The following is a 114,693-nucleotide window of genomic DNA, read 5'->3' on the forward strand; positions in this document are numbered from 1 at the left end:
ATTGACAAGCTTGGTCAGGACTTTCGCGGTGATCCGGCGTCGGCCTTGCTTGAGGTGCTTGACCCTGAACAAAACGACAAGTTTCAGGACCACTACCTCGAGCTTGATCTGAACCTTTCGGACATCATGTTCGTGACCACCGCAAACAGCCTCGACCTGCCTCAACCGCTGCTCGACCGGATGGAGATCATCCGGCTCGAAGGTTACACTGAGGATGAAAAGGTCGAAATCGCCAAGCGTCACCTGATCAGCAAACAGGTCAAGGATCACGGCCTCAAAAAGGGCGAGTTCGAGCTCACCGAAGAGGGTTTGCGCGATCTTATCCGTTACTACACCCGCGAGGCCGGCGTTCGCACGCTCGAACGCGAAATTGCGCGGCTGGCTCGCAAGAGCTTGCGCAAAATCCTCGAAAAAGAAGCGACCTCGATCACAATTACGCCCGAAAACCTCGGCGACTTCGCCGGGGTGCGCAAATTCAAGCACGGCATGAGCGAGGACGAAGCGCAGATCGGTGCGGTCACGGGCCTTGCCTGGACCAGCGTTGGCGGGGAGCTTTTGACCATCGAAAGCGTCACCACGCCCGGCAAAGGCGAGATCAAAACCACCGGTAAGCTTGGCGAGGTAATGAACGAAAGCGTCGCAGCCGCCTTCTCATTTGTAAAATCTCGTGCACCCCAATACGGGATCAAGCCATCGCTTTTCAGCCGCAAGAACGTGCACATTCACTTGCCGGAAGGGGCCGTCCCCAAGGACGGGCCAAGCGCCGGTATCGGCATGGTGACGAGCATTGTGTCGACCCTGACGGGCGCCAAGGTGAACCCCGATGTCGCCATGACGGGCGAGGTTACATTGCGTGGCCGGGTGCTCGCAATTGGCGGGCTCAAGGAAAAGCTTCTGGCGGCCATGCGGGGCGGGATCACCAAGGTTCTGATCCCCGAAGAGAACGTCAAAGACCTCGCGGAGATTCCTTCGAATGTGAAGGAAGGCCTTGAAATTGTTCCCGTTGCTCACGTCGATGACGTGCTTGAACACGCGCTGATCGACCGGGCCGGACCGATTGAATGGACCGAAGCCGACGATCTTGCCTTGCACGCTGGCGGGCAGGGCGGCGGACAGGGCGTCGCGGGCGGGAATGTGCCTACCGCGCATTAAAGCGCCACGGGCATCGGTCGATACCCGTCGCTCTTCCAAGGGTGACGGCTTGTGAAGCGACCCTGTCTTATTGCCTCCAATCGCTTTGTTGCATGGCCATTGAGCCATCCATCTCCTTGTTCACGCAAGCGGCCGCAATGCGCGCGGCGCGGTTACAATTTTTGCTATATTTGCCTTTGACACAAGCGCAGAAAACGGCTCAATTCGGCGGCTTCCAAGGGGGGCGATTCACTCAAGTTACAACTCGCAAGAGTAAGAGGGGTAAGACGTAATGAATAAAAACGATCTGATAAGCGCTGTCGCTGAATCCAGCGGACTTTCGAAAAGTGATGCTGCGAACGCAGTAGAAGGCGTGTTCGAAGCAATCCAAAAAGCGCTTGCAGGTGGCGATGAAGTGCGTCTCGTCGGTTTTGGTACCTTTGCAGTTGCAAAGCGCAAAGCGTCGATGGGCCGCAACCCGCGTACTGGCGAACCGATGCCAATCAAAGCATCGAACCAGCCAAAGTTCAAAGCAGGTAAGGGTCTCAAGGACGCCGTAAACTGACTTAACGGACGCTCCCGGTTTTTGGAAAAGCCGCCTTCATGGACGCGGCGGCTGAGCTACAATAAAAAACCCCTCCAGCGGCGGCTGGCGGGGTTTTTTGTTTGTGCTGCATTTCTGAAGCGTGGTCTGGCTTCAGCGTTTAGCGTGACAGGTCAATAAGTGCAGTCGGTGCAGCTTTTGAACGCGGCGAGATTTGCCATGCAAGCTCTTGCCCGCGAGCGGTCGTGCTTGGTCCCTCGTCGGTGTTGTTGGCCTTTATCTGACCATTGGTGACGATGGTGAAGGTGCCTTCAATCGCCGGAATATTGGGCATTTCGGGGGCATCGGATGATTGTCCCGAAATCGCAGCCATGCCGCCAAGTCCGGCCATACTGCCCATCATCGAACCCATCGGATTGTTTTCGTTTTGCGCCGCGAAGCCGGGCGCATTGACGCGCACGACACCTTCGTCGCGAAGGATGACTTGCACAAACGGATTGGTGCTCGGCACATCCTCGATCACCGGAAACATGAAGTCGTGATTGAGGACACCACTGACCGAATAGCGCACATCGAAAACGCCGTCGCCTTTGTCGACAACGCTTTCCCAGCCTCTTTGACGCGAAAGCAGCGCGGCAACTTCGGCGGATGCTTGCGGATCGCTGGTGTCGATGCCGCCCATCATGGCAGACATCTGCGCTGCCTGTTCCTGCGCTTTGGCGGCTCGGATCGGCGCGTTCATATCCCACACTTCGCGCTGCTCCGCGATTTCGGCCGCCGTGCACTCTCGGTTTTCGTAATTGTCATCGTAACATTCTTCGGCCTCGAATTCTTCGCCCGCCGCGCCCATTTCGGCAAGACTGGAAAGACCGAGGAAAAAGATCTCGCCCTCATAGGTGAAGGTGAAGCGGTCGTCTTCGAGGAGAACCAGTTCGGAGTTGAATTTGCCCGGCGTGATGAAACATCCGGTCAAAAGCAGCGAGAGCCCGGCAACCAGCGCGGTTGCAAAGGTGCGGGTGAAATTCGAAGCGGTCATCATGTGTCCCCCAAAAGGCAGCGCCCCTTATTGCGGCGCGCGCGTGGCTACAGCGTATAGTGCAATAGCGGCTGCATTAGAAACGTTAAGACTTTCGATATCCGATGAGATGGGCAGCTTGGCTAGGGTGTCGCAATGCTGTTCGATATTGTGGCGCATCCCTTCGCCTTCTGCGCCCAGCACGATGGCGAGGGGACCTGCGGAAAGGCTTTGTGCAAGCGTTGCCTCGGCCTCGCCGGTCATGCCGATGCGCCAATATCCGGCATCGGCCAGTTCATCCAACGCGCGCGCAAGATTGACGACGCGCACCCACGGCACGGTTTCGAGCGCGCCGCTGGCAGATTTGCCCAGAACGCCGCCTTCGGGCGGGGCGTGGCGGTCCTGCGTGACGATACACGCAGCACCAAAAGCCGCTGCCGAACGCAGGATGGCGCCGACATTGTGCGGATCGGTGACCTGATCGAGAATCACTACTGGCCGAGCAGGATCGCCGGTCGCCACTTCGTCGAGGAAAACATCTTCCAAAGGTTCGCATTCGAGCACGAGGCCCTGGTGCGGCGCATCTTTGGCGACGAGCCGCGCAAGATCGGTGACATCTGCGTATTCCACTGGGAAATCAGCGGGAAGTTCGCCATCAAGGCTGTCGATTCCCTCGCGCGTTGCCCACAATTTGCGGTGCTTGCGCGTGGGGTTTTTGAGGGCTGCCTCCACCGTGTGGCGGCCCCACAGGCGCACATAGCCCGCAGTCCCCTTGCCAGAGCCGCGTCCACCCTTCATTCGACCTGCGCGGCCTCTCAAAGCCTTCTTGCGATCGCCTTTTGCCATAAAATCTCGTACTAAATGTGTGTCTGGACCCGCCCTTTGCCAGTAGCCCCATTGACAGGCAAGCACAGCTTCGCCAAAGGGGCGCCTCTCGGCAGCAAGGCGCCCGCGCCTTTCTTCATTGAGTGAGCCTCTTTTCGAGTGCTCTTTTCAAGGCCCATGTGTGGACAGGTGGCCGAGTGGTTAAAGGCAGCAGACTGTAAATCTGCCCGCGCAAGCGTACGCTGGTTCGAATCCAGCCCTGTCCACCATTTGGCTCCCGCCACCGGCTCTCTCGACATTGCCTCGCGCTTCAATCACAAGCTTTTGTGATGACGCTTTCCTCGCAAACTGTGCCGCCTGTGTGGCCAATGCTGGCCTGGTCGGGCGCGGCGCTGTTCGCTGTGGTGCTACCTGTATGTGCGGTCTTGCTGCTTTCGGAAGCCTGCGCGCTTCCCGCGATTATCGCATTGGCCGTGATGGGTGCAGGCATGATAGCAGCCGCCGCCTCGGGTCGCTTCTGGCCGGGGCTTGGCGCGGCCGTCGGTGCCGGTTTGACGCTGCTGCTTGTCGCACATGTCGTCGGCCTGTCTGTGAGCATCGCCCCTTTTATCGTGGTGATTGCAGTGGCAGTTGCGAGCGCAAGTTTTGCCGCGCGCGGGGCATTGTTCGCCCGCTCTGCCGGACCACGCGGCTGGTTGGTGGCGCTTGGCATCCTTGCTGGGGAGGGCGCGGTGGTGCTCTCCGCCGTTATTGACCCGGATTTGTGGCCCGATTGGCTTCTCGCTGTGCTTCCGGCGCAATGGGCAAGCATGGCGTTCGAAGCGGCGATTGGCAGCACCTTGGCCACCGCGCCTCTCACAGCGCTTGGCGGGACCGCTCTTGCAACATTGCTGGTGGTGCACCTGTGGCCGCGCCGCTGGACCTATGCGATCATGTTCAGCGTCTGGCTTGGCCTTTCAGCCCTTGTGTATCATTCGCCCCTTTGAGGGGGCCTAGGCTTCCTTTGAATTCACGATCGTTTCAAAGTCGTCCAGTTCGTCGAGATCGTCCTGCCCCATGATCTGGGCCATCTGCTCACGCAAGAGCGGGTCCCATTCGCTGCGCAGCTTCTTGATCAGCGCGATCATTTCCTCATTTTCCCACGGCGGCGTGCCAAATTCGAAAGCGTCGGCCATCGGACGCATGGTGCTGCGATCCAGTTCCTCGAACTTTTCGGTCATCGCACGCGCTCGTTCGCTCGATATGCCAAGAGCTTCGTAAGCCGAGCGGCCCATGCGCAAAGAGCTGTCATAGGTTTCGCGAATGATGTCGCGGCAGCCCAGCGACCACAGCTCGAACACGTGGCTGCGGTCATAGGCGCGGGCGACCATGTGGACATGGGGGTGGTTTCTGGCGACGTATTTCACGAGGCGGTTGGTCGCCTCCTTGTCGTCGATTGCAATGACCAGCAGGCGTGCCTTTTCAATTCCTGCTGATTGCAGAAGGTCGGGCCGGGCAGCGTCGCCAAAATAGGTACGGATGCCAAACTTGCTCAGGCGCTCGATCTGCGCAGAGGAATAGTCGATCACCGTGGTGCGATAGCCGGCTGTCTCCAGCATGCGGTCGACGATACCGCCCACGCGCCCGCGTCCGGCAAGGATAATGTCCGATGGTTCGTCAATGTCGTCAAAGGCGCGCTCGCGGCCCTTTTGATATTGGCGCAGGATCACCTTGTCATAGAAGATAAACAATAGCGGCGTGATCAACATCGACATTGCCACGATCAACAGCAATTGATCGGCCAATGCCTGTGGCAGGACATTGGCCCCAAGGGCAAAGCTGATGAGGACAAAGCCAAATTCGCCCGCCTGCGCAAGGCCAAGCGAGAAGAGCCAGCGGTCCTGCCCTGCGATCCCGAAAAATGAGCCCAGCGCGTAGAGCACGGCGACTTTGGTCGCGACGAGGACTGCCGTCCAGCCAAGGATGGTGGCGTAGGCTTCGGACATGAGCGCAAAGTTGATCCCTGCGCCCACCGTGATGAAGAACAGTCCCAGCAAAAGGCCCTTGAACGGTTCGATGTCGGATTCCAGTTCGTGGCGATATTCGCTATTCGCCAGAACCACTCCGGCAAGAAAGGTGCCAAGGGCAGGGGAAAGCCCCACCACCGTCATCAGCAAGGCGATCCCTACCACCACCAGCAATGCGGTCGCGGTGAAAAGCTCGCGCAGGTCCGCCATGGCGATGAAGCGGAACAGCGGCCGCGTCAGGTAATTGCCCGCAAATGCGACAAAGGCGATGGCAGCGAGGGTCGCAAGACCTGCGGCCCAGGCCGGAAGCCCTGCGAGAATGTTCCAGCTCGCATCATCTTCCCCGCCATGATCGCCCGCTGCGCTAGCCGCATCGGCTGCCAGTTCGGGCAACGCGAGAAGCGGCAGGATCGCCAGCATGGGGATGACCGCGATGTCCTGAAACAGCAGGACCGAAAAGGAGGATTGCCCGCCTTCGGTTTTCATGAGGCCTTTTTCATCGAGCGTTTGCAGGATGATCGCGGTCGAGGACAGCGCGAGGATCATACCCACCGCAAGCGCGGTCTGCCACGCATTGCCCATGAACAGCGAGTAGCCCGCCAAAATGGCAATGGTGATGAACACCTGTCCCCCGCCAAGGCCCAAAAGACGCCCGCGCAGTTCCCACAGTTTCCTTGGCTCCAGCTCCAGCCCGATCAGAAACAGCATCATTACCACGCCAAATTCGGCAAAATGCTGGAGCGCGATGACGTCCACGCCAAGCACGTCGAGGGCGGGGCTGATCGCCATGCCAGCTATCAAATAGCCAAGCACCGAACCAAGGCCGAGCCTTGCAGCGATAGGCACGGCGATGACGCCGACAGCCAGTAGGATTGTTGCAAGCAAAAGAAATTCGGTCATGGTGGGAAAAGGGCTATGGCTCTTCCCCGACAAACTCAAGGCGATTGCTCGATGGCCGCGATTTGCAAAGGCATTGCGAGCAATGCTGTGGCTTGGCGCGTGATCTTGGGTTGCCCGCGCACGGAGGGGGGCCTATCTGTGGCCGCCATTCAGGAAACAACATTCGCGAAGATAATAATGACAACAGAAAACCAGTCGCAAACTCAGGGAGGCAACCAGGTGCTTACCGGACGGCCCGTTATCTCTTCGACCGGGCTTTTTACCCCGGAAGAATCAATCACCAACGCTGAACTTGTTGAAAGCTTCAACGAATATGTCGACCGCTACAACGCCGCTAACGCCGACGCGATCGAGGCGGGCGAGGTGGACGCACTGACCTATTCCTCGGTTGAATTCATCGAGAAAGCGAGCGGGATCAAAGCGCGCCATGTGATGAGCAAGGAGCCGATCCTTGATCCCGATGTCATGAGCCCGCGCTGGGAAGAGCGCGGCAATGATGAACGCTCGATGATGTGCGAGATCGGCGTGACCGCCGCGCTTCAGGCCCTGAAACGGGCAGGGCGCGATCCCAAAGACGTGGATGCGGTGCTGTGTGCGGCGTCCAATATGGAGCGGCCCTATCCGGCGATGGCAATCGAGATTCAGCAGGCGCTTGGCATCGACGGCTTTGGCTTTGACATGAATGTCGCGTGTTCGTCTGCGACTTTCGGCATTCAAACGGCGGCCGATTATGTGCGCGCTGGCAATGCGAAAAGCGTTCTGGTGGTGAGCCCCGAGATCACCTCGGGCCACCTCAACTGGCGCGACCGCGACAGCCACTTTATCTTTGGCGATGTGGCAACCGCAGTGCTGGTCGAAGACGAAGCGATTGCACCATCGGACCATTGGGAAATTCTCAGTACCAAGCTGAAAACGGTTTACTCGAACAACATTCGCAACAATTTCGGCTTCCTGAACCGCGCCGACCCCGACAAGGCGGACAATGCGGACAAGCTTTTCGTCCAGGAAGGGCGCAAGGTCTTCAAGGAAGTCGTGCCGATGGTTGCCGACATGATCATCGAGGAAGCGAAGAAACTGCAAATGGACCCGGCGACCCTTCGCCGTCTCTGGTTGCACCAGGCCAACGCGGGCATGAACCGCCTGATTTCGCAGCGCGTTCTGGGCCATGAGGCCAATTCCGATGAAAGCCCGACAGTGCTCGACACCTATGGCAACACCTCAAGCGCGGGCTCGATCATCGCCTTCCATTCACACAGCGAAGATCTGGAGAAGGGTGATACCGGGCTGATTTGCAGCTTTGGCGCCGGTTATTCGGCGGGCACTGTCTTCGTTCGCAAAGCCGCCTGAGGGCATTTTTGACAAAAGGATATGGGCGCGCCGGCGAACCAAACAGTTGTTTGGAAGCCCGGCAATGTCTAGATGGATGACCTATGGCAGGTGAAATTCTCGACAATCAGGGCCGCGGCGAAGCAAGCTGGGGTTGGCCCCCGATCCACCCCGAAGGGCGCAAATATGGCGTGATCGCAATTGCAATTGCGCTCGTTCCGCTTGTGTTTGGCTGGCAGATTATTGGCTGGCCGTTGTTGCTCTTGTCGCTTGGCGTCTTCGCCTTCTTCCGCGATCCAGAGCGTGTGGTGCCGCAGGATGACAAGTCTATTGTTGCTCCTGCGGACGGTCTTGTCACGCTGATCCAGGAGGTCGAACCGCCTGCGGAAATGCTGGGCAACGATGGCTCCGGTGTGCCCGGCCTTTCGGCAGGGCCCGTGACCCGCGTTTCAATTTTCATGAGTGTGTTCGACGTGCACATCAACCGCGCACCGATCGCAGGAACGGTGCAGCGGGTGGTTTATATCCCGGGCAAATTCGTCAATGCCGACCTCGACAAGGCATCCGAAGAAAACGAGCGCCAGCTGCTTCTGATCGAACGCAATGACGGCCTGATGATCGGCTTCACGCAGATCGCAGGGCTGGTCGCGCGGCGGATCGTGCCTTTCGTGAAACCCGGCGATACCGTCGCCAAGGGACAGCGCGTGGGCCTCATCCGCTTCGGCTCACGGGTGGATGTCTATCTTCCCGCAGGCACGCAGCCCAAGGTTTTGATGGGTCAAAAGATCGTAGCAGGCGAGACTATTCTGGCCGAAGTGGGTGCAACGGCTCTGCTTGAAGGCATCGCGCAATAACCGTGGCCAAGCGACCCTCAGACCCCATCGAAAACCGCGTTGGTCCAAAAGCTGCTGAAGACGAGGACATCACGCTCGCCCAGCCACTGGACGATGATACCGAAGGCGTTGAGGAGAAAAGCGGGCTTTCGCTGCGCGCCATGCTCCCCAATGCGATCACCGCGGCGGCATTGTGTTCGGGGTTGACGGCGATCCGCTTTGCGATTGATGAAAACTGGTCTTTTGCTGTTTTGGCGATCTTCGTGGCCGGCATTCTCGACGGTCTTGACGGACGCATTGCGCGGCTTTTGAATGCGCAGTCGCGCTTCGGGGCCGAGCTCGATAGCCTTGCAGATGCGCTTTCCTTCGGGATGGCGCCTGCGCTTATCCTTTTCCTGTGGTCATTGAACGATCTCAGCCGCTTTGGATGGTTTGCCGCCCTGGCATTTGCCATTTGCTGTGCCTTGCGTCTTGCGCGGTTCAATGCGCGCCTCGACATGGACGATCAGCCGCACAAATCTGCCGGTTTTCTGACCGGTGTACCAGCGCCTGCGGGCGCGGGACTTGCGCTGACACCGATATGCCTGTGGCTCGAAACCGGGCTCGACATCTTCCGCGATCCCTTGTTCAACACGATCTGGGTGGCGACGATCGGAGTGCTTTTCATCTCCAACATGGCAACGCTTAGCTGGACGGCTATCCGTCCCCAGCGCGATATCCGGATCTGGCTGATCGCTCTTGTAGCGCTGGCCTTCGCGGGCCTTTTGCTGGAGCCGTGGTGGACCTTTAGCGCGCTGAGCGCGGTTTACCTTGCGCTGATGCCCTATGCCTTGCTGCGTTATGGGAAAATCAAACGGGCACGCGCTGCCCGAAGCTGATCGAGCGCCGGATCAACGAAGGGATTGAACCGCGCCAAGTTGTGAGCGCGGCGCACCACCAAACCCGCGTTGACGCTGGCGGCTGGGTTGCGGAGCGCGGCGCGCGGTTTTGTGCAAAGGGCGCCGTACGCGAAGCTCGCTCGCCTCTACTTGCGGAACAAAACCGGCATCAAGCAACTCGCGCTCTTCAAATACGGCCCAGAACGCAGCGCGCGCCTTCATCCATGTGTCGGTCAGGCTAAGCACGGCGATAATCGCAGCGAATGTCAGGGCGACTGTGATGAAAATGGCGAGCATGATATTCTATCCGTTCAATCTTTGTTCTGCACTCTTGTTCTCTAAGTGTTCTCACCGAGTCAAGCGTTTTGTTCCTTTTGTGTTCTCTTGAATTGAGAAGGCACTAGATTTTGTGTGCGCACACCTCTATGTGCGCGCTTCTCGGATGTAACGGTTCGCGAATCATTGCGTTCCAAATCATTCGAAATTCACATGAGCAGGCATACATACCGGTGCCACGGCGGGATCTCCGCCAACGGTCACGAACGCTTGCTCAGAGGACTAACCGGAAAGGAACTATCCTATGGCGACCACAACCGTCACCATGCAGCAATTGATTGAGGCCGGCGCACACTTCGGCCACCAGACACACCGTTGGAACCCGCGCATGAAGCCGTATATCTTCGGCGCACGCAACGGCGTTCACATTCTCGACCTTTCACAAACCGTTCCGCTGTTCGCGCGCGCTCTCGACTTTGTTGAGCAAACCGTTCGCGCAGGCGGCAAGGTTCTGTTCGTTGGTACCAAGCGTCAGGCGCAGGAGCCAATCGCTGAAATGGCGCGTCAATCGGGCCAGCACTTCGTGAACCACCGTTGGCTGGGCGGCATGCTCACCAACTGGAAAACCATCAGCGGTTCGATCAAGCGCCTCAAGACCCTTGAAGAGCAGCTTTCGGGCGACACCAGCGGCCTCACCAAGAAAGAGGTTCTCAACCTCACCCGTGAGCGTGACAAGCTCGAGCTTTCGCTCGGCGGTATCCGCGACATGGGCGGCGTTCCGGACGTGATGTTCGTGATCGACGCAAACAAGGAAGACCTCGCCATCAAGGAAGCGGCGGTTCTGGGCATTCCGGTGATCTGCGTGCTCGACACCAACACTGATCCAACCGGCATCGCTTTCCCGATCCCCGGCAATGACGATGCAAGCCGCGCTGTGCGTCTTTACTGTCAGGCAATTGCTGACGCTGCCAATGCTGGCCGTGGCCAAGCGGTTGAGCAGTCTGGCGAAGACTTCGGCGCGATGGACACGCCGCCAGCCGAAGCTGCTGCTGAATAAGCACCGCATTCTTTCAGCGCGTCAATGCGCTGTCACAAATCCAATCTAGCGCGCCGGGCAAGCCTCAACTGAGCGCTCCCCGGCGCCCCTAAACTTACGAAGGAAATCACCATGGCTGCTTTTACCGCCGCTGATGTGAAGAAACTGCGCGAAATTTCTGGCGCAGGCATGATGGATGCAAAGAAAGCCCTGACCGAAGCCGATGGCGACATCGACGCAGCGGTTGACGCCCTGCGCGCAAAGGGTCTTGCAACCGCTCAGAAAAAATCGAGCCGGACCGCTGCTGAAGGTCTCGTCGGCGTTGCCGTCGAAGGCACCCGCGGCGTGGCTGTTGAAGTCAACTCGGAAACAGACTTCGTTGCGAAAAACGACAAGTTCCAGGACTTCGTTCGCAAGACAACCGCTGTTGCGCTTACCGTCGACGGCGACGATGCCGAAGCTCTCAAAGCGGCCAGCTACCCCGACGGTGGCACGGTTGCGGACAAGCTTACCGACAACATCGCAACCATTGGCGAGAACCAGCAGGTTCGCCGCATGAAGACCGTCTCTGTGAACAGCGGCGCGATCGTTTCCTACGTCCACAACGCGGCCGCCGAAGGCCTTGGCAAAATCGGCGTTCTGGTTGCTCTGGAAAGCGACCTTGGCGCAGACGTTCTCGAGCCGTTCGGCAAACAGCTTGCCATGCACATTGCCTCAATGTTCCCACAAGCTCTCAACGCTGATGGCCTCGACGCAGACGTGATCGAGCGCGAGCGCAAGATTGCACAGGAAAAGGCAGCCGAAAGCGGCAAGCCTGAGAACGTGCAGGAGAAAATGGTCGAAGGCGCGATCAAGAAGTTCGCCAAGGAAAACGCGCTTCTCAGCCAGATGTTCGTGATGGACAACAAGACGAGTGTCGAAGACACCGTCGCCAAGTTCGGCAAGGACAATGGCGGTTCGGTCGTCCTCAAGGACTACGTCCGTTTCCAGCTGGGCGAAGGCATCGAGAAAGAAGAAAGCGACTTTGCAGCAGAGGTTGCAGCTGCTGTTGGCGGCTAAACGCTAACCCACGCTTTTGAGCAAATTGAAAAGGCCGCTCGCAGGGGAAACCTTGCGGCGGCCTTTCTTGTTTCGATTTCGAGGCTACGCCGCCCTAACCAAAAAACTCGGCAGCTAAGGCACTGTCCTGAGGTTGCCATGCCATTGTGACATCGGCCGTTGATACCGCGACCTGTTCTGCCGCAGTTTCGGCTTCATCGTCAAACCATGTCCCGAAAGTCTCTTCGCCATAACCATTGGCGGCAAGATATTCGATCACCTGCTCTTCGCTCTGATAATTGGCGTATTGGATGTTGCCATCGGCGTGCATCAAAGCGCGCAGGTAAGCGGTGCCGTCTGTAAGCGCGAAATAGATCTCCGCAAATCCATCGCCGTCATAGTCCTGCGAACCCAGCACCTGCGCGATGTTGCCGATGATGAGGTCGTTCTGAAAGCGCTGCTGGCTGTCGAAAGGGCTACCTTGTTCGACGTCGCCGGATTGGACCAGTGGATCAAGGTAGATGCCAACAACGCGCGTATCGCCGCCCTGACCGTGGTTGTCGAACTGAACGAGGCCATTATCATCGACGCCCACCTCGGCAAAGCGCCCGTTTACGCGGTTCACGAAGATAATTTCGTCACTGCCATCAAGGTTGGCGTCCGCGGCTCCGATGCGCATCCAGTGCTGGCCTGCACCAAGGTCATTGCCGGCAAAGTCGCGAATGTTGATCATGAAGGTGTTGGGGTCGTCATTAGCCGGGTCGATCGCCAGGCCGCTGCCCAAATCGAGTTGGACTTCAAGATCATCAAAGCGAAGGATTTCGACATTGGTGAGCGTGTCTGTCCCGTCGGGCCCGCTCACCTTCCACTCGCCGATGGCAGTTTCGATTATGGAGTAGTCGGCCCGGGTCCCGGCGAACATCGCTGTGTCGATATTGTCTCCGCCATCGAGCGTGTCGTCGCCGAGCCCGCCAATGATCAGGTCCGATCCCGTGCCTGAGCGGATGATGTCATCACCTTCGCCGCCTGAGATAGAGCCAATCACCAGACCCGATGATCCGTCGAACACATCATCACCGCCCTCAAGTTTAATCACTCCGCGGATTTCACCGGCGTTTACGACCGTGTCTGGCCTCTCCATCAAGGTGACGTTGCCATCGATCAAACCACTGTTGTCGATGTCGGAACCGATCCCATCTCTGAAGCTACCGCCATCGATATGAATGATTGCGTCAATAGCTCGGATCGTCCCAGTGTTGATAAGGGAGACCGCGCCGTTCACCGTTCCTTTGATCGCAATGGCACGCTGATAATCAAATGTTGCGGTCGCTTCGATCAGGCCTGAGTTGTTGATGGTAAGCCCGCCATAACTTGACCTTATCGCCTCGGAACCCTCGGCTTCAGGGAACGTCGTTCCGCCTCTGACGTGAACGCGAATTATGCCATCATTAGTGACATTTGCGCCGCCATACACCTCGACTACCGTCGCACTTCCATCTCCTTCTGAATAAATTGTGCCTTGCGCACCATTGGTTACTTCGAAGTACGTCCCCCGGAACACATTGCCTCTCGTGCCCGACAATACCGTGATCGAACCGTTATTGGTAATTTCGGGAGAGCCGCCGCCAGGCGCGGTGAGAACTCTCGCCCAGATCATATCGGGTATGTCCACGAGGATGGACCCATAGTTCTCGAAGGTCGCGACCTCCCAACTCATGCCCGAATTGTACTGGAAGAACGACCCTGCGTTGAAACCGGGCGTCGGCAGGAGGATCAATTCGCCATAATTGATGACAGTCGGCTCGTAGTAGACCTGGCCTTCGACCGCGTTCCAATCGCCCACCATGAAAGCCGAGGCCCGGTTGTTGTCTCTATTGAGCTCAAAGCTCAGGCTCTCGTTCTCGGCGACTGTGAAATCTTCGGTGATGAAGGTGCCCATGGATGTGTGTTCTGCGCTTTCCCGGTGGCGGATTTGCCAATTTGGGCGACCTTAAAGGGAAACCGGCTCGCCAGTAAACGCAAAAGCTTAGTCTCCGGAGGCGCGCCGCACTCAAAACTGGTGGCGACGCGCACGCGCCCTCTTGGCATCTGCCCCCCTCGCGGATAAGGCCTTTTGCCAAGCATTTGACCTGCCAAGAAAGAGCCCGCGCAGCCATGACACTTCCCCCCATCAAACGTGTTCTCCTCAAACTCTCGGGCGAGGTGCTGATGGGGAGCCAGGAATATGGCATTGACCCTGAATATGTCGCGCGCCTCGCCGAAGAGGTGAAGGCGGCAAAGGATAGCGGTATCGAGGTTTGTCTTGTTATTGGCGGGGGCAATATCTTCCGCGGAATCGCGGGCGCTGCCAAGGGTCTTGATCGCACCACGGGCGATTACATGGGTATGCTGGCGACGGTTATGAACGCGCTCGCCATGCAGAACGCGCTGGAGCAACTGGGCGTGCAAACGCGGGTGCAGTCGGCAATCCCCATGTCCAGCGTATGCGAACCCTACATCCGGCGCCGTGCAGAGCGTCACTTGCAAAAAGGCCGGATCGTGATCTTTGCCGCTGGCACTGGCAATCCGTTCTTCACCACCGATACGGGCGCTGCCCTTCGCGCAGCGGAGATGAATTGCGATGCGCTGCTTAAAGGCACAAGCGTCGATGGCGTTTACGACAGCGATCCCAAGCATAACCCGGATGCGACCCGCTTTGACACGATCACTTACGATCAGGTTCTGGCCGACAATCTCAAGGTGATGGACGCAACTGCGGTTGCACTTTGCCGTGAGAACGCCATTCCGCTAGTGGTCTTTTCAATCCGCGAACGAGGCAATGTTGCCAAAGTGCTCTCGGGCGAGGGCACTCAGACAATTGTACAAAAAGATTAGAAAGTTAGATCATGCCGACATACGACAAATCTGACATCGAACGCCGCATGGCTGGCGCTGTTGAATCGCTCAAAGGCGACCTTTCGGGCCTTCGCACAGGCCGCGCCAACACCGCGCTGCTCGATCCTGTGGTGGCCGAGGTTTACGGCGCGATGATGCCGCTTTCCCAAGTCGCAACCGTCTCTGCGCCAGAACCGCGGATGCTTTCCGTGCAGGTCTGGGACAAAAGCAATGTGAGCGCGGTGGAGAAAGGGATTTCCAAGGCGAACCTTGGCTTGAACCCGATGACCGACGGTCAAACGATCCGCCTGCCGATGCCCGACCTTACCGCGGACCGCCGCAAGGATCTGGCGAAACTTGCCGGTGAGTATGGCGAGAAGGCCAAGGTTGCCGCGCGCAATGTGCGCCGCGACGGGATGGAAGGCCTCAAGGCTGACGAAAAGGCCAAGGAAATCTCCGAGGACGAGCGCAAGCGTTCGGAAGACGAGGTTCAGAAGCTAACCGATAAATATGTCGCTGAAATCGACGCAGCGGTTGAAAAGAAGGTTCAGGAAATCCTGACCCAATAATATTGCCCCTGCATAAGAGCGGGCGCGGGTCGAGAGAGAAATGGGACACGGTTTGCAGAACGGCGACGGGAAAAACGGTGCCCAAAAAGGTGCAAGGCACGTCGCCATCATAATGGATGGCAATGGCCGCTGGGCGAAGAAGCGCGCCCTTCCGCGCGCCATCGGCCACCAGCGCGGGGTCGAGGCGGTGCGCCGCCTTGTCCGCGCGCTCGAACCGATGAACCTCGACTGCTTGACGCTTTACGCCTTCAGTTCGGAAAACTGGAAGCGTTCGGAGGACGAGGTTGATGACCTCATGAACCTCATGCGCAAGTTCATAAAGTCGGACTTGGCCGAGTTCGTCGCGAACGATGTGAAGCTCAAGATTATCGGCGATTGGCGTGGTCTTGCCCCCGATATTGTCGCGATGCTCGAGGATGCCCTCGCGCAGACCGCGAACGGCAAGCAGACGCTTGCAGTGGCGCTGAACTATGGCGCGCAAAACGAGATCGCGCGCGCGGCCGCAAAAGCAGGGTCGATTGGCGAGATCACGCCTGAAAGCATCGCAGCACATCTCGATACAGCGGACCTGCCGCCGCTCGACCTGTTGATCCGCACCAGCGGCGAGATCCGTTTGAGCAATTTCCTGCTGTGGCAATCGGCCTATGCGGAGATGCTTTTCGTCGATACGCTGTGGCCCGATTTCAAGCCCGAGCATTTGGCCAAGGCTCTGGAAGACTTTGCGCAAAGGGAGAGGCGCTTTGGAGGAAGATAGCGGCCCAATCGGCCAAGAGCCGGTCAAACAGGGTCCATCGGGCACGTCGGATCTGCTAGTTCGTTTTGTATCGGCGGTCGCGATGATCGGCCTTGTCGTGATCCCGCTCTGGCTGGGCGGCTGGTTCTGGATCGGTTTCGTAGTGCTTCTGGCTGGTCTTGTCCTGTGGGAATGGAACAAGCTCGTGCGGGCGTTTGAAGTGTCGCCCATCGCAGAGGTTTTGTGGCAGTTTGCCGGTACGATCTACGTCGGCGGCGCCGCAATTGCGATGATTGCCGCGCGCATCGGCTGGGGTTTCCTGTTCGGAGAGCCAGCGCAGGCGTACAACCCGTGGGCGGTTCTGCTCGTCTATTTTGCGCCGATTGTCGCGGTTGATGTTGGCGCATATTTTTCGGGCCGTCTTATCGGCGGCCCGCGAATTGCCCCGTCGATCAGCCCTTCGAAAACCTGGGCGGGTCTTGCCGGCGGGGCGGTGGCCGCTGCAATCGTCAATCTGGTAGTCGGGGGCACAGGCTTTGGACAGGACGGAGCAACGGTCAGCTTCGTTCTTGGCACGATCGCAGGCGCGATTGCCGCGGGCATTCTGATCGCTGTCATTGCGCAAGCCGGCGACTTTTTCGAAAGCTGGATGAAACGGCGCGCCGGGGTCAAGGATTCGAGCAGTCTCATTCCCGGCCACGGCGGCGTTTTCGACCGGCTTGATGGATTCATTGCGGTGTTTTTTATTCTTTTCGTATTCACTCTCATTCAGGCGGCAATGTAGCCCCTATGACCCGTTCGATCACTCTTTTAGGCGCGACAGGCTCCATCGGGGCCTCGACGCTTGATCTCGTTCGGCGCAATCCGGACGATTGGCAGGTCGAGGCGCTGACCGCGAATTGCTCGGCCAAGGAGCTTGCGGCTCTGGCGCGTGAGTTTGGGGCCAAGCTTGCGGTTGTGGGCGATGAAAGCTGTCTTGCAGAATTGCGCGAGGCGCTCTCGGGAAGCGGTATCGAGGCAGCGGGCGGGGCGGACGCCCTGTGCGAGGCGGCCCGGCGCCCGGTGGATATGACGGTCGCGGCAATCGTTGGCTGTGCTGGCCTTGCGCCCACCATGGCAGCGGTGGAGCGTGGTGGCACGATTGCGCTTGCCAATAAAGAGGCGCTGGTATCAGCCGGCAGCGTGATGACCTTGGCAGTGGCGAAGCACGGCGCGACGCTGCTTCCCACCGACAGCGAGCATAATGCGATTTTCCAATGCCTTGCGGGCGGCAAGATCGAGGATGTCGCGCGCATCACCCTGACCGCCAGCGGCGGCCCGTTTCGCACATGGGAGAGGTCCGCGATTGAGGCGGCGACGCCTGAGCAGGCTGTGGCGCATCCCAACTGGTCGATGGGCGCCAAGATCAGCGTCGACAGCGCGACCATGATGAACAAGGGCCTCGAATATATCGAGGCGCATCACCTCTTCCCGGTCGGGCTCGATCGCTTGAAAATCGTAGTTCACCCGCAAAGCGTTATTCACTCCATGGTCGAATATCGCGACCGCTCGACCTTGGCGCAGCTTGGGCCATCCGACATGCGCGTGCCGATTGCCTCATGCCTTGCCTGGCCTGCCCGGATGGAGACGCCTTTGGAGCCGCTGGACCTGGCGCGCATTGGTGAACTCACGTTTCAGGCCCCCGATGAAGAGCTTTTCCCCGCGACCCGAATTGCGCGCGAGGCGATAGAGGCGGGCGGGGCGGCCCCTGCAATTCTCAACGCTGCAAACGAGATCGCAGTCGAGGCGTTTCTGGCTGGTCACATTGGGTTCAGCCGCATTACGGCAGTAGCGGAAGAGACATTGGCGCGCTATGACGCGCCGCCGCCCGACAATTTGGAAAACATATTGGCGGTAGACAGCGAGGCGCGCAAACGCGCCCGCGAGGCTTTGGAGACCGCGCCCCTTGTTTGAATCGCCCCCTTTCTGGATGTATTTCATCGGCTTCCTGCTCGTGCTGGGGCCGCTGGTAACGGTGCACGAACTTGGCCACTATCTCGTCGGGCGCTGGTTCGGCGTGAAGGCAGAGGCTTTTTCTGTCGGTTTCGGCAAAGAAATCGCGGGATGGACAGATAAGCAGGGCACGCGCTGGAAGCTTTCATGGTTGCCGCTTGGCGGATATGTCCAGTTCAAGGGCGATATGAACCCGGCGAGCATCCCCGATCCCAATTCGCGCGTGGACAGCAATGTTAATGACGGCAGCTTCCAGAACGCCGCATTGTGGAAACGCGCGCTCATCGTGGCTGCGGGTCCCGTGACCAACCTTATCGTGGCGGTGATGATTTTTGCCGCTTTCTTCGCGGTTTACGGCAATCCCACGATCGTAGGCGCTGAAGATTCGCGCACCATCGGCGAGTTTGGCGAGCAATCGGTCGCCCGCGAATCCGGGCTTCAGATCGGCGATACCATCACCGAGATTGACGGCGAAGAGATGACCGATTTCGACGCGATCCGCACCGAAGTCATGCTCCATCCCGACCGCAATATGGTCATCACGGTGCTTCGCGATGGCAATGAGTTGGACATTCCGGTCACTACCGCCCGCGTTGAACAGGCGGACAGTTTTGGCAATGTGAGCGAAATCGGCCAATTGGGCGTTGCTCCCGCTGGCGGACGCTATGAATTTGAAGAGGTGGGCCTGCTCGCTTCTGTCCCTCTCGCGCTGGAACGGTGCTGGGACATCACCGAGATGATGATCACCGGGATCAAGCAAATCGTCACCGGCGAACGCTCGATCAAGGAATTGGGCGGTCCGGTGAAAATCGCCAAATATTCCGGCGAGCAGATGAGTCTGGGCTTCCTCGCCTTCGTGAATTTCGCCGCCCTTATTTCGCTTAACTTGGCATTCATCAACTTCTTGCCAATCCCTGCGCTCGACGGTGGCCACTTGGCCTTCTACGCCGCCGAGGCGGTCCGCCGTAAGCCGGTCGGACCACAAGCGACCGAGTGGGCTTACCGCGCCGGCATCGCAGTGGTTCTGGTCTTCATGGTCGTGGTCACGGTGAATGATGTGACCGGGCTGTTGCCATTGGGGTGATTTGAGGCCTTGCTTGAGCGCGAGGCTTGGTTAGAGGAGCGATTTGCCGGAGAAAGCGAACGGGTCGCCTGTTATTGGCCGGTCATAGTGCGTTTACTCCGCTTGACCCGTGTAAGGCGCATCGGGCAAAGGCGAATGACACGTTCTTGGGGGATGCAAGGTCCGCGTGGAGGCAATGTCTCCGGGCTGCGCTTGAAAAACACATCGGGGCGATGGTTTAGGTACGGATTGGACGGGATAGAACATCCATGAATCTTAGTGAGCAAGCAGGCGTTGGTCTTGCGTCTTTGAATAATGCCAAGGCAAAAAACGCTGTGGGCCGCTTTAGTCTTGCGCTCGGCAGTGCAACGATGCTGGCCGGTGTGCCGGTCGGCGCTTATGCGCAAGAGCAAGACGGGGCGCAGGGCGATGCCGCCACACCTGCAAGCCAAGCCTCGCAGGCTTCGGCACCCGCTCCCGCTCCGGCGACCAATACGATCCGTTCGATCAGCGTCGTGGGCGCAGAGCGTCTCGAGCCGACCACGATCCTCTCTTACATCCGGCTTCGCGTGGGCCAGGAATACACCTCGGCAGCCGCTGACGAAGCGTTGAAGGACCTTGGTGCAACCGAACTTTTCGCCAATTTCTCGATCCGCAATGATGCCGGCAATGTCGTCATCAATGTGACCGAGAACCCCGTGATCAACCGGATCGTGCTTGAGGGTAACGACCGGATCGATAACGACAAGATCCTGCCTGAAATCCGCCTTGCACCGCGCCAGATTTTTACCCGGTCGAAAGTGCGCGCAGACGTTGCGCGGATTATCGAACTCTACAAGCGTCAGGGCCGGTTTGCTGCCACGGTTGAACCACAAATGGTTCAGCTCCCGCAAAACCGCGTCGATATCGTTTTCGAGATCGAAGAAGGTCCCAAGTCCAAGGTTCGCCAGATCAACATCATCGGGAACGAGGTTTTCTCCGATGGCGATTTGCGCAGCGAGATGGTGACGAAGCAATCGCGCTTCTTCCGCTTCTTCAGCTCCAACACCAGCTATGACCCGGACCGGCTCGCCTTCGACCAGCAGAAGCTGCGTCAGTTCTATCTGACCAATGGCTATGCCGACTTCCGTGTTGTTTCTGCGGTCGCCGAGCTTACGCCTGATCAACGCGACTTTATCATCACCTATGTGGTCGAAGAGGGCGAACGATACAATTTTGGCGAGGTCGAAGTTGAAAGCCAGCTGCGCGATTTTGACAGCGAAACGCTTCAATCCGGGCTCGCGATCCAGAGCGGCGATTTCTACGACGCGAAGAAGGTCGAAGACACCGTTGAATCGCTGACAGAGCTTGCAGGCCGCTTCGGCTACGCTTTTGCGGACGTACAGCCGCGCTTCAACCGCAACCCCGATGACCTGACGATGGATATCAACTTCATCCTGCGTCAGGCCCCGCGCGTCTATGTCGAGCGCGTCGATATCAACGGCAACACGTTGAGCCAGGACAAGGTTATCCGCCGTGAGTTCCGCCTGTCTGAAGGGGACGCCTTCAGCTCGATCGGGGTTCAACGGACCACGGCGCGGATCAATTCGCTTGGCTATTATCAGGAAAACTTCGAGGTATCGCAGGTCGAAGGCTCAGCCCCCGACCGGATCGTGCTCGAAGCGAACGTCGAAGAACAACCCACCGGCGAGCTTCAGTTCTCCGCAGGTTTCTCTTCAATCGAGCGGTTCATTCTTGCCGGCTCCATCCGTCAGCGTAACTTCCGCGGTCGCGGGCAGACTGTGGGCCTCTCGCTCAACCTTTCGCAATTCTCGCGTTCGGCGCAGTTGAGCTTTACCGAGCCTTACCTGTTCGACCGCAACATTTCGGCTGGCGCTGATATTTACCGCCGCGATTTCAACAGCTTCAACCGCTTTGATCGCACCCGCGAGAACACCTTTGAACAGTCGACCACCGGCGGTTCGGTGCGTGTTGGTGTGCCGCTGACCGAATTCATGTCGCTCGTTGGCAGCTACACGCTCAACTATGACGAGGTGAGCCTCGATGAGACACAGTTCTTCACCGACAACGATGGTGACGGCATTCGCGGTAACAGCCCCGATGATACCTGCGACACTTTCCGTTCGGGCCGGTTCCTGTGCGATCAGCTTGGCAACCGTTTGAGCTCGATCGCCGGGCTCAGCCTTAACTACAACACTCTTAACAACGGTTTCCGTCCGACCCGCGGTCGCCTGATCTCGCTCAGCACCGAATTTGCAGGGCTGGGCGGCGATGTGCGCTATCTTCGTTTCCGCGGGAAGGCGCAGCAATTCTGGAATGTGTTCAATTCCGGATTCATCTTCTCGCTTTCGCTTGAAGGCGGCACGATCCATCCGCTGCGCGAGCGCCCCGGCGCTGGCGTTGACGATATTTTCCTGACCGACCGGTTCTTCCTGGGTGAGCCACAATTCCGCGGCTTTGATATTCGCGGCGTTGGTCCGCGCGTGCTCAGGCAGGGTGCGCTTGCGGATCCAAGCGCGCCTCTTGGCTCTAACTTTGCGTTGCTCGATGATGATGGCAACATTCTCTTCAACGAGGAGCGTGATCAGAACCGCGATGATGCCCTGGGCGGTCGTCACTATTATCTGGGTCGTGCCGAGATTGAAATTCCGCTTGGAACCGGCGCGCGCGAACTGGGTCTTCGTCCTTCGATCTGGATGGATGTCGGCGCGCTTTGGAATATTGAGACGCCCGTTCTCAACTCCACCGATCTTTTCTCCGAACGCGTCGAGACGATTGTCACCGACACCGACGGCAATGAACAGACGGTTGTCTCCTATGAGATCACCGAAAACCCGATTGCAGCAGATGGTGTGACACCCAACACGCCAAGCTCTGCCAATATTCGCGAGATTTTCGTCGGCGATTCGTCGAGCCCTCGCATCACCGCCGGGATCGGGGTGAACTGGAATTCTCCCTTCGGCCCGTTCCGCATCGACGTCGCTCAGACCATTCGTAAGGTCGAGGGCGACGATGACAAGCAAATCACGTTTAACGTAGGAACCCAATTCTGATGAAACGCTTTATCAAAACCCTCGGCGCAGCAGGTCTTGCTGCTGGCGCACTTATCGCTGCAACACCGGCTGCCGCTCAGGTCCAGGGCCAGATGGCAACCGCAGATATCAGCCGCGCAATTCTTGGCACCACCGCTCTGCAAACCGCATACAACCAGGTCGGCACCACCTATGCAGCGCAGATCGAGCAGCGCGCGACCAAGCAGCAGCAGTTGACGCAATTGCTTCAGCCGTTTGATTCCAATGGCGACGGCCAGCTTGCCGAAAGCGAGCTTGCAGGCGTTCAGCAATCGCCAAGCTTCAGCCAAATTCAAACGCTTGAGCAAGAAATCGCCGGTCTCAACAATCAGGTGAATGCTGCGCGTGTGTACGCTGTCGAGCAAATCTTTGCGCAATATCCAGCCGCACTGACCGAAGTGGCGCAGGCGCAAAATGTTGCGATCGTGTTCCAACCCGATATGCTGCAATACGCAGCGCAGGGCGCAGACATCACCGGCGCGATTACGACGTCGCTGAATGCGAAAGTGCCATCGGTTGAGATCGTTCCACCAGCGAACTATCGTCCCAACCAGAACGCAGCGCAGATCTTCCAGGAAATCCAGCAAACGCTGCTTCGTGCGCAGATCATTCAGCAACAGCAGGCTGCGCAGCAAGGCCAGCAGCAAGCAGCGCCTGCGGGCCGCTAAGGCGCAATCGGGCAGATAGGGGCAAGGCATGAGTGAGAGTGAAAAACCGTCGCAGCCGATCACCGACTACGACATTCACAAGATCCTGAAGGCCTTGCCGCACCGCTATCCGCTTTTGCTGGTGGATCGGGTGCGCGAAATTCACCTGAACGAGCGCATCCACGCGGTAAAAGCCGTCAGCATGAATGAGGAGTTCTTTCAGGGGCATTTCCCCGGGGCTCCCATCATGCCGGGCGTGCTTCAGATCGAGGCGCTTGCCCAAGCGGCTGCCATCCTCGGGATTGAGACGCTTGAACTGGCAGGAACGGGCAAGCTGGTCTTGTTCATGGGCATTGATAGCGCGAAATTCCGTGCGCCTGTGACACCGGGATGCCTGCTTGACCTCAAGGTCGAGTTTTTGCAGGCGCGCCGTACGATCTACAAGTTCAAGGGCGAGGCGAGCGTCGAGGGCAAAGTCACCTGCCAGACCGAGTTCACCGCGATGATCGCCGATCCGCCCGAAGGGTAATCTGACAACTCAGCTTGCAATTTTCTCGCGCGGCGTTAAGAGCGCCACTTTCCAGTTTTATAGCACCCCCGGTCGGTACCGGGGAAAGCTCTCGAAGGACAAAGACGATGAAAGCCGAAGGGCACCCACAATATCACACGATCACGGTCAAGATGACCGATGGCACCGAGTTTCAAACCCGCTCCACCTGGGGCAAAGAGGGCGACACGCTCGCGCTTGAGATTGACCCTACCAGCCACCCGGCATGGACCGGCGGCAACCGCCAGATCCAGGAAGGCGGCCGTGTGGCAGCGTTCAACAAGCGTTTCGGCGGTCTTACGCTCAAGAAGTAAGCGCTCATCGCTCAATAGTTTCGAAAAGGCGGCTCCTTTGGGGCCGCCTTTTTCTTTTTGTGTATTCCAGCTAGATGTGCCCCATGAACGCTTGGATATTTCTGGGGCTTGCCATTGCTTTTGAAGTGAGCGGCACATTCATGCTCAAACTCTCGGACGGGTTCGAAAAATGGCAGTGGGGCGTTGGCTCACTGCTCGCATATTCGGTCAGCTTCTGGATGCTTGCGCCAGCGGTGAAAGTTATCCCCGTAGGCGTTGCTTATGCGATCTGGTCAGGTTGCGGAATTGTCGCGATCAGCATGATTGGAGTGTTTGCCTTTGAAGAGCGCCTGAACGCGCTGCAATTCGGCTTCATCGCGATGATCTTGATCGGCGCGGTGGGCCTCAATCTGACTGTGCAGCACAGTTAGCCTGCGCGTTTCGTCACCACGGCCACGGCCTTTCGCGATACCATTTGGTGATCACATATTTCATGCCCCTGCGCACCTTCATACCGTGGTGGAGGGTGTTGGGATTGAGCTCGCCATCGGGGCGCTTGTTGTTCCAGCACACGAGCTTACCGACCTCTGGCTGAAAGGTTTTGCCGATGGTCTTGAACCGGGTCGCGCCGCCCGCTTCGACCTCGTTGAGGTAAACCATGAACGTCCAGGTGCGCTGACCCGATTCGCTGCAGAACTTCTCGAAATCCGGCGTGCCGGGCGTGAAATAATCGGTGTGCGCCTTAAACTCCTGTCCCACGTCATAGCGTTGACCCTGAACCGGCTCGCCAAGAGCGGGGTCAATACCATTGAGGCCATGGAGCATGGCGTCGAGTTTCTGCACCACCGGCTCTGCTCGCGGGAGATCGCACGTCTCGCTGGTGCGGAAAGTCGCATCGCCATCGGAATTGGCAAGCGTGCTTGGGCGCCGATCCTTGTCGACCAGTGCGATAAGCTGCTGGCAATGGTCAGGTGTCAGGAACTGTTTGAGTTGAAACAGCTCGATCTTGGGGTGGGGCACCCGCTGGACATGGTCGCCCGCAGCGAGCTTCAGGGCAACAGAATCAGCGAGCAAATCCATGGGAAGCGAGTGTAATTCGATGATGCGCTCAGGCAAGGGCGCATAGCCTGGCGAAATTTTATTGCGCGAGTGTCAAACACGCGCAGTTTTCGCTTCCCATTGCGCGCGCATTATGCAACACGCTCGCTCCGCTCTCACACGGTCTTGACCACGTGGGTCGCTTTTGCGCAAAGGCACCGCTCGCAAGCGTCTTTTGCCATTGGCCCATGGTCGATCTTGAGAGGCGGGAAATGATGTGTGGCGATCGTAGCTCAGTTGGTTAGAGCGCCGGTTTGTGGTACCGGAGGTCGGGGGTTCGAGACCCCTCGATCGCCCCATTTTCTCCCCCCAGAGGTCATGACACCGGGCTCAGCGTGGACGCTGTATCAATTGCCTGCGGGGGCCTTTTTATGACTGCGTTCTGGACCGAAGCCGATTTTGACGATCACGAGTTCGTGCATGTTGTGCGCGACCGGGAATCGGGTTTGACGGCGATTATCTCGGTGCACTCGACCCATCTGGGGCCGGGGGCAGGGGGCACACGCTTCTGGCATTATCCTGATCCCAAGGACGGTCTTCGCGATGCGCTGCGCCTGTCGCGCGGCATGAGTTACAAGAACGCCATGGCCGGCCTGCCGGCGGGCGGGGGCAAGGCAGTCATTCTCGCCGATAGCGACCGGCGCAAGACACCCGGAATGCTCGCCGCCTTCGCAAAGGCGATTGATAGGCTGGGCGGCAATTACATCACCGCGCAGGATGTCGGGATTTCCGAGGACGATATCGTCGCGGTCAGCCGTGGCACATCTCACGTCGCGGGGCTTCCCGGGCGTGGCGGTGACCCGGGTCCATACACCGCTCGCGGCGTCTATCTTGGCGTGAAAGCGGCGGCGCGCCGCGCGCTTGGCAGTGATGATATGCGCGGTGTGCGTGTCGCCATTCAGGGTGTGGGAAGTGTCGGTGGCGGTCTTGCGCGCTATCTTGCCGAAGAGGGTGCAGACCTTGTTCTTGCCGACATCAACCGGGATTACGTCCAGAACCTTGCCGAAGAACTTGGCGCGCAGGTTGTCGGTGTCGAAGAGGTGCTTACGACCGAGTGCGATATCCTGAGCCCCAATGCTCTTGGTGCGATCCTCAACGAGCAGACCATCGAAGGGCTCAAGACCAAAGCTGTTGCAGGCGGCGCGAATAACCAGCTCGCCAAGGGCCACGAAGGCGCAGCTCTTCAGGAGCGCGGCATTCTTTATGCGCCCGATTATGTCATCAACGCAGGCGGCATCATCAATGTGCTGCGCGAGATCGACGGGTCGGATGATGACGCAATCCATGCCAAGATCGACAAGATCCCCGGACGGCTCGAAGACATCTGGCAGGAAGCCGACGAAAGCGGCGCATCGCCCGATGTGGTCGCCGATCGCATGGCGCGCAGGCTCATCGGGCGCTAAAAACCGGCGTTATCAACGACTGTTGCAGGTTTTGCGCTCTTGCAGGGACTGGCAACGGCACTAATACAGTGTGATAGAGTTAGAACACTGTGCACATTTACGCGAACCCTAAAAGATTTCTTGCGCTTGCAAGCTGGATGACACCGCTCTTTTTCTGGAGCGGGGCATTGTTGTCGCTCGGCGCTATCCTCTGGGGCGTTTTCATGGTTTCGCCCGACCGTTTGATGGGCGAGACGGTGCGCATTATCTTCCTCCATGTACCCGCCGCATGGCTTGGCATGGGCGGGTGGACCGGCATCGCGATTTCGAGCGCGGCATTGCTGATCTGGAAACACCCGTTGGCGGGCCTTTCGGCGCGCGCCATCGCACTGCCGGGTATGGTCTTCACAGCCATCTGCCTTGCCACCGGTTCGATATGGGGCAGGCCAACCTGGGGCACCTGGTGGGAATGGGACGGGCGGCTGACCAGCATGCTCGTGCTCCTGTTTCTTTACGGCGGCTATATCGCACTTGCCCAGGCGACACAGCGTGAGGGCGGCTCGCCCAAAATTCCGGCCATTCTCGGTATTGTCGGGGCGATTATCGTGCCGATTATCAATCGATCGGTTGTATGGTGGAATTCGCTTCACCAACCGCCAAGCCTGACGGCGGGCAAGAGCGCGATTGATGCTGAATACCTTTGGCCCCTGCTTGCCTCGACGCTCGGCTTTTCGCTTCTGTTCGGGGCCATCGTCCTCATGCGGATGCGCGCGCTTATCGCAGAGCAGCAGGTCGAGGCACGCCTGCGCCGCCGCGCACTCGATGAAGAAGAACCTGCTGCCCCAACCCCACTGGCGGAGACGGCGTAATGCGTGAGGCACTCGACCACTGGCCCTTCGTCATGGGCGCCTATGCGGTGGGCGGGGTGGCCATGGGCTGGCTTATCTCGTGGAGCTACACCACAATGCGCAAGGCTGAAAAGCGGCGCGAAGAAATGAGGCGCAAATAATGGCGCAAATGAAAGCGAAACATCAACGCATGACCCTTGTCGTGCTGGCGCTGATTGCGGTTGTGGCCGCCGGTTTGATCGCGGCGTGGGCTCTGCGCAGCCAAGCCAACTATTTCTATCTGCCCGAACAAATGGCTGAGGAGCCGCCTGCGGTCGGACAGGCGGTGCGTCTGGGCGGCATGGTAGCAGCCGAGAGCATCAAGACGGCCGATGACGGCATCACGGTGAGCTTCCTTGTGACGGGCAACACCGATGACATGATCCCTGTGACCTACAGCGGCATCCTGCCAGACCTCTTCGTCGAAGGGTCCGGCGTGGTCGCAGAGGGCCATTTGCAAGCTGACGGCACCTTCCTTGCGACCAACCTTCTTGCCAAGCATGATGAAAATTACGTGCCCAGAGAGCTTGAAGGTTTGGAGGGGCACGAGGCGTCCGAAGAATATGCCGAAACCGTGGCGGGAATGAGTTAAAGCGCGATGATCGCAGAACTCGGACATGCTGCCCTGTGGCTCGCAACTGCGCTTGCAGTGTTGCAGATGGTTGCAGGCGGCCTTGGCCTTCGCGCCGGGAATGAAGCGATTGTCGCTCTGGCGCGCCCCGCGGCGGTGGTGCAGGCGTTTCTGGCGACGCTTTCCTTCCTGCTGCTGCTATACGCCTTTGCGATCACCGATCTGTCGATCAAGCTGGTCGCGACCAATTCCCACTCGATGAAGCCTTTCATCTATAAGCTGACGGGCACCTGGGGAAATCACGAGGGCTCGATGCTCTTGTGGGTGGCGGTTCTGGCGATTTCGGGCGGGCTTCTCGCAGGGCTTGAACGGCGTCTTCCTGAAAAGACGATGTCCGCCACGCTGAGCGTGCAAGGATTTGTTGCGCTCGGCTTCTACAGCTTCCTCCTGCTTTCATCCAACCCGTTCGAGCGTCTCCCGGTGCCAGCGGGCGAAGGGTCGGGCCTTAATCCGCTGTTGCAGGATATCGGCCTCGCGATCCATCCGCCTACGCTCTACATCGGCTATGTCGGGCTTTCGGTTGCATTCAGCCTGTGTATGGGCGCGCTGATCACCCGTCAGGTTACGCCCGACTTTGCGAAGGTCATGCGGCCATGGGTACTTGGCGCGTGGGTATTCCTGACTTTCGGGATCACCGCCGGTTCCTACTGGGCGTATTACGAACTTGGCTGGGGCGGCTGGTGGTTCTGGGATCCGGTTGAAAATGCCTCGCTCATGCCGTGGCTTGCGGCGACCGCGTTGCTCCATTCGGTGAGCGTTCTGGCGGCGCGCGATGCGCTTCGCACCTGGACGATCATGCTGGGCGTCCTTGCCTTTTCCATGTCGATGCTGGGCACTTTCCTCGTGCGCTCGGGCGTTATCACCAGTGTCCACGCCTTTGCGGTCGATCCCGAGCGGGGCAGTTTCATCCTCGCGCTGCTCGGCCTCTACATCGGCGGCGCGCTCGTCATCTTCGCCATGCGGGCAGGGTATATTTCCGAGGGCAAGCGCTTTTCCGCGACAAGCCGTGAGGGCGCGCTGGTATTCAACAATGTGATGCTCTCGGCGATCCTTGCGATCGTGCTGCTCGGCACGCTCTACCCGGTCTTTACCGAAGCGTTCGATGTCCGCGTCTCGGTTGGACCTCCATATTTCAATCCGGCAGGCGCAATCTTTGCAATCCCGATGTTCATGGTGATGGCCGTGGGGCCGCTTCTGCGCTGGAAAGACGACAAACCTGCGCGCATCCAATTCGAGACTGCGATGCTCGCGGCTATTGTCATCGCGGTGATTGCTCTTGTCGCTTTCTTCGGAAGCTATGATATCCTCCCGCTGCTCGGCCTTGCGTTCGCAGCAGCACTTGGCGTTGCCTCGCTTCTGCCGCTTCGAGGCCGTAAATTGAGCCGCGTTCCCACCGCTACCTGGGGCATGGTCATGGCCCATTTCGGGGTCGCGGTCGCGTTGTTCGGCATGGCGAGCGAAAGTGCTTTTACCTCCGAACGGCTCGCGGCGGTTTCGCCCGGCGGTCAGGAACAAGTGGCCGATTGGACAATTGAACTACAAAGCGTCGATCCGATCGCAGGGCCCAATTGGACCGCGGTCGAAGCGCGCATCATCGCAACGCGCGGCGACGGGGAAGGCGTTCTCCTCACCCCGCAAGCGCGCAATTTCTGGGCACCCTCACAGGCCACCAGCGAGAGCGCCTTGCTTACGACGTGGGATGGCCAGCTTTACGCCGTGATCGGTGATCAGGCCGGCGTCGATGCCAATGGCAACCAACGCTGGCAGCTTCGCGTGTGGTGGAAACCGTTCGTCACCTTCATCTGGTACGGCGGCCTCCTGATCGCATTTGGCGGCGTGCTTTCCATCGTTGGCCGCTTGCAGGTCGATCTCAAGCGCCGCTCGGTGACGAGGCGCGGGAACGAGCGCCGCGAAGATGCCGCAGCCCTTGCGGGCGAAACAGCGCCGGAGCCTGCCGAATAATGCGTCCCGTCTATCTCATCCCCCTTGCGCTCTTCCTCTTTTTTGCAGGCGTCGCTGGCTATCAGTTGACCCAGCCAAAGCAGGTCAACATCCCGTCGCAGATGATCGAGCGCGAGCTTCCCGAGTTTTCGCTTGAGCCCGCGCTTGAAGGCATGCCGGGGGCCTCGCGAGCAGACTTTATTGGCGGCAAGCCCAAGCTACTCAACATCTGGGCCAGCTGGTGCGTGCCTTGCATCGCCGAGGCGCCCCATCTGGAGCGTCTGAAGCAGGAGGGCGTCGAGATTATCGGTGTCGCGGTGCGCGACCGGCCAGAGGCGGTGGAGGGTTTCCTTGCCCGTTACGGCAACCCCTACAGCCGCATCGGTGCAGACGACATTTCGGAACTGATGCTCGAAATTGGCGCATCGGGCGTGCCCGAAACCTATGTGATCGATGCTGAAGGTAACATCCGATATCAGCATATCGGCGATATTCGCGAAAACCACGTCGAGATGCTTCTTGAAAAATTGGAGGAGGCGGCGTGATGCGCGTTATCATCGCCTTCCTTGCCCTGATCGCCGCGCCGCTTGCGTCTCCGACCTTGGCACAAAGCTCAATGCCGCCTGCGCCTTACGCTTACACGCAGCTCGACGACCCTGTTCTCGAGGCAGAAGCAACCGCGCTGATGGAGACGCTGCGCTGTCTCAAGTGCCAGTCGCAGAGCATCGCCGACAGCGATGCCCCCATGGCAGGCGATATGCGTCACCAGGTGCGCTCGCGCCTTCTAGCAGGCGAAAGCCCCGATCAGGTGCGCGATTGGCTGACCCAGCGATACGGCGACTACGTAAGCTATGAGCCGACTGTGAGCGCAACGACCTGGCCATTGTTCGCGATCCCGGTGCTTTTGCTCCTGATTGTCGGCGCGGTGCTGTTGCGGCGTCTTGGCAGGCGTTCGTCCGATAGTGAAATGGGGGCGTAATGGGTCAGTGGCTTGCCATCCTCGCGCTCACGCTCGCCAGTTTTGCGATTGCCGCATTCTACCTGCGCATGCCTCGACAGGGCTTTGCAGTGTTCGGAGCGGCGCTCATCTTCGGGCTTATCGGCTACACATGGGCAGGGTCGCCCGGTCAGGCGGGCAGCCCCAAACAACCGCAAACGCAGGTTGAACAGGAATCGGGCGAAGCGATGGTCGAAGCGCGGCGGGCCTTGTTTGACCCGACGCTGGCGAAACCGAACTATCTCACTTTGTCGGATGGCTTTGCGCGGCGCGGTAAATTTGACGATGCAGCCGGGCTCTTGCGCAACGGTCTTCGTGAAAACCCGGACCACCTCGAAGGATGGCTCGCTCTGGGAATGGCGCTTACCGGTCACGCCGAAGGGTTTGTCACGCCCGCTGCCAACTATGCCTACGGAAAGGCGCGGGAAATTGATCCGACCAATCCGGGGCCTGATTTCTTCCTCGGCACCTCGCTGGTCCAGACCGGTCAGATTGTCGCGGGCCGTGCTGTATGGGCGCGCCTGCTTGAAAACTCGCCCGACGACGCGCCATGGAAGGCCGAGATCGAGGCCCGTGTCGCACGCCTGGATGAGATGATCGCCAATGCACCAATGCTTCAATAAGACCCTGTTCCCAGAGCGCGGTTGCAGGTGACCCCTCCCGGTGGTAGAGCGCGCCCCCTTGACCGACAAGGGGCTCCCGTGAGTCTCCCAATTCGGGCCAAGACACGGGATAATCGCACACGATGAGCGAAAACTCAGCAGCACATGACACCACCTCGCTAGACACCCATTCTAGCGGGCACGCGCACAGCGGCTCGAAAGCGGCGCTGGCGGTGGGTGCGATTGGCATCGTCTTTGGCGATATCGGGACAAGCCCCCTTTACGCCTTTCGTGAGACGTTTGCCGGCACGGCGACGGTCGCAATTGACCGGATGCACGTTCTTGGCGTGGTCAGTCTCATCTTCTGGTCGATGCTGCTCGTCGTGGCGATCCAGTATGTAACGATCCTCATGCGCGCCGATAACAAGGGGCAGGGCGGTAGCCTCGCGCTTGTGGCCTTGTTGTCGCGGCATATGGGCAAATCGTCCTATGGCTGGCTGGTGATCCTGCTGGGCGTTTTTGCGACGTCGCTGTTCTACGGCGATTCCATGATTACGCCCGCGATCTCCGTACTTTCGGCGGTCGAGGGGCTCACCGTGGTCGATCAGGGCCTTCAGCAATATGTGATCCCGATCGCCCTTGGTCTTCTGGTCTTCCTTTTCATGCTTCAGGCGCGCGGAACAGCCAAGGTCGGCGCCCTTTTCGCGCCAGTGATGATCATCTGGTTCATTGTCCTTGCTGGGCTTGGTGGGTGGCAAATCATCCAGAACCCGGACATTTTGTGGGCGCTTAATCCCTATTACGCGGTCATGTTCTTTGTGAGCGATGGCTTTGTTGCTTTCCTCGCCCTTGGCGCGGTGGTTCTCGCTGTGACAGGCTCGGAAGCGCTTTATTCGGACATGGGGCACTTCGGGCGCGGGCCGATGAGGCTGTCGTGGTTCGGCTTTGTGATGCCGTGCCTTCTTCTCAACTATTTTGGCCAGGGTGCGATGATTGCCGGGCTTCCCGCCGAGGAAGCCGCTGTCGTCGTTCAAAATCCGTTCTTCCTGCTGGCAAGCGAAGAATGGCGTTTGCCTCTCGTCTTCCTCGCGACGGTCGCGACTTTCATTGCGAGCCAGGCGGTGATTTCGGGTGCTTTCTCGATCACCCATCAGGCGGTGCAGATGGGCTTCATGCCACGCCTTTCCATCCTTCACACATCCGAGACAGAAGGCGGCCAGATTTATATCCCCTTCGTCAACTGGGCGTTGATGGCGGCGGTGATCGTTCTGGTGCTGACGTTCCAGAACTCGTCCAACCTCGCCAGCGCCTATGGCATCGCCGTGACCGGGGCGGTGACGATTGATACGCTTCTGATGGGCCTCCTGTTAGTGAGCGTGTGGAAATGGAAGTGGTGGTATGCCGCGCCCGTCGTCCTGCTGTTCCTGATCGTCGACGGGGCCTATTTCGCAGCCAACCTTACCAAGGTTCCCGATGGCGGCTGGTTCCCGCTTGCGGTCGGGTTTGTGGCCTTCACGCTGCTCACGACATGGGCGAGGGGCCGCAAGTTGATGCGTGCCCGGATGAGCGAGGGGACATTGCCGATCGAAATCTTTGCGAAATCGGCCAAGAATTCTGCGCTGCGTGTGCCCGGGACCGCGATCTTCATGGCCAGCAGTCAGGCAGGCGTGCCTTCCGCACTGCTCCATAACATCAAGCACAACAAAGTCCTGCACGAGCGGGTCGTGATCCTCACGGTCGATATTCAGGATGAACCCTATGTCGATCCGGACAAACGCTGCGAATATATCGATATGGGCGATGGCTTTTATCGTGCGGTGCTGCGCTATGGCTTCATGGAAGAGACCGATGTGCCCGAAGGGCTGAAGGGTATGGGGATCTACTGCGGTGGCCAGTTCGACATGATGCACACCAGCTTCTTCCTCTCACGCCAGACGCTGCTCGCCTCGGACAAGCCGGGCATGCCGATCTGGCGCGAGAAGATTTTCGCCTGGATGCTGAGGAATTCGGCAAGTGCGATGGACTTCTTCAAGCTGCCCACCAACCGCGTGGTGGAGCTTGGCAGTCAGGTCGAGATTTAGCGGCCCCGGCCCCGCATAGGCGAGCCCGGCAATGACGCTTGAGCGCGGGCCGGATACGACTCTATTCGCTCGGGATCACTGTGATGCGCGTTTGTCGTCCGTCGAGATAGCGCACAGTTTGCCCATCGAAAAACGCGTCTTCCTCGGTGCGAAAGTCCACTCTTTGCCCGCCCCATTCGGGAACCTCGGCATAGCTGGTGAGCTCGATCGCCCACGCAGTGTTGGCGCGAAGTGTATCTTCCCCGCGCGGGTCCGCCTCCTGATTGTCCCAGAACCCGATGGATGTGCCAGCGGCGTGACCGTGAAAGCCGATGGGGTGAGAGTAGATTGAAGGGTCGAGCCCTTCCGCAATCGCCTCAGCGCGGGCACGGGCAAGGATTTCATTTCCTGAAAGGCCCACTTTCATGTGGCTCGTCAGGATATCCTGAACACGGTTGGAATTGGTGAGGCCTTGCTGGAGGCCAGCTGGCAACTCGCTTTCGCCCGGTTTCAGGACATATCCCAAATGCTGCGTATCGGTGTTGAGGCGAAGGTATGTAAGGCCAAGGTCGGTCCATAACAGATCACCCGGCATAATCACCGTATCGCCGGAAAGAATACCTTCCGCACCCTCGCGCTGAACGCCGAAGCTGGGGTGAAACCACGGCTCGATCCCGAGGTCTCGGATGCGCTGACGATACCACCATTGCACTTCCCGGGTTGTCGTTTCGCCCGGTGTGATGACTTTGCGCGACATGGCCTCTGCAATCAGCTGATGGGCGAGCGCGACAAGAGCGCGGTATTGGGTGATCTCGTCAGGTGTACGGGTTTCCAGCCAGCGCACCGCAAGGCGCTCACCCGAAACGATCCGCTCGCGATATTCGGGGGCGAGGGCCGTCATCATCGCGTCGTATTGGCTCTTCGTCATGCCATCGGCAAAACGGGTCGCATCGGAGACATTGATCGCAATGTTGGCAGGACCCCGCTCGGCGATAATATCCGCGAGCGCCGCCCATTGGCTGGGTTCTTCGTCCGGGTTCCACGCAGGGTCGAAAAGCCCGGCAAGGCCATAGCGGCTGACGGTAAGGCGCTCGATAGGCTGCCCCTCGCAATCCGATTTGCAGGGGTCAAAGAACACCAGAATGGTCCGCCGCCGCGCGTTGAAACTCCTCGCATCGAGCATGGTGGTAATGACGGGTTCTTCAAAATATTCGCGCGCCATGATGACCCACATGGCGACACCCTCTTCGCGCATAAGCTGCGGGATGAGCGTGTCGAGCCTTTGCGCAAGCGCATCATCAATCGCCGCCGCGCGCTCCTCAAGCGGCATGATCGGGGCAGGCTCTGCGCGTGGTTCACCGTTGGTGAAGGTGATCGGTGCGTGGTCGTCGGCAAAGGCCGGGGCGCTAAACAGGGCGGCAAGACCGAAGAAAAGTGAGGCGAATTTCATGTGCGGAGCTATTCCTCGATTGAGACGGCGATCGATGTGGCGGGGTTCGGATCCTCGTTGGGATCGGTGAAATGCCCCTTGGGAAAGGCGACAAACACGGGCTCATCTGGTGTGTCCAGACACAGCACGTGATTGTTGTCGGGGTCTTCGTGATCGGCAAGCTCGATGGGCGAGACTTCGCGTGTTGCACCGTCTTCTCCGAGCACGGTAACGGTGTAGAGCTGCCGTGCCTCTTGTGTCGGCGCATCGCCGCCCTTGAGAGTGACACCGCCCGCCCATGTGACGCGCAATTGCTGCGCGGTTGCCGGATCGATGCACAGGCTGCCAGCGGTGCCAAGCGCGCCGAGCCCCATATCCTTTTCATCCTCGGAAACACGCTGGGCAGCGACAAGGAAGGGGCCGTCTTTCAACGGTGTGACTTTGACGCTTGCGCCTTTGAAATTGGTCTTTCCATCAAGCGACAGGAGATTGCCCGCTATTTCGACGTTGGCGGGAGGGTCCTCGCCGTCATTGCCGAATTCTCCGATGAGAAGAATGGTGCGCAATTCGCCCGCATCGGTTGCAGGAAGAAGGCTCACGCAATCGACACTGCTTTGCGCACCAGACGCTTTGACCACGCGAAAGTCACCAGCCTGAACGCTCGTATGATCGACCTCTTTCGAAGTGATAACCGGCATCCCGTCTTTGCCAGCGCCGCCAAGGCATATGCGATGCGCCACCATGGGGAGCGCGTCGTCGAGACCAAAGAAGGCGGAGAGCAAGGTCCCCTCGGCGAGGCCTTGCGTATCGGCGGTGGTGTCCACGCTCTCGGTGCTGGTCGCAGGTTGGCTGCACGCGCCGAGCCCCAGGAGAAGGGCCGGGACCGCGAGGCGGAGCAAGAGAGGGTCAGCCTTTGGATTCATCCTCGTCATCATCGCCTTCGTTCTGGCCTACATCAAGCCCATGTTTCAAAAGCATGGGAAGCTGTGTGAAGGTGAAGAGGAATGTGAGTGGCAAAAACACCCACAGTTTCGCCCAAAGCCACCCTTCAAAATCGAGATAGGCGCGCAAGGCTTCGTTGAGGCCGGCGAGTAAGAGGAAGAACACCCCCCAATTGCGCGAAAGTTTGAGCCAGCCTTCTTCGGATAGCCCTTCAAAAGCCGCTTCTAGCAGGACCTTGAGAAGCGCGCGGCCGGTGAAGAACCCGGCGAGCAAAGTCACCCCGAAGAAGGCATAGATGATGGTGGGCTTCAACTGGACGAATACGGGATCGCCAAAAAAGATGGTCAGTGCGCCAAACCCGACGATCAACGCAGTGGAGAGCCACAGCATCGGGCTTATTTTGCCAAGCTTGAACTTGGAGAAAAGCAGCGCAGCGACGGCGGCGACCATAAAGGCGCCCGTACCATAGATTATGGCGAGCAATTCGCCTGCTGCATTGGGCTCTGCGGGCGCGTTGAACCGGTAGACGCCGAGGAAGACGAGGAGCGGGCCGTAATCGACCGCGACGTTGAGCCAGCCCGAGCCCTTTGGGTCGGGCGCTTTGACGGTTTCTGTCTCTGGCATCAGGACACTCCTGCGATGACGCGTGCGACGAGGTCGGGGTCAAATGGGCGCAGGTCTTCCATCTTTTCGCCAACGCCGATTGCGTGGATGGGAAGGCCGTATTGTTCAGCAGCCGCCACAAGAACCCCGCCGCGCGCCGTCCCGTCGAGCTTTGTCATGATAAGGCCGGTGACCCCTGCGACTTCCTTGAATACGTCGATCTGTGAAAGCGCGTTCTGGCCATTCGTGGCATCGAGGACGAGCACGACGTCATGCGGGGCCTCTTCGTTCAATTTGCCCAGAACCCGGCGAATTTTGGCGAGCTCTTCCATAAGCTCTTTCTTGTTCTGCAATCGTCCGGCGGTGTCGACCACCAGCGCGTCGATCCCGGTGTCCGTCGCCTGCTTTACTGCATCGAACACGATCGAGGCCGGGTCGCCGCCCTCCGGCCCGCGCACAATGTCGACGCCCGCACGCTCTGCCCAGGTCGCAAGCTGACCGATGGCGGCCGCGCGGAAGGTGTCGCCAGCTGCCAGAAGCACGCCGTAATCGTCTTCTGTAAAGAGGTGGGCGAGTTTGGCGATGGTGGTGGTTTTGCCCGACCCATTGACTCCGATCACAAGGATCACTTGCGGGCGCGGGAAGGCGGTGATCTCAAGCGGTTTTGCCACCGGGCGAAGGATCTCTGCGATCTCTTCGGCAACGCTTTCTTTCAGTTCCTTTTGAGTGATCTCAAGGCCAAAGCTTTTGTCGGACAATCTCTTGCGGATGCGCGCGGCTGCCGCCGGACCCAGGTCCGAGACAATCAGCGCGTCCTCGATATCGTCAAGCGTCGCATCATCGAGGCGTGTCGCAACGCCTGTCAGATTGCTCCCAATGCGCTCGGAAGTCTTGCGAAAGCCGCTGAAGAGCTTCTCGCTCCAACTTTGCGTCATACGAGCATGCCTCCTTCAAGGCGTTGCGGGGTGAGGTTGACGATCTCACCCGGTGTTGCATCGGCGGGGCATTCCACCCGCGCGTAATTGGGCGCATAGCCTGTACCGTCGCGTTCGACGAGGACCGGCAAGGTTTCGCCCACAAGTCCTTCGACCCAGCGTGCCCGCCTCGCCTTGACCGCCTCGCGTAAGTCAGCGGCTCTGGCTTTCACAATCCCCCTGTCAAGCTGCGGCATACGGGCAGCGGGTGTGCCGGGGCGGGGGGAATAGGGGAAAATGTGGCCGTGGACGATGTCGAGCTCTTCGATGATCGAGAGGTTGGCTTGATGATGCTCATCGCTCTCGGTCGGGAAGCCAGCGATAAGGTCTGCACCAACGGCAAGGTCAGGGCGGCGAGCCTTGAGGCGCTGCACCAGATCGACCGCGTCATCGCGCAAATGGCGGCGCTTCATGCGCTTGAGGATCAGGTCGTGTCCGTGCTGCATCGAGAGATGCAGGTGCGGCATCAGACGTTCTTCGCTGGCGAAAAGTTCGAACAGCTGGTCGTCGATCTCGATGCCATCGAGGGAGGACATGCGCAGGCGCTTTAGTTGATGAAACCCCTCCAGCACCGAGCCAACAAGTTCACCCAAAGGTGGTGTTCCCGCAAGATCATGTCCCCAGCTTGTAACATCCACACCCGTCAGGACAACTTCCTTAGCCCCTTGTTCAAGGTGGTGTTCTACCTCTTTGAGCACTTGGGCAATGGTCATCGAGCGGCTTTTGCCGCGCCCCTGGGGGATGACGCAGAAGGTGCAGGCATGATCGCAGCCGTTTTGCACGGCGATGAAAGCTCTGGTGCGCGTGGGCGCTGGAGGAGCCTCGGGAAGAGGCACATTCCACACCCTCGGATCAAGCTTGCGTTCGTTTGCAATCAGGCCGTCGACCTCGGGCATATCGGCCAATTGCTCCCGCTCGATATCGGCGGCGCATCCTGTCACCAAAAGCCGCGCATCGGGCCGCTCGCGCCGCGCCTTGCGGATCGCTTGCCGGGTCTGGCGTACGGCTTCGGATGTGACAGCGCAGGAGTTGATGACCACGACATCATCCGCTTCGCCCAACATCGCCTTCATCCGTTCGGATTCAGCGATATTGAGGCGGCAGCCCAGAGAAATCACATCGGCGCCGCTCATTCCCCATCACCTCTGGCGAAATCTTCCCACTCGAACTCGCCGCGAAAGCTTTCCGCGGCCGGACCTGTCATGCGGATGGTTTTGCCTGGCGACCATTCGATCACCAGATCGCCGCCGGGAAGGGTGACCGTCACACGGTTGCCCACAAGCCCGCGCCGGATCGCTGCCACGGCTGTTGCACAAGCGCCGGTGCCGCATGCCCGCGTCAGACCCGCGCCGCGCTCCCAAACGCGCAGTTTGAGGTGATCCTCACCCACGCCCGACGCGACGTTGACATTGACCCGCTCGGGGAAAAGGGGATCGCTTTCGATCTGGGGCCCGAGTTTTTGCAGATCAATCCTGTCGGCATCCTCCACGAAGAAAATCACATGCGGATTGCCGACATTGACCGCCACCGGGCTTTTCAGCGTGCCCCAGCCAACCGGCATGGTGAGCGTATCCATCGGATAGTCGAGCGGGATCTGATCCCATTCCAGCCGGGGTTCGCCCATATCGACGCTGGCCCCGCCTTCGGCAGGCTCAAGCGACAATGTGCCGCCAGCGGTCTCGATCTGTGCCGCCTCGCCATGCAATAAAGCGACCGCGCGCGTCGCATTGCCGCACGCTTCCACTTCGCTGCCATCGGCATTGAAGATCCGCATCTTGAACGCGTGGCGCTCGCTTGGTTCAAGCACGATCATCTGATCGCAACCGATACCGGTGTGCCGGTCGGCAATTGCGCTTGCGAAGTTTGCGCTGATTGCGGGCAGGGCCGTCTCTCGTGCGTCAAGCACGACGAAATCATTGCCAAGGCCATGCATCTTGATGAAGGGAACACGCATTACGGGTGCGCATTTATGCACCCGCGGCCCCAGCGTCCAGTGTTAGTGGGGCAAATCGCCCTAACCGGCCTGACGCGATGGGGGCGAGACAGCCTGTTGATCGCGGCTATCGGGTTGGGCATCGCCCTGCTTTGTCGCGCTTGTCGCGAGTTGCCCAAGCTTTGAAAGGCGCTCGCGCACTTGCATCGCGCTTTCTGGTTGACCGTAGAGGAAACCCTGACCTTTGAGCTTGCCCAGCTTTTTGAGCTGGTCGAGGATAATCTCGTCCTCGATACCCTCTGCCGTCATTGGCAGATCGAGGCCCCGGCCAAGCGACACGATTGCATCGACAATGGTGGATTTTGCCGACGGGGAGGAAAGTTCGCGCACAAAACTGCGGTCGATCTTGAGCCTGTCAAACGGCAGGGTGCGCAGTTGTTCCAGCGAGGAATAACCGGTGCCGAAATCATCAAGGCTTACCTGAACGCCTTGATTGCGCAGGCTTGTGATGATGCTGCGCACCATGTCGATATTGTCGTGCAAACAGCTTTCGGTGACCTCGACCTCAAGCCGGCGAGCGGGAAAATTATGTTTGACCAGCAGCTTCAGAAGCTTTTGCGCAAACCACGGATCGCGCAATTGCACAGGCGACACGTTGATCGACAAGGTCAGCGTATCGTCCCATTCGTGCGCATCAAGGAGCGCGCGCTCGATCAGTTGATCCGACAATTCCGATATGACCCCGATCTCTTCAGCGACGGGGATGAAAATTTCAGGGCTGACGAGGCCCATTTGCGGCGAGTGCCAGCGCGCCAGCATCTCAAACCCGACCAGTTCGCCGGTTTCAAGATCGACCTGTTGTTCGTAAAACGGTTCGAATTCGCCCGCGTGAAGCCCGGCACGGATGCCGACCTCCAGCTTGTTGCGGAACCGAAGTTCGCTTTCCATGCTGGGCTCAAACCAGAAATAGCGGTTTTTGCCCGCGTTTTTCGCCTGATACATGGCAATGTCGGCGCGGTGCATCAGGGCATCGGGGCAGCTCATCTTGGCATCGAACTGGCAAGTGTCCTGATCGCTTGTGACGCCGATGGAAATGGTCGCTTCGACGGTCACACAGTCGAGATCAAACGGCAAAGCCATCGCTTCGAACAGGCGTATGACAAGATCATCGACGCGCTCTGGCTGATGGGGGTCGAATTCGGTCACGAAAGCGAATTCATCCCCGCCGATGCGCGCGAGTGTACCGCCTGTGGGAAGCACCTGATTGATCCGCTTGGCAAGCTCGACCAGAGCGGCATCGCCTACCGGGTGGCCGTGCATGTCATTGATCTGCTTGAAATTATCGAGGTCGATCAGGCAATAAGCAACCGCGAGCCCGCGCGCATTGGCACGCGTGCGCACTTCGTCGGTCACCTTGGCCATGCTGCGCCGGTTCAGGCAGCCGGTAAGCGGATCGGTTTCTGAAAGTTTACGCGCCAGATTTTCGGCCTCGCGCCGGTCGCTGATCTCAAGCTTCAGTTCGCGGTAACGCCGCCAGCCGAAGATCACGAGAACAACGTTCAGCAGCAGAGCGTTGACGAGCAGGGTATCGGGCCCTGCTGCGCCTGTAATAATGGAGTTGATTGCCTTGGGAAGCACGGCGCCGCCGGTGGCAACGAACAGGATGATCGCTGCAATTGCGATACCAAGCGCGACCAGGTCCCGCTCTGCGCTGCCTTTGAGGCTTTGGCTCTGTTTGCTATCTGACACTACCGATAAGCCCTAATAACAAGGGTGCTTTTCGCCCCCGATCTTGCGACGATCTAACAGGCAGCCTTTAAAGATTGAGTTAACTCGCCGCTGGGTTTGCCGGATGCGCGCATCGGGGAAATCGTGAGGGATTTCAGTCTGGAAGGAGGCGGCTGGGTCAGCTAACCATGGTTTACGCGCCCATATGCGATGGTCAGACGGCCAACCGCCGATGCGTTAAAAGAGGAGAAACGCCCTATGTCCCAGGATCGTCCGCGATATTGGCTGATCAAGTCCGAACCCGATGAATACGGCTGGGATGACCTTGTGGCCGAAGGGGAGGGCCTGTGGGAAGGCGTGCGCAACCACAGTGCAAAGCTCAATCTTCAGGCGATGGAGGTGGGCGACCAGTGCTTTTTCTACCACTCGCGCGAGGGGTTGGAGATTGTCGGGATCGCCGAGGTGAGCGTTGCCGGCATTGGCGATCCGACCGACGATACGGGCAAATGGGCCGCGGTAAAGGTCAAGCCCTTGCGCAAGCTGGACAATCCCGTGACGCTCAAACAGATCAAGGCCGAACCGCGCCTTGTCGATTGCGAACTGGTGCGCATGTCGCGGCTTTCGGTTGCCAAGATCACGCCCGAGGAGTGGGATATCATCTGCGCGATGGCACAGGGCGGTTGAACGCAACGGCAGCCGCGTGATGGAACCATGGGGCGGTGTGCTCTGTAGGATTGGCAAGCAAACCAAACCAATGGAGACATCATGAACCGGTTCGAAAACAAGCGCATCCTCATCACTGGCGGCACCAGCGGCATGGGGCTCGAAGCAGCCAAGCAGATTGTCGAAGAGGGCGGCGAAGTGGCCGTCACCGGCACAACCCAGGAACACCTCGACGAGGCAGGCAAGGCGCTGCCTTCGGGCTCGCTCGTCCTTCGCAATGACGCATCCGATCCCGAAGCGGCCAAGGAGCTTGGCGCCAAGGTGAAAGAGCAGATGGGCACGATTGACGGCCTGTGGCTCAATGCAGGTTATGGCAAGTTTGGCCCAACCGAAGACGTCGACGCCGAGTTTTTCGACAATATGCACAATGTAAACGTGCGCGGACCAGTGCTGCAGATGGCGGAATTGATGCCTGCGCTGGGCGACGGCGGCGCGGTGCTGCTTACCTCCTCGGTCGCGCCCTATCTGGGGCAGGCGCAAGGCGCGGTCTATGCTGCGACCAAGGGCGCGGTAAGCGCGCTCACGCGCAGCTGGGCATCGGCGCTGGCTCCACGCGACATTCGCGTCAATTCGGTTGCGCCAGGCCCGATTGATACAAATTTCATGAACGGCATGGGCTTTTCGGAAGATGAAAAAGACCAGTTTCTGGAGCAGATCCAGGAGCAGGTTCCGCTTGGCCGGCTTGGTACATCAAAGGAAGCGGCGCAGGTCGCGCTGTTCCTTCTTTCCGACCATGCGTCCTATGTGTCGGGATCTGAATATATGGTCGATGGCGGCATGACGAAACGCTGATCGCTCAAGGGCGCGGTCTCACGCCTTTGCGCGAAGGCCGCTCACCGTTGCACCACTGGCCGCAAGTTGCTCGACGTCGATCTTCATATGGATGAGACGCAGCCCCTTGCGGTCTTTTGCTGTGGCAAGGGCAGATTTGAACTCGTCGGTCGTCGTCACACCAGCGGTCCACGCGCCGAAGCTTTCGCCGAGCATGGCAAAGTCGGGATTGGCAAGCCGGGTGCCGGAAACACGGGCAGGGTATTCGCGCTCCTGATGCATGCGGATCGTGCCATATGCGCCATTGTCGACCACACAGACCAGCAAGTTCACGCCATATTGCGCAGCGGTTGCAAGCTCTTGGCCGTTCATCATGAAATCACCATCGCCCGCAACGGCAACCACCGTGCGGTCGGGATAACGAAGCGCGGCGGCCACTGAGGCGGGCACGCCGTAACCCATCGCGCCGGCGGTCGGGGCAAGCTGGCTGGGATAGCCGGCATAGCGCCAATAGCGGTGCCACCATCCGGCAAAATTGCCAGCGCCGTTACAAATAATCGCATCATCGGGCAGCGCCTCCCTCATCGCCGTGACGCACGCCGCCATGTCGAGCGCAGGCGCATTTTCGCCGGGCGAATGCGTCGCCCATTCGCGCCATTCGCAGTTGGCCTCAGTCCCTGCGTCAAACGGAATGATCGAGGCATCTTCCCAAAGGCTTGCCGCTTCTGCGAATTCATCAACCGAACACGCCATCGCCAGATCGGCGCGGTACACCCGGCCAAGCTCATCGGGGTCGGGATGGATATGCACCAGCGTCTGGTCCGGGTGGTCGAGCGTGATCACCTCGTATCCATCGGTCGTCGCCTCGCCAAGGCGCGCGCCCACGGCAATCACGAGGTCAGCGTTCTTCACCCGCTCGATCAGCTTGGGATTGGGGCCATAGCCAAGGTTCCCGGCATAGACGCTCGAGCCCGGATCAATCGCGTCCTGCCTGCGAAATGCGGTCGCGACGGGCAGGCCTACACGTTCTGCAAATTGCTGGAATCCGAGCCGCGCCTTGGTGTTCCAGCCCGCGCCGCCGATGATCGCAATCGGACTGGCTGCATCGGCAAGAAGAGCGAACATCGCCTGCATTGCATCGGGGCACACCGCTTGCGCGGGGCGGGTGACGATGGGGCGGGGGGCAAGGTCGGCTGGAACGGGGTCGCACAGCATATCTTCGGGCAGCGCCAGCACCACAGGGCCCGGCCGCCCGCTCACCGCGACCGAATAGGCGCGCGCGATATATTCCGGCACGCGGGCCGGATCATCAATGCGCGCTGCCCATTTCGAGATCGGGCCGAAAAACGCCTCGAAATTGACCTCCTGAAAGCCCTCACGATCACGCGCTGACCGCGCGACATCGCCAACGAACAGGATCATCGGCTGCGAATCCTGATGCGCGACGTGCACGCCGATCGAGGCATTGGTCGCACCGGGCCCGCGCGTCACAAAGGCAACGCCGGGGCGAAGGCAATCGCCAGCCGCGCTCATCGCGCCATCCGCGCACGCCATGAACGCCGCGCCGCCTTCCTGACGGCACACCACGGTCTCGATTGCAGTTTTATCGTGCAGCGCATCGAGCACTGCGAGAAAGCTTTCGCCGGGGACTGTGAAAATGCGGTCCGTGCCCTGTTCCTCAAGGCATTCCACAAGCAGCTCGGCGGCAGTTTTCGTCTTATGCGTCATCGTGACCCTTTCGCGATACAGCCCGAGAGTTAGCTGGGACGCCATGAGAGTGCAAACCCCCTAACAAGAGCGGTTTCCCGCAGGCTGGAACGGTGGAGATTAACCACACAATCGCCTAACTGTCCCGCTACAGGTCAGCGTCGATTGGTCGCTGGCAAAAGGTTAAAAAAGTCTTAATCCTTTTGCCCATGACAACGAAAACAATGACTGCTGAGACCTTCCTCGCAATCAAGGCGGGCCCCGAGATTGAAAGGCGCCGCCTCGCGGGTCGCAAACGCCGCTCTCTCGTTCTCACCGATGACGCTGCGCGCCATCCTTTCAGGGCAGCTCTTCCGCCACATCTGACGAGCGTCGATGTCGACGAAGAAGAACCGGTAAACTTCTGGCACCTGACGCGCGATGATGTGCGCGGATTTGCGACCACATATTTCGCCGTCTTCGCAGCGGTGCTGGTCTTTATTCTTTAAGCGCAAGCTAAAGGGTGAATTCGCCTGCTTCCTTTTCGGCGGAATAAAGCTTCCATCCAAGCCAGGCTGATACGATCGTCATTGCGGCGGCAACCAGCAATTGTTCGACCACCGGCAAACCGATTGCCGTGAGCACGATGGCCAGGGCCGAACCCAGCACCATGCAGATGCAGTTGACGATATTGTTGACCGCAATCGTGCGGCTGGCCGCATCTTTCGCGCAATGCGTGGTGAGAAAGGCGTAAAGCGGCACGACGAACATCCCGCCCGCGGTCGAAACGCCCAACAGCATGAACGACAGCGGCAAGGCGAGCGGTTCGAAGATCCATTCTTCAATCGGCAAAAGTTCGCCCGCAGCATTGGGCGTCCACGCCTTTGCCACGAGATAGGCACCGATCAAAAATGCGCCCATGATCACAACCGCGACCGGGCCAAAACGGGCAGACACCTTGCCTTTAAGAAGCGCGTTGATGCCCACCGAACCAAGCGCAATACCGAGCGAGAAAATGACGAGGAAGAGGCTGGCGACTTCCGGCGTTGCAAGAAGCTGGTTCTTTGCAAGAGGCGGGAACAGGATGAACAGCACCGCGCCCATCGTCCAGAAAAAGCTGATGGCGATAATCGCAAGCCAGATCTGCCGGTTCTGTTTGACCTCTTTGATCAGGCGCGCACTCATCACCACCTGATCGGCGATGGCGACAAAGGGATAGCCAAGCCAGCGTTTGACCCGGCTTTTGGTATTTGCGGCAAACGGTTCGAGCAGCGGGAAGTGCATCTCGTAATCGCTGAGCGGAGGCGCTTCGGGGACAAAGCGCGCGGAATAATAGCCGATGAACGCGATAACGATGACCAGAACAAGGCTGACCTGCACATCGACAAAACCTGCAAGGATCGTCCCCCCAAGGATCGCGATATAAGTGCCTGCCTCGACCAGACCTGTGCCCGACAGCACTTCTTCCGGCTTCAATTGTTGGGGCAGGATCGCATATTTGATGGGCCCCAGAAACGCGCTTTGCGTCGAGGCAAGGAACAGCACGATCATAAGCAGCGGAATGCCCGCTGTGTGCACTTCGACCCCTTGCCAGACCATAAAAAGGCCGAGCGCGCCAAGACTTGCCCAACCGATCTCGCACAACTTGACGATGCGAATGATCGCCGCCTTGTCGCGTGTATCGGCCAATTGCCCGGCGAGCGCGGAAAACAGCACAAAAGGAGCGACAAAGATAAGCGATGCAGCGCCGCTGAACATCGCTTCCTGGCTTTCGGAATTGTAGATCGAATAGACGACGAACAAGACCATCGCGGTCTTGTAGAGATTGTCGTTGAAAGCGTTGAAAAACTGCGTGACCATCAGCGGCAGGAAACGCCTTTGGCGCAAAAGATGCGTCGATGTTGTCATGCTTTAGGTGGCGTCCCCTCGGGCCTGTTTGCTGCGGCATATCTAGTCGAAAGACCAGCGTGCACAAGGGCGCGTGCGAGGGCAGCCTTTCATTTGTCCCAAGATGAGGACGGTGCGATGCAAGGTGTTTTGCTAAAAGCAAATCCCCGCTAAGGGGCAGTCTGAGCCATGTTGACCTTGCCTAACATCCTTACCCTGTCGCGCATTTTCGCGGTTCCGTTGCTCGGGTTCTTCCTGTGGTGGCCCGATTGGAAAGTCGGCTATCTCATCGGGTTCGCTTTGTATTGCGTGATTGCGATTACCGATTTCTTCGACGGCTATCTGGCGCGCGCGCAAGGGACGGTGTCGAAACTGGGCGTTTTTCTCGACCCTATCGCGGACAAGATCATGGTGGCGGCCGTCATTCTTATCCTCACCGCGCAAGGCTATCTTCGCGGGCCTTACGTGGGCGATCTGCACGTGATTGCCGGGGGCATTATTCTGGTGCGCGAGATTACTGTATCGGGCTTGCGTGAATTTCTTGGCGGGATTCAGGTGTCGGTGCCTGTGACAAAACTTGCCAAGTGGAAAACCACCTTTCAGCTGATCGCTCTCGGCGCGTTGATTTTGGGCGGGGCGGTGCATGGACAGCCGTGCCAATCGCTCGATGCGCCCGATTGCGACACCATTGCGGAAAGCTGGGTGCATGTGGTGGGGCTTGCCAGCTTGTGGCTCGCCGCGGGTCTGACCTGCATCACCGGATGGGACTATCTGCGCGTCGGCCTCAAACATATGGATTGATGCCGGATTGCGCTTTGGCAGGGCTGCAAATCAAGCGCGCGCCCCGAGGGAGGACCGGAAACGATCCTCCCAGCAGAGCGCGCGCGACCAGAACCACCCCTGGATAACTGTTTATTTGTAAAGAATGAGGCCGTTAACGGCGCCTGATCCGGGCGACATTGCGCGTGGAAACGGGCGCAGCTTCGACCTTTTCTGTCTTAACCGGCTTGTGCGAAGCTTTGATGGCTGGCGCGGCCATAAACGGCGCGGCGCTCACCTTGTCGCAGGGCTCATCGCTGTGCCCGCGCTCTGTAAGGGGCGAGGGCAAAGGGGCAAGCGTGTTCAATCGCCTGTCTTCGCGCCGTGCACGCTCTTCTTCCAGCTCCATCCGCACGAGGCGGTTGCTTTCGCGTTGCTCGTCAATCTCGTCGTTGAGGGCCTGGATCCGGGCATCGCGTGAGGCTTCGAGGTTGCTGTATTTGCCTTTCATGATGCGCAATTCCTCGCGCGCGGCCTCGACTTCCATCTCAAGCCTCGAGGCGCGGTCGCGCAATTCGCCGAGCTCGTCTGACTGTTCGGCGATCAGTTGCTCTTTTCGACGTAGCCCTTGCGTGGTTTCGTCAACTTGCGATTGGAGCCCCGCGTTGTGCGTTTGCAATTCGGTTTGCGAGCGAAGAAGCGCGCTGTGCGCTTCGCTGCGTTGTGCAAGGGCCGTTTGAAGGCACTCCACTTCAAGCTCGGCCTCTTCGCGTGCCTCGCGCTGGACTTTCAATTCCTGCTTCGCCTCATCAAGTGCCTTTGTGGCCATGCAAAGGCGGTCTTCAAGGCCCGCGGCTTTCATCGCATTGGCGCTCGCCTCGCTGTCGCTTGCTTCGTAAAGCTCGCGGATACGGGCGACTTCCTCTTTAAGCCTGCCCACGTCGCGCATCGCGCATTCGACCTTGGTCGCCTCGCTGTCGAGTTCGCTCGCGGTCTGGTCAAGCCGGGCGCGGAGCCCTTCGTTCTCGCTCTTCAATCCGGCGATCTGGCCGGCCTCCACCCGGAGAGCGGACATTTCACCGATCATCTGATCGGCATCGCGGCGCGCGTGTTCGAAGGCCCGTTTGAGATCATCGAGATTGCCCAGAAGCTTGCCCGAAGGACCTGTCACGGGTGCGTCTTGCGGGAGGGCAGGCGGCAGGCTTTGGGTGGCATCTTCGGCCTTCGCGTCGGTGATGCTTTCCTTCGCGTGTGAGCCACGCAAAGCCCGAAATTGAAACGCATTGGCCATTGTGTCTGTGCCTGCCTGTCGCTGGAGTGCTGGGGTCAGCGCGCCACCGTGATCCCGCTTGATCATGGTAAACGAACCGCTTGCAAAGACAGTTACCGGAAAACTGGCAAACCAATGTCTACCCGCAACCTGCGTGCCCATACTAAGGAATAGGCGCTAGGCATCTGCGCTTGGTCGCTTTGATCTGCGGACACATTTGCCATGCCGTTTGACGGGGCGGGCAACGCTTGCGATGGGTTGGCGGGCGCGTGGACAAGCGAAAGGATTTAGGGACCTCATGGCAACTTGGCGCTTTGCGATCGACCGTGGGGGAACCTTTACCGACGTTGTGGCCTCAACGCCCGGCGGCCTGCTCGTGACCGACAAGCTACTGTCCGAAAATCCCGACCACTATGCCGATGCCGCAAGCGAGGCGGTGCGACGCCTTATGAAGCGCCACGGCGATGCGCCGATTGCAGAGCTTCGCATCGGGACGACAGTTGCAACCAACGCCCTGCTCGAACGCAAGGGCGAGCGGCTCGCTCTGGCAATCACGCGCGGTTTTGGTGACGCGCTCAGGATCGGGACACAGGCGCGGCCCGATATCTTTGCGCGGCACATCATCCTGCCTGAACAACTGCCCGAAACCGTCATCGAGGTGGCAGAGCGTGTGGGCGTTGATGGCGAGGTCCTGACCCCTCTTGATGAAGAGGCCGCGCGCGCCGATTTCATCATGCTGCGCGACGAGGGTTTCGATGCGATCGCCATCGTCCTCATGCACGGCTGGAAGTATCGCGATCACGAAACCCGGCTGGCGACAATCGCCCGCGAGCTTGGCTTTGCGCAAGTAAGCGTCAGCCACGAGGTCGCACCGCTCATAAAGCTTGTTCCGCGCGGCGATACGACGGTCGTGGACGCTTATCTCTCTCCGGTGTTGAAACGATACACCGATACGTTGCAAGCCCAATTGCCCGATGCGGATGCGGTGCGTTTCATGCAGTCCAATGGCGGCCTTGCAGAGGTGGGCGCCTTCCGGGGCAAGGATGCCATCCTCTCAGGGCCAGCGGGAGGCGTTGTCGGCATGGTCGCAGCAAGCGAGCCATTGGGCCACACAAAGCTCATCGGCTTCGACATGGGCGGGACCAGCACCGATGTCGCGCATTACGGCGGCGAATACGAGCTAACCGGTGACAGCGTGGTTGCCGGTGTTCGTGTCGCGGCCCCGATGATGCAAATCCACACGGTTGCCGCAGGCGGAGGCTCGATCTGCGAATTTGACGGCGCGCGCTTCCGAGTCGGCCCGCACAGCGCGGGCGCCGATCCTGGCCCTGCTTGCTATCGCAAGGGCGGGCCGCTTACCGTTACCGACTGCAATCTGTTTCTGGGCCGGATAGACCCGGCCTTCTTCCCTAGCGTGTTTGGCCCCGATGGGGATGAACCGCTCGACCCCGAAGCCGCGTGCGCCGCATTGCAAGACGTTGCAGACGCGCTTCCCGAACCCAAACCTTTGGACGAGATCGCCGAAGGTTTCCTCGCCATCGCAGTCGACAATATGGCCAATGCCATTCGCAAGATTTCGGTCGCGCGTGGCCATGACGTAACCGAATATGCGCTCGCCTGTTTTGGCGGGGCAGGGGGGCAGCACGCCTGCAAGGTCGCCGATGAATTGGGGATAGAGACGGTGCTCGTCCACCCGCTTGCCGGCATCCTCTCCGCTTTCGGCATCGGCCTTGCCCCCGTCAAGGCCATCCGCGAGGTCAGCCTTGTGCAGCCCTTGGGCGACAGCTTCGAAAGCGCACTCACCGAGCTTGAGGATGAGGCGCGCAGAGCCCTTTACGATCAAGGAATTGAGGAAAGCGCGATTGCAATCGTCCCTCGCGCACGGTTGCGCTTTGAGGGAAGCGATTCCCTGCTCACCGTCGATTGCGGCGATGCGGCACAAATGGATAAAGCGTTCCGCAAACTCCACCGCCAGCAATTCGGATACACCGACGACAAGGCCGCGATCATCCTCGAAGCTTTAAGCGTCGAGGCGAGCGGCACTGCGGGCGGATTGGGCAACCTTGATGCTGCGCCAGAGCCCGTGAACGCCGAACCTTCCGGCGATTGGCGCACATTCGAACGCGCGGCGCTTTCGCAAGGGCAGGTCGTGGCCGGTCCCGCGCTTGTCATTGATCCGGGGTCAACCACCGTGATCGAAGAGGGTTGGCAGGCCGAAATGGCCAAGGATGCAAGCCTCATCCTCACCCGCCACGTTCCGCTTGAGCGGGAACAGGCGGCGGGCACGAGCGTCGATCCCGTCCGGCTCGAAATCTTCAACAACCTGTTTATGGCCATCGCAGAGGAAATGGGGGTGGTGCTGCAATCCACCGCGACCTCTGTAAACATCAAGGAGCGGCTCGATTTCTCCTGCGCTCTGTTCGATGCAAGCGGGAACCTGATCGCCAATGCGCCGCACATACCAGTGCATTTGGGCAGCATGGGCGACAGCGTTGCGCGCGTGATCGAGGCGCGGGGGCCGGACGAAAACGGCGCGGCGCGCGATGGCAGAGGCTTTGTTCGCGGCGACGCCTATGTGCTGAACGATCCCTATCGCGGCGGAACGCACCTGCCAGATATCACCGTGATCGTGCCCGTATTCTACGGCGATAAGGGCACGGCTCCCGATGCTTTCGTCGCGGCACGGGGCCACCATGCCGATATCGGCGGAATTGCACCCGGCTCCATGCCCCCTGAAAGCCGAACCATCGAAGAAGAAGGAGTGATGATCGACAATCTCCTGATGGTCGATGCGGGCACATTTCGCGAGGGTGCGGTGCGCGACATTCTGGCCGCTGCCCAATATCCGGCGCGCAGTCCTGACCGCAACATTTCCGATCTTCGTGCCAAGCTGGCGGCCTGCACGAGGGGGGCGGAATTGCTCACCGCAGCCGCGCGCGACAGCGGCGCCGAGGTGGTGGCCGCCTATATGGGCCACGTCATCGCCAATGCCGAAGAAAGCGTGCGAAACCTGCTGGACCGGCTTGAGGACGGCGCGTTCACAACCCGTCTCGACAATGGAGCGCAGGTTCGGGTCGCGATCCGCATCGACCGCGAAAGCCGCTCGGCCGTGTTCGATTTCACCGGAACCTCGACGCAATTGCCGGACAATTTCAACGCGCCGCGCTCAATCACGCGCGCCGCCGCGCTTTATGTGCTGCGCACTCTGATCGACGATGCGATCCCGATGAATGACGGGTGCTTGCGGCCCGTCGAACTCATCGTGCCCGAAGGTTCGATGCTGAACCCTGAGCCGGGAGCCGCCGTGGTCGCTGGCAATGTCGAGACGAGCCAGGCGGTGACTGATACGCTGTTCGCCGCCACCGGCAAACTCGCGCCTGCCCAAGGCACCATGAACAATTTCACCTTCGGAAACGAACGCCACCAATATTACGAAACGATCTGCGGCGGATCGGGCGCAGGGCCAGACCACGACGGGACAAGTGCGGTTCAAACCCACATGACCAATTCGCGCCTGACCGATCCCGAGATACTGGAGACGCGCCTTCCGGTGCGGCTGGAGGAGTTTTCGATCCGCAGAGGCTCTGGCGGGAAGGGGGCGCATACGGGCGGGGACGGGACCGTGCGGCGTTTGACTTTCCTTGAGGAAATGCGCGCCAATATGCTCGCCAACCGCAGGGCCGTGCCGCCAAGCGGGCTTGCCGGCGGAAGCGATGCGCAGGCTGGACGCAATTGGGTCGAGCGTGCCGATGGCAGCCGCGAAGAGCTCACCGCAACCGACAGCGCCGAAATGGGCGTGGGCGATACATTCGTGATTCTTACGCCGGGCGGGGGCGGATACGGGAAGGGATAAAGGACATGAATTATTGGCCCCTCTTGGGGATAGCGCTGGTCATCGTTGGCTTTGCGTTGAAGTTCAATCCGCTGCTCGTCGTGGTCGGGGCCGCTGTTGCAACGGGGCTCTTGGCCGGACTTGACCTGATCGCGGTGATCGAAGCCTTGGGAAAAGCCTTCAACGATAACCGCTATATCTCTGTAACATGGATCATTTTGCCCCTTATCGGCCTGCTTGAACGATACGGGCTGCAACAAAGGGCAAGGGCGGTGATCGAGGGGGTTCGCGGGGCGACCATGGGCAAGCTTTTGACCGTTTATCTGCTCTTCCGGCAGTCGACCGCCGCGCTTGGCCTCACCAGTATCGGAGGACATCCTCAGACTGTGCGCCCGCTGGTGGCCCCGATGGCAGAAGCGGCGGCGGTGAAATCGCACGGGGACCTATCCGAAGACGAACGCGAAAAGGTCAAAGCCATGTCGGCAGCAACCGACAATGTTGGCCTTTTCTTTGGTGAAGACATTTTCATGGCTATCGCCTCTATCCTCTTGATCCAGGGGGTTTTTGAAACCTACGGCTATCCCCTGACCCCGCTGCAATTGTCGGTCTGGGCGATCCCCACCGCGATCTGTGCCTTCATCATCCACGGCTATCGCATCAATGCCCTCGATCGCAGGCTCGCGCAGGTGAGAGCCGCCAATCAGGAGGCCGCGTCATGATCTCCTACGAATGGCTCTATGTGCTCCTCGGCGTATTCTTCGTGGTGACATCGCTTCTTAGCTTACGATCACAAAACACTGGAAATGCGTGTTTTTGGGGTCTTCTTTCGATCAGTTTCTTTTTCGGTTCGCATATTGGCGATCTGATGAATGGCCTGATCGTTCTGGGCCTCGTCGCGATTGCTGCGCTTGGCGGATTGAAACCTTCTGACCCCGAAACCACGACACCGATTGAGCGAGAAGGCTTTTCAAAAACCCTCGGCAACAAATTGTTTTTACCAGCTTTAGTGGTTCCCGTGGTGGCCGTTGCAGGGACGCTTCTTTACAATTTTACGCCGCTTGGCGAACTCGGCCTTTTTGCCGAGCGGCAGACCACGCTCATCCTCTTTTGTGTCGGCGCGATCCTTGGTCTGGGCGGTGCGATTGTCTGGCTGAAACCTCCCGTTTTGGCACCGGCTCAAGAAGGGCGGCGGCTCATCGATTCAATTGGCTGGGCTGCGATCCTGCCGCAAATGCTCGCTGCTCTCGGGGCGGTGTTTGCTCTCGCTGGAGTGGGTGAGATCATCGGCGGGATTGCGGGGGCTGCGATCCCGGAGGGGAGCGTGTTCCTCACCGTGGTCGTCTTCGCGCTTGGCATGGCGCTTTTCACGATGATCATGGGCAACGCCTTCGCCGCCTTTCCGGTCATGGCGGCAGCGATTGGCATCCCGCTTCTGGTCGAAGGATATGGCGGCAATCCGGCGGTAATCGGAGCGGTTGGCATGCTTGCAGGCTTTTGCGGGACATTGCTCACCCCGATGGCGGCCAATTTCAACATCGTGCCAGCGGCGCTTCTGGAGCTGAAGGATCAGAACGCTGTCATCCGCCAGCAGGTGGGGACCGCCGTGCCGCTCTGGTTCTGCAATGTGATCATCATCTACGTGGGGGCATTCTTGCTATGGAATTGAGCCTAACGCCTGAAATCGCGTCGAAATTTGCGCAAATCGCGCTCGGCCATGTGGGTCAGGAATACCCCAATCAGCCCCAACACGCGATGGAGAGCGATACCGATGCCAAGACCCCTCGCGAGCTTCACCCCGCCTTCTTTGGCAGCTATGACTGGCACTCTTGCGTCCATTCCTGGTGGCTTTTGCTGACCTTACGCCGGCTTTTCCCCACGATTCCTGAAGCGCAGGCAATTACGAAACTGGCCGATGCAACTTTGACACAAGAAAAGCTTGCCGCCGAACTTGCCTATTTCGAGCGTCCTTCGGCGCGCGGGTGGGAGAGGCCGTATGGCTGGGGCTGGCTGCTGTACCTGCACCACGAGGCAGGGCGTCACGAGGATCACGACTGGGCGCGCCACCTTGAGCCTCTGGCACGCCTCATAGCGCAGCGATTTGCGCAGCACCTTCCGCTTCTCACCTATCCCATCACCGTGGGCACGCATTTCAACACCGCATTTGCATTGGTGTTGGCGCGCGAGTGGGCGGAGGCGCGAGATCCGGCGCTGCTTGGTCAGATCGATGCCTTCGCTACCAAGGCTTTTGCCGGAAAACAGGCCTATGCAGGCTGGGAGCCGGGCGGAGATGAATTCGTCTCACCCGTTCTCACCGCTGCGCTGCTGATGAGCAAGGTCATGCCACCGGCTGATTTTGCGCCCTGGTTCGACGGGCTTGTTGTGTCGAATCGCTGGCTCGAAAACGAGTGTCATCCCGTCACCGTGTCCGACCGCAGCGATGGGAAGATCGCTCATCTCGATGGGCTGAACCTCAGCCGCGCCTGGTGTCTCAAACGTATCGGGCAAATGTTAGCCGAAGATAAGCCGGGCTCTCACGCTGGAACCGCGCTTATCGAAGCGCGTGCCGAGGCGCATCTCAAGGCGGCAATTCAGCATGTTGCGGGCGATTACATGGGTGAGCATTGGCTCGCGAGCTTTGCCCTGTTGGCGCTTCTCGAGGCGCGATAATCGACTTGTATCACTTGTATCTTGCTGTAAGACGAAAGTTAGCACGTAAGTCGAAATTTAGTTGATTCTTCAAAGGGTTGATATTTACTAGATTTTACACAAGTGCTAATTACACGTTAACCAATGTCCCCTATTGGGGATAGGTATGAACACCAAGCCCCTCCTTCGTCCGCTGTTCGCCACGACTGTTTTGGCGACGTTTACCTTTTCCGCTCCGGTTATGGCCGAGGGCGTCGTTGCAGGTACGCTCATCGAAAACACCGCCACCGCCACCTATGAGGATGGCGAGGGCGAAAAGACGGTGGATTCAAACACCGTAACGGTCACGGTCGACGAACTGCTCGATGTGACGGTGACCTCGCTTGACGGCGGGCCGGTTGGCACGGCTCCGGGTCAGGCTGTCCTGTCATACGAGGTGACAAACCAGGGCAATGGTCCAGAGGCGTTCACCTTGATCGCTGATCCGGCGGTTGCGGGAAATGACTTTGACACGGTCGTCGAACTTATCGCCATCGATACCAACGGGAACGGCGTTTACGACGACGGGGTCGACGAGATCCTCACCGGTCCTGAAACCACCCCCGAACTCGCAGCTGACGAGGCGGTCACCGTTTTCGTGGTTGTGACAGTTCCCGGCGATGCCAACGACACCGAAGTAAGCCAGGTCGAGCTTCGCGCTGATGCGGTGACCGGAACCGGCGCACCCGGTGACACATTTGCAGGCGCGGGCGTTGGCGGCGTGGATGCAATCGTCGGCACCACCGGCGCATCGGCAATTGCCAACGGCTCGCTTGTGATCGGCCTTATCACCGTTGACCTGACGAAAGCGGTCAGCGTGGTTGATCCGTTCGGCGGCACCGGCGCGGTTCCCGGTTCGGTCGCGACCTTTACAATCAGCGCCGAAGTTGTGGGCGATGGTTCGCTCGACGCACTCGTCATTACTGACGCCATTCCCGCCGATACGACTTACGTCGCAGGCAGCCTCGCGCTGGATGGCAACCCCCTCACCGATGCCGACGGCGACGATGCAGGTTCTGCATCCGACGCAGCGGGCATCTCGGTCGATATCGGCACCGTCAATGGCGGTGACACCTACGAAGTGACGTTCGACGTCACGATCGACTGATACAAATAAATTTAAGGACAAGGACAGGGTCCATGAAAACATTCGCGAAAATCATTGCTGCACCGCTTCTGATCGCATCGGCATCGCTGGGCGTACCGGCGCTCGCACAAGAAACGCCATCCGTCGTCGTAAGTGGTGATGTCAAACAGGTTGAGGTTTCGACCAACGCTGATGGCGAGGAAGTGACGAACCTCGTTGATATCGATCTTACCGTGCCGGGCACGCGGCTTGTGTTCCGCACAAATTACGAAAACACGACCTCCGAGGTCATCCGCAACTTCACACTCACCAATCCGATGCACCCGTCGGTGCGTCTCGCACCTGATGCGGACGAGGATCTGACGGTGTCTGTTGATGGTGGCGACACATGGGGTTCGCTCTCTTCGCTCAGCGTGACCGAAGAAGACGGGTCAACCCGCACGGCGACCCATGCCGATGTCACTCACGTTCGCTGGACCATTGCGGAAATCCCCGCAGGCGGCAGCGGCCAGGTGCAGATGCCGGCAGTAATTCGCTGATCTAACGAAATTTTTTAACCAGCTTCGCTTCCTTCAACGGGGGGCAAGCCGCCAAGCCTTGTGGGCGGTAATTTTGACACAGGGCGCACTCGCAAAGGACCACTTGCAATGAGACAATCTACCCAATTGCTGGGTGCGGTGAGCGCGGTAGCGCTTATTGCCGTGTCCAGCACGCCGGCACTTGCTGTCGGTACAACAGCTGGGGAGTCGATTACCAACTCGGTAAGCGTCTCCTATCAGGTTGGGAATGACCCCAACACTGAACAAAGCGTCACAGACACGGACACCTTCATCGTCGACCGTGTGATCGACGTGAACGTCAATCTTACCAGCGTGAGCCCCGTAACGGTTGCTCCTGGTGAGGTTCAGGCTGTTCTTGCCTTTGACGTAACCAACCTGTCGAACGACACGGTTGACCTTGACCTCTCGACCGTTCTGACGGCCGGAACCGGTGCAAACATCGAAAACATCACGATTTATCGTGATCTCAACGGTGACGGCGTGCTTGATCAGGCCGAAATCGACGCTGGTGCGATCACTTTCCTCGACGAAGTGCTCGCTGACGATGGCACGGGCGCTCAAACGCTTGAAGTTATCGTTGTTGCTGACATCACCACCGATGCGGTCAATGGCGACATCTTCGATATCGTTCTGATTGCTGACGCACACGAAGCCGGCACTGTTGGTACTCTGGGTGCTGAAATCGACGCAACGGTTGGTGCAAACACCGACGGCATCGACACAGTCCTTGCCGATGGTTCGGGCACGGCTGAAGAAGTGGCCAACGCCGGTGATCACTCTGATCTCGGTCAGTTCGAAGTTGCTGGCGCGCTTGTCTCGGTTGTCAAATCGAGCCGCATCATCAGCGATCCAGTGAACGGCGTATCGCCTGACGCGAAAGCGATTCCTGGTGCCGTGATCGAATACTGTATTGCTGTTACCAACGCTGCTGGCGCTGCTGATGCAACCGCCGTTAGCGTGAGCGATGATCTTCCTGCCGACGTGACCTTCACGGCTGGTTCGGGCATCTTCGTTGATGGTACAGCCACCGTTGACACCTCGGGCGCAATTCCGGTTGCAACCTGTTCAGGTGGTACAGACGGTGAGGGAACCACCGCTACCTTTACAGCAGGCGGCGGTACTGGCGGTCTCGACCTGATTGCAGGCGACCTGTCAGACATCCCGGCGAGCACCACCCGCTCGCTCTATTTCCAAGTCACGATCAACTAAGGTCGGTCGGCTAGGAATATGACCTTGCGTGTGTGCTCTTCTGTGAAGCGCGTGGCAGCAGCACTCGGTGTAGTGCTGCTGCCATTCGGCGTGCTCGCAGGGAGCGCAAACGCGCAAAACACCAATGAGGCGGAGGTTCTTCGCACCATTACCAATACCGCGGAGGCTAGCTGGCTGTTTGAGGGGCGCGAGCGCGAAACAGTCTCCAACGAAGTGCGGTTCGATGTCACATTGCCTCCACCAGAGATTCGGGCATTTCGTCCGACCCCTCAGGGCGGTGTTGACCTCAATTTCCGCGCGCCACTGTGCGCGGCAGGCGGGCAAGGGCCCGCTGGTTCGGGCGGCGGAGGATCTTCGCCTATCGAGCTTACCCCTGTAGAAGGGGCCGCCGAGGTCACGTCGATTATCCGGCCTGGCCAAACCATGCTGTTCGAGATCACCGCGCTTCAGGCGAATGTCGATCCGAACGAAGTGGATCGCATGGATGTGACAATCACCACGTCCACCGGCGATGAAGAAAGCCTGACGATTTTCGAAACCGGCAACAACACCGGCAGGTTCGTTGGTCAGATCGGCACTGCACGCATCCCACCGACCCCGGCGAGCGGCGATTGTGAGCTTAGCATCAACGACGGCGCGACCATTTCCATCGAAGCTTTCCTGCCGGGCGACACGACTGTTGTTGTTGAAACCGAGGTTCAGGTGCTCGCCGATCCGTTCGGCGTTGTGTTTGACAGTGAAACCGGTCAGCCAGTGTCTGGCGCGCGCGTCACTATTGTCGATGCGGCAACCGGCGCTCCGGCGACTGTTTTTGCAGAAGACGGCGTTACCCCGTGGCCTTCGACGGTTATCTCGGGTCAGCCTGTCACTTATGGCGACGGTCTTGTCTTCAATCCTGAGGCAGGCGAATTCTGGTTCCCGCTTACGTTCCTGGGCAGCTATCGCCTCGTTATCGAGCCGCCAGAGCCGTACACCGCGCCATCAGTCGCAAGCCGCGCAAGCCTTGCTCAGTTGAGCCGTCCCGATGGCCGCTCCTTTATCATTCTCGATGCGTCATTTGGCGACGTATTCGAGCTGAACGATCCAACGCCAATTCAGGTGGACATTCCGCTTGATCGGCCAGCTGAAGACATCGGCCTTGTTAAAACTGCGTCGAGAAACCGCGTGCAGCCGGGCGATGTCGTGTTCTATTCGATCACTGCGAGAAACGATGATCCATCGCGTCCGCGCCGCGATGTGGTGTTGACCGATACGCCGTCATCTTCGCTGCGTTTCCGCGCTGATAGCGTGCGGGTGAACGGTGCCGAGGCACCTGACCAAATTGCATTTGCCCCTGATGGCCGCTCGCTCACCGTTTCACTGGGTGATCTGGCGCCTGGCGAAAACGCCCGCGTGACTTACGCCATGAGTGTTCTTCCCGATGCTGCACCGGGTGTTGCGCCTAACGATGTGGTCAGTGTCGATTCCGTCGGCCGCACCGCGCGCACCAGTGTCGCGGTCGAGGTTGAGCGCGAGACAATCGCCGACCGCATGACGATCATCGGCCGCATCACCGCCGGCCCTTGTTCGGTGGACAACACCAAGGACAACCCACGCCCCGGCGTTCCCGGTGTGCGCGTGGTCATGGAAGATGGCTCTTACGCGATCACCGATGCCGATGGCCGCTATCACTTCGAAGGCGTTGTGCCGGGCACCCACGTGGTTGCTGTTGCGCGCATGACGGTTCCTGAAGGCGGCGAACTGGTCAATTGCTACCGCGACACCCGCAACGCCGGCAGCGCAAGCTCGCGCTTTGTTATCGGGCAGGGCGGTTCGCTGGTCGTCGCAGATTTCGACATCAACTTCCCCGAAGGCACGCCTGCATTTGTCGAGCAAACTCTCGCAGAGCGCAATGGCGAGGCTCGCCCTGATGGCGATGCAGCACGCGCCGTAAACGCAATCGCTGGCGGCTCTGGCCGTCCCGCCATCGAGCGCGCCACCCCGGCTGTATCGGCTGATACGCTTACTGGCGCTGGCATCCCTGCAAGCACCGCCGCAGCAGCAGAGCGCGCCGAGCCGGTCTATGCTGCGAACACCGACTGGCTGGCACTTGGCGATGGCGAAGACGGTTTCCTCTTCCCCGGCACCACCGCGAACCCGCGTTCGCCAGCTATCCGGGTCGCCATCCGTCACCGCCGCGGTCAACAAATCAAGCTTCGCGTCAATGGCGAAGAGGTAAGCGGGCTTTCATTCGACGGCACCTTGACCCCTACGCAAGGCCGCTTCGCGGTCAGCACATGGCGCGGCATTGTTCTCGACGGCGACCGCACCGTGCTCGAAGCCGATGTGATCAACACGTTCGGCGGGGTCAGCAAGACTTTCAGCCAGGAAGTGTTCTTCACCTCGACACCGGCACGCGTCGAGCTTGTCCCTGATCAATCGAACCTCGTGGCCGACGGTCGCACGCGTCCGGTCGTCGCGATCCGCGTTCTTGACCGCAACAACCGTCCTCTTCGCGAAGGTGTTTCGGGTAACTTTACCCTCAACGCACCCTATGAGAGCGGCGAGCAGATTGATCGACAGCAGCTGAACCAACTCACCGGCTTCAACTCAAGCCAGGCGCGCTGGGTTGTCGAAGGTACCGACGGTATTGCGAAAATCGAGCTTGCGCCGACCATGGTTTCCGGTTCGCTGCGCCTCGACTTCCAGTTCAACGACGGCGAGCTTGCGCGCGAGCAGCAGCTTGAAACATGGGTTGTTCCCGGCGACATCGAATGGACAATCGTGGGCCTTGCAGAAGGCACGGTTGGTGCAAAATCCGTTGCAGAGAACATGGAGCGTGAAGGCCGCTTTGACAGCGATCTTGGCGACAATGCCCGCGTCGCGCTTTACGCCAAGGGTCGCATCCTTGGTAAATTCCTGACCACCATCGCTTATGACAGTGCCAAGCAGCGCGAAGACCAGCGCGTTCTGGGTCAGCTTGACCCCAATGCCTATTACACCGTCTTCGCAGACGCATCCTCGCGCCGCTTCGATGCCGCAAGCCGCGAAAAACTTTACGTGCGTATCGAAACCGCGACCTTCTATGCGCTTTATGGCGACTTCGAGACCGCTTTCGATCAAACCCGCCTTGCCCGCTACAACCGCACCGCAACCGGCGTGAAGGGCGAAGCGCGCGTTGGCCAGTTCAAGGCGAGCGCGTTTGCCGCTGAAATCTCAAGCCGCCTCCAGCGCGAAGAGATCCAGGGCCAGGGCATCACCGGACCATACCAGCTTGGCAGCCGCAACGTCGTGCCCAACTCCGAGCGCGTGACGATTGAAGTGCGCGACCGTTTCCGTTCGGAACTCATCGTAAGCAGCCGCACTTTGACGCGCTTCCTTGACTATGATCTTGACCTGCTGACCGGCACGATCACCTTCACACGTCCTGTGCTGAGCCGCGATGAAAACCTCAACCCGCAATTCATTGTGGTTGAGTATGAAACCGACGGCCTTGGCAATGCCGAAATGAACGCAGGCGCGCGCGTCGACTGGACCAGCGGTGATGGCCGTGTGCGCATCGGCGCGAACGCGATCACCGACAAGGGCGAGGGTGCTCGCACGGATATCGGTTCACTCGATCTTCGCGCAGACCTTGGCACGAGCACGCAGGTTCGCGGTGAAATCGCCATGAGCCGCAGCGAAGGCGAAACAGCGACCGGCTGGCTCGCCGAAGTGCAGCACCAAACCGGCAAGCTCGACATTCTCGCCTATGCCCACCAACTCGACCAGGATTACGGCGTTGGCCAACAAAACGGCGTCGATCAGGGCCGCCGTAAGGTTGGCGTTGATGGCCGCGTGTTCCTGAGCGATCACCTCAGCGTGCTGGGCAGCGTGTGGCAGGATGACAGTCTTCAGGATTCATCGCGTCGCCGCGCAGCGCAGGCGCAGCTGAACCTGACCCGCAAGAACACCGATTTCCGCGTCGGACTTGCGCACTTCAATGATCGCCTGACCGATGGCACCACCAACACCTCAACCGTGCTCGAAGGAGGCGTGACACAGCGACTGCTCGACAATGCGCTTGAATTGTCCGCATCGACTGCGATTGCGCTCGACAAGGCAGAGAGCATTGACCTGCCGGCCCGTCACCGCATCGGTGCCCGTTATGCGATTGCTCAAGGTGTTCGCCTGGTGGGCACTTATGAGATCGCCGATGGCGAGAACATCGACGCGCGCACGCTTCGCGGCGGTGTCGAAGTGACACCTTGGCAAGGCGGACAGATCATCACCTCGATCGGTCAGGACAACATCAGCGAGCTTGGCAATCGCACCTTTGCCGCCTTTGGCCTTGCGCAAACGCTGCAACTCTCACCCGAGTTCGCGATTGATGCGACCATCGACGGCAACCGCACCTTGAACGGCGCGCCTGATGTGGCCGATCTTGTGAACCCGCTCCAACCGGCGGCTTCTGGCGGTCAATTGACCGGCGGTCAGCAGTTTGAAGACTTCACCGCATTCACCCTTGGTGGCGCATGGCGCAAGGATCGCTGGAGCGTCACGGGCCGCGGTGAATATCGCGATGGCGAGCTTGCCGACCGCATGGGCGCAACCTTTGGCGCGATCCGCCAGCTGGGCGAGGGGTCGATTGTCGGCTCGGGCTTCACCTGGACCAAAGCCGAAGACGAGAACGGTCCAAAGGTCGAGATCATGGACGCGGCAATCGCATTCGCACACCGTCCCGACTTTTCCGAATTCGCCATGCTGGGCAAACTTGAATACCGCAGTGATAAAGTGACCGGCGGTATCGCAGGGGTCGCTGGCGGTGCCGGATCAAGTGCGCTTCTGGTTGATGGCGATGCCTTGTCGCGCCGCCTCATCGCAAGCTGGTCCACCAACTGGACTCCGCGCGATTTCGACGAGGACGACAACGGCATCATCACCCAGACGCGCCGCAACGAATTCGGCCTGTTCGTGGGTGGCCGTTACAACTTCGACAAGTTTGAGGGCACCGAGTTCTCGGGCACAACCGCATTCCTCGGCGCAGACGCGCGCATTGGTGTCGGCGAGATCTTCGAAATCGGCGCAAGCGCAACCGTGCGCGCCATGCTTGAAGGCGATCTGGCGAGCTTCTCTTACGGCCCGACCATTGGTGTGACGCCGGTTGAAGGCATGCTCATCACCGTTGGTTACAACGTCGAAGGTTTCCGCGACGGCGACTTCTCGGCGGCTCGCAACACCGACAAGGGCGTGTTCGCCAGTGTCCGGATGAAGTTTGACACCAGCAGCTTTGATTTCCTTGGGCTGAACCGATGAACGGCGTACAGATTTCTAGAAGTTCTGACATTCCCAGCATGGTAAACCCTGCGTTTACCATAGCCGCCTATGCACGCGTCATGGTCGCAAATACGCATAATCTGGTGCACAAGGTTCTCACGCTCGCAAGCGCGTTGATGCTTGCATTGCTTATGATGCCCGGCGCGGCACACGCCCAGACGGAAAGCGTCGATTGGACCAATACCGGGGTTGCCAACCGGGCAGCTCTGCCTTCGGGCACGACCGTAACTGCGTCGGATGGCACGATTGCAACGATAACCTATTCGGTCCAGACCGAAGGGACCGGGACATTCGAACCGGCTTTTTCGCCGACTTTCGTGAGCTATTTCAATGGCACGATCGGCGGGTCGGCAGGCCCGCTGCTTGCGAGTTTCGACAACGCCAATTTCGATCCCCGCGATAAAGTCACCATCACCATTGACCTCAGCCGATCGGTGCGAAACCTGGAATTCTCGCTCGGCGACATTGACCAAGGCAACTATACCGACGCGGTCGAGGTTTTTTACGACAATGGCAGCGGCGGCTTTACCAATGCTGCGACGAACACTGCGTTCTGGACCACCGGAAGCTCGGTTACGCGCACCAATGATGCAACCGTTAATGGCTGGAGGGGCACAGGTGGTTCCGGGACAGCTGCAACCAATGGCAATATCAATTTCGATTTCGGCTCGCAGTCGGTTCAGCGCATCCGCATTGTCTATTTCAGCTACACCGGCACTGGCGATCCCGGGACCCAGTTCCTTGGAATTTCGGACTTTGTTTACGCTTCTCCAGGCGCTGACCTGTCGCTGACCAAGACGCTGGTCGGATCACCGCCGGTGCAAGGGGGAACAGCCGTGTGGCGTTTGACCGCAACCAATGCGTCAGCGTCTGAATTGGCCGCAGACGGCGTGGTGGTCGCAGACACTTTGCCCGCCGGTTTCAATTTTGCCAGCTCGTCAGGCGACGGCTCGTTCAATCCTGCCAATGGTCAATGGACCATCGGCACGCTTGCGCCCGGTCAAAGTGCGACGCTGACCATTTCAGGCTCGATCACCGCAAACGCGGGCACGACGGTCACCAATACCGCCGAAATCATTTCTAGCAGCGTGCCGGACTTTGATTCGACCCCGAACAACGGAAACAATGGCGAAGACGATTTTGCCTCGTCCAGCTTCACCGTCCAATCAGGCCGCGCACCGGGTGTTCCGCCTGTGCTTGCCTGCCCGGTGGGTCAATCGGTGTTCGATTGGGATGCGATTTCGGGCTGGACGGCAGGGTCGACCAACAACACCTATGGGTTTGGCAGCTTTGGCGATGTGAATTTCTCGTTCGACAACGACGGGGCTTACGTGAGCAACGCCATCTGGGGCGGGGCGATGCCCAATGTGGGGACCTACTTCAACGGTGGCCTCAACCCTGTCGAAAACGTGCTTCAGGTTGTGTCGGACCAGGCCAACCGGACGGGCGAGGTGGAGTTGACCATCACCCTGCCGCGAAGCTTCACCGGGCTGCAATTCTCGATCTTCGATGTCGATTTCGGCGCCAACCAGTTCGCCGACCGCCTGTTCGTGAGCGGCAGCAATAATGGCGCGAGCGTCAACCCGACCCTTACCAATGGCAATGTCAACTTTGTGAGCGGCAATTCGGTCATCGGTGACGGCACCGCCGATAACAATGCCGCAACCGGCACCGTGGTCGTTACCTTCACGCAAGCCGTCGATACGGTTGTGATCCGTTATGGCAATGCCAACACCGCGCCGACCAACCCCGGCCAACAGGGCATCGGTGTACACGATCTTTTCTTCTGCACGCCGCAAGTCGACCTTACCGTCAGCAAGATCAGTTCGGTCATTGCTGACCCGGTCAATGGGACCAACAATCCCAAGGCGATCCCGGGTGCGACGGTCGAATATCTGATTACCGTCACCAATACCGGCGTCGATGCCACCTTCCCCGACACGGTAAGCGTACTCGACAACGGTCCGGCGGATGCGAGAATGTGCCTTATCAGCCGTGCAGGCGGGCCGGTGATCTTCGGTGATCCGGGCGCAAACTCGGGCCTAACCTACACCTTTGCCAGCCTTGGATCGGGCGCGGATGATGTGGAATTCTCCAGCGATAACGGCACAAGCTTTACCTATACGCCGGTGGACGATGGGACAGGCTGCGATGCCAATATAACCGACTTCAGGGTAAACCCGTCGGGCGCAATGGCTGGCGGCAGCACCTTTACCGTTACGGTGCGCTACAGGGTCGAATAGCACGGCCAAAAAGCCTTATCGCATAGCAATGCGTGTTGTTGCGGTGCAGCAAAAGCATTGACCGCGCACAGCTTTGCTCTAGGGTTTGGGCCCATGCAATCTGCTCGTGATTTGAGCGCGCCTCCAGCGCTGGCGACCCTTCTTCAAAGCGCGCGCCATGCGCTGTTCCTTGATTTTGACGGGACCTTGGTGGAGCTCGCTCCCACCCCTGACACGATTTCGCCTGTGCCTGATCTGGCATCAAGGCTTGAAACTCTTTCACAGCGCCTGGGCGGGGCGCTCGCGCTCGTCAGCGGGCGATCAATTGCAGATATCGAAACGCATATTGGTTCCGTTAGCCTTGCGGCTGCTGGCTCGCATGGTTCTGACGTGAGACGCGCGGATCGTTCGGCGCTGGGCACTGCTGCGCAGCAATTGCCCGAGACGATGGAAAAAGCATTGCGCACCTTCGCTGATGGGGAGGGCCTCGATTTCGAACAGAAGCCCCACGGTGGTGCTCTCCATTACCGGGCAAACCCCGATAAAGGCGAAGCGGCGCAAGATTTTGCCAAGACGCTGGCGGTTGAAAACGGATGGAGCGTTCAAAGCGGCAAATGCGTAGTCGAGGTGATCTCAGGCGGCGCGGACAAGGGCACGGCGGTTGTGGCGCTTATGGAGGAACCCGGATTTGCCGGATGCATTCCCGTCTTCATAGGCGATGACCTCACCGACGAAGCCGGCTTTGTCGCGGCCAGTCGCCTTGGCGGTTTCGGCATTCTTGTAGGAGAGCGTGAAACCACCAGCGCCGCCCATGCGCTCGCCACTGTCACACAAGTCCACAAATGGCTGGAGCTTTAGGAATTTGACCAAAGAAACCATGTTTGAACAATCCAATCTTGAGCTTTGGCCGATTGGAAACTGTCAGGTTACCGCGCTTGTCGATGAAAGCGGGGCATTTGTCTGGGGCTGTATCCCGCGCGTTGACGGGGACCCTGTTTTCTCCGCGCTCCTTAACAACAGCCAGCGCGATGCGGGCATCTGGCGCTTCGAACTTGAAGGGCAGGTGAGCGCCTCGCAGGAATATATTCGCAATACGCCGATCCTTGTTACCACCCTCAAGGCAGAGGATGGCGGTGCGATTGAGGTGCTCGACTTTGCGCCGCGATATGAAGGGTCGGGCCGGATGTATCGTCCCGTCGCCTTTGCCCGCATCGTGCGGCCGATCAGCGGCCACCCGCGTATCAAGGTGGTCCTCAAACCGACGAGGAATTACGGCGCGGGCCTTGCCGATACCACGCACGGGACCAACCACATCCGCTATCTCGCGGGGGAGAACACGCTACGCCTCTCCACCGATGCGCCCATCGGTTATATCGAGGAAGGGCGCATATTCCGCATCGAGGAGGACACGCACTTCTTCCTCGGTCCGGATGAACCCTTCGGCGGAAACCTGCGCGAAAACGTGCGCTCGATGGAGCAGGCGACGCGCAAATATTGGCAAAGCTGGGTAAGGGGGCTGCACATCCCGCTCGAATGGCAGGAAGAGGTCATTCGCTGCGCCATTACCCTCAAGCTGTGCCAGCACGAAGAGACGGGCGCGATTGTCGCTGCGCTCACCACCTCCATCCCCGAGGCCGCCCATTCGGAACGCAATTGGGACTATCGCTACTGCTGGATCAGGGACAGTTATTACACCATTCAGGCGCTCAACCGTCTGGGCGCGTTGGATGTGATGGAGAAATATCTCACCTATCTGCGCAACATCGTCGACGGCGCACGCGGGGGACAGATCCAGCCGCTGTATTCGGTGATGGGCGAAGACCGCTTGAGCGAGACGACCGCATCATACCTTGCCGGTTATCGCGGGATGGGTCCGGTGCGGCGCGGTAACGCGGCCTACAAACAGATACAGCACGATTGCTATGGCCAGATCGTCCTGCCAAGCGCGCAAGGTTTCTTTGATCAACGGTTGCTCCGCCCCGCCGATGATGCCGATTTTGCCGCGCTTGAAGAAGTGGGCGACATGGCGTGGAACATGCACGACCAACCCGACGCTGGCCTGTGGGAATTCCGCACGCGCGAGGAAGTGCACACCTATTCCGCCGTGATGAGCTGGGCTGCGTGTGATCGTCTTGCCAATGTGGCGGAGCATCTGGGTAAAGACGACCGCGCAACGCATTGGCGCACCCGTGCGGACCAGATCGCTGCGACAATCGAAGAAAAGGCGTGGAAGCCCGATGGGAAGGGCGCAGGCCATTACGGCGCCAGTTTCGAAAGCGATTATCTGGACGCATCGCTTTTGCAGATGGTGGAGCTGCGTTTCCTGTCGCCCGACAATGAACGCTTTCAGCAGACATTTGCCGCCGTCGAAGAGCACTTGAGGCGCGGCGATCATATGCTGCGCTATGCCGCTGAAGATGATTTTGGCGCGCCGGAGACTGCGTTCAACGTGTGCACGTTCTGGCTGATCGAGGCGCTTCATCTGGCAGGACGCAGCGATGAAGCGCGCTCATTGTTTGAAACCATGCTCAGCCATACGACCAAATCCGGCTTGCTGAGCGAGGATCTCGACTACGAAACGGGCGAGCTTTGGGGGAACTTCCCGCAGACTTATTCCTTGGTAGGTGTAATCAATTGTGCCGGACTGTTGTCCAAGCCGTGGAGTGAAGTGCGATAAGCCGTCTAGTTGTCATATCGAACCGTGTCGCCGTTCCCAAGGCGCGCGGTGCCGCGGGCGCGCAAGGCGGCCTTGCAGGCGCACTGAACGCAGCACTCAAGGATCGCGGCGGCGTGTGGTTCGGATGGTCGGGTCAGGAGAGCGACGAGCGTTCGGGCAATCTCGACCTTCAGCGCAATGACGGCGTAACCACAGCGACGATTGACCTGTCGACCCAGGAACTGGGCGAATATTACAACGGATACGCCAATTCGACCCTGTGGCCGCTGTTTCACTATCGCATTGATCTGGCCCGCTACGAGAACAAGACAGGCGAGAGCTATGAGCGGGTGAATGACCGCTTTGCCGAAAATGTCCTGCCGCTGATCGAGGACGCGGACCTTGTCTGGGTCCACGATTATCACCTTATCCCCTTGGGCGAACGGTTGCGCTCGCGCGGGGTCAAGAACCGGATCGGCTTCTTCCTCCACACACCATGGCCACCGACGCGCCTCCTCACTTCGCTTCCGTTTCATGAGCGGTTGGTGAAAACCATGCTGTCTTATGATCTCATCGGTTTTCAGACGCCGGAATGGCTGTCCAGCTTTGTGCATTATTGCGAAAATGAACTTGGCGCCGAGGTTGACCATGACAGCGGTCAGATCACCCACGAAGGGCGCACGACAATTGCGCGCGCCTACCCGATCGGGATCGATTGGGAGCATTTTCAGGCCGAGGGCGCAAAGCCGGCGGCCAAGGATGCCGAAAAGCGTTTCCTCGCCTCGATCCGGGGGCGGACCGGCATGATTGGTGTGGACCGGCTGGATTATTCCAAGGGGCTTCCCGAACGCATCGACGGCATCGGGCGCTTTTTTGATGAGCATCCCGACCGCGTGCGCGATCTTGTCTTCATCCAGATCGCGCCGCCCAGCCGCGAGGATGTCGAAAGCTATCAGGAAATCCGCGCGGAGCTTGAACAGAAAACCGGACAGATCAACGGCGCGCGATCCGAGGTTGATCTCGTGCCCATTCGATACGTCAACAAGGGGTATTCCCACGCCGAGCTCTTCGGCTTTTTCAGGGCATCAAAGATTGGCTTGGTCACTCCCTTGCGAGACGGGATGAACCTTGTGGCCAAGGAATATGTCGCAGCGCAGGACCCCGAAAATCCGGGCGTGCTTGTCCTGTCCGATTTTGCAGGCGCGGCCTATCAGCTCGACTGCGATGGCAAGGGCGCGTTGCTGGTCAACCCGCACAGTCCCGATGCTCTGGCGATGGCGATTGGCAAGGCTCTTGATATGCCGCTGGAGGAGCGCAAGAGCCGTTATCAGGCGATGATTGCCACCGTGCGCGATGATAATGTGCGCGAATGGACAACGCAGTTCTGTGACGATCTGGCCGCTGGCTAGCTCTATATCACGCGGCGCGGAACAGGGTTTACCTGCGTGGTCAGTCCTGCGCTTTCCTCAAGATAGGTTTGCAGGTCCTTGTGGCGCGGTTGATCGTTGTGCCGCGCCAATATTCGCCGCACCCGCAAGGTGAGCCCGCGCGGATCGAAGGGCTTGCGGATGTATCCTTGCGCCCCTTCGAAGGTGGCGCGCGCTTCGTCCTGTGCGCCGCTCATCGCGGTGAACATGAGAACGGGCAGATCGTAAAATTCGGGCGATTGACGCAGCTTGCGAAGCAGTCCGAGGCCGGACATGCCCGGCATATTCTGATCGAGCAGGAGCACATGGGGGCGACGCCTTTTCAAAAGTTCCCAGCAATCCTCTGCGCTCGTCACCCAGCCACAGGCGTGACCTGCGTCAATCAATGCCTGACTTGCAAGCTCTGCGATGAGGTCGTCATCATCAGCGATCAAAATATAGGCCATATGCGTTTCTGCCAATTGGAGTTGGGGCGGAGATGATTTCTCCGGATTAAACGCCTGCGGCAAATTGCACGTTCCGCTCGCCCCTCGAATGCCTACTTAAGGGCCATTGCGTAGCGGCGGCTTGCCGTTGAGCGCGCGCGCTGTCACACGGTGAGCCTATGATTCGAGACACATCCCAAAAACCTTTTCCTGACCCCTTCCTCACCACAGAAGGGATCCACAATCTGCGCGACTATGGCGGTTATAAAGGCGCCGATGGCGCGCGCGTGAAAAAGGGGCTCTTGTTTCGATCTGGCCAGCACAAGGACGCAAGCGCAGCGGATCTGGATCTCGTGCAGAGCCTTGGAATTCAAACGATCGTCGATTTTCGCGGGGAGAGCGAGCGCTCGAGTTTCCCGTGCCAACGGCATGCGAATTTCAACGCCCACGTGATTGCATTTGATGGCGAAACCTCAAGCTCACCACCCCACGAAGGGGGCGCTGGCAGCGGGGAGATGACCCCCGAAAAAGGGCGTCAGCGCATGATTGCGGTTTACACAAGAATGCCGGTTAACCCCGCGATGATCGACATGTTCTCGCGCTATTTCAACGCGCTGGAAACGCGCGATGGCGGCAATCTGATCCACTGTTTTGCGGGTAAGGACCGCACGGGCGTGGGTGCAAGCCTGCTGCTGCATACGCTTGGCGTGCATTACGATGATATTCTGGCAGAGTTCATGCTGACCAATGACGCGCCGACACAGCACATCCTTGAAGCCCAGTCGCTTCCCCGGATGCAGGCGCATTACGGCGAAATTGACCCCGAAGCCATCCGCAACCTGATGGGCGTTCGCGAGGAATATCTTGGCACATATTGGCAGGAGGTGACGAAGAGCCATGGATCTGTCGATAATTATCTGGCGCAAACCTTAGGTGTGGATGAGACAAGGAAAGCTCGCCTGAGAGAACGCCTGCTGGCGTGACATTGGCGCCGGGCGCCCCCATATCCCACTCAACAATGATTTGAGACTTCAAGAGACGACTTATGGCTACCCATCGCACAAAAATGCTTATCATCGGTTCGGGTCCTGCTGGCTATTCCGCCGCGATTTACGCCGCGCGCGCCATGCTCGAACCGATTGTGGTTCAGGGCCTTCAACCCGGCGGTCAGTTGACCATCACCACCGATGTCGAAAACTATCCAGGCTACCGCGACGTGGTGCAGGGCCCGTGGATGATGGAAGAAATGAAAGCGCAGGCCGAAAATGTCGGCACGCGCATGATGTATGACATCATCACCGAAGTTGACCTTGAGCATGGTTCGCCATTCCGCGCGGTTGCTGACAGTGGCGATGAATATATCGCCGATACCATTGTTATTGCCACCGGCGCGCAGGCCAAATGGCTGGGCGTGCCGGGCGAACAGGAGCTCGGCGGCAAGGGCGTTTCGGCCTGCGCGACCTGCGATGGTTTCTTCTATCGCGGCAAAAAGGTCGCCGTGATCGGCGGGGGCAACACCGCAGTTGAAGAGGCGCTTTACCTTACCAACCATTCCGATGACGTGACGATCATCCACCGCCGCGATGAATTTCGCGCGGAAAAGATCCTGCAGGACCGCGTATTCAAGTCGGACAAGATCAACGTCATGTGGAACAAGACGGTTGAAAGCTTTGAAGCGGGCGAAGACGGCTCGCTTGGCCATCTTAACCTGAAGGACACGGTGACAGGCGAAAGCTCGACCCTCGAAGTCGACGGCGCTTTTGTTGCCATCGGGCACGCACCATCAACCGAATTGTTCGAAGGCAAGCTGCCGATGCACTCGGGCAAATATCTCGAGGTTGAACCCGGCACGCCCAAGACCGCGATTCCAGGCGTATTTGCCGCAGGCGATGTCACCGATGCTGTCTATCGCCAGGCGGTCACGGCTGCTGGCATGGGCTGCATGGCGGCGCTCGACGCAGAACGTTTCCTCGCCACGCTCGAAGACGCACGCGAAGTCGAAGCGGCCGAATAAAAAGGGTAGGGGGCAGCCGCCTAGCTGCCCCGATACCATCAGGCAAAGACGATAAACGCCGCCTTTGCGATCAACACGATCAGAACCACGCTCGACACGGCGAACAATACGAAGCGCACCATCACGCGGTTGGCGGTCACTTGCACGAGGCTGTGCATGACGCGAAGCCCGGTGTAAATCCACGCCAGAAAGGCGTTCATCCCGTCGCCTTGACCAACAATCGCGAGGATGATGGCCACAGCGTAAAACACCGTGGGCGCTTCGTGCAGGTGGTTGTAATTGTCCGCTTTCCAATTGACGCGCTCGGGCAATTTTTCGCGCAGGCTGGCCGGTGTTGTCCCCACCAGCTTTGATGGTTCGGGGATTTCGGGACTTGCGCTCATCGCAGGGATGCGCGTTGCGTACATCCACGCCCACATTATCATCGTCCAGATCATCAGCGCGATCGCTGGGGCGAGAATATCCATTCCAATCATGTTTGATCCCTCAAAAATCTTTTATTGCGGTGCAATGCTAGGGTCAGCGAAAGCGGTCGCAATCACCGCCCGCACTGCAAGGACGGCAAGCACGATTGTGCTGGCAAGAAACAGCATAAAACGCACCGGGATTTTGTTCACCAGAATCTGCCAAAGCGAGTGTGCGATGCGCAAGGCGACGTAGCCCCACGCCAGCATTATATCAATCGCGCCCGCTCCCACGATCGCAAGGATCGCGCTGACCGCGTAAAAGAGCGTGGGTTGTTCATGCAAATGGGTGTGATTGTGCGCTGGCCAGTTTGCCTTGTCCGGGATGACCCCTTCAAGATCGCTTCCCCGGACGCCTTTCTTGCCAAGCTTCGATTTGTCCTGAACCTTTGCGAGCGAGCCAAAGCGCGGCGGGATTATCCAGAAAAGCACAATGATAGTCCACACAACCAGAACGGCTGCGGGTGCGAGCATTTGAGCTTGCATGATAATGGTCCCTTACATTTGTTTTTTCGATTGTCTGTGCGTCGGTGCGTGAATTGTCAAACGCGCAACAGGCATTGAATGCAGGTCAATTGCGGATCGTTTCCGCGAAGGCTTGCGGATCCGCATTTCCGCCTGTGATCATGATGACTGTGCCTTCATCGAGGGGGATCTTGCCGCTCAATGCTGCCGCCAAGGCGGCGGCGCCGCCGGGCTCGACCACCATCCGCAAATTGGCAAAGGCCCATCGCTGTGCCTCGCGCACCTGGCCATCGGTGACACTTGTCCCCGGTTCGGCGCGCCCCTTGAGCACCTCGAGATTGATGGATTTCGTCGCCGTCGGCTGAAGCGCGTCGCAGATGGTTTTGGGAGCATCCTTTGGGGCGTGCACGATCTCGCCTTTTGCCAGCGCGCGTCCGACCATATCCCAGCCTTCGGGCTCGACCACATGGACCGCGGTGTTCGGGCACCCGATCGCAAGTCCTGCCGCAAGCCCTCCGCCCCCGCAACACACGATGAAGCGCGATGGATCTGTTCCAAGCTGTCCCGCCGCCTCGATACCGGCTGAGCCCTGACCTTCGATCACCCATGGATCGCCAAAGGCATGGACCAGCGTTCCTCCGCGCTCTCTGATCAGGTGGGCTGCAACTTCGTCGCGGTCTTCGCCGGGCCTGTCGTAAAGCACCACTTCGGCGCCAAGTGCCCTTGTGTTGGCAAGCTTCACCTCCGGCGCATCCCGCGGCATGACAATAACGGCATTCATGCCGAGCCTTCTTGCGGCCCAGGCAACGCCTTGTGCATGATTGCCGGACGACACCGCGATCACGCCGCGGGCGCGCTCTTCCTCGTCGAGGTTGGAAAGCCGCCACCACGCGCCCCTGATCTTGAATGCGCCGATAGGCTGGAGATTTTCGGCCTTCACGAAACAGCGCACGCCGTCGATCTCAACCGGCAAAAGCGGTGTTGGCGGTACAATTTCGGCAATGCTTGCGGCTGCGGCAACGACGCCTTCAAATGTAGGTGTTCGGATCATTTGTAGCCATTAACGCATTAGAGTAGAGGATGCGCAAGATTCGAATTGAAAGGTGGCAAAATATGTCAAAGGTTTTGGTAGTCGGGGCAGGGGGCGTTAGCTCGGTTTGCGTTCACAAAATGGCGATGAACTCGGACATTTTCCCCGAGATCCATCTGGCCAGCCGCACCAGGTCGAAATGCGACAAGATCGCGGCCTCTGTCAAAGAGCGCACTGGCGTGGATGTGCCGACCTACGAAATCGACGCTGAAGAAGTGCCGGCGATGGTCAACCTCATCAGAAAAGTTGGCGCGACCCTCGTCGTCAATCTCGCGCTTCCCTATCAGGATTTGCCGATCATGGACGCCTGCCTGGAAGCGGGCGTGCATTATCTGGACACCGCCAATTACGAGCCCAAGGATGAGGCAAAGTTCGAATACAAATGGCAGTGGGCCTATCACGATCGCTTCAAGAAAGCGGGTTTGATGGCGTTGCTTGGTTCTGGCTTTGACCCCGGTGTGACGAGCGTTTTCACCATGTGGCTGAAGAAGCATAAGCTCAAAACCATCCGCACGCTCGACATTCTCGACTGCAATGGCGGCGACCACGGACAGGCTTTTGCGACCAACTTCAATCCGGAAATCAACATCCGCGAAGTGACCGCACCTGCGCGCCACTGGGAAAACGGTGAGTGGGTTGAAACGCCCGCCATGCAGGTAAAGACCGAGTTCGATTTCGAGGCGGTTGGTCCCAAGAACGCCTACCTTATGTATCACGAAGAGCTTGAAAGCCTCGCCAAATTCAACCCGGAGATCGAGCGCGCGCGTTTCTGGATGACGTTTGGTGATGAATACATCAAGCACCTCACCGTGCTTCAGAATGTTGGCATGACGCGGATTGATCCGGTCAAATACAAGGGCCGCGAAATCATCCCGCTGCAATTCCTCGCCGCTGTGCTGCCCAAGCCTGAAACGCTGGGCGAGACGACCAAGGGCAACACCAATATCGGCTGCATTGCGACCGGCGAGGCTCTCGATGGATCGGGCGAAAAGACCTTCTACATCAACAATATCTGCTCCCACGAAGCAGCGTATGAGGAAACCGGCAACCAGGCGGTAAGCTACACCACCGGCGTGCCCGCCATGATCGGCGCAGCAATGATGGTGCAGGGCACTTGGGAAGGGCAGGGCGTCTTCAACATGGAAGAGATGGACCCTGATCCTTTCATGGAGATGCTCAACCAGCATGGCCTGCCGTGGCAGGTGAAAGAGCTTGACGGGCCGGTCGGGTTTTAATGGAAACCAAAGCCGGAAATCCGGGCGCCTTTGCCCAGTTCGACCTTAACCGTGTCGAAAGCCCTGCATTCGTCGTGGATGCGGCGAAAATCCGCAGCAATTGCCAGATACTCGCCGACATCCGCGATGAGGCAGGGTGTAAAGTCTTCGCCGCACTGAAGGCGTTCTCCATGCACTCGGTCGCGCACATCATGGGCGAATATCTCGACGGGGTGTCCACCAGCGGCCTTTGGGAAGCTCGGCTGGCATCCGAATTCTACGACGGCGAAATCGCGACATACTCCGCCGCTTTCAAGCCGGAAGAACTGGACGAGATTTGCCGTCTTTCCGATCACGTGATCTTCAACTCACCCGCTCAGATTAAGCGTGCGGCGCTCATCCTCGATCAGGCGGCGGTGACGGGCGGCGATGTCTCTGTGGGCCTGCGGCTCAATCCGATGGTCGCAACCGGCGAAGTGCCCAAATACGATCCGTCAGCTCCCGGCTCGCGCCTCGGCTTTCCCATCGATCAACTCACCGAAGAGCATATGGAAGGGGTGGAGGGCATCCACTTCCACAATCTTTGCGAGCAGACTTTTGAACCATTGCGCCAGACATGGGACCGCGTGTTTGATGTGATCGAGCCCTGGTTCGGGCAGCTCAAATGGATCAATATGGGCGGCGGGCACCACATCACCCGTGCCGATTACGAGCGCGATGAGCTGATCGAATTTCTGAAAGACGCAGCCGACGACACAGGCGCCGAGATCATCCTTGAACCGGGCGAAGCGGTGGCTTTGGACGCAGGCATCCTTGTGGGCACTCTGCTCGACACAGGCTTCAACGAAGTTCCCATCGGCATCGCGGATATATCGGCAACCTGTCATATGCCCGACGTGCTCGAAGCGCCCTATCGTCCTGCCATGCTAGGCGAGCTTCAGGATGATAGCGTGCCGATCCGCCTTGGTGGACCGTCGTGTCTCGCAGGGGACGTGATTGGCGACTATCGCCTGCCCGTGCCGGCAGAGCCGGGAGCGCGTTTCGCCTTCCTCGATCAGGCGCACTATTCGATGGTCAAGACAAACACCTTCAACGGTGTGCAATTGCCGTCGATCTATCTCTGGGATTCCGACACGGACGCGCTCGAATGTGTCAAACGTTTCGAATACGAAGACTTCCGCGACCGGTTGAGCTGATGAAGTGGCTCCGGTATCTTTTTGGCTTCAGTAGTCATTCTCATGCGAAAAAAGCCGGAGCGCCAGAGTTAGCGGAAAGGCGCGAAAAGGAGCCTTATCCTCCTTTGCCTGAAATCGATCCAGCAACCGCTCCCTCACAAGGGTTTGCGCAGCCTCATTTCCGCTTTTTCCCAGGCGCTTACGAGTTTGGTGAGGACGGCGAGGCTGTCTTCAAACGCCACAATGGCCCGTGCCATTGCTGCGGAATGCGCGACATTTATGCCTACCAGAAAAGACCATATTGGATACGCCGCGATGAGCCGGTGATTTGCGCGCAATGCATAGCGGACGGTCGGCTTGGAATCCTACTTGATAATGGCGACAATTATTCGATGCATGATTGCCAAATCGAAGGTGTTTCAGACGATAATCCTGACATTGAAGAGATTGAGCAACGCACGCCGGGCTTTGCTACATACAACCCGTTTGATTGGGCTTCCATAGACGGAGAACCCATGGCTTTCATGGGCTATGGCGATGAAGAGAAATGGAAATATTTGGGCGAGGCGAGTGCAGCCATGTGCGAAAAATATGGCGGGCAAGATGCCTATCCCAGTCCCTATTTTCTTTTGTTCAAAGAGCTGGATGGTAACCGATACCGCGCAACGCTAGATTTGGATTGAACAGCTACAGCCCCTTGCGCCCAAACCCGCCAGCGCGGCGCGGGGCGGCCTCGCGCACACTCTCAGTAATACCAGGGTGCTGAGGGATGCTATTGATGGACTCAACCCGGCCACGCCCATTCTGGTTGATTGCCAGCATGAGGCGCGCGAGGGCTGCGAACTGATCGGCGGTTTCCTGAGCGCGGGCGTTGTCCTCCTCGGCCTTCATCGAGCCGCTCTCGAACATATCCTCGCTTTCGACGACAATCACCAGATGCTGATCCACGAACAAAGCGCGGATCGCCTTGCCGTGAAATGATTTTTCAAGCGCGATGAGGTGCTCGATATAAGAGGGGTGGATAAGGACACGCGCCTCGATCTGGTCGTCGCTGAAAATTTCGAAGGTGTTTTCAAACTCCGGATGCACCTGATCGACATATTGCATCCGGTGGCCGTCAATTTTGATTTCGTCCTTGACCCCGCCAAGCCCGAACCACTTCTTATGCTTGCCCTTGCGCTGAAGAAGCGTGGTGGAGCGGAATTCACGGCCAAACGGAAGGGAGATGATAGCGCCCCTGAACACCGTCACCCAGCGGCGGTTCTTGCCTGACCCACGGCGTTCTTCAAGATGCGCTTCGTAGAGGTTGAACGGGTTGCCGTTCAGTTCGCCATACCAGCAATCTTCGAACTCATCGCGGTCATAGCTGGGCACCAGCCCGTATGTTCTCGCTCGGTGAAATTCCAATCCGGGCTCAACCTCGGGGTCGTATTCAATGCCGAGGTCCCGCGCGATAGCCGAGTTGATACCGACCTTGATGGTCTTTTTCGCTTCCTGAATGGGTTTGTAGCCCCATGCACCAACGCCGATGATCGCAGCAAGCCCGGCGAAAAGCTTCAGGTTAAACCCGCCAAAAGGCACAAACCACAGAAACGCAAACACAGGCAAAAGCGCAATTCCGCCGTAAAACCAGCGGTCAGAGGCCTTTTTACTTGCCTCATCGCGCATTTCGGATTGCTCGGACAACCAATTGCCAAGCTCTCCGCGCATCAACCCCTGAACATCGGCCTGCATCGTACCAACCTCTTAACCTTTCATCGCTATGCTTAACCGAAGAAAGTAAAAGAGGGCTTCACAATGGTTGATATTTTCGGATGGTTCTGGACTTCGGCGATTTTTGTGATCGTTGTGGTTGGCGTCTTTGCCATCATTTCCATTTACAACACGCTTGTTCGTCTGCGTCAGAACGTGAACCAGGGGCGCGCGGATATTGATGCGCAGCTTCGCCAGCGTCACGACCTCATTCCCAACCTTGTCGAAGCGGTGAAGGGGTATGCGGGGCACGAGAAATCCACGCTTGAAGAGGTGATCAAGGCGCGCAATGTCGCTGCCAAAGGTCAGCCGGACAGCGGATCGGAGCAGGGCCTCAAAGTCGCGCTCGACAATCTTTTGGCGTTGGGTGAAGATTATCCGGACCTTCGTGCATCGGAAAACTTCCAAGAATTGCAAAACGAGCTGGCCGAGATCGAGGACAAGCTCGCCGCTGCCCGCCGGGCATTGAACGCGGCAGCTGCACAGTTCAACTCGGCACGCGAGGCTTTCCCGGCTGTTCTTTTCGCCAGCATGCTCGGTTTTAAAGAGGCCGATTTCAATACGCTCGACGATTCAGAACGCGGCACAGTGGACCAGGCACCCAAGGTCGCATTTTCCTGAAATTAAACGTTTTTCCAGGAACTTACCGGAAGACGAAAGATTTTGATTGCAGGCGGCGGTATTTTATTGCAAATGCCGCCGCCTCGCTGCCGAGCCTCATGTCTTTTGGGGACAATCCAACCGCAAGGCAGCCCTGTTGAAACGCTTACGGTCAAGGCTTAGCTGCCACAGTACCGTTTTAAGGGGGTCCCTTGAGTTGTACATTTATCCCGACGCCAAGGCAGTAGTTCAGGCCATCGAGCCTGATGAACCCATCATCCTCAACCGCCCGCACGCTGCGCGCCGCGCGGCGCGTTTCTTTGTCGAGAAATTTCCCGGCAAAGTGCTTTACGCTGTCAAAGCGAACCCTGCACCCGACCTCATTCAGGTCCTGTGGGAATCGGGCGTCACGCATTTCGACGTCGCTTCCATCGCGGAGGTGCGTCTGGTGCGCGAGGCTCTGCCTGATGCAAATTTGTGCTTCATGCACCCGATCAAGCGCCGCCGCGCAATCGCGGAGGCCTATCACCAGCACGGCGTCAAAACCTTCAGCCTCGATACGCCCGAAGAGCTGGAAAAGATCGTAGAGGCATGCCGCAACCCCGAGACGGGCAAGCCGGCCAGAGACCTTCGCCTGTGTGTGCGCATCCGCGTATCGAGCGAATATTCCGAACTTTCGCTTGCGGCCAAGTTTGGCTGTGACCTGACCGAAGCGCCTGCGCTGCTGCAAATGGCGCGCCAGCATTGCGACTGGCTGGGCATTTGTTTCCACGTCGGCAGTCAGGCGATGACGCCATTTGCCTTTGTTCAGGCACTCGACCGGACCAGAGCCGCGATTGCCGATGCGTCTGTCGTGATCGACATGATCGATGTCGGTGGCGGGTTCCCCAGCATTTATCCCGGCATGGAACCGCCTCCGCTCGAGGACTATTTCGCGCTTATCGCAAAGCATTTCGAGGCGCTTCCGATTGCGTACAACGCTGAACTGTGGTGCGAGCCGGGCAGGGCGCTGTGCGCCGAATATTCGAGCATGATCGTCAGCGTCGACAAACGGCGCGGAAACGAGCTTTATATCAACGATGGCGCTTATGGCGCGCTGTATGATGCAGCGCACGTTGGCTGGCGTTTTCCGGTAAAGGCACTTGAGGACGACCTCATCGAGCCATTGGAAGATTTTTCCTTCTATGGCCCGACCTGCGATGATGCGGACTACATGGCTGGCCCGTTCCCGCTTCCTTCCGACATTCAGGACGGCGATTACATCGAGGTGGGAATGTTGGGCGCGTATGGCGCGGCGATGAAGACCGGCTTCAACGGGTTCGGCAACGCTCAGGTCGTGACCGTGACTGATGATCCGATGATGAGCCTGTTCGACGGCGCACCGCGGCGCGAAGCGTCCGATAATGTGATCAACCTGCGCTAGCGCGTTTCTCGATCGAGCGAACTATTTTGTTCGCTTGGTCGATTTTGCGGAACGGTTCGCGCTCCCGGGCTGTTGGGTAGGTAAACCAACCCCGATCTCGCCTCGTCGGCACTTCATACCCCTAGTGAAGCAGCGCGGCGTCGCGAGAGCCCCAAAAGGAGCGCCTCTATGACGCAGATCACGACCAACAATCCCGCCACCCGCGAAGACCTCGAAACCTATGACGTGATGTCCAAGGCCGAGGCCTTCGAGGTGATCGACGGCGCGCATGAAGCGTTCCTCGACTGGCGGATGCGCAGCCACGAAGAGCGCGCACCGTTCTTGCGCGAAATCGCCGCCAAGCTTCGCGAAAACTCGGAAAGCTTGTCGAAACTGATGACGCAGGAAATGGGCAAGCTGCTGAAAGACGGAAAGACGGAAGTCGAACTGTGCGCGCGCCTTTTTGAATATTCCGCCGACAATGGCCCAGAAGAACTTGCCGATGAGGAGCGCACCCACTCCGGCGGTAAAAAGCGCGGCATCGTGACCTATTCGCCCATCGGCGTAATCTATTCGGTGCAACCTTGGAATTTCCCTCTTTATCAGGCGGTTCGCGTTCTTGCAGCTAACCTGATTGCCGGCAATGCCGTGATCCTCAAGCACGCCTCGATCTGCACCGGCAGCGGTTTGGCGCTGCGCGATGTGTGCCTTGAAGCAGGCCTTCCGCGCGGTCTTTTCGAAGTGGTGGTTGTTGGTCACGATGTGTCTGATGACATCATCACGCACGACAAAATCCGCGCCGTGACCATGACCGGCAGCGATGGCGCGGGTGCGCATATCGGTGAAAAAGCGGCCAAGGCGCTCAAGAAAACCGTTCTCGAGCTCGGCTCCAACGATGCTTATCTGGTGCTTGAAGACGCTGACATTGATCTCGCGGTTCAAACCTGTGCAGTCGGGCGCCTTTATAACAATGGCGAAACCTGCGTGTCGGCAAAACGCTTTGTCGTGACCGATGCGGTTTACGACAAATTCGTGGACGCCTTCGTTGAACGGATGAAGTCCACGAAATTGGGCGATCCCATGGATGAAGACACGCAGCTTGGCCCGCTTTCCAGCGAACAGCAGTTCAAGGATGTGAAAGAGCAGACCGAGAAAAGCATCGCGGGCGGCGCAACACTGTTGTGCGGCGGCGATCCGGAAGACGATCCCAAGGGCTGGTATTACCCCGCCACCGTTCTGGCCGACTGTCAGCCCGGAACGCCTGCTTATGATGACGAGATTTTCGGCCCCGTCGCAGCGGTCATTCGTGCAAAGGACGATGAAGACGCCATGCGCATCGCCAATGACAGCCGTTATGGCCTTGGCGGCGGTATCTTCACCAAGGATGAGGAAAAGGCGATCGCCCTTGCACGCGATCACTTTGACACCGGCATGGTGCGCATCAACTCCTTCGGCGCAGCTGATCCCAATATGCCGTTCGGCGGCGTGAAGGACAGTGGCTACGGACGTGAACACGGCGGCTTTGGCATGAAGGAATTCGTCAACGCCAAGGCAATTTTCCTGCCTTCGTAAGCCCATACCGACCAATCAAATCGAACGAGAAAACCCATGAAAATTCTAGTAGCCGGCGCGACCGGCAATACAGGCCAACGCCTGACGCATGAACTGAAAAACAGGGGGCATGAGCCCATCGCCATGATCCGCGAAAGCTCTGATACGAGCGGACTGCCCGAAGGGGTGGAGACGCGCCTCGGCGATCTGGCCGACCTCGATGCAGGCATTACGCAAGGATGCGATGTCGTGGTATTTGCGGCCGGTTCCGGTGGCTCTACCGGCGAAGACATGACCGACAAGATTGACCGTGACGGTGCAATCAGCCTGATCGACCATTCCGAGAAAAGCGGTGTCGACCGCTTCGTCATGCTCAGCACCGTTGGTGCGGACCAATCCGACCCAAGCGGCGATCTTGCCCATTACTTGAAGGCGAAGCACGACGCAGACGAGCGGCTCAAGGAAAGCTCGCTCGATTATGCCATCCTTCGCCCGGTCAGTCTCACCGATGAGGGGCCAACCGGCAGTGTAAAGCTTGGCGACGATGTGAACCCCAAGGGCGAGGCCGCACGCGGCGATGTCGCCGTTCTGCTGGCCGACGCCGCCGAGCAACCCGATTGGGTGGGCCGCGTGACGCTTATGGAAAGCGTCTGAGCGAAACCCTTAGTCAAACCCCACGAAGGTCGCCGCCTCATCGACTGATCGGCGGGTGATCTTCACGGGGTTTGCCGCAAAATCAGGGTCGGGCCAGCCGAGCGCGACCGCTTTCATAATGACCTGATCGTCCGGGATATTCGCGTGTTCGCGCACAACCGGGCTTTGCATGATGCCTTGGCTGTTGATGACGCAGCCAAGGCCTTTTGACCATGCGGCGTTGACGAGAGCCGTCGTTGCTGCGCCGCAGTCGAAGACGGTGTCGTCGGCGTCTTCGAGCTCTTTGTCATAGGTGATGATGACGCAGACGGGCGCGTCGAACTGGCGAAAACCCCTCAGCACCCAATCCTGACGCTTTTCCTTGTCGTCGCGTTCAATTCCCATTGCCTCGAAAAGCTGGATCGCGCAGCCCACTTGGCGGTCGCGGTGGACGCCCTGGAAGGGGTGGCCTTTGCGAAATTCGCGACTGTCGGGTTCACCTGCGAGAATGCGCTCGGTGTTGCCCTTGCGGATGCGGTCCAATGGCTCGCCGGTGATGACGTGGAAGTGATAGGGCTGCGTGTTCATCGAGGATGGTGAACGCATCGCCATCGCCAGAACTTGCTCGATAGTCTCGCGCGGGACAGGCTTATCCAGATAACCGCGGATCGACCGTCTGCCGTTTACCACCTGTGCAAAAGTTTGAGTTTCATCGCCGTATTCATTGGCCACGCATAATCTCCCGAGTCTCGTTTGAGGAGGACAGCTAGCGCAGCTTTGGCCACGATCAAAGGACGCTACGGCAGTGCGCTGTTGAGTGCGCGGTCAAGTGCGCGATTCAGGGTGTAAAGTAAGGTCTATCGCCCGCAATCGTCACCCGCTCCATCACGCGGCGCGCAGGAAAATAGTCTGAAGCCGCCAAGTGCTGGCACACGCGGTTGTCCCAGAACGCGATAGAGCCCGCCTGCCAACGGAACCGGCATTGGATCTCGGCATCCTTGGCAGTGGCGTAAAGGTGATCGAGCAACCACGCGCTCTCTTTTTCCGAGAGACCCTCGATATGGCTTGTGAAAGCGGTGTTTACATAGATCGCCTTCTCACCGGTCTCCGGATGCGTGCGGATTACCGGATGGCGTATGGGCGGGAACCTCTCGTGCAGGTCCGCAGGCGCCTTATCAAGCCGCTTGGCAAAGACGCGGGCGATGTCGTGCACCGCGGTGAGCCCTTCGCAAATCCTCTGCATCTGTTCTGAAAGGCGCTCGTAGGCGAGGTGCATATTGGCGAACAGCGTATCGCCGCCGCACTCCGGCACTTCGCGTGCGAGCAGAATAGACCCCAGCGAAGGTTTCTCGCGCCATGTTACATCGGAGTGCCAATAGTTTTCCTGACCCCGGCTCTTGGGCCCGTGGGCGATGCGCAGAACCTCGGGGTTGGGCTGATCCTTGGGAGTGGCAGGATGCACTTCGAGGTCGCCGAAATGGCGCGCGAAGGCGATATGTTGTTCCTGGGTAAGGTTTTGATCGCGAAAGAAGATTACCCCGTATTTGAGCAGCGCCGCTCGGATTTCCGGGATGCGCTGCGCAGTGTCCGGTGCGCCCAAGTCTATGTCGTGAATTTCAGCGCCAATCGCCGGTGTCAGCGGCTTGATATCCAATGCGCCGGTATCGAGCTTTGCCCGGTCAAACATAGTCGCCATGCGTGTCTCTCCCTCTCTCGAGGAGGAGTGTGCATGGCGCGGGCGTTTAGATCAAGTTTGAGAGCCTAGGCGGCCTCGGCCAATTCCAGATCAAGCCGGTCCCAAATCTCGACCAGAGCCTCGGTCAGTTCCGTCATCATCGCTTCGGTGTGATGCGGGCCGGGGGTGAAGCGCAGGCGCTCTGTTCCGCGTGGCACGGTCGGGTAGTTGATCGGCTGAACATACACGCCGTATTCGGCAAGCAGGACGTCGCTGATCTTCTTGGCCTTCACCGGATCACCGACCATCAAGGGCACGATATGGGTGACGCTGTCCATGACCGGAAGGCCAGCTTCAGCAAACTTTAGTTTGAGCGTCGCGGCGGCCTGTTGCTGTGCGTTGCGTTCAACGTTCGATGTCTTGAGGTGCTTCACCGATGCAAGCACGCCCGCGACCAGAACCGGCGAGAGCGATGTGGTGAAAATAAAGCCCGGCGCATAAGAGCGGATGCAATCGACGACCTTGGTGCTGGCCGCGATATAGCCGCCCATCACGCCAAACGCCTTGCCCAGTGTGCCTTCGATAATGTCGATGCGGTGCGCTGCATTGTCGCGCTCCGAAATGCCGCCACCGTGATCGCCATACATGCCAACGGCATGCACTTCGTCGATATAGGTGAGGGCGTTGTATTTCTCGGCCAAGTCGCAAATCGCATGGATCGGCGCAACGTCGCCTTCCATCGAATACACGCTTTCAAACGCGATCAGCTTGGGCGTTTCGGGGTCTTCTGCGGCAAGCAACTCTTCAAGATGCGCAAGGTCATTGTGGCGGAACACCCGCTTTTCGCAGCCTGAATTGCGAATACCGGCAATCATGCTTGCATGGTTCAATGCGTCGGAAAAGATGACACAGCCCGGAAGCAGTTTTGCGAGCGTCGAAAGCGTCGCATCGTTCGAGACATAGCCGCTGGTGAACAACAGCGCCTGTTCTTTTCCGTGAAGTTCGGCGAGCTCTCTTTCAAGCTCGACGTGAAGGTGTGTGTTGCCGCCGATGTTGCGCGTGCCGCCAGAGCCCGCACCAACGTTATGCAGCGCCTCTTCCATTGCTCCGATCACCACATCGTGCTGACCCATGGCGAGGTAGTCGTTGGAGCACCACACGGTGATGGGCTTTGGCCCGTTGTGCCCGTGGAAACAGCGCGCGTTGGGGTAGGCGCCCTTGTTGCGCAGAATGTCGATAAAGACGCGGTAGCGGCCTTCTTCGTGCAGTCGGTCGATGGCGGAATCGAAGATTTGATCGTAATTCATAATCAGACGTTCTTTATCCCTCGCGGATCGCCTGTATTTTCAGGCAGTTTCTATCCGCGCACATTCGCTGTCAAAGCCATACAACCCGCTCATGGCTCAAAGGTTTCCGCTGCGCTATGTAGCACTCAATCGGCTCAATAAAACCGCTATCTTTGCAAATGACTAGCGTTTGCCAGTACTAAAATTGTTCAATGTGATCGATCCCGTAGGTCGATAGAACCTTGCCGAGCCGCTGGAAATCATCAGGGTCACCGGTCATTACAGCGCGTCTTCCTGCGGTGCGATCGAAGGTTTGGCCCTCGACCAGCCGCGCGATTTGCCGCGCTATTCCGCCCGCGCCGTGAAGAAGCGTTACGTTCTCGCCGAAGACCTGGTGCAGTTCGCGGTCGAGCAGCGGGAAGTGGGTGCAGGCAAGCACGAGAGTGTCGATCTCTTCACCGCGCTCCATATCGCGCAAGGCGCGTGCTGCGTCTTCGATGACGCTCATGTCCACGGCTTGCCCGCGCAATTTGCCTTCAGCCGCCTCGACAAGGCGGGGGGCTGCAAGGCGCAGCAGTTTCTTGTCGCTGGCGAATTCGGCTTCGAGTTTGTCGACGTAATGCTGGCGGATGGTGGCCTCGGTGCCGAGCAATCCGATCACACCTGTCCTCGTCAAGCTTGCCGCGGGCTTGATTGCAGGGACGGTTCCCACAATCGGCACTTCGAGCACGTCGCGCACCATGCCAAGCGCAATGGTAGAGGCGGTGTTGCAAGCAATGCAGATAAGGCGCGGCTTGTACCGCTCCGCCATGCGGCCAAGCAGTCCGGTGACGCGCGCGGCAATCTGTGGCTCGGTCTTGGTGCCGTAGGGCAGGCCGGCAAGGTCCGCTGCGTAGATCACCGGTGCTTTGGGAAGAAGGCGGTTCAATTCGGCAAACACCGAAAGCCCGCCGACGCCGGAATCAAAGAGGAGGATGGGGGAGGAAGCCTGGATATTCATCGAAACCGTCTGCGCTGATCTTGTCGAAGCACCACACTTCTTATAACTCTTGCGTTCCCTTAAAGAAAAACTGCTCGCGGACAAGTTCGCAGCGTTACGGAGCTTCAGAAATTGGAACCGCTTTTAGCCGCATTGATGGGTTACATCTCAGGCTCGATCCCGTTTGGTCTCCTGCTCACAAAGGCGGCCGGCATGGGCGATGTGCGCGATATCGGTTCGGGTAACATTGGTGCGACCAACGTCCTTCGCACAGGTAACAAGGGGCTGGCTGCGGGCACTTTGTTGCTCGACCTGTTAAAGGGCTTCGCGCCCGTGTTTACCGCCGGGATTATCTGGGCAGGAGATACCGGAGACGTTGCCAAAGCCTTCGCTGCGGGCGGGGCGGTGATCGGGCATTGCTACCCCGTCTGGCTGGGTTTCAAGGGCGGAAAAGGCGTTGCCACAAATGCCGGTGTGTCGTTCGGGCTCGCTTGGGCGATTGGCGGCGCGTATGCCCTCATCTGGCTCTCCATGCTCGGCATATTCCGCATCTCCAGCCTTGCCGGGATGAGCGCGGTTGTCGCGGCCGCAGCAGCAGCGCCCCTGTTTGGCTATCCCCAATTCTTCCCCGTGCTCGCCGCGATTGCAGGGCTCATCATCTATCTCCACCGTGAGAATATCGGGAGGTTGGTCAAAGGCGAGGAACCAAGGGTCGGCGGCAAGAAATGAGCGGGGCAAGGGGGGATCAGGACGCGCTTTCGCAAGTCGAAGCCTTTGCCCGCATACGCCTCCTGCGCTCACCCAATATCGGTCCTGTTTCCTATCGCCAGTTGCTCGCGCGCTTTGGCACTGCGGTTGCCGCCATCGAAGGGCTGCCTGAACTGGGATCGCGCGGTAAGAAAGCCTATCGGCCAGCGCCCAAGGAGAAGATCGAGCGCGAGATCGAGGGCGTTATCGCTTCGGGTGCGCGCTATCTCTTTCACGATCAGGACCACTATCCCGCGCTTCTCGCCGAAATCGACAGCGCGCCCCCAATCATCACCTGCCGCGGCAATCAGGCTCTCGCTAGCGAGCCATGCGTTGCGATTGTGGGCGCGCGCAATGCGTCGGGCGCAGCGACCAAATTGGCGCGGGAATGGGCAAGGGAATTGTCACAAGCAGGGCTCACCGTGGTCAGCGGACTTGCACGCGGTATCGACGGTGCAGCGCATGAAGGGAGCTTTCCCAAGACCATCGGCGTTATCGCCAGCGGCATCGACATCGCTTACCCACCGCAACACAAAGAGCTTCAGGAAAAGATCGCCACCGAAGGCCTCTTGATCGCCGAGCAACCTCCCGGCACCGAACCGCGTGGTCGCCATTTCCCAAGCCGCAACCGCATTATCGCAGGGCTGGCAAGCGGAACCCTTGTCGTCGAAGCTGCGCCGCGTTCAGGTTCGCTCATCACTGCGCGGCTGGCAGGTGAGGCAGGGCGCGAGGTCATGGCAATTCCCGGCTCCCCGCTCGACCCGCGCTCGGCCGGATGCAACCAGCTTATCCGCGACGGCGCAGTCCTCGTCTCCGAGCCGCAGCATGTGATCGAGCTTCTCGAAACCTTCACCGGCGCCCCGCGCTCGACCTACCGCGTCGCCGAAGATCCCACCACATTCGATTACGAAGAGTTGAGCAAGCTTGAATGGGGCGAGGCGAAGGCGAGCGGCGACGAGGCCGGGGCGATCGGCAGGCTCCTCACCAAAGCGCCCATCGGCGTCGACGAACTCATCCGCCAATCAGGCGCTGAGCCCGCGATGGTGCATATGGTGCTGCTCGACCTGGAACTGTCCGGAGAACTCGAACGCCACGATGATGGCGGTGTGAGCCGGATGTGATGGAGGACTTAAATTGGGCGGGTCGTTAAGCGAACCATTGATCGCAGAGCAAACAGCAATTGCACGAAACGGGAGCTGGTCCATATTGCTCTACGTTTTGCTTTGGGCAGGGCCATATATCTACGTGGATATCAATATGCCCGAATCCAATGGCGCGTACTTTCTCCTCTCTTTCGTAGGCATCGGATTGAATTTCTTTCTTCTCTCCAGCCTTACCCAGTCCAGCGATGCCAGTGGTGAGAAAACCCACACAGGCATAATCGCATATTTTGGTCTTTCCATTCTGCATTCAGTCGCCATCTCGATTGGCTTGATTTTGCTCATTCTACCAGGACTCTACCTCGCTCTACGATGGCTTCCTGCGTTTGCGCGTTTGTTGAAATCCGATGAAGGAGTGGTCGAAGCGCTCGGATGGAGTTGGGACAGAACCAAAGGTCACGAGCTTGCTCTTGGATTGCCCTTTCTTGGGATGACCTCAATCTACCTCTTGGGGGTCGGGCCTATTGTTGGCTGGGAGTATCTGTACAATCTGACTGACTATTTATCGTATGAGACGATCGAGAGCCTTTATGTGCCTTCAGTTGTGTTGACGAATATCGCCCTCGCTTTGGGATTAGCGTGGTACACCATTCTCGGTGTGGCATGCTATTCCTGCTTACGTGATGACGTATGGGGTGAAACTGCTGCGTTTGAGTAACGTCCACTGCGAACTGAGCTTGCGCCTACGCTTTTACAAACCTACTTGACGCGGGAATGAGCGCGGTCCCACCCTCGCGCGTACGCGTAAAGTGCTTTGGCACGAGTAAGGAAATCGAACCCACTAATGCAGCTCGTCATTGTTGAATCGCCCGCGAAGGCGAAGACTATTGAGAAATATCTTGGCGGCGACTTTAAGGTCCTCGCCTCCTACGGTCACATCCGCGATCTGCCTCCAAAGGATGGCAGCGTGAGGCCCGATGACGAATTTGCGATGGATTGGGAGGTTTATTCCGACAAGCGCAACCGCGAACAGGTCAAAGCGATCTCGGACGCCGCGAAAGACGCATCGCGCCTTGTGCTCGCAACCGACCCTGACCGCGAGGGTGAGGCGATCAGCTGGCACGTTCTGGATGTGCTGAAGAAGCGTAAGGCGCTGCCCACCAAGGTTGACCGGGTGACGTTCAACTCGATCACCAAGAAGGCTGTGACCGAGGCGATGCAAAAGCCGCGCGAACTCGATCAACCGTTGATCGACGCCTATCTGGGCCGCCGCGCGCTCGACTATCTGTTCGGCTTTACCCTCTCGCCTGTGTTGTGGCGCAAGCTGCCCGGTGCGAAATCGGCGGGCCGTGTGCAATCGGTGGCGCTTCGCCTGATTGTTGAACGCGAGCGCGAGATTGAGGCGTTCAAGCCCGATGAATACTGGTCCGTGCTTGCAAAGCTCGAGCATACCGGGACCGAGTTCGATGCGCGTCTGGTGCGCTTCAAGGGCGAGAAGCTCGAAAAGCTCTCCCTTGGCAAAGAAGGCATTGCCATGGAGGCCAAGGCCGCCGTCCAGGCGGGCCGGTTCACCGTCGAGGATGTCGAGAAAAAGCCGCTGAAGCGCAACCCAGCGCCTCCGTTCACCACCTCGACCATGCAGCAGGAAGCTGCGCGTAAACTCGGCTTTTCTGCAAGTCAGACGATGAGCGCCGCCCAGCGTCTGTATGAGGCAGGCGCGATCACTTATATGCGGACCGACGGTGTGCAGATGGATGGCAGTGCAATTGCGGCCTGTCGCCATGAAATCGGCGACCGCTATGATGCGGCCTATTGCCCCGAGAAACCACGGTTCTACGCAACCAAAGCCAAGAACGCACAAGAGGCGCACGAGGCGATCCGCCCGACCAATTTCGCAAAGGACCGGATTGGCAGCGGCGATGAAGGCAAGCTTTATTCGCTGATCTGGAAGCGCGCGATGGCGTCGCAGATGTCGACCGCGCAATTGGAGCGCACGACAGTCACCTTGCGCGATGCGACGGGTCAGCACGAACTGCGCGCGACGGGTCAGGTCGTTGTCTTCCCCGGTTTCTTCGCCGTCTATCAGGAAGGCTTTGACGACAAGGAAGAGGATGAGGACGGCCTGCTGCCCGCGCTCAAAGCGGGGGATGTGCCAGCAAAGAAAGATGTTGAGGCCACCCAACACTTCACGCAGCCACCGCCGCGTTTTTCGGAAGCGTCGCTGGTCAAGCGCCTCGAAGAGCTCGGCATTGGCCGTCCTTCGACCTATGCCTCGACCATTCAGACCCTGCGCGACCGCGCTTATGTCCGCGTTGAGAGTAAACGTTTCTTTGCCGAGGAATCAGGGCGTCTTTTGACTTCCTTCCTTGAACGGTTCTTCCCGACCTATGTCGCCTATGACTTCACCGCTGGCCTCGAAGACGAGCTCGATGTCGTCTCGGACGGGCGCGAGGATTACAAGGCGCTGCTTGCGAAGTTCTGGCAGGATTTCAAACCCAAGGCCGATGAGGTCATGGAAAAGCTGCCTTCGGAAGTGACCGAGGCGCTGGACGAATACCTTTCCGACTATCTCTTCCCGCCGCGCGAAGACGGGAAAGACCCGCGCCATTGCCCGCTGTGCGAACAAGAAGGGCGCGAAAACGGTCGCCTTTCGCTTCGTGGAGGCAAGTTCGGCGCGTTCATCGCGTGCCAGAATTACCCTGAGTGCAAATACACTCGTCGGTTTGCGCAACCGGGGGCCGACGGTGCGGACCCGGCCGAAGACGGTTTGATGGGAACGCACCCTGAGACAGGCGCTGAAATTCATCGCAAGTCCGGGCGCTTTGGCCCTTATGTCGAGATGGAGCACGAGGAGAAAAAGACGCGCGCTTCTATTCCTAAGGACCTTGATGATTTTAACCTTGAATGGGCGGTAAAGCTGCTTGACCTGCCGCGTATCATCGGGCCGCACCCGGAAACGGGCAAGGATATCGAGGCTGCGATTGGCCGCTATGGTCCGTACCTTCGCCACGATGGCAAATACGCCAATATGAAGAACACGAACGATGTGTTCGAAACAGGGATGAACCAGGCAGTTGTGCTCCTTGCAGAAGCCGCAAATCGCAAAGGCGGCCGCGCGAAGGCTGAGCCGATCAAAACGCTGGGCGAACACCCGACTTCTGGCGGCGAAATCAAGGTGATGCCGGGCCGCTATGGCCCCTACGTTACCGATGGCACGACCAATGCGACCATCCCGAAAGACATCAAGCCTGAAGATATCGAAGCGGCAAAAGCGATTGAGCTGATCGACGCGCGCGCCGCCAAGGGACCTGCGAAAAAGAAAACCCGCAAGAAAGCGCCCGCGAAGAAAAAGGCACCAGCCAAGAAAACAGCGGCCAAAAAAACTACAGCCAAGAAAGCCCCGGCCAAGAAAGCTCCGGCCAAGAAAAAAGCACCAGCCAAAGAGTAGGGCCCAAGATTAGGCGGCGCTGCATCCGAAAATGCAGCGCCGGGATGGCTTACCAGGGCAGAGGGCCCGTGTAGGGTTCTTGGGGGCGCCCGTTCGGGTAGAAGCTGCCGTTGTGCCATTCGCCGCCAGGGAAGCGCTCTTCGAGTTCGCGGATAATGTTGCCCCCGCAAACCACGTCGATGTCGTGGGTGTTCAGTTCGATGATTGTGCTCATGTCAGTTCTCCTATGTGCTGATGAGGGCTTCAGTTTAGGAGACGAACGCGCGCTCAGGGATCAGCCAGATCGGCTAGCCCATTGAAATTAATCGGTTTGACCGAGGTTCAACGTGTTTGCGCGCGCGTTTGTAATTCCTTCAGCATTATCACCTAGGTTTTGTTCACAGACCGGGAACCAATGCTGTGATCGAAATCGAAGTTCAAAACGAGACCCGCCAAACACAAGAGACCATCCGCTTTGCCGCGGTGCCCCGCATCGGGGAGGGCCTGCGTCTTCGCGAAGCCGATGGAATGTGGGCGAGCTATGACATTCTGGATGTCTGGTATCAGAAGGCGGAATATGGCGATGTCTGGGTTCCTTACCTGCACATCTGCCTGACCCCCGAAGCGGGGGCCGGGCCGGATAAGGCAGCCAATGACAGCGGCCAAGTTGATGGAGCCGATGTCCACGAAGATGATACGCACGACCTGAGCGGCGAAGATGCCTTTGCAGAGCTCGGCGGGGAGGCACAGCCATTCAAAATCTGATCAAACGAACGACCGGCAAGCAAAGCCAGGCCAACGCCAACCGCGAGCCGCACGTGCCCGAGGGTGCGCCGGTCGAAACGCCCGAAGATGTGAAGCAAGTGGTCGATCCGCTTGCCGATACTGCCGCTAGGGAAGCCGACGATGGCGAAGCTGGCGATGTTGATGCTATGGTCCGCGCTGCGAAAGCGATGCGCGATGGCAGCAGCGGTTCCGGGGTAAGTCAGGCAGCTGCGAATGTGTGCCTAATCGTCGATGACAGCCGCGTGATCCGCAAGGTATCGAGCAAGATCGTAAGAACTCTCGGGTTTGTGCCGATTGAGGCGCAAGACGGGATCGAGGCGCTTGCCCGCTGCAAGAAAGCGATGCCTGCGCTTATCCTCACCGATTGGGATATGCCAGAAATGGACGGTCTTGAGTTCGTCCGCCAATTGCGCGCCATCCCGACACCCAAGGCACCCACGGTCGTGTTCTGCACTTCGAAGAACAAGCCCGCCGACGTCCACGCCAGTATTCAGGCGGGCGCGGATGACTACATCGTAAAGCCATTCGATGAGGCGGGACTTCGGGCGAAGCTGGAGCGGTTGGGGCTGGTTTGAACCTGCCCCTTACTTCACCCAATCAAGACCCATTTCCTCGAACACTTCCTTGTCCTCGGACCATCCTTCCGAATGCTTCACATGAAGGAACAGGTGCACTTTTACGCCGAGCATTTCGGATAGCTCAGCCCGCGCCGCAGCGCCGATTTCCTTAACCCGCGATCCGCCTTTACCAAGCACGATCCCCTTCTGGCTTTCGCGCGCGACGACGATCTGCTGGTGGATTTCGAGACTGCCATCGGGGCGCTCCTGATAGCTTTCAGGGCGCACCGCGCTGTCATAGGGGAGCTCTTCGTGCAGCTGCTTATAGAGCTGCTCGCGGGTGACTTCGGCAGCAAGCAGGCGTTCCGAGGCGTCCGACACCTGATCTTCGGGATACATCCACACGCCCTCTGGCATACGCTCGGCCAGAGCCGCTTTCATTTCCGGCACGCCTTCGCCATTGAGTGCTGAGACGAAGAAAATCTCTTCGAACGGGACACGTTCGTTCAATTCCTGTGCAAGCGCCAGCAGCGGTTCTTTCACCGCCTTATCGACCTTGTTGAGGACGAGGATCTTGCGCTCGGGGCGTTTTTCCAAAGCCTCGATCAAAGGCTCCAACTCATGGCGCCGCTGTTTGACCGGATCAACGATCAACAGGATCGCATCGGCGCTTTCCGCGCCTTCCCACGCCGCCGACACCATTGCGCGGTCGAGGCGCCGTTTGGGCGCAAAAATTCCCGGTGTATCGACAAGGATCATCTGCACCTGATCATGCAGCGCAATGCCGAGCATCCGTGCGCGGGTGGTCTGCGCCTTGGCAGAGGTGATCGCGACCTTCTGGCCCACCAGCTGGTTCACAAGGGTCGATTTACCCGCATTGGGCGCGCCGATAACGGCGACAACGCCGCACTTTGTTTCAGTCATTGTTTCTTTTCCTCGCCGCTTTTCCTCCGCTTCGCTGCGGGCGGCCGCTTGGCCTTGCAGAACCTGACGGTCCTGATCGGCGCTTGTCCAAAGGTTTCTCAACCAAATTCTTTCAAAAAGGCTCGGGCGGCAAGTTTTTCTGCCTCGCCTTTGCTGGTGGCGGTGGCCTCTGCCTTGCCTACGTTGTGAATACTGACCTCGACCGTGAAGCGCGAGGCGTGGTCGGGGCCCTGCCGCGACTTCACCCCGTAATGAGGCATCGCACGCTTGTTGTGTGCAGCCCATTCCTGAAGTGCGCTTTTGGGGTGCTTCGCTTTGCCCGCATCGCCCGAAAGGTCGCTTTCCCAAAGCTGCAAGATGACATCGCGGGTCACATCGAAACCATTGTCGAGAAAGCTCGCCCCGATCAGCGCTTCCATCACATCGCCAAGGATATTGTCGCTATCCGCACCGCCATCTTCGCGCGCCTGTTTGCCAAGCCTGACGTGGTCGGGCATCCCGATATTGCGGGCAATCCGCGCACAGGTCCGTCCGCTTACGAGCGCATTCAACCGCTGCGAGAGTTTGCCCTCGTGACTGTCACTCGCACGATAAAGCCAGCCTGCAACGGCAAGTCCCAGCACCCGGTCGCCAAGAAATTCGAGCCGCTGATAGTCGCGCGCATGGTTTTCTTGCTGTGGACTGCCCGAATTGAAGCTTCCGTGCGTGAGCGCCTCGAGCCAGATGGCCTCGGTGCGCACGGTGAAGCCGCTGTCTTTCAGCCATTTCGCTGTCTCAGGGGGAAGGGGGTTAGTCATAAAAGCGTTCCAATCCGGTTCCAGCGCACTGTGCTGAACCAGCTTACAGGATTGTACCAATGGGCCGATCCCTTGCTCGACCACAATATGATCGAAGCCTCGCCCACCAGCAGGTCCTGACTGACGATCCCGACCGCATCGCCGGCGCGCGCGTCAAAACGGCTGTCGCGCGAATTATCACGACTGTCGCCCATGACGAAAATGTGTCCTTCGGGCACGACGACCCTGTCAAAGACATCGGCCGGCGTCGGACCAAAGTCGAGCGTGTTGTAGCTTGTGCCATCGGGCAGCGTTTCGCGAAATTGTGAATAGTGGCATTCGATATCGCCAGAGGCCGCGAGCATCTCACGCCCGCCCCAGTTGCAGCCGGTATTGGGTGACAGCTCCACAGTAAAGTCGGACACTTGTTCCCGGGGCAGGGTCTGACCATTCAGGACCACAATCCCGTCTTGAAGCGCGACGGTGTCTCCGGGAAGGGCGATCACGCGCTTGATATAATCCGTCTCATCAACGGGATGCTTGAAGATGACGATGTCGCCCCGCTCGGGCTCGTCGGCGAAAATGCGATCCGGGATAAGCGGCGCGGAAAAAGGGAGCGAATAGCGCGAATAGCCGTAAGGCCACTTTGCCGCGAGCAACAGATCCCCGTTCATCAGGCGCGGCAACATGCTTTCCGACGGGATAGAGAAGGGCGAAAAGACGAAGCTGCGAAAGATCAGAACCGCGATGATAAGCTGGACCAGAAAGATCGCGAAGCTTCCCCATGTTTCCTGACCTGCCTCTTTCGCGCGAGGCTTCGTCTCTTGTCTCACCTGTCCTGCAGACGTATTCGCTGGTGACCTTCGCTCCTTAAGGGGAGACGCGCCAGCGTTTTTGCCTGTAGGGGTTTTGCCATTCATCTTTCGTCCCTTACTCGCCCCTTCCGTTCCAGCATAGAGGTTTTGCCCAATGAACTCATCCGCCGATAAAAAGACCAGGCAGAAGGCTGTTTGGGAGCGCTTGTCGGCGATGCCGACGCCGACTTTGGCGCAGCTTTTCAATGGCGATGAGAGCCGCTTTTCCAAGATGAGCCAGCGGCTCGAGTTTGACCTTGGCGAGGCGCAGGATGGGGCAGAGCCGACGGGGCTTTTGCTCGATTGGTCAAAGACGCATCTGGGCGATGACGAACTCGCAGCATTCGAGGAACTGGCCGAGATAACGGGCTTTGGCGCGGCGCGTGAGGCCTTGTTTGATGGCGGCATTGTGAACCCCACCGAAGGGCGCGCTGCCACCCACGCTGCAATGCGCGGCAGCGGAACCGAGGCGGACGTCGAGGAAGCCGGTGAACTGCTTCGACGCATGAGCTTGCTCGTCACCGCCATCCATGACGGCGCATTTGGCAAGGTTGAGCACCTGATCCACATCGGCATAGGCGGCTCTGCGCTTGGTCCCGACCTGGCGGTGGATGCGCTGACGCGGGATTTCGCCCGCGTGGATGTCCACGTAGTCTCAAACATCGACGGTCTTGCCTTGGAGCAGGCTTTCGCGGCGTGCGATCCGCACACGACCATGATCGCGGTGGCCTCCAAGACCTTTACCACGACCGAGACGATGACGAATGCCGCGAGCGCCTTGAAGTGGCTTGGCGACAACAACGTCAGCGATCCGAGCGGGCGCGTGGTGGCTCTCACTGCCAACCCGGAAAAAGCGGTGGAATGGGGCGTCGATGAAACACGCATCCTGCCTTTTCCTGAAAGCGTTGGCGGTCGCTATTCGCTGTGGTCGAGCATTGGTTTCCCGCTCGCGCTCGCGATAGGCATGGAAGAGTTCACCGAGTTTCTTGCCGGCGCGCAAGGGATGGACACCCACTTTCGCGAAACCGAGGGCAGGGCGAATGGACCGCTTTTGGCGGCGTTTGGCGATCTCTATTATTCAAGAATGCGCGGGTGCCAGACCCGCGCGGTGTTTGCCTATGATGAACGCCTGGCGCTGCTCCCCGACTATCTCCAACAGCTGGAGATGGAGAGCAACGGCAAGTCTGTGACCGTGAGCGGCGAACCCGTCGACGCGCCCACCGCCGCCATTACGTGGGGCGGGGTCGGCACTGACGCGCAGCACGCGGTGTTCCAGCTCCTCCACCAAGGCACGCATCTTATCCCCGTAGACTTCATCGCAAGCATCGCGCCGGGCGACGAGCTCAACCCTGCGCACCACAAGGCTCTTCTCGCCAACTGCTTTGCCCAAGGTGCAAGCCTGATGGCAGGCGGCAATATGAGCGCAGATGGCAAGGATCCGGCGCGCGGTTTTGCAGGTGACCGGCCTTCTGCGACGATCTTGGTGGATGATCTGGACGCAGCGACCTTGGGCGCGCTCATTGCTTTCCACGAACACCGCGTTTTTGCAGGCGCGGTCCTCATGGGCATCAACCCCTTCGATCAATTCGGCGTCGAGCTGGGCAAGAAGATGGCGAAAGAGGTTGAGAGCGGTGAGGGGGACTTCGATGCGAGTACCAAAGCGCTGATGGAAGCGGCGGGGTTGGGTTAGGCAGACTACCGCGCGCGTCCTTCGGCAGGCTCAGGCTGAACGGAGGCGAGGGAAAGGGTCGAAGGCGAATTGCTTTGACATTTTGCGCTGCAGCATCCATTTACGCTTCCTACAGCGAAACGCACCCAAGCCAGCGTGAAGCGGCGGCTCTCTTTTGAACCCGCCCCGGCTAAGCGTTTCACCCAACCTCTTACAGCTTCCCATTTCACGCGGGCGGTTTTTTAACCCCGCGCTTCGCACGCCCTATTTGCGCGTGCGCTCCGCACATTTTTGCGAGTTTACATGACAAATTTTGACAAACTCGGGCTGTCACAGCCCGTTCTTCAAGCTCTTGATCTCAAGGGCTATTCCACTCCCACGCCAATTCAGGAACAGGCCATTCCGCCGGTTCTTGAGGGCCGTGATCTTCTTGGCATTGCGCAAACGGGCACCGGGAAAACGGCGGCTTTCATGCTGCCTTCCATTGACCGCTTGCGTGCAAGCGACAATCGCATTCCGTTTAAATCCTGCCGCATGCTGGTTCTCGCCCCGACGCGCGAACTGGTGCAGCAGATTGCCGATTCAGCAAAGGACTACGGCGCGCTTGCCGGCCTGAAGGTCCAATCGATTGTCGGCGGCACTTCGGTCAACAAGGACCGCAACAAGCTCCATCGCGGCACCGATATTCTGATCGCAACACCGGGGCGTTTGCTCGATCTGATCGATCAAAAGGCGTTCAACCTCAACGGGGTCGAAGTGCTGGTGCTTGATGAAGCGGATCAAATGCTCGATCTGGGCTTTATCCACGCGCTTCGTCGTATCAACGAACTTGTCCCGAAAGAGCGCCAGACGCTGTTCTTCTCGGCCACCATGCCCAAGGCGATCAAGGAACTGGTGAAAAACTACTGCCGCAATCCGGTGCAGGTTTCTGTCACGCCTGAAAGCACGACGGCAGAGCGGATCGACCAATATATCTTCATGGTGCAAAAGGATGAAAAGCAGTGGCTGCTTGATATGATCCTTGGCGGTCAACACCGCGTGCCCGGCGATATGGAGCGCGTCCTTATCTTCACCCGCACGAAGCACGGCGCGGACCGCGTGGTGAAGAAGTTGCGCCAGCGCGGGATTGAATCAAATGCCATCCACGGCAACAAGTCCCAGCCTCAGCGCCAGCGCGCTCTCGATGAGTTTCGTCGCGGCAAAACCAGCATTCTGATCGCCACCGATGTGGCGGCACGCGGGATTGATATTCCGGGCGTCAGCCACGTGATCAATTACGAGCTTCCCAATGTGCCAGAGCAATATGTGCACCGCATCGGGCGGACCGCGCGCGCGGGCAAGGACGGGATTGCGATTGCGTTCTGCGGTGAGGATGAGCGGTCCTATCTCAAGGACATCCGCAAGGTAACGAAAGCAGAACTTGACCGGCTGGACCTTCCGGAAAACTTCCGCGCCGTGGTTGAAGGCGAGGGACCAACCAAGCCTGCTCCCAAGGGTGCAACTCGCGTTTCCAAGAAGAAGATCAAGCCAAAGCCCGCCGGCGCATCTGCAAAGCAAAAGCCAAAGGGCGAGGGTCAGGATACAGAAAAGCCCAAAAAGCCAAAGCACCAGGCGCGCAAGGGCAAGCCCAACGCAGGCAAGCGCTTTGGTAAGCCTGGCGGCGGTCCCGGCGGCTCACGCCCAGGCGGCAACCGCAACCGGCGTGGCAACGGCGGAGGTAGCGGCGGAGGAAGCGGCGGCGGCGGTCAGGGCGCGGCGAGGCGGCGTTCTTCCGGCGGCTAAGGCATACAAAATCTTGCAAAATTGGTGCGCAACCTGCGCTCGAATTTAAAGCGAAATTAAACATGCAAGGCCTAACTGGCGCTTCATTCAGCAAGCACGCCAGCAAGGGGCCGTAACACTCGCATGATCCGCACCGATACGACATTGATCATAGGCGCTGGCGCTAATCGCGAGATCGAGATGCCCGACGGGCCCGAGCTCCTGAATAAAATCGCCAGCGGCTATGAATTCGAGCGGCTCAATTCCGAGGTTAAATCTCGCGATTTGATCAACCTGGCGAACCTGTTCGAGCAGGTCGCACCGCAAGTGGGCATGAGCTATGACGAGCTTGTGCGCGGAGCAACGGCGATCCGCGATGCGACTTTGGTCAGCACCAATATCGATGCGATCCTCGAACAATACGGGCACGACCCGGCAGTTCAGGCCGCGGGCAAGATTGCGATCGTTTACTACACGCTACAGGCCGAATCCAAATCGACCTTGGCGGTAGAACCGCGTTCGGCCGATGAGCTGCCGCTGCGAGGCACGGAAAACTGGCTCTATCAACTGGGTCAGTTGATCGTGAAGGGCGTGCCGCGCGCGCGGGCCGAAGAGTGCTTCGAGAAGCTTTCCATAGTGTGTTTCAACTATGACCGCGCGATTGAACATTACCTGCCGTGGGTGGTGCAGCGCGCGTTCGGAATGACCATCGAAGAGGCGCAGGAGCTTGTCGCAGGACGCCTTCGCATCGTGCACCCTTACGGCGTTGCCGGGCGTTTGCCATGGCAAGGCGATGAGGAGAACGGGGCGACATGGGGCAATATCGATGCTGACAATATAGTCGCACTGTCAAAGCGCATCTTCACCGCCAGTCAACGGGCCAAGTCGCGCCAGTTCCAATCATACTTGCGCGCCGAGATGTCACGCGGCAAACGCCTCGCCTTTCTTGGCTTTGGGTTTGATCCGATGAATGTCGCCATGCTGTTTGACGAGCTCGAACACGACAATCCCGATATGCTGATCACGCTGATGAATATTGGAGAGACCGAGCAAAAGGCGATCCTGCGGCTTATTCACCGCCTGACCGGTATCACCGACGATGGACTGATCACGCTTGAGAATATGAAAGCTTTTGAGCTTCTTCGCGATTATGCGCGGTTCCTCGAAAGCTGAGCTTCCCGCTAATCAAGCAATGAACGAAAGCGCAGGCGTAACCCGCTTGCCCCTTATCACGAAGATGACCATATGCGGACCAATCAAGAGGAACGGATATGGCCAACGACAAATACGACTACGACCTTTTCACAATCGGCATTGGCTCGGGCGGAACTCGCGCGAGCCGTGTGGCTGCCGCGCATGGCGCTCGGGTGGCTGCTGCCGAAGAACACAGGGTCGGAGGCACCTGCGTCATTCGCGGATGTGTGCCGAAAAAAATGCTCGTTTACGGCGCGCAGTTTGCCGAGGACCTCGAAGATGCGACGCAATTTGGCTGGACCATCGAGGGCAAAAGCTTTGACTGGGTGAAGCTGCGCGACCACGTGATGAAGGACGTCGCGCGGATCGAGAGCGTCTATACCGACACGCTCGACAATCACGATGTCACCATCTTCAAACAGCGCGCCGAGATCACGGGCGACCACGAGATCACCCTTGAAGATGGCACTGTTGTCACTGCGGAACATATCCTGATCGCCACCGGCGCGCGCCCTTTCATTCCCGATTTTCCCGGCAAGACCCACTGCATAACATCCAACGAGGCATTTCATCTCGATGAAGTGCCCGGCTGCATCCTGATTATGGGCGGTGGCTATATCGCGAACGAATTTGCCGGTATCTTCAACGAGTTCGGATCGAACGTCGTTGTCGCCAACCGTTCGGACGTGATCCTTCGCGACTATGATTTCTCGCTGCGTGACCGCCTGATGCAGATTTCGATGACAAAGGGAATCGAATTTCTCTTCAACGCCGATATCGAAAGGGTGGAAGAGAACGAAAATGGCACATACGACGTAAAGCTCGCAGGGCACGAAGTGCGCACCTTCGACAAAGTCCTGCTCGCCACTGGCCGTGTTCCGAATACAGAAGGATTGGGGCTTGAGAGCGTTGGCGTCGAAACCGGCGAAAAAGGCGAGATCAAGGTCGACGAGTTTTCCAGGACGAATGTCGATTACATCTACGCTGTCGGCGATGTGACCAACCGGGTTCAGCTGACCCCCGTCGCTATCCGTGAAGGTCAAGCCTTTGCCGACAGCGTATTTGGCCCGGACGAACCTTACAGTGTCGATCACAGCTGCATCCCCAGCGCGGTGTTCAGCCATCCTCCGATTTCCTCTGTTGGTCTGAACGAACGCGAGGCAAAGGATCAATATGGTCAGGTTTCGGTCTACACCTCGGATTTCCGCCCGATGAAAAACGTGGTGGCCGGGCGTAACGAACGCAGCCTGATCAAGATGATCTGCGATGGAGCGAATGGAAAGATCCTGGGCCTCCACATGATCGGGCCTGACGCGCCAGAGATCATGCAGGCCGCCGCAGTGGCGGTCAAAGCGGGCATGAACAAAGCCGATTTCGATGCGACGACTGCGATCCATCCGACCGTCGCCGAGGAGCTGGTGCTGCTCAAGTAACGCGCGAGAAACGCTCAGGGGCAAAGAGGGCGGGAGTGATCCCGTTCTCTTTGAACTTGGGCTGCAAGCCGCGTTGCATGATCACAGAGGCTCCTGTTTCGGCAAGGGCGGGGGAGGTTTGAAAGCCGTATCCCCCCTGTCCTGCGAACCAGAAAAAACCGGGCGTGTCGGGGGCAAATCCCACGACCGGCAATTCGTCAGGAGCAAAGCTTCTGAGACCTGCCCATGAGTGAGCGATGCGGGTTATTTCGATCTCGCTCGCCTCCCCGATCCTGTGGGCGATTGTTGCAATGTCGATTTCTTCGGGGGCGGCATCGCATGGATCGCTTGCCCCTTCGTCCTGCGGCGAGGCGAGCAGTTGGTCTGAACCTTCAGGCAAAAGATAAAAACCCTCCCCAAGCGTTTTGACAAAAGGCCACTTGGCGCTGCGTGTGCCCTCGGGCGCAGCAAAGGCGATCACTGTGCGGCGGCGTGGCTCAATCCCGATGGGATGGGCGCCTGCCATGCGAGCGACCTCATCCGCCCATGCTCCGGCAGCGTTGATGAGCACAGGCGCCGTATAGAGGCCCGCAGTTGTCCGCGCCTCCCAGCTGTTGCCCTTGCGGCTCAGACCGATCACCCGCGCACCGCAGATCAATTGACCATCTCGAGAGCGAAGATCGCGCAAATGCCCCTGAAGCATCGCATCTGTATCGAGTTTGAGCGCGCCGCGATCGAGAAGCGCTTCGTGAATGTGATCTTTGCCGGTCTTCAAAACCGGTACCAGTTCGCGCACATCGTCAGCGAAAAGCCGCTCGCAATCACAGCCAAAGGAGCGGTGTTCCTCTTCAAGCGCATCAAGCTCGGCAATCTGGTCGCTGCGCGCAATATGCAGGGCTGGGTGAGGGCGGGCATAACGGGCGCGGTCGTCGCACGGGCTGGCCGCAAGTTCATCAAGGCTCATCGCCGTGAGTGTGCGGACAATTTTTTCGCCAAGGCCGAAATGCGCAAAAGCCACGCTGCGACCCGAAGCGTGATAGCCCGGCGCGCTTTCCGCCTCTAGCACCATCACGCGACCATGCTCTGACAGGCGGGCGGCCAGCGAAAGGCCTGCGATCCCGGCTCCGACAACCAGAAAGTCGCTGTGCGCCTGTCCGTCGCTGGTCATAAACTCTCAAAACCCTCGCTGCTGTCATGACGCTTATATCGCAACAGCTGCCATTTTCGAGCCGTTGTTCGCAGCCTCCGCTGAGCGTGCAAAGCGTGAGGGGGCTGAACTTTTGATAAGTTGACGCTTGGCAATGGGTGCGGCAACGAACGGACAAACATTCAATCAGGGACAGGGATCACTTAATGTCTGCCAATATTGCTGAAATGGAACGCAAGCGCGAAGCTGCCAGAATGGGCGGCGGGCAAAAGCGCATCGACGCACAGCACGCCAAGGGCAAGCTGACCGCGCGCGAACGCCTCGATGTGTTGCTCGACGAAGGCTCGTTTGAAGAGATCGACACTTACGTAGAGCATGATTGTGTTGATTTCGGCATGGCGGAACAGAAGATACCGGGCGACGGCGTCGTAACCGGCTCTGGCACGATCAACGGGCGGCTGGTCTATGTGTTCAGCCAGGACTTCACCGTCTTCGGCGGCTCCTTGTCGAAACGCCATGCGGAGAAAATCTGCAAGGTAATGGACACCGCCATGAAAGTGGGCGCTCCGGTGATCGGCCTCAATGACAGCGGCGGCGCGCGTATTCAGGAAGGCGTCGCATCGCTTGGCGGTTATGCCGATGTGTTCCAGAAGAACGTTCTCGCATCCGGAGTTATCCCTCAGATCAGCCTTATCATGGGCCCTTGTGCAGGCGGCGCTGTATACTCGCCTGCCATGACCGACTTCATCTTTATGGTGAAGGATAGCTCTTACATGTTCGTGACCGGGCCGGACGTTGTGAAGACCGTCACCAACGAAGAAGTCACGCAGGAAGAGCTGGGCGGGGCGATTACCCACACAACCAAAACATCGGTCGCCGATATCGCTTTCGAGAATGACATCGAGACGCTCCTCGCAACGCGCGAGTTCTTCAACTACCTGCCATTGTCCAACCGCGAGGAAGCGCCAGAGCTTCCCACCAATGACCCGTGGGACCGGCTGGAGCACTCGCTCGACACCATTATCCCGGACAATGCGAACCAGCCTTATGATATGCATGAGGTGATCCGTAAGACATTGGACGAAGGCGAGTTTTTCGAAATTCAGCCAGCGCACGCCGCCAACATCATCTGCGGCTTTGGCCGGGTTGAAGGGCGCACCGTGGGCGTGGTTGCGAACCAGCCTATGGTGCTTGCTGGCGTACTCGATATTGCATCATCCAAGAAGGCCGCGCGTTTTGTGCGTTTCTGCGATGCGTTTGAAATTCCGATTGTGACCTTCGTCGATGTTCCCGGCTTCCTGCCCGGCACGGCTCAGGAAATGGGCGGCATCATCAAGCACGGCGCAAAGCTGCTGTTCGCATATGGCGAGGCGACCGTGCCCAAGATCACCATCATCACCCGCAAGGCCTATGGCGGCGCATACGATGTGATGGCGTCCAAACACCTTCGCGGCGACCTCAACTACGCCTGGCCCACCGCAGAGATCGCCGTGATGGGAGCCAAAGGTGCGGTGGAGATCATCTTCCGCCAAGACCGCGGCGATGCCGAGAAGATCGCGGAGAAAACCAAGGAATATGAAGACCGCTTTGCCAACCCCTTCGTGGCGGCATCGCGTGGCTATATCGACGAGGTGATCCACCCGCATTCTACGCGGCGCAGGGTCGCGCTGGGGCTAAGGAAGCTGCGGACCAAGCAATTGGAGAACCCTTGGAAGAAGCATGATAATATTCCGTTGTGATGGAGTGGAGAGTGCTTCTTGAGCTAATCCTAAGTTTTGTAGTCACTTGGGGGATCGGATTAAGTCTCCCCTGCTTGATAAGATATCGAATTGCTCGTGCGCCTCTTGAGCCTTGGAAGGCCAATGCAATCGCTTTCGCAAACAGTTTGACTCTTTGGATCGCCTTTCGATTTGTGCTTTTGCTCTTGGATCAGACTGAGCCGGGCCCGGGTGTCGTTTGGGTCTTGGTGTTCTTTGCATCACGCTGGATCATGACACGCGGCTGGAAAGAGTCTTTAATTGAAAGAGCCGAAAGGCGGCTTGAGTCCAAGGACATCTCAGAGGATGAAAGAGCAAAACTCGAAGATGGATTGGGCCGCCTTAAAAAATGACTCTGGCATCCTCTAGGACACAATACGCGAACTTTTTCCGTCATTGCGAGCGTAGCGAAGCAATCCAGAGCGGGTCGCGCGACGCCCTGGATTGCCGCGTCGCCTGCGGCTCCTCGCAATGACGACCGGGAAATTGCCTTGTGTCTACATCATGGCCAGTAAGCGAAATGGCACACTCTACACTGGCGTGACTTCCGACCTGCCGAAGCGGACTTGGCAACACCGCGACGGTGTGGCTGACGGGTTCACAAAAAAGTATGGCTGCAAAATGCTCGTTTGGTTTGAACGGCACGACACGATGGATGCAGCCATAGCTCGCGAAAAGCAGATCAAGGCGGGCAACCGCCGAAAGAAGCTGGCTTTGATCGAAACCGAAAACCCCACTTGGCACGACCTATTCGAAACCATTGCACAATGACCCCGCACCCGTCATTGCGAGCCGCGAGGCGGCGTGGCAATCCAGAATGGTGGAGCGAGACAGACTCGATTGCTTCGCTGCGCTCGCAATGACGAAAGGCATAAAATGAAACTAGGCCGCCTAAACCATATCGGGATCGCAACGCCCTCCATCGCAGACTCCATCGCGCATTACCGCGACACGATGGGCGCGACGCAGATCACCGAGCCCTTTGACCTGCCCGAGCAGGGCGTCAAAGTCTGCTTTGTCGACACGCCCACAGACAGCGGAATGAACGGCACGCAGCTTGAGCTGATCGAGCCTTTTGACGAGAGCTCTCCGATCAACGGCTTCCTTGCCAAGAACCCGGCGGGTGGTCAGCACCATGTCTGCTTTGAAGTGCCCGATATCGAGGAAGCCCGGGCCTATTTCGAGGGGATCGGCAAACGCATCCTTGGCCCCACGCGGATCGGTGCACACGGCACGCCGATCTTCTTCCTGCACCCAAAAGATATGAAGGGAATGCTCACCGAGATCATGGAAACGCCGAAAGAGGGAGCGCATTGATGCTTCTCTATGACAGCCCCAGTCCCGCGCCCAATCCGCGGCGGGTTCGCATCTTTGCCGCTGAAAAGGGTATTGATCTTCCCTCCAAGGAAGTGTCCATCCCCAAGCGCGAGCAGAAATCGCCAGAATTCACCGCCAAGAACCCGCGCGGTCAGACGCCGATCCTCGAGCTAGACGATGGCACAGTTATCGCAGAGAGTGTGGCGATCATGCGCTATCTTGAGGCGCAGCATCCCGAACCGCCGATGTTCGGCACAAACGCGCTTGAAATTGCGCAGATCGAGATGTGGAGCCGCAGGGTTGAAATGATCCTCATGTCGACGGCCGGGGCGGTCTGGGTGCACACCCACGCCTTCACCTCCGCGCTACCGGGTCGCAACACAGACTGGGGCGAGGCCAATCGTCCGCGCGCCTTTGCTGCGATGCGGTTCTTCGATCAATCGCTGGCGGAGCGCGAATTTCTCGCAGGCGATACCTATAGCGCCGCCGATATCCTTCTTTTGACCACAGTGGATTTTGCAAATTTCATCGGCCTTGAAATGCCGGAAGAATGCAGCGCGCTTCGTGCATGGCACGAACGGGTTTCGGCAAGGCCCAGCGCGAAAGCCTGATCGACCATTCTGTGCACATCGCTCTTGCACCGGCCTGCAATCCTCGGCAGGACCGGTTGCGAAACGAAACGCACACGCAACGCAATAACGCACTCAGGGAGAGAGCCCATATGACCTATGAAACCATCAAGGTGGACCGCGAAGGCCCGCTGATGATCCTGACGCTGAACAAGCCGGATCGTTTGAACGCAATGGCCCCGCAGATGGCCGATGAGATCGGTCAGGCATTTTATGACATTGGCGACGCGCGCGCAGTCCTCATAACTGGCGAGGGCAAAGGGTTTTGTTCTGGCGCAGACCTGTCCGCGCGCGGCGACGGCTCGGCGCTCGGCTCCAAAGGCGGCAGCCACGAGGCGCTGCAGAAACACTATAACCCCGCAATCAGCCAGATCGTGCGTGCCGAAGTTCCCGTAATCTGCGCGGTTAACGGTCCGGCGGCGGGTGTGGGATGCTCGCTCGCTCTTGCAGCTGATTTCACCATTGTCGCCAAAAGCGCCTATTTTCTTCAGGCCTTCGTCAACATCGGCCTCGTGCCAGATGGCGGATCGACCTGGCTGCTCACCCGCGCAATCGGCCGTGCACGCGCCACACGCATGATGATGCTGGGCGAGAAGATCGGCGGCGAACAGGCCGAGGAGTGGGGGCTTGCCTACAAGTGTGTCGACGACGGCGACCTGATGGACGAAGCGCGTGCGCTAGCGGAAAAGCTCGCCAATGGGCCGACGGTTGCGATCAAAACCATGAAGCGCAACATCGCAATGGCCGCGGACGGCACGCTTGAACAGGTGCTTGTCGCAGAAGCAGAAGGGCAGCGCATTGCTGGAGCGAGCCAAGACGCGATGGAAGGCGGCATGGCGTTCCTGCAAAAACGCAAAGCCGAGTTCAAAGGGCAGTAAGGCCCTCTCAAAATAAATAGGGATTCAAAAGAAATTGGGGCGGTGCCTTTGCGCTGCCCCTTTTTTGATTTTAGAGCGTTCGCATGACTGACACCAACGACTCCCGGCCAACACCCGCCGACTGGAAAGCCCTCGCTGACAAGGAAGTGAAGGGCCGCGACCTGACCTGGAACACGCCTGAAGGGTTTGAGATCAAACCGCTCTACACCGCAGAAGATCACGAGGGATGGGATCCGGGGCTCCCCGGGTTTGCGCCATTCACGCGCGGAGTAAAGGCGTCGATGTATGCAGGGCGCCCTTGGACGATCCGGCAATATGCGGGGTTCTCGACGGCTGAGGAATCAAACGCATTCTATCGCCGCAATCTGGCCGCGGGTCAGAAGGGGCTGTCGGTGGCCTTCGATCTTGCCACCCACCGTGGGTATGACAGCGACCACCCGCGCGTTGTGGGCGATGTAGGCAAGGCGGGCGTTGCGATTGATACGGTCGCGGATATGGAAATCCTGTTCGACCAAATTCCGCTCGACACCATGAGCGTTTCCATGACGATGAACGGGGCGGTTATCCCGGTTCTGGCGTTCTACATCGTTGCAGCTGAGCGTTCGGGCGTCTCCCAAGAGAAGCTGGCAGGGACCATTCAGAACGACATTCTCAAAGAGTTCATGGTCCGCAACACCTATATCTATCCGCCCGAGCCTTCGATGCGGATCATCTCTGATATCATCGGATACACATCGGCCAACATGCCGAAATTCAACAGCATTTCGATTTCAGGCTATCATATGCATGAGGCTGGCGCGACGGCGGTGCAGGAGCTTGCCTTCACCATTGCGGATGGCAAGGAATATGCGAGCCGCGCGATGGCGACAGGGCTTGATATCGATGCCTTTGCAGGGCGTTTGTCGTTCTTCTTTGGGATCGGCATGAACTTCTTCATGGAGATCGCCAAACTGCGCGCGGCGCGCACGCTTTGGTATGAGGTGATGGATGGGCTGGGCGCGAAGGCCGAGCGTTCGAAGATGCTGCGCACCCACTGCCAGACTTCCGGTGTCTCCTTGCAAGAGCAGGATCCCTACAACAACGTCATGCGCACCACGATTGAGGCGATGGCAGCGACGCTTGGTGGCACGCAAAGCTTGCACACCAACGCTCTCGACGAAGCCATCGCGCTTCCCACCGATTTCTCGGCGCGGATTGCCCGCAACACGCAATTGGTGCTTCAGGAAGAGAGCGGCATCACCAATGTCGTCGATCCGCTTGGGGGCTCGCACTATATCGAGGCGCTGACCTCGAAACTGGTCGAGGACGCCCGCGCTCTGATGGCCGAAGTCGACGAGGCTGGCGGCATGACCGCCTATGTCGCAACCGGCGCGCCCAAGGCCGCGATCGAGCGGGCGGCGGCGGAAAAGCAGACCATGGTCGATAAGGGCGAAACGGTCATTGTCGGGGTCAACAAGTACCGCAAGGACAAGGAAGACCCGATCGAAACGCTCGACATCGACAACGCAGCGGTGCGCAAGGGTCAGATCAAGCGTCTTGCCGATGTGCGGAGCAAGCGCGACGAGGCGGCGTGTCAGGCGGCGTTGAAGGCTCTCACCGAGGGCTCGGCAGCCGATGCGAACGTGCTGCAATTGGCAGTGGAAGCCGCGCGCCACGATGCGACTTTGGGCGAGATTTCCTCCGCCATGGAAGAGGTCTTTGGCCGCCATGATGCAACGCCGAAGCCTGTCTCGGGCGTTTACAAAACCGCATACGAGTTTGATCAGCGCTGGGCACAGGTCACTGACGGCGTCGAGGCAGTTGGGCGCCGCCTGGGCCGAAAGCCCCGCATGATGGTCGCCAAAATGGGCCAGGACGGCCACGACCGCGGCGCGAATGTCATCGCCAGCGCCTTTGCCGATATGGGCTTTGAGATTGTCTCAGGACCCCTGTTCCAGACGCCGGACGAGGCTTGCGCAATGGCTTTGGAGAATGATGTTGATGTGGTGGGCTGTTCAAGCCTTGCCGCCGGGCACAAGACACTGATTCCGGAACTGATCCGACTGCTCAAGGAAGCGGGTCGCCCCGATATTAAGGTCACCGCTGGGGGCGTAATCCCCGCGACAGACTATGATTTTCTTCGCGAAGCGGGTGTGCAGGGGATCTATGGGCCGGGCTCCAATGTGGTAGAGTGCGCCGCCGATATTCTCACCATGCTCGGTCACAATATGCCCCCGCTTGATGGGCTGGAAGAGGCTGCGGAGTGATCCTATCGTTACTCTCATTTGCTGTGCTCTCTGCTCAAGAATTGCCCCAAGCACAGCCTGCCCCACCTTCTAACAACGAAGTGACCGAGCCCGATTGCGTGATGCCGGTATCTGGAAGGGACATGGAGGGTTGCCGCGACCTCGCGTATCCAAGAGCTCATTTCGAGCTGGAGGCGGCTTGGGCGGATGCCTCAAAAGTCGCAAGCGACTATGATGATATGGAAGTCCCCGGGAACGCTGAGCGCCCGATGTCGAGTGCGCTGACTAGATCACATGGAAAATGGCTTAGATACCGGGATGACAATTGTCATCTAGCGATAGCGTTGTTTGAATCACGCGAGGAGCGAGGAGAGATATGGTCGGCTTGCATGGCACGACTGACGATCGCTAGAATCCAAGAGTTACGTGAGTTCACTGATCGAATAGAAAGACATCTCCGATGACCGACCTCCCCGAAGGCACGCGCCCCGAAACTCTCGCCGTCCACGCAGGCACTCAGCCTGACCCCACCACAAACGCCCGGATTACGCCGATTTATCAGACGGCGGGCTACACTTTTGACAGCCCCGAGCACGCGGCCAACCTGTTCAATCTTAGCGAGTTCGGCAACATCTATTCGCGCATTATGAACCCGACCAATGATGCGCTGGAGAAGAAGGTTGCAGCGCTCGAGGGCGGTGTGGGAGCACTCGGTGTCGCTTCGGGTCACGCGGCGCAGTTGATCGCATTCCACACGCTGATGGAGCCGGGCTGCAATATCGTCGCGGCGAAGAAGCTTTATGGCGGATCGCTTAATCAGATGGGCGAAGCTTTCCTCAAATTCGGTTGGGAAACCCGCTTCGTCGATGTCGATGATGTCGAGAATGTCCGCGCGGCGATGGATGAAAACACGCGCGCCGTCTTTATCGAGAGTCTCGCCAACCCCGGCGGCGTCGTCACCGATATCGAAGCCATCGCAGCCGCCGCTCACGAGGGCGGCGTGCCGCTGATCGTGGACAACACGATGGCGACACCTGCGCTGTGCCGTCCGTTTGAACATGGCGCAGATATTGTCACACATTCGACCACCAAGTTTCTGAACGGCCACGGAAATGCCGTGGGCGGGGTGATCGTCGATAGCGGCAATTTCGATTGGAAAGCGCAAGGCGATAAGTTCCCCTCACTGACCAAGCCAAACGGTTCGTATCACGGCGCGGTACTGGTCGATGCGTTGGAGCCCATTGGGCCAATCGCATTCATCACCGCTTGCCGCGTGCTGGGCCTGCGCGATCTTGGACCTGCCATGGCGCCGATGAATGCGTTTCTGGCGCTTACAGGTATGGAGACGCTGCATCTTCGTATGGAGCGACACTGCGCCAATGCCCACGCGCTCGCAGAGTGGCTTGAGATGCAGGACGCGGTTGAATGGGTAAGCTATGCCGGGCTCCCCGATAACCCATACAACGCGAACGCCCGAAAATACCTCGGCGGCAAAGGCGGGGCGGTGTTCACCTTTGGCCTCAAGGGCGGCTACGAAGCGGGCAAGGCCCTTGTTTCAAATGTTAAACTTTTCAGCCACTTGGCGAACATTGGTGACACACGTTCGCTAATCATTCACCCGGCATCCACCACTCATAGCCAGCTTTCTGCAGAAGATTTGGTTGCAGCGGGCGCTGGCCCGGATGTAGTGCGCGTCTCGGTCGGTATCGAGCATATCGACGATATCAAAGCCGACCTCGAACAGGCGCTAAACGCAGGATAATAATGACCCAAATTTGTAACGACTGGACACGCGAGGAAATCGCAGACCTCTTCGATCTGCCCTTCACCGAGCTGCTTTTTCAAGCTGCAAGCGTCCACCGGAACAACCACCCTCCAGAACAGATCCAGTTGTGCACGCTGTTGAGCATCAAGACCGGTGGCTGCCCAGAGGATTGTGGCTATTGCTCGCAAAGCGTGAAGGCCGATAGCGGCGTCGAGGCGACCAAGTTGATGGACGTACAAGCCGTGCTGCAACGCGCGGCTCAGGCGAAGGACCAGGGCTCGCAGCGGTTCTGCATGGGCGCCGCGTGGCGCAACCCGAAGGACCGCGATATGCCAGCGATCATCGAGATCGTGAAAGGCGTGCGCGATATGGGGCTCGAAACCTGCATGACACTTGGCATGCTTGAGCCGCATCAGGCGGACATGCTCGCCGAGGCGGGGCTCGATTATTACAACCACAACATCGATAGCAGTCCGGAATATTATGAGCGTGTGATCTCTACCCGCGATTTCCAATGCCGCCTCGATACGCTGGACAATGTGCGCAAGGCGGGCATCAATGTGTGCTCGGGCGGCATTCTTGGCATGGGCGAAACGCGCGAGGATCGGGTGGGCTTTGTCCACACGCTTGCGACGCTGGAAGAGCATCCTGAAAGCGTTCCGGTTAACGCACTGGTGCCGGTTAAGGGCACGGTGCTGGGCGATATGCTTGCCGATACGCCGATGGCAAAGATCGACGATATCGAGTTCGTGCGCACGGTTGCGGTTGCCCGTATCACGATGCCGATGTCGATGGTGCGCCTGTCTGCTGGCCGAGAGTCAATGAGCGAGGCGACGCAAGCCTTGTGTTTCCTGGCTGGCGCAAACTCGATCTTCACCGGAGACAAGCTACTCACCGCGCCCAATGCGGGCGATGACAGCGACGGGGCATTGTTTGCAAAGCTTGGCCTCACCGCGCTGCAAGGCGAAGAACCGGCCCGCGCGTGTAAACAGGCAGAGCCTGCGCAGTGATCTCGGAGATTGCGGCCCTTTTTCTGGCGCTGCAGGCTCCGTCTGATTTTTCGCCGCTTGTCGTGGGGGAGAGCGCAAACGCGACTGTCCTTGACGCAGAGCGCGAAATCAATGTCGTGCTTCCTTCAAGCTACACACAGGAGACAGAGCGCCAATGGCCGATCGTCATCATGCTGGACGGCGGGATGCAGCAGGATGTGATGATGGGTGTTGGCATCCACAATTGGAACCGTCTGTGGGGCCGCAGCAAAGAAGCCATCTGGGTCGGTATCGAGACGAAGGACAGGCAACGCGAATTGCTCCCCCCAACGCGTGATGCGGCGGAACAAAAGCGCTATCCAACGGCGGGCCAAAGCGATATTTTCCGCGCTTGGCTCGTCGATACGATGCTACCGCTGATTGCTGCTCGCTATCGCGGCAATGGCGAAGTCTATCTTGTCGGAGAAAGCGCAGCGGGGCATTTTGTTGTCGAAACCTGGGCCTCTGGTACGCACGCCTTTTCCGGATACGCTGCGATTTCGCCCAGTCTGCAATGGGATGAGCAATCCCTTTCGCGCACGGTCGCCGGACAAGAGGTCAATGACGCGCCGCTGTATATCTCCCTCGCTGATGAGGGTGGGCTGACACGGGAGGGTATCCTACGCCTCGTCGATGCGCTGCCCAAGGATCAGCGATGGTGTTTTTCCGACCGCCGCGAGGACCTTGTCCATGCAAACAGCCTGCACGGGCTTCTTCCCGAGGCGCTGCAGTTCCTGATGCCGACACCGGCCTATTGGCTGGAAGAATACGGGTTTGTGCTGCGATGTGATCGGCAGGGGCTGGCTGCTGATTAGTTCGACCCTTGGATTTTGCGTGAACGATCTTCTCCCCAAGGCACGTGGGGGAGGGCGTTTGAGGATGGGGCTAAATCGGCTGCGTGAAGATGAATGGCTTCAGCCCGAACCGGACCTTGCGGCGCGTGCAAAAGGGTTTGCGCAATGGCCCGAAGGGATTCAACTGACGCCCGAGGTGAAAGCTCCGGGCGATGAATTGGCCGCAATGCTTGGCATCAGCGGTTCGCTTGCCGAGGCGGCATTGGCGCATCACGAGGATATGTGCCTGTTGGCAAAGGGGTCGCAGGATGACCAATATCGTTTGATTGGTGCAGCTGTGGCCTGGCCCTCTGACTGGCATCCCGCAGAAAAACTCGGCCTGCCCTTACGCGCACTGCACGCGCCGATTGCAGGGTATGAGAAGCAGCTTGCGACAGGCGTCGACCGGTTCATGGATACGCTCAAACCCGGCGCAATTTATGGCCGGTGCAACTGGTTTGTCGCAGCGACCGGAAAGAAACGCTGGCTCGCCGCTGGCGATCCTCAAACGCAATTCGCCCATGTGACAGCCCAAAACGCAGGGGAAACGCTCTTCGTGCGCTCCGAACGGCAGACCCTGCGCCGTCTGCCGCAAACGGGGGCGATACTTTTCACCATCGGAATCTACGTCGAACCGCTAAGCGCGCTCAATAAGTCCAATCTTTGTAACCTTGCTGCTGCGGTGCAATCGCTTGTACATGACGAAGGTGAACGGCGCGGGGCACCAGCTTATGCCGCAGCGTTGATCGATTATTGCACGCAAAGGAATTCGTGATGTTTTCGCTCCTTCTAATCATGGCCCAGACCGCCGATTTGCCCGATTGCAATCAGGAGAAAGCGGACCAGGGCATTCAGCGTGAGATGAACATCTGTGCGCACCGCGACTATCTGATTGCCGATGCGCAGTTGAACACTCAGTGGAAGCTGACCCGCGCTGAAATGAAACGCCGCGATCGCGAAGCAGGGCAGCCCGAATGGGATGACCGGCCCGGATATTTCGACACGCTTCTCGCAGCGCAGCGCGCGTGGCTGACATATCGCGATGCCCATTGCACGAGCGAAGGATATTTCGCCCGCGGGGGAAGCCTTGAACCCCTGCTCGTATCGACCTGCAAAACTGCGCTGACCAAAAAGCGGACGGGACAATTGCGCGAGCTTGCACGCACTTCCTAGGCGGGCAAGAAACACATCCTTTGCGATAGGTTGCAAGGGGGCAGCCAACTCGGCATAGGATTGCTCTCAAACGAGAGAAGCAGAAGCGAGAGAGAATGTTTTCAAAGATTTTGGTGGCCAATCGCGGCGAGATCGCTTGTCGTGTTTTTCAGACCGCTCGCAAGATGGGGATCGCGACTGTGGCGGTCTATTCCGACGCTGACCGCAACGCACCGTTCGTTCGCATGGCGGATGAAGCGGTGCATATCGGCCCATCTCCCGCAGCTGAAAGCTATCTGCTCCCCGAAAAGATTATTGCTGCGTGTAAGGAAACGGGCGCCGAGGCGGTCCATCCGGGCTACGGCTTCCTCTCGGAACGGGCGAGCTTCGTCGAAGCGCTCGAGGCTGAAAATATCGTCTTTATCGGCCCACCAGCAGGCGCAATCGCTGCGATGGGCGACAAGATTGAATCGAAAAAGCTGGCGCGTGAAGCGGGCGTCAATGTGGTGCCGGGCTTTGTCGGAGAGATCCGTGACACCGATCACGCGGTCGAAATTTCGGATGAAATTGGCTACCCGGTGATGATGAAGGCCTCAGCTGGCGGCGGGGGCAAGGGGATGCGGCTTGCGTATTCTGAAAAGGATGTGCGCGAAGGGTTCGAAGCCACCAAGCGCGAAGGTCTCAACTCTTTTGGCGATGACCGCGTTTTTATTGAGAAATTCATCGAAAACCCGCGCCATATCGAAATCCAGATCCTCGGCGACAAGCACGGCAATACGCTTTACCTGAACGAGCGCGAGTGCTCGATCCAGCGCCGCCACCAGAAGGTGGTAGAAGAAGCGCCTTCTCCCTTCGTGACCGAGAAGATGCGCAAGGCCATGGGCGAACAATGCGTCGCTTTGGCAAAAGCCGTCGATTACCATTCTGCTGGCACGGTTGAACTGATCGTGTCGGGCGCGGATAAGACGGGTGAAAGCTTCTACTTCCTCGAAATGAACACCCGCCTTCAGGTGGAGCACCCTGTGACCGAGGCAATCACTGGCGTTGACCTTGTCGAACAGATGATACGCGTCGCTGCGGGCGAGAAGCTTGAGCTTTCCCAGGACGATATCGGCATTGATGGTTGGTCGATCGAAAACCGCGTCTATGCCGAGGAC

105 protein-coding genes and 2 tRNA genes (2 of these 107 running past the window's edge) are annotated in these 114,693 nt (G+C 58.8%); 77 read left to right on the forward strand and 30 right to left on the reverse strand.

Annotated elements, in window-relative coordinates; genetic code table 11:
* A protein-coding gene (lon, locus tag MWU38_RS13260) for an endopeptidase La (protein WP_247272595.1) crosses the window boundary here: on the forward strand, positions 1-1,152 show its final stretch. It extends 1,260 nt beyond the left edge of the window; 1,152 of the gene's 2,412 nt are visible here — the last part of the coding sequence; its start codon lies off the left edge, out of view; it ends in the stop codon at positions 1,150-1,152.
* A 271-nt stretch (positions 1,153-1,423) separates the two neighbouring features.
* The gene (locus MWU38_RS13265) at positions 1,424-1,696 is read left to right on the forward strand and encodes an HU family DNA-binding protein (protein WP_247272282.1); all 273 of its coding nucleotides are present in this window, start codon (positions 1,424-1,426) and stop codon (positions 1,694-1,696) included.
* 139 nt (positions 1,697-1,835) lie between these two features.
* Here the strand turns inward: MWU38_RS13265 and MWU38_RS13270 are convergent, their stop codons facing one another.
* Both MWU38_RS13270 and rlmB read right to left on the reverse strand, forming a co-directional pair.
* Positions 1,836-2,714, reverse strand: a complete 879-nt coding sequence (locus tag MWU38_RS13270) for a hypothetical protein (protein ID WP_247272283.1) — start codon at positions 2,712-2,714, stop codon at positions 1,836-1,838.
* A 24-nt stretch (positions 2,715-2,738) separates the two neighbouring features.
* A complete protein-coding gene (gene rlmB / locus MWU38_RS13275; protein ID WP_247272284.1) occupies positions 2,739-3,536 on the reverse strand; it encodes a 23S rRNA (guanosine(2251)-2'-O)-methyltransferase RlmB in 798 nt (265 codons plus the stop codon).
* Between the two features lie 162 nt (positions 3,537-3,698).
* On the opposite strand from rlmB, the gene MWU38_RS13280 reads away from it, so the two are divergent.
* Positions 3,699-3,784: transfer RNA gene (locus MWU38_RS13280), tRNA-Tyr, on the forward strand.
* Between the two features lie 60 nt (positions 3,785-3,844).
* Positions 3,845-4,501: a hypothetical protein gene (locus MWU38_RS13285; protein ID WP_247272285.1), complete on the forward strand. Its 657-nt coding sequence runs from the start codon at positions 3,845-3,847 to the stop codon at positions 4,499-4,501.
* Positions 4,502-4,507: 6 nt separating this feature from the next.
* Here the strand turns inward: MWU38_RS13285 and MWU38_RS13290 are convergent, their stop codons facing one another.
* Entirely contained in the window at positions 4,508-6,421 is a 1,914-nt protein-coding gene (locus MWU38_RS13290) for a cation:proton antiporter (RefSeq protein ID WP_247272286.1), read from the reverse strand.
* A 177-nt stretch (positions 6,422-6,598) separates the two neighbouring features.
* On the opposite strand from MWU38_RS13290, the gene MWU38_RS13295 reads away from it, so the two are divergent.
* From MWU38_RS13295 to MWU38_RS13305, 3 genes are all read left to right on the forward strand, one after another.
* Positions 6,599-7,768 carry a beta-ketoacyl-ACP synthase III gene (locus MWU38_RS13295; RefSeq protein WP_247272287.1) on the forward strand — a complete coding sequence of 390 codons (1,170 nt, stop codon included), beginning with the start codon at positions 6,599-6,601 and terminating at the stop codon, positions 7,766-7,768.
* Between the two features lie 83 nt (positions 7,769-7,851).
* Complete coding sequence (locus tag MWU38_RS13300) at positions 7,852-8,601, forward strand: phosphatidylserine decarboxylase (RefSeq protein ID WP_247272288.1); 750 nt, start codon at positions 7,852-7,854, stop codon at positions 8,599-8,601.
* 68 nt (positions 8,602-8,669) lie between these two features.
* Positions 8,670-9,458: a phosphatidylcholine/phosphatidylserine synthase gene (locus MWU38_RS13305; RefSeq protein ID WP_247272596.1), complete on the forward strand. Its 789-nt coding sequence runs from the start codon at positions 8,670-8,672 to the stop codon at positions 9,456-9,458.
* 12 nt (positions 9,459-9,470) lie between these two features.
* Here MWU38_RS13305 and MWU38_RS13310 read toward each other — a convergent pair whose 3' ends face one another.
* Positions 9,471-9,755: a hypothetical protein gene (locus tag MWU38_RS13310; RefSeq protein ID WP_247272289.1), complete on the reverse strand. Its 285-nt coding sequence runs from the start codon at positions 9,753-9,755 to the stop codon at positions 9,471-9,473.
* 283 nt (positions 9,756-10,038) lie between these two features.
* Here MWU38_RS13310 and rpsB point away from each other — a divergent pair, with 283 nt between their 5' ends.
* Both rpsB and tsf read left to right on the forward strand, forming a co-directional pair.
* Positions 10,039-10,791, forward strand: a complete 753-nt coding sequence (rpsB, locus tag MWU38_RS13315) for a 30S ribosomal protein S2 (protein WP_247272290.1) — start codon at positions 10,039-10,041, stop codon at positions 10,789-10,791.
* 111 nt (positions 10,792-10,902) lie between these two features.
* Positions 10,903-11,829, forward strand: a complete 927-nt coding sequence (tsf, locus tag MWU38_RS13320; RefSeq protein WP_247272291.1) for a translation elongation factor Ts — start codon at positions 10,903-10,905, stop codon at positions 11,827-11,829.
* Between the two features lie 94 nt (positions 11,830-11,923).
* Here tsf and MWU38_RS13325 read toward each other — a convergent pair whose 3' ends face one another.
* A complete protein-coding gene (locus MWU38_RS13325; RefSeq protein WP_247272292.1) occupies positions 11,924-13,747 on the reverse strand; it encodes a hypothetical protein in 1,824 nt (607 codons plus the stop codon).
* 215 nt (positions 13,748-13,962) lie between these two features.
* Here MWU38_RS13325 and pyrH point away from each other — a divergent pair, with 215 nt between their 5' ends.
* From pyrH to MWU38_RS13380, 11 genes are all read left to right on the forward strand, one after another.
* Positions 13,963-14,682, forward strand: a complete 720-nt coding sequence (pyrH, locus tag MWU38_RS13330) for a UMP kinase (RefSeq protein ID WP_247272293.1) — start codon at positions 13,963-13,965, stop codon at positions 14,680-14,682.
* A gap of 11 nt (positions 14,683-14,693) precedes the next feature.
* Entirely contained in the window at positions 14,694-15,251 is a 558-nt protein-coding gene (gene frr, locus MWU38_RS13335) for a ribosome recycling factor (protein WP_247272294.1), read from the forward strand.
* 40 nt (positions 15,252-15,291) lie between these two features.
* Positions 15,292-16,005, forward strand: a complete 714-nt coding sequence (gene uppS, locus MWU38_RS13340) for a polyprenyl diphosphate synthase (RefSeq protein ID WP_247272295.1) — start codon at positions 15,292-15,294, stop codon at positions 16,003-16,005.
* Positions 15,992-16,768 carry a phosphatidate cytidylyltransferase gene (locus tag MWU38_RS13345; RefSeq protein ID WP_247272296.1) on the forward strand — a complete coding sequence of 259 codons (777 nt, stop codon included), beginning with the start codon at positions 15,992-15,994 and terminating at the stop codon, positions 16,766-16,768. Before uppS ends, MWU38_RS13345 begins: the two co-directional genes overlap by 14 nt.
* A gap of 5 nt (positions 16,769-16,773) precedes the next feature.
* Positions 16,774-17,937: a 1-deoxy-D-xylulose-5-phosphate reductoisomerase gene (dxr, locus tag MWU38_RS13350; protein WP_247272297.1), complete on the forward strand. Its 1,164-nt coding sequence runs from the start codon at positions 16,774-16,776 to the stop codon at positions 17,935-17,937.
* A complete protein-coding gene (gene rseP / locus MWU38_RS13355; protein WP_348646905.1) occupies positions 17,930-19,060 on the forward strand; it encodes an RIP metalloprotease RseP in 1,131 nt (376 codons plus the stop codon). The genes dxr and rseP overlap by 8 nt, the downstream gene beginning before the upstream one ends.
* A 350-nt stretch (positions 19,061-19,410) precedes the next feature.
* Positions 19,411-22,092: an outer membrane protein assembly factor BamA gene (gene bamA / locus MWU38_RS13360; protein ID WP_247272598.1), complete on the forward strand. Its 2,682-nt coding sequence runs from the start codon at positions 19,411-19,413 to the stop codon at positions 22,090-22,092.
* Positions 22,092-22,778, forward strand: a complete 687-nt coding sequence (locus MWU38_RS13365) for an OmpH family outer membrane protein (protein ID WP_247272298.1) — start codon at positions 22,092-22,094, stop codon at positions 22,776-22,778. The genes bamA and MWU38_RS13365 overlap by 1 nt, the downstream gene beginning before the upstream one ends.
* A gap of 28 nt (positions 22,779-22,806) precedes the next feature.
* Complete coding sequence (fabZ, locus tag MWU38_RS13370; protein ID WP_223070597.1) at positions 22,807-23,286, forward strand: 3-hydroxyacyl-ACP dehydratase FabZ; 480 nt, start codon at positions 22,807-22,809, stop codon at positions 23,284-23,286.
* A gap of 107 nt (positions 23,287-23,393) precedes the next feature.
* Positions 23,394-23,618, forward strand: a complete 225-nt coding sequence (gene rpmE / locus MWU38_RS13375) for a 50S ribosomal protein L31 (RefSeq protein WP_247272299.1) — start codon at positions 23,394-23,396, stop codon at positions 23,616-23,618.
* Positions 23,619-23,701: 83 nt separating this feature from the next.
* Positions 23,702-24,028: a multidrug efflux SMR transporter gene (locus MWU38_RS13380; protein ID WP_247272300.1), complete on the forward strand. Its 327-nt coding sequence runs from the start codon at positions 23,702-23,704 to the stop codon at positions 24,026-24,028.
* A gap of 13 nt (positions 24,029-24,041) precedes the next feature.
* On the opposite strand, the gene MWU38_RS13385 is transcribed toward MWU38_RS13380, so the two are convergent.
* Entirely contained in the window at positions 24,042-24,677 is a 636-nt protein-coding gene (locus tag MWU38_RS13385; RefSeq protein ID WP_247272301.1) for a 2OG-Fe(II) oxygenase, read from the reverse strand.
* A gap of 240 nt (positions 24,678-24,917) precedes the next feature.
* On the opposite strand from MWU38_RS13385, the gene MWU38_RS13390 reads away from it, so the two are divergent.
* From MWU38_RS13390 to MWU38_RS13435, 10 genes are all read left to right on the forward strand, one after another.
* Positions 24,918-24,994 (forward strand) — tRNA-His (locus MWU38_RS13390).
* A gap of 72 nt (positions 24,995-25,066) precedes the next feature.
* Positions 25,067-26,098 carry a Glu/Leu/Phe/Val dehydrogenase dimerization domain-containing protein gene (locus MWU38_RS13395; RefSeq protein WP_247272302.1) on the forward strand — a complete coding sequence of 344 codons (1,032 nt, stop codon included), beginning with the start codon at positions 25,067-25,069 and terminating at the stop codon, positions 26,096-26,098.
* Positions 26,099-26,187: 89 nt separating this feature from the next.
* Positions 26,188-26,946: a heme ABC transporter permease CcmC gene (gene ccmC / locus MWU38_RS13400; RefSeq protein WP_247272303.1), complete on the forward strand. Its 759-nt coding sequence runs from the start codon at positions 26,188-26,190 to the stop codon at positions 26,944-26,946.
* A complete protein-coding gene (gene ccmD / locus MWU38_RS13405; protein WP_247272304.1) occupies positions 26,946-27,086 on the forward strand; it encodes a heme exporter protein CcmD in 141 nt (46 codons plus the stop codon). Before ccmC ends, ccmD begins: the two co-directional genes overlap by 1 nt.
* A gap of 8 nt (positions 27,087-27,094) precedes the next feature.
* Complete coding sequence (gene ccmE / locus MWU38_RS13410) at positions 27,095-27,556, forward strand: cytochrome c maturation protein CcmE (RefSeq protein WP_247272599.1); 462 nt, start codon at positions 27,095-27,097, stop codon at positions 27,554-27,556.
* Positions 27,557-27,562: 6 nt separating this feature from the next.
* On the forward strand, positions 27,563-29,557 hold the full coding sequence (locus tag MWU38_RS13415; RefSeq protein WP_247272305.1) for a heme lyase CcmF/NrfE family subunit: 1,995 nt from the start codon (positions 27,563-27,565) through the stop codon (positions 29,555-29,557).
* Entirely contained in the window at positions 29,557-30,081 is a 525-nt protein-coding gene (locus MWU38_RS13420; RefSeq protein WP_247272306.1) for a DsbE family thiol:disulfide interchange protein, read from the forward strand. The genes MWU38_RS13415 and MWU38_RS13420 overlap by 1 nt, the downstream gene beginning before the upstream one ends.
* On the forward strand, positions 30,081-30,515 hold the full coding sequence (locus MWU38_RS13425) for a cytochrome c-type biogenesis protein (protein ID WP_247272307.1): 435 nt from the start codon (positions 30,081-30,083) through the stop codon (positions 30,513-30,515). Before MWU38_RS13420 ends, MWU38_RS13425 begins: the two co-directional genes overlap by 1 nt.
* Positions 30,515-31,156: a tetratricopeptide repeat protein gene (locus tag MWU38_RS13430; protein ID WP_247272308.1), complete on the forward strand. Its 642-nt coding sequence runs from the start codon at positions 30,515-30,517 to the stop codon at positions 31,154-31,156. Before MWU38_RS13425 ends, MWU38_RS13430 begins: the two co-directional genes overlap by 1 nt.
* 122 nt (positions 31,157-31,278) lie before the next feature.
* Positions 31,279-33,216 (forward strand): potassium transporter Kup, encoded by a 1,938-nt coding sequence (locus MWU38_RS13435; RefSeq protein WP_247272309.1) that lies wholly within the window; start codon positions 31,279-31,281, stop codon positions 33,214-33,216.
* Between the two features lie 61 nt (positions 33,217-33,277).
* On the opposite strand, the gene MWU38_RS13440 is transcribed toward MWU38_RS13435, so the two are convergent.
* Genes MWU38_RS13440 through MWU38_RS13470 form a run of 7 tightly spaced genes read right to left on the reverse strand, consistent with a single transcriptional unit; the run spans position 33,278 to position 40,825 of the window.
* Positions 33,278-34,645: a M24 family metallopeptidase gene (locus MWU38_RS13440; RefSeq protein WP_247272310.1), complete on the reverse strand. Its 1,368-nt coding sequence runs from the start codon at positions 34,643-34,645 to the stop codon at positions 33,278-33,280.
* An 8-nt stretch (positions 34,646-34,653) separates the two neighbouring features.
* The gene (locus MWU38_RS13445; RefSeq protein ID WP_247272311.1) at positions 34,654-35,559 is read right to left on the reverse strand and encodes a hypothetical protein; all 906 of its coding nucleotides are present in this window, start codon (positions 35,557-35,559) and stop codon (positions 34,654-34,656) included.
* The gene (locus tag MWU38_RS13450; protein ID WP_247272312.1) at positions 35,531-36,190 is read right to left on the reverse strand and encodes an inner membrane-spanning protein YciB; all 660 of its coding nucleotides are present in this window, start codon (positions 36,188-36,190) and stop codon (positions 35,531-35,533) included. Before MWU38_RS13450 ends, MWU38_RS13445 begins: the two co-directional genes overlap by 29 nt.
* The gene (gene ftsY, locus MWU38_RS13455) at positions 36,190-37,104 is read right to left on the reverse strand and encodes a signal recognition particle-docking protein FtsY (protein WP_247272313.1); all 915 of its coding nucleotides are present in this window, start codon (positions 37,102-37,104) and stop codon (positions 36,190-36,192) included. Before ftsY ends, MWU38_RS13450 begins: the two co-directional genes overlap by 1 nt.
* Complete coding sequence (locus MWU38_RS13460) at positions 37,101-38,276, reverse strand: MiaB/RimO family radical SAM methylthiotransferase (protein WP_247272314.1); 1,176 nt, start codon at positions 38,274-38,276, stop codon at positions 37,101-37,103. The genes ftsY and MWU38_RS13460 overlap by 4 nt, the downstream gene beginning before the upstream one ends.
* Complete coding sequence (gene dapF, locus MWU38_RS13465) at positions 38,273-39,097, reverse strand: diaminopimelate epimerase (protein WP_247272315.1); 825 nt, start codon at positions 39,095-39,097, stop codon at positions 38,273-38,275. The genes MWU38_RS13460 and dapF overlap by 4 nt, the downstream gene beginning before the upstream one ends.
* 60 nt (positions 39,098-39,157) lie before the next feature.
* Positions 39,158-40,825 (reverse strand): EAL domain-containing protein, encoded by a 1,668-nt coding sequence (locus MWU38_RS13470; RefSeq protein WP_247272316.1) that lies wholly within the window; start codon positions 40,823-40,825, stop codon positions 39,158-39,160.
* A 237-nt stretch (positions 40,826-41,062) separates the two neighbouring features.
* Here MWU38_RS13470 and MWU38_RS13475 point away from each other — a divergent pair, with 237 nt between their 5' ends.
* Together MWU38_RS13475 and MWU38_RS13480 are read left to right on the forward strand one after the other, a co-directional pair.
* The gene (locus MWU38_RS13475) at positions 41,063-41,488 is read left to right on the forward strand and encodes an EVE domain-containing protein (RefSeq protein ID WP_247272317.1); all 426 of its coding nucleotides are present in this window, start codon (positions 41,063-41,065) and stop codon (positions 41,486-41,488) included.
* An 81-nt stretch (positions 41,489-41,569) separates the two neighbouring features.
* Positions 41,570-42,319: an SDR family oxidoreductase gene (locus MWU38_RS13480; protein WP_247272318.1), complete on the forward strand. Its 750-nt coding sequence runs from the start codon at positions 41,570-41,572 to the stop codon at positions 42,317-42,319.
* A gap of 18 nt (positions 42,320-42,337) precedes the next feature.
* Here MWU38_RS13480 and MWU38_RS13485 read toward each other — a convergent pair whose 3' ends face one another.
* Complete coding sequence (locus MWU38_RS13485) at positions 42,338-44,026, reverse strand: thiamine pyrophosphate-binding protein (protein WP_247272319.1); 1,689 nt, start codon at positions 44,024-44,026, stop codon at positions 42,338-42,340.
* Between the two features lie 188 nt (positions 44,027-44,214).
* Here MWU38_RS13485 and MWU38_RS13490 point away from each other — a divergent pair, with 188 nt between their 5' ends.
* On the forward strand, positions 44,215-44,493 hold the full coding sequence (locus tag MWU38_RS13490; protein ID WP_247272320.1) for a hypothetical protein: 279 nt from the start codon (positions 44,215-44,217) through the stop codon (positions 44,491-44,493).
* Positions 44,494-44,500: 7 nt separating this feature from the next.
* On the opposite strand, the gene MWU38_RS13495 is transcribed toward MWU38_RS13490, so the two are convergent.
* Complete coding sequence (locus MWU38_RS13495; RefSeq protein ID WP_247272321.1) at positions 44,501-45,892, reverse strand: MFS transporter; 1,392 nt, start codon at positions 45,890-45,892, stop codon at positions 44,501-44,503.
* Positions 45,893-46,060: 168 nt separating this feature from the next.
* Between MWU38_RS13495 and pgsA the strand changes: the two genes are divergently transcribed.
* Positions 46,061-46,672 (forward strand): CDP-diacylglycerol--glycerol-3-phosphate 3-phosphatidyltransferase, encoded by a 612-nt coding sequence (gene pgsA / locus MWU38_RS13500; RefSeq protein WP_247272322.1) that lies wholly within the window; start codon positions 46,061-46,063, stop codon positions 46,670-46,672.
* Positions 46,673-46,805: 133 nt separating this feature from the next.
* On the opposite strand, the gene MWU38_RS13505 is transcribed toward pgsA, so the two are convergent.
* On the reverse strand, positions 46,806-47,987 hold the full coding sequence (locus MWU38_RS13505; protein WP_247272323.1) for a hypothetical protein: 1,182 nt from the start codon (positions 47,985-47,987) through the stop codon (positions 46,806-46,808).
* A gap of 211 nt (positions 47,988-48,198) precedes the next feature.
* Here MWU38_RS13505 and MWU38_RS13510 point away from each other — a divergent pair, with 211 nt between their 5' ends.
* From MWU38_RS13510 to MWU38_RS13565, 12 genes are all read left to right on the forward strand, one after another.
* Positions 48,199-51,753, forward strand: a complete 3,555-nt coding sequence (locus MWU38_RS13510; RefSeq protein ID WP_247272324.1) for a hydantoinase B/oxoprolinase family protein — start codon at positions 48,199-48,201, stop codon at positions 51,751-51,753.
* A 5-nt stretch (positions 51,754-51,758) separates the two neighbouring features.
* Positions 51,759-52,451, forward strand: a complete 693-nt coding sequence (locus tag MWU38_RS13515; RefSeq protein WP_247272325.1) for a DUF969 domain-containing protein — start codon at positions 51,759-51,761, stop codon at positions 52,449-52,451.
* Entirely contained in the window at positions 52,448-53,398 is a 951-nt protein-coding gene (locus MWU38_RS13520) for a DUF979 domain-containing protein (protein WP_247272326.1), read from the forward strand. The genes MWU38_RS13515 and MWU38_RS13520 overlap by 4 nt, the downstream gene beginning before the upstream one ends.
* Positions 53,389-54,399, forward strand: a complete 1,011-nt coding sequence (locus MWU38_RS13525; protein ID WP_247272327.1) for a DUF2891 domain-containing protein — start codon at positions 53,389-53,391, stop codon at positions 54,397-54,399. Before MWU38_RS13520 ends, MWU38_RS13525 begins: the two co-directional genes overlap by 10 nt.
* A gap of 145 nt (positions 54,400-54,544) precedes the next feature.
* Positions 54,545-55,525, forward strand: coding sequence for a hypothetical protein (locus tag MWU38_RS13530; protein WP_247272328.1), 981 nt, complete (start codon positions 54,545-54,547; stop codon positions 55,523-55,525).
* 32 nt (positions 55,526-55,557) lie between these two features.
* Positions 55,558-56,043: a hypothetical protein gene (locus MWU38_RS13535; RefSeq protein ID WP_247272329.1), complete on the forward strand. Its 486-nt coding sequence runs from the start codon at positions 55,558-55,560 to the stop codon at positions 56,041-56,043.
* Positions 56,044-56,151: 108 nt separating this feature from the next.
* Positions 56,152-57,273, forward strand: a complete 1,122-nt coding sequence (locus MWU38_RS13540) for a hypothetical protein (protein ID WP_247272330.1) — start codon at positions 56,152-56,154, stop codon at positions 57,271-57,273.
* Positions 57,274-57,324: 51 nt separating this feature from the next.
* Entirely contained in the window at positions 57,325-62,547 is a 5,223-nt protein-coding gene (locus tag MWU38_RS13545; protein ID WP_247272331.1) for a hypothetical protein, read from the forward strand.
* The gene (locus MWU38_RS13550) at positions 62,544-64,811 is read left to right on the forward strand and encodes a DUF11 domain-containing protein (RefSeq protein ID WP_247272332.1); all 2,268 of its coding nucleotides are present in this window, start codon (positions 62,544-62,546) and stop codon (positions 64,809-64,811) included. The genes MWU38_RS13545 and MWU38_RS13550 overlap by 4 nt, the downstream gene beginning before the upstream one ends.
* 93 nt (positions 64,812-64,904) lie before the next feature.
* On the forward strand, positions 64,905-65,648 hold the full coding sequence (gene otsB, locus MWU38_RS13555) for a trehalose-phosphatase (protein WP_247272333.1): 744 nt from the start codon (positions 64,905-64,907) through the stop codon (positions 65,646-65,648).
* Between the two features lie 19 nt (positions 65,649-65,667).
* Complete coding sequence (locus MWU38_RS13560) at positions 65,668-67,467, forward strand: glycoside hydrolase family 15 protein (protein WP_247272600.1); 1,800 nt, start codon at positions 65,668-65,670, stop codon at positions 67,465-67,467.
* Entirely contained in the window at positions 67,464-68,855 is a 1,392-nt protein-coding gene (locus MWU38_RS13565; RefSeq protein ID WP_247272601.1) for a trehalose-6-phosphate synthase, read from the forward strand. Before MWU38_RS13560 ends, MWU38_RS13565 begins: the two co-directional genes overlap by 4 nt.
* A 2-nt stretch (positions 68,856-68,857) precedes the next feature.
* Here the strand turns inward: MWU38_RS13565 and MWU38_RS13570 are convergent, their stop codons facing one another.
* Positions 68,858-69,319 carry a response regulator gene (locus MWU38_RS13570; protein WP_247272334.1) on the reverse strand — a complete coding sequence of 154 codons (462 nt, stop codon included), beginning with the start codon at positions 69,317-69,319 and terminating at the stop codon, positions 68,858-68,860.
* Positions 69,320-69,477: 158 nt separating this feature from the next.
* Here MWU38_RS13570 and MWU38_RS13575 point away from each other — a divergent pair, with 158 nt between their 5' ends.
* Positions 69,478-70,281: a tyrosine-protein phosphatase gene (locus MWU38_RS13575; protein ID WP_247272335.1), complete on the forward strand. Its 804-nt coding sequence runs from the start codon at positions 69,478-69,480 to the stop codon at positions 70,279-70,281.
* A 62-nt stretch (positions 70,282-70,343) separates the two neighbouring features.
* Positions 70,344-71,312: a thioredoxin-disulfide reductase gene (gene trxB, locus MWU38_RS13580; protein ID WP_247272336.1), complete on the forward strand. Its 969-nt coding sequence runs from the start codon at positions 70,344-70,346 to the stop codon at positions 71,310-71,312.
* A 38-nt stretch (positions 71,313-71,350) separates the two neighbouring features.
* Here the strand turns inward: trxB and MWU38_RS13585 are convergent, their stop codons facing one another.
* The 3 genes from MWU38_RS13585 to MWU38_RS13595 form a co-directional block, all read right to left on the reverse strand.
* Positions 71,351-71,788: an MAPEG family protein gene (locus MWU38_RS13585; protein ID WP_247272337.1), complete on the reverse strand. Its 438-nt coding sequence runs from the start codon at positions 71,786-71,788 to the stop codon at positions 71,351-71,353.
* 21 nt (positions 71,789-71,809) lie between these two features.
* Positions 71,810-72,262, reverse strand: a complete 453-nt coding sequence (locus MWU38_RS13590) for an MAPEG family protein (protein ID WP_247272338.1) — start codon at positions 72,260-72,262, stop codon at positions 71,810-71,812.
* Positions 72,263-72,347: 85 nt separating this feature from the next.
* Positions 72,348-73,292 carry a pyridoxal-phosphate dependent enzyme gene (locus MWU38_RS13595; protein ID WP_247272339.1) on the reverse strand — a complete coding sequence of 315 codons (945 nt, stop codon included), beginning with the start codon at positions 73,290-73,292 and terminating at the stop codon, positions 72,348-72,350.
* Between the two features lie 62 nt (positions 73,293-73,354).
* Between MWU38_RS13595 and MWU38_RS13600 the strand changes: the two genes are divergently transcribed.
* From MWU38_RS13600 to MWU38_RS13610, 3 genes are read left to right on the forward strand one after another with little or no spacing between them, the layout of a single operon-like run.
* Positions 73,355-74,566 (forward strand): saccharopine dehydrogenase family protein, encoded by a 1,212-nt coding sequence (locus MWU38_RS13600; RefSeq protein WP_247272340.1) that lies wholly within the window; start codon positions 73,355-73,357, stop codon positions 74,564-74,566.
* Positions 74,566-75,741, forward strand: coding sequence for a carboxynorspermidine decarboxylase (locus tag MWU38_RS13605; RefSeq protein ID WP_247272341.1), 1,176 nt, complete (start codon positions 74,566-74,568; stop codon positions 75,739-75,741). Before MWU38_RS13600 ends, MWU38_RS13605 begins: the two co-directional genes overlap by 1 nt.
* Positions 75,741-76,403 (forward strand): CbrC family protein, encoded by a 663-nt coding sequence (locus MWU38_RS13610; protein ID WP_247272342.1) that lies wholly within the window; start codon positions 75,741-75,743, stop codon positions 76,401-76,403. Before MWU38_RS13605 ends, MWU38_RS13610 begins: the two co-directional genes overlap by 1 nt.
* A gap of 4 nt (positions 76,404-76,407) precedes the next feature.
* Here the strand turns inward: MWU38_RS13610 and MWU38_RS13615 are convergent, their stop codons facing one another.
* Positions 76,408-77,454, reverse strand: coding sequence for a DUF3137 domain-containing protein (locus MWU38_RS13615; RefSeq protein ID WP_247272343.1), 1,047 nt, complete (start codon positions 77,452-77,454; stop codon positions 76,408-76,410).
* A gap of 63 nt (positions 77,455-77,517) precedes the next feature.
* On the opposite strand from MWU38_RS13615, the gene MWU38_RS13620 reads away from it, so the two are divergent.
* The 4 genes from MWU38_RS13620 to MWU38_RS13635 all read left to right on the forward strand — a co-directional run bounded on the left by MWU38_RS13620 (position 77,518) and on the right by MWU38_RS13635 (position 81,679).
* A complete protein-coding gene (locus MWU38_RS13620; protein WP_247272344.1) occupies positions 77,518-78,093 on the forward strand; it encodes a LemA family protein in 576 nt (191 codons plus the stop codon).
* Between the two features lie 196 nt (positions 78,094-78,289).
* Positions 78,290-79,495: a type III PLP-dependent enzyme gene (locus MWU38_RS13625; protein WP_247272345.1), complete on the forward strand. Its 1,206-nt coding sequence runs from the start codon at positions 78,290-78,292 to the stop codon at positions 79,493-79,495.
* A gap of 168 nt (positions 79,496-79,663) precedes the next feature.
* Positions 79,664-81,046: an NAD-dependent succinate-semialdehyde dehydrogenase gene (locus MWU38_RS13630; protein ID WP_247272346.1), complete on the forward strand. Its 1,383-nt coding sequence runs from the start codon at positions 79,664-79,666 to the stop codon at positions 81,044-81,046.
* A 36-nt stretch (positions 81,047-81,082) separates the two neighbouring features.
* Positions 81,083-81,679 (forward strand): SDR family oxidoreductase, encoded by a 597-nt coding sequence (locus tag MWU38_RS13635; RefSeq protein WP_247272347.1) that lies wholly within the window; start codon positions 81,083-81,085, stop codon positions 81,677-81,679.
* A 9-nt stretch (positions 81,680-81,688) separates the two neighbouring features.
* Here MWU38_RS13635 and MWU38_RS13640 read toward each other — a convergent pair whose 3' ends face one another.
* The 4 genes from MWU38_RS13640 to murI form a co-directional block, all read right to left on the reverse strand.
* Positions 81,689-82,390 (reverse strand): nitroreductase, encoded by a 702-nt coding sequence (locus MWU38_RS13640; protein WP_247272348.1) that lies wholly within the window; start codon positions 82,388-82,390, stop codon positions 81,689-81,691.
* Positions 82,391-82,496: 106 nt separating this feature from the next.
* Entirely contained in the window at positions 82,497-83,354 is an 858-nt protein-coding gene (locus MWU38_RS13645) for a TauD/TfdA family dioxygenase (protein WP_247272349.1), read from the reverse strand.
* Between the two features lie 65 nt (positions 83,355-83,419).
* Positions 83,420-84,640, reverse strand: a complete 1,221-nt coding sequence (gene hemA, locus MWU38_RS13650) for a 5-aminolevulinate synthase (protein ID WP_247272350.1) — start codon at positions 84,638-84,640, stop codon at positions 83,420-83,422.
* Between the two features lie 178 nt (positions 84,641-84,818).
* Positions 84,819-85,619, reverse strand: a complete 801-nt coding sequence (gene murI, locus MWU38_RS13655) for a glutamate racemase (RefSeq protein ID WP_247272351.1) — start codon at positions 85,617-85,619, stop codon at positions 84,819-84,821.
* Positions 85,620-85,754: 135 nt separating this feature from the next.
* On the opposite strand from murI, the gene plsY reads away from it, so the two are divergent.
* The 4 genes from plsY to topA all read left to right on the forward strand — a co-directional run bounded on the left by plsY (position 85,755) and on the right by topA (position 90,893).
* Complete coding sequence (plsY, locus tag MWU38_RS13660; RefSeq protein ID WP_247272602.1) at positions 85,755-86,327, forward strand: glycerol-3-phosphate 1-O-acyltransferase PlsY; 573 nt, start codon at positions 85,755-85,757, stop codon at positions 86,325-86,327.
* Complete coding sequence (dprA, locus tag MWU38_RS13665; protein WP_247272352.1) at positions 86,324-87,466, forward strand: DNA-processing protein DprA; 1,143 nt, start codon at positions 86,324-86,326, stop codon at positions 87,464-87,466. Before plsY ends, dprA begins: the two co-directional genes overlap by 4 nt.
* A gap of 124 nt (positions 87,467-87,590) precedes the next feature.
* Positions 87,591-88,163: a hypothetical protein gene (locus MWU38_RS13670; protein WP_247272353.1), complete on the forward strand. Its 573-nt coding sequence runs from the start codon at positions 87,591-87,593 to the stop codon at positions 88,161-88,163.
* A 126-nt stretch (positions 88,164-88,289) separates the two neighbouring features.
* Positions 88,290-90,893, forward strand: a complete 2,604-nt coding sequence (topA, locus tag MWU38_RS13675) for a type I DNA topoisomerase (RefSeq protein WP_247272354.1) — start codon at positions 88,290-88,292, stop codon at positions 90,891-90,893.
* Positions 90,894-90,942: 49 nt separating this feature from the next.
* On the opposite strand, the gene MWU38_RS13680 is transcribed toward topA, so the two are convergent.
* The gene (locus tag MWU38_RS13680; protein ID WP_247272355.1) at positions 90,943-91,107 is read right to left on the reverse strand and encodes a hypothetical protein; all 165 of its coding nucleotides are present in this window, start codon (positions 91,105-91,107) and stop codon (positions 90,943-90,945) included.
* A gap of 185 nt (positions 91,108-91,292) precedes the next feature.
* Here MWU38_RS13680 and MWU38_RS13685 point away from each other — a divergent pair, with 185 nt between their 5' ends.
* Positions 91,293-91,637 (forward strand): hypothetical protein, encoded by a 345-nt coding sequence (locus MWU38_RS13685; RefSeq protein WP_247272356.1) that lies wholly within the window; start codon positions 91,293-91,295, stop codon positions 91,635-91,637.
* Between the two features lie 53 nt (positions 91,638-91,690).
* A complete protein-coding gene (locus tag MWU38_RS13690; protein WP_348646906.1) occupies positions 91,691-92,233 on the forward strand; it encodes a response regulator in 543 nt (180 codons plus the stop codon).
* Positions 92,234-92,242: 9 nt separating this feature from the next.
* Here MWU38_RS13690 and era read toward each other — a convergent pair whose 3' ends face one another.
* The 3 genes from era to lepB all read right to left on the reverse strand — a co-directional run bounded on the left by era (position 92,243) and on the right by lepB (position 94,748).
* On the reverse strand, positions 92,243-93,139 hold the full coding sequence (era, locus tag MWU38_RS13695) for a GTPase Era (RefSeq protein WP_247272357.1): 897 nt from the start codon (positions 93,137-93,139) through the stop codon (positions 92,243-92,245).
* A 98-nt stretch (positions 93,140-93,237) separates the two neighbouring features.
* Positions 93,238-93,936, reverse strand: coding sequence for a ribonuclease III (rnc, locus tag MWU38_RS13700; RefSeq protein ID WP_247272358.1), 699 nt, complete (start codon positions 93,934-93,936; stop codon positions 93,238-93,240).
* Entirely contained in the window at positions 93,933-94,748 is an 816-nt protein-coding gene (lepB, locus tag MWU38_RS13705; protein WP_247272359.1) for a signal peptidase I, read from the reverse strand. Before lepB ends, rnc begins: the two co-directional genes overlap by 4 nt.
* Positions 94,749-94,884: 136 nt before the next feature.
* Here lepB and pgi point away from each other — a divergent pair, with 136 nt between their 5' ends.
* The 4 genes from pgi to gorA all read left to right on the forward strand — a co-directional run bounded on the left by pgi (position 94,885) and on the right by gorA (position 100,826).
* Positions 94,885-96,459, forward strand: a complete 1,575-nt coding sequence (gene pgi, locus MWU38_RS13710) for a glucose-6-phosphate isomerase (RefSeq protein WP_247272360.1) — start codon at positions 94,885-94,887, stop codon at positions 96,457-96,459.
* 282 nt (positions 96,460-96,741) lie between these two features.
* Positions 96,742-98,220, forward strand: coding sequence for a DEAD/DEAH box helicase (locus MWU38_RS13715; protein WP_247272361.1), 1,479 nt, complete (start codon positions 96,742-96,744; stop codon positions 98,218-98,220).
* A gap of 123 nt (positions 98,221-98,343) precedes the next feature.
* Entirely contained in the window at positions 98,344-99,372 is a 1,029-nt protein-coding gene (locus tag MWU38_RS13720; protein ID WP_247272362.1) for a hypothetical protein, read from the forward strand.
* A 98-nt stretch (positions 99,373-99,470) separates the two neighbouring features.
* A complete protein-coding gene (gene gorA / locus MWU38_RS13725) occupies positions 99,471-100,826 on the forward strand; it encodes a glutathione-disulfide reductase (protein ID WP_247272363.1) in 1,356 nt (451 codons plus the stop codon).
* On the opposite strand, the gene MWU38_RS13730 is transcribed toward gorA, so the two are convergent.
* On the reverse strand, positions 100,819-101,973 hold the full coding sequence (locus MWU38_RS13730; protein WP_247272364.1) for an FAD-dependent oxidoreductase: 1,155 nt from the start codon (positions 101,971-101,973) through the stop codon (positions 100,819-100,821). The two genes, gorA and MWU38_RS13730, sit on opposite strands and share 8 nt — an antisense overlap.
* A gap of 185 nt (positions 101,974-102,158) precedes the next feature.
* On the opposite strand from MWU38_RS13730, the gene MWU38_RS13735 reads away from it, so the two are divergent.
* The 12 genes from MWU38_RS13735 to MWU38_RS13790 all read left to right on the forward strand — a co-directional run.
* Complete coding sequence (locus tag MWU38_RS13735; protein WP_247272365.1) at positions 102,159-103,691, forward strand: acyl-CoA carboxylase subunit beta; 1,533 nt, start codon at positions 102,159-102,161, stop codon at positions 103,689-103,691.
* A gap of 522 nt (positions 103,692-104,213) precedes the next feature.
* The gene (locus MWU38_RS13740; RefSeq protein WP_247272366.1) at positions 104,214-104,480 is read left to right on the forward strand and encodes a GIY-YIG nuclease family protein; all 267 of its coding nucleotides are present in this window, start codon (positions 104,214-104,216) and stop codon (positions 104,478-104,480) included.
* A gap of 105 nt (positions 104,481-104,585) precedes the next feature.
* Complete coding sequence (gene mce / locus MWU38_RS13745) at positions 104,586-105,026, forward strand: methylmalonyl-CoA epimerase (RefSeq protein WP_247272367.1); 441 nt, start codon at positions 104,586-104,588, stop codon at positions 105,024-105,026.
* Positions 105,026-105,637, forward strand: coding sequence for a glutathione S-transferase family protein (locus MWU38_RS13750; RefSeq protein ID WP_247272368.1), 612 nt, complete (start codon positions 105,026-105,028; stop codon positions 105,635-105,637). Before mce ends, MWU38_RS13750 begins: the two co-directional genes overlap by 1 nt.
* Before the next feature lie 110 nt (positions 105,638-105,747).
* Positions 105,748-106,533 (forward strand): enoyl-CoA hydratase-related protein, encoded by a 786-nt coding sequence (locus MWU38_RS13755; protein WP_247272604.1) that lies wholly within the window; start codon positions 105,748-105,750, stop codon positions 106,531-106,533.
* Positions 106,534-106,616: 83 nt separating this feature from the next.
* Positions 106,617-108,779, forward strand: coding sequence for a methylmalonyl-CoA mutase (gene scpA / locus MWU38_RS13760; protein WP_247272369.1), 2,163 nt, complete (start codon positions 106,617-106,619; stop codon positions 108,777-108,779).
* 439 nt (positions 108,780-109,218) lie between these two features.
* A complete protein-coding gene (locus tag MWU38_RS13765) occupies positions 109,219-110,520 on the forward strand; it encodes an O-acetylhomoserine aminocarboxypropyltransferase (protein WP_247272370.1) in 1,302 nt (433 codons plus the stop codon).
* Between the two features lie 2 nt (positions 110,521-110,522).
* Positions 110,523-111,533 (forward strand): biotin synthase BioB, encoded by a 1,011-nt coding sequence (bioB, locus tag MWU38_RS13770; protein WP_247272371.1) that lies wholly within the window; start codon positions 110,523-110,525, stop codon positions 111,531-111,533.
* Positions 111,530-112,366 carry an alpha/beta hydrolase-fold protein gene (locus tag MWU38_RS13775; RefSeq protein WP_247272372.1) on the forward strand — a complete coding sequence of 279 codons (837 nt, stop codon included), beginning with the start codon at positions 111,530-111,532 and terminating at the stop codon, positions 112,364-112,366. The genes bioB and MWU38_RS13775 overlap by 4 nt, the downstream gene beginning before the upstream one ends.
* A 64-nt stretch (positions 112,367-112,430) precedes the next feature.
* Positions 112,431-113,159, forward strand: a complete 729-nt coding sequence (locus tag MWU38_RS13780) for a DUF3445 domain-containing protein (protein ID WP_247272373.1) — start codon at positions 112,431-112,433, stop codon at positions 113,157-113,159.
* Positions 113,159-113,557 carry a lysozyme inhibitor LprI family protein gene (locus MWU38_RS13785; protein ID WP_247272374.1) on the forward strand — a complete coding sequence of 133 codons (399 nt, stop codon included), beginning with the start codon at positions 113,159-113,161 and terminating at the stop codon, positions 113,555-113,557. The genes MWU38_RS13780 and MWU38_RS13785 overlap by 1 nt, the downstream gene beginning before the upstream one ends.
* Positions 113,558-113,652: 95 nt before the next feature.
* Positions 113,653-114,693, forward strand: the 5' portion of a protein-coding gene (locus MWU38_RS13790) for an acetyl/propionyl/methylcrotonyl-CoA carboxylase subunit alpha (protein WP_247272375.1). It continues 1,008 nt past the right edge of the window; the window shows 1,041 of its 2,049 coding nt (coding positions 1-1,041); it begins with the start codon at positions 113,653-113,655; its stop codon lies beyond the right edge, outside the window.

Source organism: Qipengyuania sp. S6317L1 (genome assembly GCF_023015615.1).
Taxonomy (GTDB): domain Bacteria; phylum Pseudomonadota; class Alphaproteobacteria; order Sphingomonadales; family Sphingomonadaceae; genus Erythrobacter.

Bases quoted from the DNA above. Each gene is read 5' to 3' on its own strand.
- MWU38_RS13265 (WP_247272282.1), top strand. From the start codon at position 1,424: ATGAATAAAAACGATCTGATAAGCGCTGTCGCTGAATCCAGCGGACTT.
- MWU38_RS13270 (WP_247272283.1), bottom strand. From the start codon at position 2,714: ATGATGACCGCTTCGAATTTCACCCGCACCTTTGCAACCGCGCTGGTT.
- rlmB (WP_247272284.1), bottom strand. From the start codon at position 3,536: ATGGCAAAAGGCGATCGCAAGAAGGCTTTGAGAGGCCGCGCAGGTCGA.
- MWU38_RS13285 (WP_247272285.1), top strand. From the start codon at position 3,845: ATGACGCTTTCCTCGCAAACTGTGCCGCCTGTGTGGCCAATGCTGGCC.
- MWU38_RS13290 (WP_247272286.1), bottom strand. From the start codon at position 6,421: ATGACCGAATTTCTTTTGCTTGCAACAATCCTACTGGCTGTCGGCGTC.
- MWU38_RS13295 (WP_247272287.1), top strand. From the start codon at position 6,599: ATGACAACAGAAAACCAGTCGCAAACTCAGGGAGGCAACCAGGTGCTT.
- MWU38_RS13300 (WP_247272288.1), top strand. From the start codon at position 7,852: ATGGCAGGTGAAATTCTCGACAATCAGGGCCGCGGCGAAGCAAGCTGG.
- MWU38_RS13310 (WP_247272289.1), bottom strand. From the start codon at position 9,755: ATGCTCGCCATTTTCATCACAGTCGCCCTGACATTCGCTGCGATTATC.
- rpsB (WP_247272290.1), top strand. From the start codon at position 10,039: ATGGCGACCACAACCGTCACCATGCAGCAATTGATTGAGGCCGGCGCA.
- tsf (WP_247272291.1), top strand. From the start codon at position 10,903: ATGGCTGCTTTTACCGCCGCTGATGTGAAGAAACTGCGCGAAATTTCT.
- MWU38_RS13325 (WP_247272292.1), bottom strand. From the start codon at position 13,747: ATGGGCACCTTCATCACCGAAGATTTCACAGTCGCCGAGAACGAGAGC.
- pyrH (WP_247272293.1), top strand. From the start codon at position 13,963: ATGACACTTCCCCCCATCAAACGTGTTCTCCTCAAACTCTCGGGCGAG.
- frr (WP_247272294.1), top strand. From the start codon at position 14,694: ATGCCGACATACGACAAATCTGACATCGAACGCCGCATGGCTGGCGCT.
- uppS (WP_247272295.1), top strand. From the start codon at position 15,292: ATGGGACACGGTTTGCAGAACGGCGACGGGAAAAACGGTGCCCAAAAA.
- dxr (WP_247272297.1), top strand. From the start codon at position 16,774: ATGACCCGTTCGATCACTCTTTTAGGCGCGACAGGCTCCATCGGGGCC.
- bamA (WP_247272598.1), top strand. From the start codon at position 19,411: ATGCTGGCCGGTGTGCCGGTCGGCGCTTATGCGCAAGAGCAAGACGGG.
- MWU38_RS13365 (WP_247272298.1), top strand. From the start codon at position 22,092: ATGAAACGCTTTATCAAAACCCTCGGCGCAGCAGGTCTTGCTGCTGGC.
- fabZ (WP_223070597.1), top strand. From the start codon at position 22,807: ATGAGTGAGAGTGAAAAACCGTCGCAGCCGATCACCGACTACGACATT.
- rpmE (WP_247272299.1), top strand. From the start codon at position 23,394: ATGAAAGCCGAAGGGCACCCACAATATCACACGATCACGGTCAAGATG.
- MWU38_RS13380 (WP_247272300.1), top strand. From the start codon at position 23,702: ATGAACGCTTGGATATTTCTGGGGCTTGCCATTGCTTTTGAAGTGAGC.
- MWU38_RS13385 (WP_247272301.1), bottom strand. From the start codon at position 24,677: ATGGATTTGCTCGCTGATTCTGTTGCCCTGAAGCTCGCTGCGGGCGAC.
- MWU38_RS13395 (WP_247272302.1), top strand. From the start codon at position 25,067: ATGACTGCGTTCTGGACCGAAGCCGATTTTGACGATCACGAGTTCGTG.
- ccmD (WP_247272304.1), top strand. From the start codon at position 26,946: ATGCGTGAGGCACTCGACCACTGGCCCTTCGTCATGGGCGCCTATGCG.
- ccmE (WP_247272599.1), top strand. From the start codon at position 27,095: ATGAAAGCGAAACATCAACGCATGACCCTTGTCGTGCTGGCGCTGATT.
- MWU38_RS13415 (WP_247272305.1), top strand. From the start codon at position 27,563: ATGATCGCAGAACTCGGACATGCTGCCCTGTGGCTCGCAACTGCGCTT.
- MWU38_RS13420 (WP_247272306.1), top strand. From the start codon at position 29,557: ATGCGTCCCGTCTATCTCATCCCCCTTGCGCTCTTCCTCTTTTTTGCA.
- MWU38_RS13425 (WP_247272307.1), top strand. From the start codon at position 30,081: ATGCGCGTTATCATCGCCTTCCTTGCCCTGATCGCCGCGCCGCTTGCG.
- MWU38_RS13430 (WP_247272308.1), top strand. From the start codon at position 30,515: ATGGGTCAGTGGCTTGCCATCCTCGCGCTCACGCTCGCCAGTTTTGCG.
- MWU38_RS13435 (WP_247272309.1), top strand. From the start codon at position 31,279: ATGAGCGAAAACTCAGCAGCACATGACACCACCTCGCTAGACACCCAT.
- MWU38_RS13440 (WP_247272310.1), bottom strand. From the start codon at position 34,645: ATGAAATTCGCCTCACTTTTCTTCGGTCTTGCCGCCCTGTTTAGCGCC.
- MWU38_RS13445 (WP_247272311.1), bottom strand. From the start codon at position 35,559: ATGATGACGAGGATGAATCCAAAGGCTGACCCTCTCTTGCTCCGCCTC.
- MWU38_RS13450 (WP_247272312.1), bottom strand. From the start codon at position 36,190: ATGCCAGAGACAGAAACCGTCAAAGCGCCCGACCCAAAGGGCTCGGGC.
- ftsY (WP_247272313.1), bottom strand. From the start codon at position 37,104: ATGACGCAAAGTTGGAGCGAGAAGCTCTTCAGCGGCTTTCGCAAGACT.
- MWU38_RS13460 (WP_247272314.1), bottom strand. From the start codon at position 38,276: ATGAGCGGCGCCGATGTGATTTCTCTGGGCTGCCGCCTCAATATCGCT.
- dapF (WP_247272315.1), bottom strand. From the start codon at position 39,097: ATGCGTGTTCCCTTCATCAAGATGCATGGCCTTGGCAATGATTTCGTC.
- MWU38_RS13475 (WP_247272317.1), top strand. From the start codon at position 41,063: ATGTCCCAGGATCGTCCGCGATATTGGCTGATCAAGTCCGAACCCGAT.
- MWU38_RS13480 (WP_247272318.1), top strand. From the start codon at position 41,570: ATGAACCGGTTCGAAAACAAGCGCATCCTCATCACTGGCGGCACCAGC.
- MWU38_RS13485 (WP_247272319.1), bottom strand. From the start codon at position 44,026: ATGACGCATAAGACGAAAACTGCCGCCGAGCTGCTTGTGGAATGCCTT.
- MWU38_RS13490 (WP_247272320.1), top strand. From the start codon at position 44,215: ATGACAACGAAAACAATGACTGCTGAGACCTTCCTCGCAATCAAGGCG.
- MWU38_RS13495 (WP_247272321.1), bottom strand. From the start codon at position 45,892: ATGACAACATCGACGCATCTTTTGCGCCAAAGGCGTTTCCTGCCGCTG.
- pgsA (WP_247272322.1), top strand. From the start codon at position 46,061: ATGTTGACCTTGCCTAACATCCTTACCCTGTCGCGCATTTTCGCGGTT.
- MWU38_RS13505 (WP_247272323.1), bottom strand. From the start codon at position 47,987: ATGATCAAGCGGGATCACGGTGGCGCGCTGACCCCAGCACTCCAGCGA.
- MWU38_RS13510 (WP_247272324.1), top strand. From the start codon at position 48,199: ATGGCAACTTGGCGCTTTGCGATCGACCGTGGGGGAACCTTTACCGAC.
- MWU38_RS13515 (WP_247272325.1), top strand. From the start codon at position 51,759: ATGAATTATTGGCCCCTCTTGGGGATAGCGCTGGTCATCGTTGGCTTT.
- MWU38_RS13520 (WP_247272326.1), top strand. From the start codon at position 52,448: ATGATCTCCTACGAATGGCTCTATGTGCTCCTCGGCGTATTCTTCGTG.
- MWU38_RS13525 (WP_247272327.1), top strand. From the start codon at position 53,389: ATGGAATTGAGCCTAACGCCTGAAATCGCGTCGAAATTTGCGCAAATC.
- MWU38_RS13530 (WP_247272328.1), top strand. From the start codon at position 54,545: ATGAACACCAAGCCCCTCCTTCGTCCGCTGTTCGCCACGACTGTTTTG.
- MWU38_RS13535 (WP_247272329.1), top strand. From the start codon at position 55,558: ATGAAAACATTCGCGAAAATCATTGCTGCACCGCTTCTGATCGCATCG.
- MWU38_RS13540 (WP_247272330.1), top strand. From the start codon at position 56,152: ATGAGACAATCTACCCAATTGCTGGGTGCGGTGAGCGCGGTAGCGCTT.
- MWU38_RS13550 (WP_247272332.1), top strand. From the start codon at position 62,544: ATGAACGGCGTACAGATTTCTAGAAGTTCTGACATTCCCAGCATGGTA.
- otsB (WP_247272333.1), top strand. From the start codon at position 64,905: ATGCAATCTGCTCGTGATTTGAGCGCGCCTCCAGCGCTGGCGACCCTT.
- MWU38_RS13560 (WP_247272600.1), top strand. From the start codon at position 65,668: ATGTTTGAACAATCCAATCTTGAGCTTTGGCCGATTGGAAACTGTCAG.
- MWU38_RS13570 (WP_247272334.1), bottom strand. From the start codon at position 69,319: ATGGCCTATATTTTGATCGCTGATGATGACGACCTCATCGCAGAGCTT.
- MWU38_RS13575 (WP_247272335.1), top strand. From the start codon at position 69,478: ATGATTCGAGACACATCCCAAAAACCTTTTCCTGACCCCTTCCTCACC.
- trxB (WP_247272336.1), top strand. From the start codon at position 70,344: ATGGCTACCCATCGCACAAAAATGCTTATCATCGGTTCGGGTCCTGCT.
- MWU38_RS13585 (WP_247272337.1), bottom strand. From the start codon at position 71,788: ATGATTGGAATGGATATTCTCGCCCCAGCGATCGCGCTGATGATCTGG.
- MWU38_RS13590 (WP_247272338.1), bottom strand. From the start codon at position 72,262: ATGCAAGCTCAAATGCTCGCACCCGCAGCCGTTCTGGTTGTGTGGACT.
- MWU38_RS13595 (WP_247272339.1), bottom strand. From the start codon at position 73,292: ATGATCCGAACACCTACATTTGAAGGCGTCGTTGCCGCAGCCGCAAGC.
- MWU38_RS13600 (WP_247272340.1), top strand. From the start codon at position 73,355: ATGTCAAAGGTTTTGGTAGTCGGGGCAGGGGGCGTTAGCTCGGTTTGC.
- MWU38_RS13605 (WP_247272341.1), top strand. From the start codon at position 74,566: ATGGAAACCAAAGCCGGAAATCCGGGCGCCTTTGCCCAGTTCGACCTT.
- MWU38_RS13610 (WP_247272342.1), top strand. From the start codon at position 75,741: ATGAAGTGGCTCCGGTATCTTTTTGGCTTCAGTAGTCATTCTCATGCG.
- MWU38_RS13615 (WP_247272343.1), bottom strand. From the start codon at position 77,454: ATGCAGGCCGATGTTCAGGGGTTGATGCGCGGAGAGCTTGGCAATTGG.
- MWU38_RS13620 (WP_247272344.1), top strand. From the start codon at position 77,518: ATGGTTGATATTTTCGGATGGTTCTGGACTTCGGCGATTTTTGTGATC.
- MWU38_RS13630 (WP_247272346.1), top strand. From the start codon at position 79,664: ATGACGCAGATCACGACCAACAATCCCGCCACCCGCGAAGACCTCGAA.
- MWU38_RS13635 (WP_247272347.1), top strand. From the start codon at position 81,083: ATGAAAATTCTAGTAGCCGGCGCGACCGGCAATACAGGCCAACGCCTG.
- MWU38_RS13645 (WP_247272349.1), bottom strand. From the start codon at position 83,354: ATGGCGACTATGTTTGACCGGGCAAAGCTCGATACCGGCGCATTGGAT.
- hemA (WP_247272350.1), bottom strand. From the start codon at position 84,640: ATGAATTACGATCAAATCTTCGATTCCGCCATCGACCGACTGCACGAA.
- murI (WP_247272351.1), bottom strand. From the start codon at position 85,619: ATGAATATCCAGGCTTCCTCCCCCATCCTCCTCTTTGATTCCGGCGTC.
- plsY (WP_247272602.1), top strand. From the start codon at position 85,755: ATGGGTTACATCTCAGGCTCGATCCCGTTTGGTCTCCTGCTCACAAAG.
- dprA (WP_247272352.1), top strand. From the start codon at position 86,324: ATGAGCGGGGCAAGGGGGGATCAGGACGCGCTTTCGCAAGTCGAAGCC.
- topA (WP_247272354.1), top strand. From the start codon at position 88,290: ATGCAGCTCGTCATTGTTGAATCGCCCGCGAAGGCGAAGACTATTGAG.
- MWU38_RS13680 (WP_247272355.1), bottom strand. From the start codon at position 91,107: ATGAGCACAATCATCGAACTGAACACCCACGACATCGACGTGGTTTGC.
- era (WP_247272357.1), bottom strand. From the start codon at position 93,139: ATGACTGAAACAAAGTGCGGCGTTGTCGCCGTTATCGGCGCGCCCAAT.
- rnc (WP_247272358.1), bottom strand. From the start codon at position 93,936: ATGACTAACCCCCTTCCCCCTGAGACAGCGAAATGGCTGAAAGACAGC.
- pgi (WP_247272360.1), top strand. From the start codon at position 94,885: ATGAACTCATCCGCCGATAAAAAGACCAGGCAGAAGGCTGTTTGGGAG.
- MWU38_RS13715 (WP_247272361.1), top strand. From the start codon at position 96,742: ATGACAAATTTTGACAAACTCGGGCTGTCACAGCCCGTTCTTCAAGCT.
- MWU38_RS13720 (WP_247272362.1), top strand. From the start codon at position 98,344: ATGATCCGCACCGATACGACATTGATCATAGGCGCTGGCGCTAATCGC.
- gorA (WP_247272363.1), top strand. From the start codon at position 99,471: ATGGCCAACGACAAATACGACTACGACCTTTTCACAATCGGCATTGGC.
- MWU38_RS13730 (WP_247272364.1), bottom strand. From the start codon at position 101,973: ATGACCAGCGACGGACAGGCGCACAGCGACTTTCTGGTTGTCGGAGCC.
- MWU38_RS13735 (WP_247272365.1), top strand. From the start codon at position 102,159: ATGTCTGCCAATATTGCTGAAATGGAACGCAAGCGCGAAGCTGCCAGA.
- MWU38_RS13740 (WP_247272366.1), top strand. From the start codon at position 104,214: ATGGCCAGTAAGCGAAATGGCACACTCTACACTGGCGTGACTTCCGAC.
- mce (WP_247272367.1), top strand. From the start codon at position 104,586: ATGAAACTAGGCCGCCTAAACCATATCGGGATCGCAACGCCCTCCATC.
- MWU38_RS13750 (WP_247272368.1), top strand. From the start codon at position 105,026: ATGCTTCTCTATGACAGCCCCAGTCCCGCGCCCAATCCGCGGCGGGTT.
- MWU38_RS13755 (WP_247272604.1), top strand. From the start codon at position 105,748: ATGACCTATGAAACCATCAAGGTGGACCGCGAAGGCCCGCTGATGATC.
- scpA (WP_247272369.1), top strand. From the start codon at position 106,617: ATGACTGACACCAACGACTCCCGGCCAACACCCGCCGACTGGAAAGCC.
- MWU38_RS13765 (WP_247272370.1), top strand. From the start codon at position 109,219: ATGACCGACCTCCCCGAAGGCACGCGCCCCGAAACTCTCGCCGTCCAC.
- bioB (WP_247272371.1), top strand. From the start codon at position 110,523: ATGACCCAAATTTGTAACGACTGGACACGCGAGGAAATCGCAGACCTC.
- MWU38_RS13780 (WP_247272373.1), top strand. From the start codon at position 112,431: ATGGGGCTAAATCGGCTGCGTGAAGATGAATGGCTTCAGCCCGAACCG.
- MWU38_RS13785 (WP_247272374.1), top strand. From the start codon at position 113,159: ATGTTTTCGCTCCTTCTAATCATGGCCCAGACCGCCGATTTGCCCGAT.